We start from the raw sequence: 91,914 nt of genomic DNA, 5'->3' as shown, positions 1-91,914 counted from the left end.
AAGATCATTGCCTAATTGATTCGTAGGGGTATAGCTCAATTGGCAGAGCGTCGGTCTCCAAAACCGAAGGTTGTAGGTTCGATTCCTACTGCCCCTGCCACCTGATGGTGGAATCGCAACGAGCCCGCCCCAAAGCGGGCTTCGGTGTCTTGGCGTTGCGCAAAAAATGCGCATTAGAAATGGATTATGGCCACTACTCAGGTTGAAACGGTCAGCTCCGGAGCTGACAAAGCCAAGCTTGCCGCAGTCGCGGCTTTAGTCGTTGCTGCGATCGCAGGTTTCTATCTGCTGAGCAAGCAAGGTCCCATCGTTCAGTGGCTGGTGCTGCTGGTCGGTCTGGCTGCGGCTGCTGGCACGTTCCTTGTTTCCGAGCCCGGAAAGCGTTTCGTCAGCTTTGCGCAGGATGCCTGGCGCGAAGTCAAGAAGGTCGTCTGGCCGACGCGCAAGGAGACCATGCAGATGACCTTGTACGTCTTCGGCTTTGTGGTCATCATGGCCTTGTTCCTGTGGTTCACGGACAAGACGCTGGAGTGGGTCCTGTATGACCTGATTTTGGGCTGGAGGAAGTAATGGATGCTGTCGAAACAGGTGTGAACGACGGAGGGGCAACGCCTGCCAATCCGGATCTGCGCTGGTACATCGTCCATGCCTACTCCGGCATGGAAAAGGCCGTGGAGCGCAACATCATCGAGCGCATCGCGCGTTCGGACATGCAGTCCAAGTTCGGCCGCATCCTGGTTCCCACCGAGGAAGTGGTGGAGATGAAGAACGGCCAGCGCCGTACCACCGAACGCCGCTTGTTCCCTGGCTACGTGTTCGTCGAGATGGTCATGGACGACGACACCTGGCACCTGGTCAAGCACACCAGCAAGGTGACGGGTTTCGTGGGTGGTGCCAAGAACCGCCCAGCACCGATCTCCGAAGAGGAAGTGCGCAAGATCGTCAGCCAGATGCAGGAAGGCACGGACAAGCCGCGCCACAAGATCGAATTCATGCCCGGCGAACTGGTGCGTGTCAAGGAAGGCCCCTTCACGGACTTCAATGGCTCGGTCGAAGAGGTCAACTATGAAAAGAGCCGCCTGCGCGTCTCGGTGATGATCTTCGGTCGCTCCACGCCGGTCGAGCTTGAATTTGCCCAGGTTGAAAAAACCTGAGTTACCGCTTACAATCTCTGGCTCTGCATTTTTAGGCTCGGTGCAGGGCGTGTCAGCAAGAGTCTTTTAACCCCCGGGGAGCTGCCGGCTGCAACTATTGTTGGTTGGGCCGGCGGCGCTATACCCGCAAGGAGCATTCAATGGCGAAGAAAATCGTCGGCTTCATCAAGCTGCAAGTGCCAGCTGGTAAGGCCAATCCCTCTCCTCCGATCGGTCCTGCGCTGGGTCAGCGCGGCCTCAACATCATGGAATTCTGCAAGGCGTTCAACGCCCAGACCCAAGGTGTCGAGCCCGGCCTGCCCCTGCCCGTGGTCATCACGGCCTTTGCCGACAAGAGCTTCACCTTCATCATCAAGACGCCTCCGGCGACTGTGCTGATCAAGAAGGCCATCAAGCTGGACAAGGGCTCCTCCAACCCCCTGAAGAACAAGGTCGGCAAGATCACCCGCGCTCAGCTGGAAGAGATCGCCAACACCAAGCTGAAGGACATGAACGCTGCTGACGTCGACGCCGCCGTGCGTACGCTGGCTGGTTCGGCCCGTTCGATGGGCGTGATTGTGGAGGGCGTGTAAATGGCCAAGTTGACCAAGAAGCAAAAGGCTCTCCAGGGCAAGGTGGAGTCCACCAAGCTGTACGCTTTCGCCGACGCCGTGGCGCTGGTGAAGGAAGCCGCCACCGCCAAGTTCGATGAATCCATCGACGTGGCCGTGCAATTGGGCGTGGACGCCAAGAAGTCTGACCAAGTGGTTCGTGGCGCCGTCGTGCTGCCCCACGGCACTGGCAAGACCGCCCGCGTGGCCGTGTTCGCCCAAGGCGCCAAGGCTGAAGAAGCCAAGGCTGCTGGCGCCGACGTGGTCGGCATGGACGACCTGGCTGCCCGCGTGAAGGCTGGCGACATGCCATTCGACGTGGTCATCGCTGCCCCCGACGCCATGCGCGTCGTCGGTACGCTGGGTCAGATCCTGGGCCCGCGCGGCCTGATGCCCAACCCCAAGGTGGGTACGGTGACTCCCGATGTGGCCACGGCCGTGAAGAACGCCAAGGCTGGTCAGGTGCAATACCGCGTCGACAAGGCCGGCATCATCCACGCCACCATCGGCCGCCGCTCGTTCGACAACGAGAAGCTGCAAGGCAACCTGGCTGCGCTGATCGACGCCCTGAACAAGTCCAAGCCCGCCTCGAGCAAGGGCCTGTACCTGCGCAAGGTGGCTGTTTCGTCGACCATGGGTGTGGGCGTTCGCGTCGACACGCAAACCATCTCGGCCTGATAGCCAAGAAATCTTGAGGCGGCTTGCGGGCTGCCTCAGTGGTGGGCCGGCGCAGCGATGCGCCGGGTCATCCAAGACCGTTGGTGTGCCTTGCGGCACTTAAACCTCAGGGGCCAACGCAGATGGCGATCCCGCTGCAGATGGATGCATTTCCAAAACAGTTGGTCGCTGCAACAAGAGCGCGCATGAGGGGCCTGCCCCGAGTGTGCATTTGAAGGAGTAGACCTTGAGTCTTAATCGCAGTGAGAAAGAAGCGGTCATCAATGAAGTGACCAGCCTCGCCGCAAAAGCTCAAACGCTTGTGATCGCGGAATACCGCGGCATCACGGTCGCCGACATGACCAAACTGCGCGTTGACGCCCGCAGCAAGGGTGTGAGCCTGAGCGTGTTGAAGAACACGCTGGCCCGCCGTGCTGTGGCTGGCAGCCAGTTCGACGTTGTCGCCGACCAGATGACCGGCCCTCTGATCTATGGCTTCTCTGAAGACGCAGTGGCTGCCGCCAAGGTGGTGGCCGACTTCGCGAAAACCAACGACAAGCTGGTGATCCGCGGTGGTGCGTTTGCAGGCAAGGCCCTGGACGTGAACGGTGTGAAGCAACTGGCGAACATCCCCTCGAAGGAAGTTCTGCTGGCACAACTGTGTGGCTTGCTGATGTCGCCTATCTCGCGTACGGCCGTTGTGCTGGGCGCCCTGGCGGCAAAGAAGAGCGAAGGCTCTGCCGAAGAACCGGCAGCCGAAGCAGTCGCAGCCTGAGCGCGCGGCAGTTAACCAATATTGTTAGGAAATCAAAATGGCATTCGATAAAGACGCATTTCTGACCGCGCTCGACGGCATGACGGTCCTGGAACTCAATGACCTGGTGAAGGCCATTGAAGAGAAGTTCGGCGTGAGCGCTGCCGCCATGGCCGCTCCCGCTGCTGGTGGCGCTGCTGGCGGCGCTGCTGCTGCAGAAGAAAAGACCGAGTTCAACGTTGTGCTGACCGAAGCCGGCGCGAACAAGGTTTCCGTCATCAAGGCCGTGCGTGAAATCACCGGCCTGGGTCTGAAGGAAGCCAAGGACCTGGTCGACGGCGCTCCCAAGAACGTCAAGGAAGGCGTTGCCAAGGCTGACGCTGAAGCCGCTGTGAAGAAGCTGGTGGAAGCCGGTGCCAAGGCTGAACTGAAGTAATTCAGTCCCCTCAAGGGCTGGAGGCTCCGAAAAAGGGCCTCCAGCCTTTGGCGCTTGTGGAGAGCGTATCCATAGAGCACACTAGAAAGCGGTCTGGAGCAGCCTGTTTTCTAGTGTCTTCTGACAACCCGACAGCAGAAGATGCCTTGGTTCGGGCGATGTGCAACGCATCGCCGTCAGCCATGGTTGGTAGTGGCCAACCGCCAAGCCCGCAGGGAGCTTTCCATGTGGGGCAGTCGTCGCAGACCCAGGACTCATGTCTTTGCCCGGAGATCTCATGGCCTATTCTTACACCGAACGCAAGCGAATCCGCAAAAGCTTCGGGAGCCGCGACAGCGTGCTCGAAGTGCCTTACCTGCTGCAGATGCAAAAAGATGCATATACCGCATTCTTGCAGGCAGATGTAGCCCCCAAAAAACGCACCATCGAAGGCCTGCAAGCGGCCTTCAACTCTGCCTTCCCCATCGTCTCCCACAACGGTTTTGTGGAGATGAAGTTCGTCGAGTACAACCTCGCCAAGCCTGCTTTCGATGTGCGCGAGTGCCAGACCCGTGGTCTGACCTTCGCCTCTGCCGTGCGCGCCAAGGTTCAACTGATCATCTATGACCGTGAGTCTTCGACCTCGCAGTCCAAGGTGGTCAAGGAAGTCAAGGAGCAAGAGGTCTACATGGGCGAAGTGCCCCTGATGACCGACAAGGGCTCGTTCATCATCAACGGCACCGAGCGCGTCATCGTCTCGCAGCTGCACCGCTCGCCTGGCGTGTTCTTCGAACACGACAAGGGCAAGACCCACAGCTCGGGCAAGCTGCTGTTCTCGGCACGCATCATTCCTTACCGCGGTTCGTGGCTGGACTTCGAGTTCGACCCCAAGGACCTGCTGTTCTTCCGCGTCGACCGTCGTCGCAAGATGCCCGTGTCCATTCTGCTGAAGGCCATCGGCCTGACGCCGGAATCGATCCTGGCCAATTTCTTCGTCAACGACAACTTCCGCCTCATGGATTCGGGCGCGCAGATGGAGTTCGTCCCCGAGCGCCTGCGCGGCGAGGTCGCGCGCTTCGACATCACCGACAAGTCGGGCAAGGTCGTGGTCGCCAAGGACAAGCGCGTCACTGCTCGCCACACGCGTGAGCTGGAGCAGTCGGGCACCAAGTTCATCAGCGTCCCCGAAGATTTCCTGATCGGCCGCGTGGTCGCCAAGAACATCGTCGATCCGGACACTGGCGAGATCATCGCCAAGGCCAACGAAGAGCTGACCGAGTCCCTGCTCAAGAAGCTGCGCAGCGCCGGCATCCAGGATCTGCAGTGCATCTACACGAACGAGCTGGACCAGGGCGCCTACATTTCGCAGACCCTGCGCACCGACGAAACCGTCGATGAGTTCGCTGCGCGCGTGGCCATCTACCGCATGATGCGCCCCGGCGAGCCGCCGACCGAGGACGCCGTGCAGGCCCTGTTCCAGCGCCTGTTCTACAACCCCGACACCTACGATCTTTCGCGCGTGGGCCGGATGAAGTTCAATGCCAAGGTCGGCCGCGATGGCGCCACCGGCCCCATGGTGCTGTCCAACGAGGACATCCTGGCCGTGGTCAAGATCCTGGTGGATCTGCGCAACGGCAAGGGCGAGGTCGATGACATCGACCACCTGGGCAACCGCCGCGTGCGTTGCGTGGGCGAACTGGCCGAGAACCAGTACCGCACGGGCCTGGCACGTATCGAGAAGGCCGTGAAGGAGCGTCTGGGCCAGGCCGAACAAGAGCCGCTGATGCCCCATGACCTGATCAACAGCAAGCCGATTTCGGCCGCCCTGAAGGAATTCTTCGGTGCGTCGCAGCTGTCGCAGTTCATGGACCAGACCAATCCTCTGGCCGAAATCACGCACAAGCGTCGCGTCTCGGCCCTGGGCCCGGGCGGTCTGACGCGCGAGCGCGCAGGCTTCGAAGTGCGCGACGTGCACGTGACCCACTACGGCCGCGTCTGCCCTATCGAAACGCCTGAAGGCCCGAACATCGGCCTGATCAATTCGCTGGCCCTGTACGCCCGCCTGAACGAGTACGGCTTCATCGAGACGCCTTACCGTCGCGTGGCCGACGGCAAGGTCACGATGGAGATCGACTACCTGTCGGCCATCGAGGAAGGCAAGTACATCATCGCCCAGGCCAATGCCGAGCTGGATGCCGAAGGCCGCCTGATCGGCGACCTGGTGTCGGCGCGCGAAAAGGGTGATTCGACCCTGGTGTCGGCCGAGCGCGTTCAGTACATGGACGTGTCGCCCGCACAGATCGTGTCGGTGGCTGCCTCGCTGATTCCGTTCCTGGAGCACGATGACGCGAACCGCGCATTGATGGGCGCCAACATGTCGCGTCAGGCCGTGCCTGTGCTGCGTCCCGAAAAGCCCATGGTGGGCACGGGCATCGAGCGCGTGGCGGCAGTGGACTCCGGCACCGTGGTGACGGCAACCCGCGGCGGTATCGTGGACTATGTCGATGCAACGCGCATCGTGGTCCGCGTGAACGATGCGGAAGCCGTGGCCGGCGAAGTCGGCGTGGACATCTACAACCTCATCAAGTACCAGCGTTCCAACCAGAACACCAACATCCACCAGCGTCCCATCGTCAAGCGTGGCGACAAGCTGGCCAAGGGTGACGTGGTGGCCGACGGCGCATCGACCGACCTGGGCGAAATCGCCATCGGTCAGAACATGCTGATCGCCTTCATGCCCTGGAACGGCTACAACTTCGAGGATTCGATCCTGATCAACGAGCGCGTGGTGGCCGAAGACCGCTACACCTCGATCCATATCGAAGAACTCGTGGTGATGGCCCGCGACACCAAGCTCGGTGCCGAGGAAATCACGCGCGACATCCCGAACCTGTCCGAGCAGCAGCTCAACCGCCTGGACGAGTCCGGCATCATCTACGTGGGTGCGGAAGTACAGCCCGGCGATGTGCTGGTCGGCAAGGTCACGCCCAAGGGCGAGACCACGCTGACGCCTGAAGAGAAGCTGCTGCGCGCCATCTTCGGCGAGAAGGCTTCCGACGTGAAGGACACCTCGCTGCGCGTGGACCAGGGCTCGCAAGGCACCGTGATCGACGTGCAGGTCTTCACCCGTGAAGGCATCCAGCGCGACAAGCGTGCCCAGCAGATCATCGACGATGAACTCAAGCGCTACCGCCTGGACCTGAATGACCAGCTGCGCATCGTCGAGGCCGACGCCTTCGACCGTATCGAGAAGCTGCTCAATGGCCGCGTGGCCAACGGCGGCCCGCAAAAGCTGGCCAAGGGCGCCAAGATCGACAAGGCCTACCTGGACGGCGTGGAGAAGTTCCACTGGTTCGACATCCGTCCTGCAGAGGACGAGGTCGCCACCCAGCTCGAGTCCATCAAGAACTCGCTGGAGCAGACGCGCCACAGCTTCGACCTGGCTTTCGAAGAAAAGCGCAAGAAGCTCACCCAGGGCGACGAGCTGCCCGCTGGCGTGCTCAAGATGGTCAAGGTCTACCTGGCCGTCAAGCGCCGCCTGCAGCCCGGCGACAAGATGGCCGGCCGCCACGGCAACAAGGGCGTGGTCTCCAAGATCGTTCCGGTCGAGGACATGCCCTACATGGCCGACGGCTCCACTGCCGACATCGTGCTGAACCCGCTGGGCGTGCCTTCGCGCATGAACATCGGCCAGGTGCTGGAAGTGCATCTGGGCTGGGCCGGCAAGGGCCTGGGCCAGCGCATCGGCGACATGCTGCAGCAGGAAGCCCGTGCCGCCGAAATCCGTGCCTTCATGGAAGAGATCTACAACTCGCGCGGCCGCAAGGAAGACCTGGCCCAGCTCGATGACAACGAGATCGTGTCCATGGCGCAGGCGCTGACCACGGGCGTGCCGTTTGCCACGCCGGTGTTCGACGGCGCTTCCGAGCAGGAAATCCAGGACATGCTGCATCTGGCATATCCGGAAGAGCTGAAGGAGCGCAAGGGCCTGACCGAAAGCCGCACGCAGGCCTACCTGTATGACGGCCGCACCGGTGACCGCTTCGAGCGTCCGACCACCATCGGCTACATGCACTACCTGAAGCTGCACCACTTGGTCGACGACAAGATGCACGCCCGCTCCACGGGTCCGTACTCTCTGGTGACGCAGCAGCCCCTGGGCGGCAAGGCCCAGTTCGGCGGCCAGCGTTTCGGGGAAATGGAAGTGTGGGCGCTGGAAGCCTACGGCGCCGCCTATGTGCTGCAGGAAATGCTGACCGTGAAGTCCGACGACGTGGTGGGCCGTACCAAGGTGTACGAATCCATCGTCAAGGGCGAGCACGCCATCGAGGCAGGCATGCCCGAGTCGTTCAACGTGCTGGTCAAGGAAATCCGCTCCCTGGGCCTCGACATCGAGCTTGAGCGTTCTTAAATATTGAAAAGGGAAAGAGTCTTATGAAATCTCTACTCGACCTGTTCAAGCAATTCACGCCCGATGAGCATTTCGATGCCATCAAGATCGGCCTGGCTTCTCCCGAGAAGATCCGTTCCTGGTCCTTCGGCGAGGTGAAGAAGCCCGAGACCATCAACTACCGCACGTTCAAGCCCGAGCGCGATGGTCTGTTCTGCGCCAAGATCTTTGGCCCCATCAAGGACTACGAGTGCCTGTGCGGCAAGTACAAGCGCCTCAAGCACCGCGGTGTGATCTGCGAGAAGTGCGGCGTCGAAGTGACCCAGACCAAGGTGCGCCGCGAGCGCATGGGCCACATCGACCTGGCTGCGCCCTGCGCCCACATCTGGTTCCTGAAGTCGCTGCCGTCGCGTCTGGGCCTGGTGCTCGACATGACGCTGCGCGACATCGAGCGCGTGCTGTACTTCGAAGCCTACGTGGTGACCGACCCCGGCATGACCCCGCTGAAGAAGTTCAGCATCATGACCGAGGACGACTACGAGGCCAAGCGCACCGAGTACGGTGACGAGTTCGAAGCCAAGATGGGCGCCGAAGGCATCAAGGACCTGCTCGAAGGCATCGACATCGACGTCGAGACCGAGCGCCTGCGCGGCGACCTGACCGGCTCCGAAGTCAAGGTCAAGAAGAACGCCAAGCGCCTGAAGCTGCTGGAAGCGTTCAAGAAGTCCGGCATCAAGCCGGGCTGGATGGTCATGGAAGTGCTGCCCGTGCTGCCCCCGGACCTGCGTCCGCTGGTGCCGCTGGACGGCGGCCGCTTCGCAACGTCCGACCTGAACGACCTGTACCGCCGCGTCATCAACCGCAACTCGCGTCTGCGCCGCCTGCTGGAGCTGAAGGCTCCGGAAATCATCGCGCGCAACGAAAAGCGCATGCTGCAGGAAGCAGTGGACTCGCTGCTGGACAACGGCCGCCGTGGCAAGGCCATGACGGGCGCCAACAAGCGTGCCCTGAAGTCGCTGGCCGACATGATCAAGGGCAAGAGCGGCCGTTTCCGCCAGAACTTGCTGGGCAAGCGCGTGGACTACTCGGGCCGTTCCGTGATCACGGTGGGTCCGTACCTCAAGCTGCACCAGTGCGGTCTGCCCAAGCTGATGGCGCTGGAACTGTTCAAGCCCTTCATCTTCGCGCAGCTCGAGCAGCGCGGCATCGCCACCACCATCAAGGCGGCGAAGAAGGAAGTGGAATCCGGCACGCCCGTGGTGTGGGACATCCTCGAAGAGGTCATCAAGGAGCACCCGGTCATGCTGAACCGTGCTCCCACGCTGCACCGCCTGGGCATCCAGGCCTTCGAGCCCATCCTGATCGAAGGCAAGGCCATCCAGCTGCACCCGCTCGTCTGCGCGGCCTTCAACGCCGACTTCGACGGTGACCAGATGGCCGTCCACGTTCCGCTGTCGGTGGAAGCACAGATGGAAGCCCGCACGCTGATGCTGGCCTCCAACAACGTGCTGTTCCCCGCATCGGGCGAGCCCTCCATCGTTCCTTCGCAGGACGTGGTGCTGGGTCTGTACCACGCGACGCGCGAGCGCATCAACGGCAAGGGCGAGGGCATGGTCTTCGCCGACATCGGCGAAGTGCAGCGCGCGCTGGACGCCGAGCAGGTCGAGCTGGCCGCCAAGATCAGCGTTCGCCTGACCGAGTGGACGAAGAACAAGGACTCCGGCGAGTTCGAACCTTCGACCAGCCTGGTGGAAACCACCGTGGGCCGCGCCCTGATGTCCGAGATACTTCCCAAGGGCCTGCCGTTCAGCCACATGAACAAGGCGCTCAAGAAGAAGGAGATCTCCAAACTCATCAATGCCTCGTTCCGCAAGTGCGGTCTGAAGGCCACGGTGGTGTTTGCCGACAAGCTGCTGCAAAACGGCTTCCGCCTGTCCACGCACGCCGGCATCTCGATCGCCATCGGCGACATGCTGGTGCCGCCGCAAAAGGCCGAGATCATCGGCCGTGCCGAAGCCGAGGTGAAGGAGATCGAGCAGCAGTACGTCTCCGGTCTCGTGACCGCTGGCGAGCGCTACAACAAGGTGGTGGACATCTGGGGCAAGGCCGGCGACGAAGTCTCCAAGGTCATGATGGCCCAGCTGGCCAAGGAAAAGGTCATCGACCGCCACGGCAACGAAGTCGAGCAGGAATCGTTCAACGCCATCTACATGATGGCCGACTCCGGTGCCCGCGGCTCGGCCGCGCAGATCCGCCAGCTGGCCGGCATGCGTGGCCTGATGGCCAAGCCTGACGGCTCCATCATCGAGACGCCCATTACGGCGAACTTCCGTGAAGGCCTGAACGTTCTGCAGTACTTCATCTCCACCCACGGCGCCCGAAAGGGTCTGGCCGACACGGCGTTGAAGACGGCCAACTCCGGCTACCTGACGCGTCGTCTGGTGGACGTGACGCAGGATCTGGTGGTCAACGAGGACGATTGCGGCACGAGCAATGGCGCACTGATGCGCGCCATCGTCGAAGGCGGTGAAGTCATCGAATCGCTGCGCGACCGCGTGCTGGGCCGTACCACGGCCGAGGACGTCGTGCATCCCGAGACGCTGGCCGTGCTGCTGCCCGCAGGCACGCTGCTCAACGAAGACGTGATCGACGAGCTGGAGTCGCAAGGCGTGGACGAGATCAAGGTCCGCACCGCGCTGACCTGCGAAACCCGCTACGGCCTGTGCGCCAAGTGCTACGGCCGCGACCTGGGCCGCGGCGGCCTGATCAACCTCGGCGAAGCCGTGGGTGTGATCGCCGCCCAGTCCATCGGCGAGCCCGGCACGCAGCTGACCATGCGTACCTTCCACATCGGTGGTGCCGCTTCGCGCGCTGCCATCGCCTCGAGCGTGGAAGCCAAGTCCAACGGCTCCATCAGCTTCAACAGCACGATGCGCTACGTCAGCAACACCAAGGGTGAGCTGGTCGTGATTTCGCGTTCGGGCGAAATCGTCATCAGCGACAACGGCCGCGAGCGTGAGCGCCACAAGGTGCCCTACGGTGCCGTGCTGACCGTCAGGCCCGACCAGCAGGTCAAGGCCGGTCTGATCCTGGCCAACTGGGATCCGCTGACCCGACCCATCATTACCGAGTACGCCGGCCAGGTGCGCTTCGAGAATGTGGAAGAGGGCCTGACCGTGGCCAAGCAGGTCGATGAAGTGACCGGCCTGTCCACGCTGGTGGTGATCGATCCCAAGCGCCGTGGCTCTGCCAAGGTCGTGCGTCCCCAGGTCAAGCTGATCGATGCCAACAACCAGGAAGTCAAGATCCCCGGCACCGACCACTCGGTGACGATCGGCTTCCAGGTCGGCGCTCTGATCCAGGTGCGTGACGGCCAGGACGTGGGCCCCGGCGAAGTGCTGGCCCGTATCCCTGTCGAAGGCCAGAAGACCCGCGACATTACCGGCGGTCTGCCCCGCGTGGCCGAGCTGTTCGAAGCCCGTACGCCCAAGGACAAGGGCACGCTGGCCGAGATGACCGGCACCATTTCCTTCGGCAAGGAAACCAAGGGCAAGGTGCGCATGCAGATCACCGATCTGGATGGCAAGGTCTGGGAAGAACTCGTGCCCAAGGAAAAGAACATCCTGGTGCACGAAGGCCAGGTGGTCAACAAGGGCGAGTCCATCGTCGACGGCCCGGCCGATCCGCAGGACATCCTGCGCCTGCTGGGCATCGAGGAGCTGTCGCGCTACATCGTCGATGAAGTGCAGGACGTCTACCGCCTGCAGGGTGTGAAGATCAACGACAAGCACATCGAGGTGATCGTTCGCCAGATGCTGCGCCGCGTCGTGGTCGAGAACACCGGCGACTCGACCTACATCGCTGGCGAGCAGGTCGAGCGTTCGGAGATCCTCAATACCAACGAGGCGCTGCAGCGCGAAGGCAAGATCCCTGCCACGTACTCCAACGTGCTGCTGGGTATTACCAAGGCATCGCTGTCGACCGACTCCTTCATCTCCGCCGCGTCGTTCCAGGAAACGACCCGCGTGCTCACCGAGGCTGCCATCATGGGCAAGCGCGACGAGCTGCGTGGCCTGAAGGAAAACGTCATCGTGGGTCGCCTGATCCCCGCTGGTACGGGTCTGGCATACCACCAGGCGCGCAAGGCCAAGGACGCCATGGACGACGCAGAGCGCCGCGCCATCGCCGACGCCGAAGCGGCCGAACTGGCCGGTGTGATGGCTGACGACGACGCTGGCGTGGCTGCCGTCGCCGGTGACGCTTCCGCTGACTGATAGCCGGTGTCACCCCCTGAGCGGCTGTGCCGCTTCCCCCTCTCACGCTACGCGGGAGGGGGACGACGCCCTCGCTGCGGGGGCGGCCCTTGCTCGGCGTCCCTCTTGTTGGGACATGCTGTCTCCTAGAGCAGTGCATGGCGCAAGTGCTTGATGATGTGACGCTCCCGGCCTGCCCTGCGCAGGCGGGAGCGTTTTTCTTTGGGAATAACCAGAGTTCGGCCGGACCAGCTTCCGGCCGGGCCATTGCAGACAATGTGGTCCTTGTCTCTTGAATGGATGCTGCTGGCACTGCTGGTGTTCTGGGCCGTCGGCGCATACAACCGGCTGGCCCGGCTGCGCAGCGGCTGCGTGCAGCAGTTCGGTACGCTCGATGCATACCTGGGCCAGTGGCATGCCATGCTGCAGGCCTTCGAGGCACAGCCCAAGGGCGAAGGCCAAAGCCCCGCCCTTGTGCATGCCCAGGCCGCGCTGCACCAGACCGCCGCGCAGTTGCAGGCGGCGCTGGTCGATGCCCGTGGCCGGCCGCTGCGCGAGAGCGCGCTGGCCTCGCTGGAGCATGCCTGCTCGGCGCTGGAGGTGGCCTGGCAGGCCATGACCAAGGTCGCCGTTGACACCGGCACCGGCGCCGCTGGCACTGGCGCTGCGCCATCAAATGCCCCGTCGCCGGACCCCGATCCGCTGCAGCCCTGGCAGCAGCGCTGGACCGAGCACCAGGTGCGCAACCGCCTGGGACTGCAGCAATTCAACGCCGCGGCCGAGCGCTACAACGCCGCCATCGCGCAATATCCGGCCAGGCTGCTGGCCTGGCTGCTGGGCTTTCGCCCGGTGCGCAGCCTGCTGGTCGAACCTGCGCCCAGCAAGGTGCAGGAAAGTGGAACATGAACCAACGCACGCATTCTTCCCCGCGCCGCGCTGCGGCGCCCTCGCAGGCGCATGCCGCACCGGCCGCACCTCCTCTTTGGCAGCAGCTCGACGCCGTCGCCCAATGCCTGCAGGCCGTGCTCGAAGGCCAGTCCAGCCGCAGCGTGCTGGCGCGTGTGCCGCAGCCGCTGCGTCCCGGCGTGCAGGCCCTGCTGTTCCAGGTGCTGCGCCAGCTGGGCCGTGCCCAGGCGCTGCAAAAGCAGTTGGCCTCACGCAACCCGCCGCCGCGCGTCAGCGCGTTGCTGAACACCGCCCTGGCCCTGGCCTGGGATGAATCTCGCGCGCCATACCCGCCGTTCACCCTGGTCAACCAGGCCGTGGAAGCGGCCAAGCAGGGGCCGACCCGCGCCCAGTCCGGCTTTGTCAACGCCTGCCTGCGCCGCTTTCTGCGCGAGCGCGATGCCCTGGTCGCCGTCACCGAAGCCCAGCCGCAGGCGGTCTGGAACCATCCCGCCTGGTGGATTGCCCGCCTGCGCAAGGACCATCCCGATCACTGGCAGGCCATCCTGCAGGCCAACAACGAGCAGCCGCCGATGACGCTGCGCGTCAATCGCCAAAGGGCAGACCGCGCGCAGTACCAGGCGGCGCTGCAGGCCATGGACGTGCCATCGCTTGCCGTGGCCGACAGCGGCCTGCAACTGCAGCAGGCCTTGCCCGTGCAATCCCTGCCGGGCTTCGACCAGGGCCTGGCCTCCGTGCAGGATGCGGCGGCGCAACTGGCCGCACCGCTGCTGCTGCAAGGGCTGGAGCAGCCCGCCGGCCGAGCGTTGCGGGTACTTGATGCCTGCGCCGCCCCCGGTGGCAAGACGGCCCACCTGCTGGAATACGCAGCGCCGCAGACCCTGCAGGTCACGGCGCTGGAGATAGACGCCGAGCGCGCCGCGCGCATCGAGGACACGCTGGGAAGGCTGCAGTTGCAGGCGCAAGTGGTCGTGGCCGATGCGTCCCAGCCTGCGCAGTGGTTCGAGGCGCAATGCGGTGGCCAGCTGTTCGACGCCATCTTGCTGGACGCGCCCTGCACGGCCTCGGGCATCGTGCGGCGCCAGCCCGACGTGCGCTGGCTGCGCCGCGAAAGCGATGTGCACCAGCTGGCCCAGATCCAGTCCCGGCTGCTCGACACCCTGTGGCCCCTGCTGCAGCCTGGCGGGCGCCTGCTGTACTGCACCTGCTCGGTCTTCAGGCAAGAGGGCGAGGCACAGGTTCAAGCGTTTGTTGCACGCAACAGTGAGGCGCGAACACTGCCGGCGCCGGGGCATTTAATCTCGGGCAAGGACTACAAAGCCGGCATGCTGGCTGACAATGCTTTGGGTGACCACGACGGCTTCTTCTACGCCTTGCTGCAAAAGACGCGCTGACCCCCGTCCCCGGACCAGGTCGCCAGCCTGGCTGCGCCTGCTGGCGCGGCTGGCCGGGACACTTGTGCTGGCCGCCGTGCTGGCCGGCCTGGGCCTGCAGGCCAGGGCCGATGCGCTGACCGCCGAGATCGGATCCATGCAGCTCGAGCGCTCCGACGATGGTCTGCTGCTGTCCGCCAATCTCCAGTTCGAGTTGCCCTACCAGATCGACGACGCGCTGCGCCAGGGCATTCCCATGTACTTCGTGGCCGAGGCCCAGGTCCAGCGTGAGCGCTGGTACTGGTCCGATCAGCAACTGGCCACCGCCAGCCGCCACTACCGCCTCAGCCACCAGCCGCTGACACGCCGCTGGCGCCTGCACATCTCCAATACCCCCTTCTCCAGCGCCGGGCTGGGGCTGGCCCTGGGCCAGACCTTCGAGACCCTGGAAGATGCGCTGTCCTCCATGCGGCGCATCTCGCGCTGGAAAATCATGGATACGGCACCCACGCAGTCGGGTGTCTCGGTGCAGCTGCGCTTTCGCATCGACCTGTCCCAGCTGCCAAGGCCGTTGCAGATCGGTGCGCTGGGCCGCTCGGGCTGGAACCTGCAGCTGTCGCGCGCCCAGATGCTGGAAGACGCGCCATGAACCGGGACACCGACGCCGACGAACGCATGGCCCTGCCGGCCTCGGCCGGCCTGTCGCGCGGCACGCGCTGGGCCGTGGGCGTGGGCGCCGGTCTCATGGGGCTGGTCGGCGTGCTGCTGCTGTTCCTGCTGACTCTGGCCACCAACAACCGGCTGGACTACGAGCGCAACTACAACTGGCTGTTCGCCGCCAACGTGGTCGTGGCCGGCCTGCTGCTGGCCATCCTGGTCTGGGGCGGCATCCGCCTGGCCATACGCCTGCAGCGGGGGCGCTTCGGCAGCCGCCTGCTGCTCAAGCTGGCCGGCATCTTCACGCTGGTGGGACTGGTGCCGGGCCTGCTGATCTACATCGTTTCCTACCAGTTCGTCTCGCGCTCCATCGAGAGCTGGTTCGACGTGCAGGTCGAGGGTGCGCTGTCGGCAGGCGTGAGCCTGGCCAGCTCCACGCTGGAGACCGTGGCCAACGACATGGCCAACAACACGCGCACCGCAGGCGCCCAGCTGTCCCAGGTCTCCGATGCGGGCGCCGCGCTGATCCTGGAGCGCGTGCGCGACCAGTTGGGTGCCACCGATGTCGTGCTGTGGAGCGCCTCCGAAATCGCCGTCGTGGGTCCGGCGCCGGTGCCGCGCAGTGGCGAGCTGGCTGGCTTGCGCGCGGTTGCCAGCGCAGGCCAGTCGCGCTTCAACCTGCAGCCCGAACGCCCCAGCGCGCAAATGCTGCGCTCGCTGCGCGAGCAGCGCGCCGTGGCCAGCATCGAAGGACTGGACGACGACGGCACGGCCCAGCCGGGTGCCACAGCGCCGAATGCCCAGGTCCGCACGCTGGCCGTGGTTCCCAACCCCAGCGTGGGACTGCTGACCGAGCCGCGTTATTTGCAGGCCACCATTGCACTGCCGCAGGCGCTGGTGACCAACGCCCTTGCCGTGCAGGCCGCCAACCGCGAATACCAGGAGCGCGCGCTGGCACGCGGCGGCCTGCAGCGCATGTACATAGGCACGCTTACGCTCAGCCTGTTCCTGGCGGTCTTCGGCGCCGTGGTGCTGGCCATCGTGCTGGGCAACCAGCTGGCCAGGCCGCTGCTGCTGCTGGCCCAGGGCATGCGCGACGTGGCGCGCGGCGACCTGCGGCCCAAGCCGGCGCTGCAGACGCGCGACGAGATCGGCGGGCTCACGCGCTCCTTCGCGCTCATGACCCAGCAACTGGCCGACGCGCGCGCCGAAGCCAACCGCAGCATGGGCCAGCTCGATGCCGCACGCGGCAACCTGCAGACCATCCTCGACAACCTCACATCGGGCGTCATCGTGCTGGACGCGCGGGGCGCCATCGTCCTGAGCAATCCCGGGGCCACGCGCATACTGCGCGCGCCCATGGCCGTCCATGAAGGACGGGCGCTGTCCCAGGTGCCGGGGCTGGAGCAGTTCGGCGAAGTCGTGCAGGAGCAGTTCGCGCTCTTCCTGGGCGAGCAGGGGCGCGATCGCTGGCAACTGGTGCATGAGCTGCATGCCTCCACCGATGGCGGCGTCATCCAGCACACCACCACCCTGGTCATGCGCGGTGCGGAACTGCCCGATGCGCAGCGGCTGCTGGTCTTCGACGACATCTCCGAGATCGTCTCGGCCCAGCGCGCCCAGGCCTGGGGCGAGGTGGCGCGCCGCGTGGCCCATGAGATCAAGAACCCGCTCACGCCCATCCAGCTGTCGGCCGAGCGCATGGCCATGCGGCTGACCGACAAGCTGCAGCCGGCTGACCAGGCGCTGCTGGCCAAGTCCGTCAAGACCATCGTCGATCAGGTCGGCGCCATGAAGCGCCTGGTCGATGAATTCCGCGACTACGCGCGCCTGCCTGCCGCCAATCTGCAGTCGCTGGACCTCAACGCGCTGGTGACCGACGTGCTGCAGCTGTACGGTGAAGAGAACGCCGAAGTGCGCGTGGAGTGTGTGCTGGACCCGCAATGCCCGCCGATTTCCGGCGATGGCCAGCAGCTGCGCCAGGTCATTCACAATCTTTTGCAGAATGCCCAGGACGCCACGGCCCAGCGTGCGCAGGAAAGCGGCCAGCCCCCCGGCCCCGTGACCATAGAGACGCGCTGGAACGAGTCCACGCGCCGCGTGCGCCTGAGCATCAGCGACAGCGGCACGGGCTTCGCGGCCAACATCCTTCAACGGGCCTTCGAGCCCTATGTCACGACCAAGGCGCGGGGCACCGGACTGGGCCTGGCCGTGGTCAAGAAAATCGCAGACGAGCATGGCGCCCGCATCGACCTGGGCAACAGGGACGACGGCGGGGTGATTCAAGGTGCGCAAGTGTCGCTATCATTTGCGCCTGAGCGTACAGGATAGGCCTGACGCCCCCCGCGCCTCAGCACATAGGCTTAAGACACATGGCAAACATACTGGTGGTCGACGACGAACTGGGGATCCGGGATTTGTTGTCGGAAATCCTCAACGACGAAGGTCATAGTGTGGACGTGGCCGAGAACGCCGGCCAGGCGCGCACGGCGCGCGCCTCCAACACCTACGACCTCGTGCTGCTCGACATCTGGATGCCCGACACCGATGGCGTATCGCTGCTCAAGGAATGGGCCTCGGCGGGCCAGCTGACCATGCCGGTCATCATGATGAGCGGCCACGCCACCATCGAGACGGCGGTGGAGGCCACGCGCATCGGTGCGCTGTCCTTCCTGGAAAAGCCCATCACCATGCAGAAGCTGCTCAAGGCGGTGGAGCAGGGCCTGGCGCGCAATGCCGCCAGCCAGGCGCCGGCTGCAGCACCTGCCGCAGTGGCCGAGCCCGCCGACATCGCAGCCGTCGTCACGCCTGCGGCCAGCCGTGTGCCGGTGGACAACAATGTGCCGCATGCACACCAGGGTTTCGATCTGGACCGCCCCCTGCGCGAGGCGCGCGACGGTTTCGAGAAGGCCTACTTCGAGTTCCACCTGGCGCGCGAAGGCGGCTCCATGACCCGCGTGGCCGAGAAGACCGGCCTGGAGCGCACGCACCTGTACCGCAAGCTGCGCCAGCTGGGCGTGGACCTGGGCCGCAACAAGCGCGGATAGACTTTTTGAAGGAATTTTGGCTTTTTCGTTTTTGGGTCAAAAAATCCTGCATATAATCTAGTTCTCGGCCCGGTAGCTCAGTCGGTAGAGCAGAGGATTGAAAATCCTTGTGTCGGCGGTTCGATTCCGTCCCAGGCCACCAGATATAGTGAAAAAGATTACGGACTGCTTCGCAAGAAGCAGTCCGTTTTTCTTTGTGCCTCAGGCAATGCGTGATCCTGCCTGTGCTGCGGCCGCGTTCAGTCGTTCGCGCCCGCAATCGTCACCAGCAGCACGCAGCCCTGGTCGCCGCGCGCGTGCACATCGTGCAGCTCGCCGGCAGGCACCAGCACCACCGAGCCGGCCACCAGCCGCAGGCTGGCCAGGCGCGTGGCAATGCCGGCCTCGCCCGCCAGGCAGTGGATGGTGGCCTCGCCGGGGACCTGATGGCTGGGCAGGGCATGGCCGGGCGGCAGCACCAGGCGCAGCAGCTGCAGCTTCGGCGTTCGGATCAGGCTGGTGCTGATGGGCATGCCGTCGCGGGCGTGCAGGGCGATGACCTCCAGTGGCTTTGCGTGTTCGAGTGCCATGCTTGGCTCCTGCTTGATGTGGGTCAGAAGGTGGTTGCGCCGCCGCCTCGCCGGTGCACTTGAAGATGTACGCTGGATGCATCTTATGCAGGCGCAGCGGGCCGGAAGGAGTGCACATCATGGCGCAATGGATGGAGCTGGAGGAACCCCTGAGAACCCGGGAGCCGGCGCCGCAATGGACGGCATTCCTCGAATTGGGATTTCGGCCGCTGTACCTGCTGGGCTGCCTCTGGGCCGCGCTGTCGGTGGCGCTGTGGGTCCATGCTCCGCAGTGGATCGCGGGGCGCATGCCCGGCGTGTTCTGGCATGCACACGAGATGCTGTGGGCCTTCGTGGCCACCATCGCCGTAGGCTTTCTGTTCACGGCGGGCAGCAACTGGACGGGACGCAATCCGCTGCAGGGCCGGGCGCTGGGCGCGCTGTGCCTGCTGTGGCTGACCGCCCGTGCGGGCTTTCTGCTGCCCGGGCCGCAGGCCTTTGCCGTGGCTGCGCTGTGCGAGACCGCCTTCTTCGCCTGGGCCGCGCTGGCGCTGGGCCGCGCCATCCATGCCGCGCGCAGCCGGCGCAACTACGGGCTGCCCCTGCTGCTGGCGGGCCTGGGCGTGGCCGATGCGCTGTACCTGTGGTCCATCTGGCAAGGCGACTACGGCGCGCTCATGCAGCGCTTCAACGCTGGCCTGCTGTGCATGGCCGTGATTGCGCTGCTGATCGCGCGGCGCGTGATCCCCTTCTTCGCCATGCGCGCCGTGTCCGGCCTGCAGATCCCCATGCACGCGGCCAGCGGCCCGTGGCAGCTGGGTGCGGGCGTGGTGGCCCTCGCCTGCCTGCTGGCGGGCTGGTGGCCGGGCCTGGCCGCCGGCCTGGCCGTGGCGGGCCTGATCGCCCTGTGGCAGGTGCTGGCCTGGAAGCCCCAGGCCGTGCGCCGCGTGCCGCTGCTGTGGATTCTCTACCTGGGCCACGCGGCGCTGGGTGCGGGCCTGCTGGTGGCCGGCGCGCATGCGGCGGGATGGGTGCTGCGCCCCGCCTGGCCCGTGCATGTGATCGGTGCGGGCGGCTTTGCCCTGCTCATCATCGGCATGTGCACACGGACGTCGATGGGCCACTTGGGCCTGCCGCTGCGCACCGACCGCAGCATGGTCGCCGCCTATGCCCTGGTCATTGCCGCTGCCGTGCTGCGCCTGGCGGCCCTGCTGCCCACGGCGCTGTCGCTGGCGGCGCTGCATGCCTCGGCCGCTGCCTGGGTATTGGCCTTTGCGCTGTACCTGTGGCGTTTCGCCCCGCTGCTGGTGCGCCCGCGTGCCGACCGGCAGGCATGATCGCAGGCCTGCCATGCGCCTGACCCTGATGACCGACTACGCGCTGCGCCTGCTCATGCATGTGGCGCGCCACCCCGGACGGCTGTGCACGATTGCCGAGATCGCCCAGGCCCATGCCATCTCCGAAGCCCATCTCATGAAGGTCACGCACCAGCTGGCGCTGCGCGGCTGGATCGTGACCGTGCGCGGCAAGGGCGGCGGCATGCGCCTGGCCCATGCGCCGGCCGACATCGGCCTGGGCGACGTGGTGCGCGGCATGGAGCCGGACCTTGCCATCGTCGAATGCTTCACGGGCACCAGCCCACCTGCCTGCACGCTTGTGCAGGACTGCCGGCTGGCCGGCGTGCTGGGCGGGGCGCTGGACAGCTTCCTGGCCCATCTGGACGGCTTCACGCTGGCCGATCTGCTGCCGGCTCCCGCATCCCTGCCGCTGCCCCTGCCGCACAGGAGGCGCGCATGAGCTACGGCCTGCTGCTGACCCTGCACCTGCTGGCTGCCATCGCCTTCGCGGGTACGGTGTTCTTTGAAGTGGTGCTGCTGGCCGGGGCGCGCCGCCACCTGCCCGCCATCGTGGCGCGCGCCACCGAGCAGGCGCTGGGCGACCGAGCGGTGGCCGTCATGCCCTGGGTGCTGCTGGTGCTGTACGGCGCGGGGCTGGGGCTGGCCTGGCAGCACCGCGCGGCATTGGCTGCCGCCTTTGCCGCTCCGCTGGCCAGCAGCTTCGGCCTGCTGCTGGCGCTCAAGATCGTGCTGGCGCTCAGCGTGTTCGGGCATTTCCTGGCGGCCATGTGGTGGCGCCGGCGCGGTGTGCTGGGCGGGCGCCGCTCGCACCGCCTGCACCTGAGCGTGTTCTGCCACGTGCTGGCCATCGTGCTGCTGGCCAAGGCCATGTTCTACCTGCACTGGTAAACAGCCTGCAGGCAGGCCCTGCCCGCGTTAAGCTCGCTGCTCGCATGGCTTGGAGCACGGGAGCGCAGAGGTGGCATCGCATTGGCAGCCGGGCTTGATCGCCCTGCACGGGAATCAGACGGAGGTGCTGGCCGACACGGTGCTGGCATGGCTGGCTGCGCACCCGCTGGATGTGCTGGAGCCCGAGGTGGTGCTGGTGCAGAGCAACGGCATGGCCGAGTGGTTCAAGATGCGCATGGCCGAGCAGCTGGGCGTGTGCGCCGCCGCGCGCGTGGAACTGCCCGCGCGCTTTGTGTGGCGCAGCTACCGCCAGGTGCTGGGCCGCCAGGCCGTGCCGCGCGAATCGCCCCTGGACAAGACGCCCATGACCTGGCGGCTCATGCGCCTGCTGCCGCTGTGCCTTCATGACCCGGCCTTCGCCCCCATTGCAGGCTTTCTGCGCCCCGGCGAGCCCGAGCGGCTGCTGCAATTGGCCCAGCGCCTGGCCGACCTTTTCGACCAATACCAGATCTACCGCGCCGACTGGCTGGACGCCTGGGAGGCCGGGCATGACGTGCTGCCCATGCCCTTGCGCCCTGGTGTGGCGGACGCCCCGGTGCCCGAAGGCCAGCAGTGGCAGCCGCGCCTGTGGCGCGCCGTGCTGGCCGAGTTGGACGAGGACCAGCGCGGCGCCACGCGCGCGCGCCTGCAGGGCAGGGTGCTGGCCGCGCTGCAGTCCGGCGAGGCGCCGGCCGCGCCGCTGGCGCGCCGCGTGGTGGTGTTCGGCATCAGCCAGTTGCCTCTGAGCCTGCTGGAATTCCTGGCCGCCATTGCCCGCCACAGCCAGGTGCTGCTGGCCGTGCCCAATCCCTGCCGCTTCCATTGGGCCGACGCCATCGACGGGCGCGAGTTGCTGCGCATGGCGCGGCGCCGCCAGCCGCTGCGCGGCGGGCGTGATCTGGCGCAGCTGCCGCTGGAGGCCATGCACGCCCACGCCCATCCGCTGCTGGCCGCCTGGGGCCGGCAAAGCCGCGACTATGTGCGCCAGCTCGACGCCTTCGACACCACGGGTGCCGCCGCGCAGCTGCAGATGCCACGCGTGGACCTGTTCGACGAGACGGATGCCGAGGACCTGCGCACCGCGCCGCTGCTGGCCCAGGTGCAGCAGCGCATCCGCGACCTGGTGCCGCTGGCCGAGCACCCGCCGCTGGAGGTGGCGCGGGCCGACCGCTCCATCGTCTTTCACAGCGCCCACAGCGTGGTGCGCGAGCTGGAGGTGCTGCACGACCAGCTGCTGCAGATGCTGGCCCGGCCACCGGATCCTGCCCAGCCAGGGCAAGCGCCGCTGGCCCCGCGTGACGTGGTGGTCATGCTGCCGTCCATAGAGACGGCCGCGCCCTCGATACGTGCGGTCTTCGGCCAGTACGGCCGCCATGACCCGCGCCATATTCCCTTCGACATCGCCGACCTGGGTGCGCGCGCCAGCAGCCCGCTGGCCGTGGCCCTGCAATGGCTGCTGCGCCTGCCCCAGCAGCGCTGCCGGCTCAGCGAGCTGTGCGATCTGCTGGACGTCCCAGCGATTGCCGCGCGCATGGGGCTGGCGGCCGACGACCTGCCCCAGCTCACGCGCTGGATGGCCGGGGCCGGCATCCGCTGGGGACTCAATGCGCCGCAGCGCGGCGCCCTGGGCCTGCAGGCCTGCGGCGAGCACAACAGCGCCTGGTTCGGCCTGCAGCGCATGCTGCTGGGCTATGCCGGCGGCGTGGCGCAGGACGGCCAGGCCTTTGGCGGCATCGAGCCCTATGACGAAGTGGGCGGCCTGTCGGCCGAGCTGGCCGGCGTGCTGGCCGCGCTGCTGGAGCGCATGCTGGCCTGGTGGCGCGAGGCCGGGCGGCCCGCCACGCCCGAGGTCTGGGCTCAGCGCTTTCGCGCACTGCTGCAAGACTTCTTCAAGGCGCAGGACGATGAGGACGAGGCCATGCTGGCCGCGCTGGACGCCGCCCTCACGGACTGGCAGCGCGCCTGCGACCAGGCCGGCTACGCGGACGCTGTGGAACTGGGCGTGGCCCAGGAGGCCTGGATGCAGGCGCTGGAGCAGCCCTCGCTGTCGCAGCGCTTTCGCGCCGGTGGCGTGACCTTTTGCACGCTGATGCCCATGCGGGCCATTCCCTTCGAGGTGGTCTGCCTGCTGGGCATGAACGATGGCGACTATCCGCGCCGCGCCATGCGCAGCGACTTCGACCTGATGGCGCTGCCCGGCCAGCAGCGCCCCGGCGACCGCGCGCGCCGCGACGATGACCGCCAGCTCATGCTCGAAGCCCTGCTGTCCGCACGCCGCGCGCTCTACATCAGCTGGACCGGCCACCATGTGCGCGACAACAGCGAGCAGCCGCCCTCGGTCCTGGTCTCCCAGCTGCGCGACTACCTGGAGACGGGCTGGCGCGGCGAAGGCGGCCAGCCGCTGCTGGCGCAGCGCACGCAGCAGCACCCGCTGCAGCCCTTCAGCCGCCGCTATTTCGAAGAAGGCTCGCCCTGGACCACCTATGCGCGCGAATGGCGGGCCGCGCATGCGCAGTCGGACGGCACGGACGCGTTGCCTGCGCTGCCCGCGCAGCCGCGCCCGCCCTTTGTCCCCGACGCCTCGGCGCCGCTGACGCTGGCCCGGCTCACCGATTTCCTGCGCCACCCGGCGCGCGCCTACCTGCGCCAGCGCCTGCAGGTGCGCTTCGAGCAGGAGGACAACCCCGTGGTGGACGAGGAGCTGTTCCAGCTCGACGGCCTGACCGAATACCTGCTGGTGCAGCAGTTGCAGCAGCAGGTGGCGGCCGGCCTGGACGAGCCCGGGCAGGCGCCCCAGGCCATGGAAGACAGCGTGCGAGCGGCCGTGGAGCGCCTCACGCGCTCGGGGCGGCTGCCGCTGGCGGGGCTGGGCGAGCGCGGCGCGCGGGCGCTGCAGTCCTCGGTCACGCCTTCGCTGCGGGCCTGGCGCCAGCAACTGGATCGGTATGCCCATCCCGCGCCGCGCAGGCGGCTGCTGATCGAGGACGATGGCCTGGTGTTCGACGACTGGATCGACGGGCTGCGCCAGTCCTGCGAAACCGAAGAGTCCCCCGATGCGGACGCACAGTGCTGGCTGCTGCTGGACCCGCGCAACCTGCTCAATGCCAAGGGCAGGCCCCATGCCGACAAGCTCATGCCGGTCTACCTGCGCAGCCTGGCGCTGGCCGCCAGCGGCTCGCAGGCCGAGTTGCGCGTGGTGGCGCGCGACGGCCTGGTGCAGGTCCTGCCCATGGACCCTTCCGAAGCGCTGGCACGGCTGCGTGAATTGATGGCCCTGTGGCGCGAAGGCCAGAACGGCCCGCTGCCCCTGCCGCTGCGCAGCGGCCTGGCCATGGCCGAAGGCTTTCCCGCTGCGGCCCAGCAGGCCTATGAGGGCGGCCATCTGGTCGGCGGCGAGGGCGAGGACCCGTCCTGGGCCCGCTGCTACCCGGACTTCGAACAGCTGAGCGCCGATGGCCGTTTCGAGGCCCTGGCCCATGCCGCCCACGCGCCGCTGCTCGACTGGGTGGCCGCGCAGGTGCAGGTCCTGCCGTACCAGGGGGATGCGCAATGAGCGCGAGCGAAATGATCGGCGCCGCGACCGGCGATGTGGACGGCGATGTGGACGGCGACGTGACCGGCCATGTGCTCGACGCGCAGCGCTTCCCGCTGTGGGGCAGCCGCCTGATCGAGGCCAGCGCCGGCACCGGCAAGACCTGGACCATTGCCGCGCTCTACCTGCGCCTGGTGCTGGGGCATGGCGAGGGCAGCACGGCCTTCGAGCGCCCGCTGATGCCGCCCGACATCCTCGTCATGACCTTCACGCGCGCGGCCACGCGCGAGCTGTCCGACCGCATACGCAAGCGCCTGATCGAGGCCGTGCAGTGCTTTCGCGGCGAGGCCGAGCCCGCGCCCCACGACGCCTTCCTGCACGCGCTGCGCGAGGCCTACCCCGAAGGCGCGGCCCGTGAACGCGCGGCCTGGCGCCTGGCCATGGCGGCCGAATGCATGGACGACGCGGCCATCCACACCATCGACGCCTGGTGCCAGCGCATGCTGCGCGAGCATGCCTTCGACAGCGGCAACCTCTTCGACGAAACGCTGGAGCCCGACGAAAGCCAGCGCCAGACCGAGGCCGCGCAGGACTACTGGCGTCAGCAGTGCTACCCGCTGTCCGACGAGCTGCTGGACGAGGTCCTGAAGATCTGGCCCCACGTCGGCGCCCTGGTCGATGACATGCGCGCCCTGCTGCGCGAGCCCCCCGTGCTTGGCGCGGGCGAGGGCAGCCTGGCCGACTGCCTGCAGCGCGCCATGGAGCAGCGCCGAAGCCGCCTGCTGGCCCTGGCGGCCGGCTGGGACGACAAGGCACAGCGCCTGCAACTGTGGCTGGATGGACAGCTCGACGGCCATGGCGCGCTGTGGGACAAGCGCAAGCTGCAGCCCGCGCGCTACACCGGCTGGCTGGCCGCGCTGGCCGACTGGTCGCGCGCGCCGCTGGACGGCCCGCTGGCGCTGACCGAGGCCGCGCGCCACCGCCTCAGCCCCGAGGGCCTGGCCGAGGCCTTCAAGGGATCGGCCGGCGATGTGCTCATGCCGCTGGAGCTGGCCGAGCTGCAGGCGCTGCTGGTGCAGCTGGAGCAACTGCCGCCCGTCAGCGTGGCCGTGCGCCTGCATGCGGCCGCGCGCGTGGCGCAGCGGCTGGCTCACCTCAAGCGCCAGGCTGGCAGCTTCGGCTTTGCCGACATGCTGCAGCGCCTGGATACGGCCCTGGCCGGCGACAACGGCGCCGTGCTGCGCGAGCGCATCCTGGCCCAGTACCCGGTGGCGTTGATCGATGAATTCCAGGACACCTCGCCGCTGCAGTACCGCCTGTTCGACCAGATCTACCGCACGGCGGCCAACGACCCGCACAGCGCCCTGCTGCTGATCGGCGACCCCAAGCAGTCCATCTACGGCTTTCGCGGCGCCGACATCCACAGCTACCTGCAGGCGCGCCGTGCCACCGAGGGCCGCCACTACGTGCTGGGCACCAACTACCGCTCCACCGAGGCGCTGGTGGGCGCCGTCAACCATTGGTTCGCGCAGGCCGAGCAGCGGCCGGGCGAGGGCGCCTTCATGTTCCGGCGCGGCAGCCACAACCCGCTGCCGTTCGAGCCCGTGGCCGCCCAGGGCCGGCGCGAGCTGCTGCACACGCGCGACGGCGCCATGCCCGCCCTCACCGTGGCCTGGAGTGCGGGCCGCGACGAGGACACCGGCATTCCCCTGCCTTTGTCGGCCGACGAGGTGCGGCGGCGCTTTGCGGCCCATTGCGCCGAGCAGATCGTGCAGTGGCTGGCCGACCCGCAGGCCGGCTTTGTGCAGCCCGATGGCCGCCTTGTGCGCCTGCGGCCTGCCGACATTGCCGTGCTGGTGCGCACGGGCCGAGAGGCGGTCGCCGTGCGCCGAGAACTGCAGGCACGCGCCGTGGCCTCGGTCTACCTGTCGGACCAGGATTCGGTGTTCGCCAGCGACGAGGCCCATGACCTGCTGTACTGGCTGCGCGCCGTCGCCGCGCCGCTGGATGCCCAGGCCGTGCGCGCGGGCCTGGCCACGCGGCTCATCGGCCTGTCGCTGGACGAGCTGGCCTGGCTGGCCGCCGACGAGGAAGCCTTTGACGTGCGCAGCGAGCAGCTGCGCGAACTGCACAGCATCTGGCTGCGCCTGGGCGTGCTGGCCATGCTGCGCCAGACCCTGTACCGGCTGGACCTGCCCGTGCGCTGGCTGCAGGACCCGGCCATGGGCGGCGAGCGGCGCCTGACCAACTACCTGCACCTGGCCGAGCTGCTGCAGACCGCCAGCGCCCAGCTGGAGGGCGAGCAGGCCCTGATCCGCTGGCTGGCCACCCAGATCGAGACGCCGGGCAGCGGCAGCGAAGAGCAGGTGGTGCGCCTGGAAAGCGATGCCGACCTGGTCAAGCTCGTCACCGTGCACAAGAGCAAGGGCCTGGAGTACCCGCTGGTCTGCCTGCCGTTTGCGGGCAGCTTCCGCCCCATGGAACGGGCCAGAACGCCGTACCTGACCCTGTCCGCGCAGGACGAGTCGCAAGACGACGCGGCTCCGGCCCGCCGATTGCTGCTGGACTTCAGCGACGAAGACCTGGCCCAGGCCGACCGCGAGCGGCTGCGCGAGGACCTGCGCCTGTTCTATGTGGCGCTCACCCGCCCGCGCCATGCGCTGTGGCTGGGCCTGGCCCCGCTCAAGCGCGGCAACGGCAAGGCCTGCGTGAACGAGCAGGGCGCAGCCGGCTACCTGCTGGGCGGCACCGAGCCGCGCTCGGCCCAGGGCTGGCGCGACGGCCTGCAGCAGCTGTGCGGCGAAGACCCGCACATGGCCTGGCGCGACCTGGATGCCGGGCCACTGCAGCGCACGCGCTGGCAGCCCCCGGCCGGCGCCACCCCGCTGCACGATGCCCCGGCCTACGACGCGCGCTTCGACACCCGCTGGGGCATCGGCAGCTTCTCGGCCCTGGTGCGTGCCATGGCCGCGCCCAGCCTGCCCGTGCTGCCCGTGGCCGTGCAGCGCCCGGCCGAGGATGAGCAGGCGCTGGAGCCGCCGCCATCGCCGGAACTGGCGGACATTGCCGGCCTGGCGGGCCTGCAGCCCCTGCAGGATGGACCGGCCGGTGGGCCTGCGGTCTGGCACCGCTTTCTGCGCGGCCCCGTGGTCGGCAACTTCGTGCACGACCAGCTGGAATGGCTGGGCGGCGAAGACTTTGCCCTGCCCGTGGACGGCCAGGGTGCGCTCGCTGATCGCCTGGTGCGCCGCTGCGAGCGCGCGGGCCGGGGCGAGCAGGCGCGCGACCTGCTGGCCTGGCTCACGGCCGTGGTCCACCAGCCGCTGGCGCCGCTGGATGTGACGCTGGCCACGCTGGGCCCGCAATTGTCCGAGATGGAGTTCTGGCTGCCCGCGCGCCAGCTGCCGGCCGAGCGCATCGACCAGCTGTGCCGGCGCTTCATCCTGCCGGGGCAGGAGCGGCCTGCGCTGCCCCAGCGCTCGCTGCACGGCATGCTCATGGGCTTTGCCGACCTGGTGTTCTGCCACGAGGGCCGCTACTGGGTGCTCGACTACAAGAGCAACCACCTGGGCCCGGACGGCGCCGCCTACGGCCAGGAGGCCCTGGCCCGCGCCATGCTTCACCACCGCTACGACGTGCAGGCCGCGCTCTACCTGCTGGCCCTGCACCGGCTGCTGCGCAGCCGGCTGGGCACGGCCTACGAGCCGCAGCGCCAGCTGGGCGGCGCGCTGTACTACTTTCTGCGCGGCATCGATGGCCCTGCCGGTGGCATGCATGCCATGGCGCCCGAGCTGCCCCTGCTCGATGCGCTCGATGAACTGCTCGGCCCCGGCCACGCCAACGCGGAGGAACTGCCATGAGCCCGCGCCCCCGTTCGCGGACCGTCGATACGGCCACGCTGGACCTGTTCGATGAACGGCCGGGCGGCGAACCGCCGGGCGACGCATCTCTGGGCGGCAAACCGCCGGGCGCCGTGCCGCCAGACACCAATGAACTGCTGGCCCTGCTGCGCCGCTGGGCCGATGCCGGCCTGCTGCGGCGCCTGGATGCGGCGCTGGCCTCCTTTGTCGCCGGGCAGGATGCGCAGGCCGGGCCCGCCTTGCTGGTGGCCGCCGCACTGCTGGCGCAGATGGAGGGGCGCGGCCACAGCTGCCTGCCCCTGGCGCCGCTGGCCGGCCACCCCAACGACGTGCTGGCCTGGCCCGCCGAGGCGCTGCCCGCGCAGCAGGCTCTGTGGCAGATGCTGCCCGCGCGCCTGTCCGGCTGGGTGGCGGCGCTGGGTGCCAGTCCCGTGGTGCGCGTGGTCGGCGACGCGGGCCAGGATGGCGGCGAGGACCTTGGCCAGCCCCTGGTGCTGGCCGGTGCCGACGGCCCCGCGCCTCTGCTGTACCTGCGCCGCTACTGGGACTACGAGCGCGCCGTGGCCACCCATGTCATCCAGCGCACGGCGGCGCAGGCCGTGGCCGGCCAGCCGCTGGACGAAGCCCTGGCCCGCCACTGGCTGGACCGCCTGTTCCCGCCTGCGGCGGAAGGCAGCCCCGTGGACTGGCAGAAGCTGGCCTGCGCGCTGGCGCTGCGCGGCCGGCTGTCGGTGATCACGGGCGGCCCCGGCACCGGCAAGACCTATACCGCCGCGCGGCTGCTGGCCCTGCTGTTTGCCACGGCGCCAGACGCCGGCCAGCTGCGCGTGGCCCTGGCCGCCCCCACGGGCAAGGCGGCCGCGCGCCTGAAGCAATCGATTGACGGGGCCTTGCTGCAATTGCAGGGCAGCATGGGCGGCGAGATCGACCTGGCGGGCCTGGTGCAGCGCATGGGTGCGGCGCGCACCCTGCACTCCATGCTGGGCGCGCGGCCCGATACGCGGCACTGGGGATTCCATGCGGGGCGGCAGCTGGACGTGGACGTGCTCATCGTCGATGAGGCCTCCATGGTCCACCTGGAGATGATGGCGGCGCTGCTGGAGGCACTGCCGGCTGGCGCCCGCCTGGTGCTGCTGGGCGACAAGGACCAATTGGCTTCGGTGGAGGCGGGCGCCGTGCTGGGCGACCTGTGCCGCGATGCCCAGGCCGGGCGCTACCTGCCGGACACGCTGGACTATGCGCTGCGCGTGGCCGGCCAGGCGGTGCCGCCGCAGTTCGCGGCGCCGGCAGGCGACCGGCCTCCGGCTCTTGCGCAGCACACCGTCATGCTGCGCGAAAGCCGGCGCTTCGGTGGTCCCATCGGCCAGCTGGCGCGCGCCGTGAATGCCGGCCACGCCGCGCAGGCCCAGGCCTTGCTCGATGCCGGCACGCAAGGCGGTACGCACTCCGAACTCTGGGAGCGCCAGGGCGGCGGCGTGCAGGCCGTGACCGAACTGGCCGTGCGCGGGCGCGGCGGCCTGGCCAGCTATGCGCTGTATGCCAGGGCGCTGCAAAACAGGCCGGCTGCGGACGGCGACTACGAGGCCGCGCACCGGGCCTGGGTGGTCGATGTGCTGCAGGCCTTCGAGCGCTTCCGGCTGCTGTGCGCCGTGCGCGAGGGGGACTGGGGCGTGTCCGGCCTCAACCGGGCGGTGGAGCAGGCCCTGGAAGCGCAGGGCGCGATCCGCCGCAGCGGCGAATGGTATGCGGGTCGGCCCGTCATGGTCACGCGCAACGATGCGCAGCTGGGCGTGTTCAACGGTGACATCGGCATTGCGCTGCCGGGTGGGTCGCAGGGCGGGTCACAGGGGGCCCCGCAGGGTGGGTCCGGGCAGCCGCTGCGCGTGTACTTCCTGCAGGGTGACGAGCTGCGCTCGGTCGGTGTCAGCCGCCTGGCCCATGTGGAGACCGCCTTCGCCATGACGGTGCACAAGAGCCAGGGCTCGGAGTTCGAACACACGGCCCTGGTGCTGCCCTCGCGCGGCGGCAGCGTGCTGGGGCGCGAGCTGGTCTACACCGGCATCACGCGCGCCCGCCAGGCCTTCTCGCTGTTCTCCGAGGTGCCGGGCCTGCTGGCCTCGGCCGTTGGCAGCCCCACGCAGCGCGCCAGCGGGCTGCTGCGCTGGCTGCAGGACTGAGGCGGGCAGGGCGGGGGCTCAGGCCGGAGTCTTGTCGCTGGCGTAGCGGGACATCATCAGCGCCGTATTGGTCTTGCGGTCGGCATTGACCTGCTGCACCGTGGGCCGCTCGGCCATGCGCGCCAGGTACTCGCGCACGGGCAGGTCGGCCAGCACGTCGCGCCCGCCAACGATCTTGCTGGCCGCGCTGACCAGGGGCAGGTGGACGATGGCGCAGCAGTCGGCCAGCGTGAAGCTGTCGCCCGCCACAAAGGGGGAGAAACGCGCGAGTTTGGCGAAGGCCGCCACGTTCTTGTCGAGCTGGGCCAGCGTGCGCTCCCGGGTGGAGTCGCTGACCTGGCCACCGAAGAAGGCCTGCGGGTAGAGGATGCGCGCCACCAGCTCCAGGTGCAGGTCCAGGTACACGCACAGCTCGCGCACCTTGGCGGCCTCGAAGGCGTCGGCCGGCAGCAGGGAAGGGGAGGGCGACAGCGTCTCCACGTACTCGACCATGGCGGCCGACTCGCACAGGCCACGGCCGTCGTCGATGCGCAGGTACGGCACCTTGCCCAGCGGCGACAGTGCCATGTCGGTCTCGCCCAGCCAGTCCAGTTCCTCGTTGAAGGGCAGCTGCTTTTCCAGCAGGGCCAGCTTGACCTTGTTGTAGTAGTTGCTGGCCGCGAATCCGCACAGGGTGAGCATGGGTGTCTCCTTGGGTTGTTTGTGGTGAAGGCGAAGGTGCGCGCCTGTGATGGTAGGGGCGGGCAGGGCATGGCGCGGTCCCGGAGATGACGACTGGGGCAGACCCCTAGAATGGCGCCATGCCGCTTCGCCTGCCCTCCACCTTGGCTGCCTGCGCCCGCTGGGTGCTGGGGCTGTGGCTGTGCGTGGCGCTGGCATCGGCGTTTGCGCCGCTGGCGCGCGCCTCGGGCTGGGAGCGCCTGTGCTCGGCCGCTGGCGAATCGGTCTGGGTGCCATCGCCGGCCGGTCAGGACAATGCCCTTGCCGGCAGCCACGGCATCGACTGCCCGCTGTGCCTTCCCCCGCTGGCGCCGCCGCCCGCCCGGTGCAGTGCGGCCCCGGCACCGCTGATGGCAGATGCGCAGCCACGGGCGCACCCGGCCTCCGTCCACAGCGTGGCCATGCCGGCCTTGCCGCAGGCCCGCGCCCCGCCCCGGTGACTCCCCATTTCAATCCCTACCTGTTTCGCTTGGCTTTTGTTTTTGCAAGGCACACAGACCGTGCTGCAACGTATTGAATTTTCTGGAGAAACCGTGATGACACTGCGTCAATGGACCACCCCTTTCCTGATCGCCGCCTCCCTGTCCATGGGCCTGGCCCATGCCCATGCCGATGCCGCCCACGTCAAGGCCGACGCCGCCTGGGCGCGTGCCAGCGTGCCGGGCCAGCAGGCCACGGGCGCCTTCATGCGCCTGACGGCGGAGGAGCCGCTGCGCCTGGTGGGTGTGGAGTCGCCCGCCGCCGGCGTGGCCGAGGTGCATGAAATGAAGATGGAAGGCGATGTGATGCGCATGCGCGCCATCGACGGCCTGGACCTGCCCAAGGGCGTGGCCGTGGACCTGAAGCCCGGCGGCTACCACGTCATGCTGCAGCAGCTCAAGAGCCCGCTGCTCAAGGACAGCCAGGTGCCCATCACCCTGGTGTTCAAGGATGCCAAGGGCGAAACCTCGCGCCTGAGCCTGCAGGTCCCCGTGCGCGCCATGGCGCCCGGCGCGGCGGCTGCCCCGGCAGCGGGCCACGGCGGCGGCCACGCCGGCCATTCGCACTGAGCCAGCGCCATTGCACCGGGTTTGTGCGCAGCCGCATGCGCATGACTTGCCGTGGACTTGGCGTGTGCCTGGGTTAAGCTGGGGGCATGGCCGGTATCCTTCGCCGGCATGCTCTTCCAACCCAGTCCTAGCGAGTGCTGCCATGAGTGACGCGTCCTCCTTCGGTTTCGGCAAGTTCATCCCCGGTTTCGACTTCCTGCAGGGCCTGGCCCAGAGCGCGGGATCGGCCACGGCCCGGCCCCTGGGGCGCCTGCCAGAATGGGTGGCGCCCACGGTGAGCATCGAGGAGGTGGACAAGCGCATCACCGAACTCAAGGCCGTGCAGTTCTGGCTGGATCAAAATGGCAAGGCGCTGGCCGCCACCATCCAGGCCCTGGAAGTGCAGCGCATGACGCTGTCCACCCTGCAGGGCATGAACGTCAGCATGGGCGAACTGGCGCAGGCCTTCCAGTTCCCCGCCGCTGCAGCCGCCACCGCTGCAGCCACTGCGGGCAAAGGCGCCGCCAGCGCGGGGCAGTCCGACCACTCGGACTGGCCCATGTCCTCCGCCGGCAAGGCCGGCAAGCAGGAAAAGCCGCAGGCCGCGCCCGCACAGCCCCCTGCCGAGCCGCCTGCAGCTGCTGCGGCCGCTGCATCCGCGGATGCCGGCAGCAAGGCCTCCGGCCCCGAGGCTTCTGCGCCCAAGGACGAGCCGGTCCAGGCCGCCGCCATGGGCCAGGCCATGCAATGGTGGGGCGCACTGACCCAGCAATTCCAGCAGATCGCCGCCAAGGCCATGGCCGAGCCCATGGCCCCCGAGGCCGTGGCTGCCGCACAGCGCGCCACCGGCATGGCCGGCGACATCGCCAAGGCCGCCATGGACCGCATGACGGCCCAGGCTGGCGCCTTCGCCGCGCAGGCAGGCAAGGCGGCTGCACCGGCGGCCAAGGCCCCGGCCGAAGCCGCCAAGGCGCCTGCGAAAGCGCCAGCCAAGGCTCCACCGAAAGCTCCAGCCAAGGCAGCGGCCAGGAAGACGGCGGCAAAGACCACCGCAAAGACAACAGCCAAGGCACCGGCCGCAGGCAAGGCGCCGGCCAAGAGCCGGCCACCGCGCTGAGCGGCACGGCGGCACCCATGGATGGTCTAGAGCCCTCCGCAAGCCGGGCGCTGGCAGGGCTAGAAAGAAGGTTGGAATGTCGTTGTTTCCTGTAGGCCATGCCAGCCATTCCGACTGGCGCGCCGCGGCCGACGCGGTGCTGCTGCAACTGCGCTCGCAGATGGCCGATCCGGGCCACGCGCAGCGGCCCCGACTGGGCCTGGTGTACCTGTCCCACGCGCATGCCGCCCATGCAAGACCGTTGCTGCAGCATCTGGCCAGGGCCTTGCCCCATGTGGCGGACTGGGCTGGCTGCTCGGCCGGTGGCGTGCTGGCCATGTCCCATGAATACCTGTCCGGCTCCGCGCTCGCGGTGATGCTGCTCGATGTGCCGGCCGCGCACTACCGCCTGTATTCGGGCCTGGCGCCCTTGCATGCGCCGGGCGGCGAGGCCGGGTTCACGGCCCATTCGGCCCTGGTCCATGCCGGAGGCGGCCAGCCCGAGCTGGCCGAGTTGCTGTACGAGCTGTCCGAGCGCACCGAGTCCGGCCTGCTGTTCGGCGGCGTGGGCGATGACGGGGACGATGGCGTGGAGGGCGTACAGATCGCCTGCCGCACCGAGGACCTGCATGCGCAGCATGCGGATGCGCGCGGCATTTTCAGCGGAGGCTTCTCGGGCGTGGCCTTCGGTGCGGGCGTGCCCTGCATCACGGGCATGGCCCAGGGCTGCGTGCCGCTGGGCGAGGGCCTGGAGATCACCGAGGCGCGCGGCGCCCTGGTCACCGGGCTCAATGGCGATCCGGCCTTGCAGCGCCTGCTGCAACTGCTGGGCGTGGAGCTGGAAGGCAGCGACTGGCAGCCCGCGCTGACCACGGTGCGCAGCACGCTGGCGGCCATTGCGCCGCCGGGCCGGGGCATGGCCCACGGCGTGCTCACCGAAGAGGCCCAGGTGCTGACCCTGGTCGGGCTGGACCCGCTGCGCCAGGGCGTGGCCCTGTCATCGGCCGTGGAGGCCGGGCATTCGGTGATCTTCTGCCGCCGCCAGGCCCAGGTCGCGCGCCAGGAACTGCTGCAACTGGGCGCTGCGCTGCGCGATGCGGCGGAGCCCGAGGAGGCGGCGCCCGAAGGCGAGGCACAGCCCCGCATCCGTGGCGCCATCTACATCAGTTGCCGGGGCCGCGGCGGCGGCCTGTTCGGCGGCCCCGATGCCGAACTGCGCACCCTGCGCCACGCACTGGGCGATGTGCCATTGATCGGCTTCGTCGCCGAAGCCGAGATCATGGACGCCCGCCTGCACCGCTTCGCCGGGGTGTTGACGGTGTTCACTGCCTAGGCGCCGTACACGCCGTACACGCCGTACACACGGTACACACCGTCTGCACCTCAGACCGCGCGCGGGCGCACCGTGCCTGCGCTGCGATCCGGGTCCATGGCTGCAGCTCCCAGAAAATCGAAATCCACGGCCGGCTGCCTGCCGCTGACCAGGTCGGCCAGCGCCATGCCGGAGCCGCAGGCATGGGTCCAGCCCAGCGTGCCGTGGCCGGTGTTCAGGAACAGGTTGGCGATGGGCGAGCGTCCGATCAGCGGCACATTGCTGGGCGTGGCGGGGCGCAGGCCGCTCCAGAACTGGGCGCGACCGGTATCGCCGGCGCCAGGGAACAGCTGCTGCACGCGCCGCACGATAGCCTCGCAGCGCACGGGGTCCAGGTTGCGGTCGTAGCCGTTGAACTCGGCCGTGCCGGCAATGCGCAGGCGGTCGCCCTGCGCGCCGGTGTAGCGCGAGAACACCAGCTTGAACTCATCGTCCGTGAGGCTGACCTGGTAGGCCTTGGCGGGGTCCAGCACCGGCAGGGTCACGGAGTAGCCCTTGGCCGGGTAGATGGGCAGGTGCAGCCCCAGCGGCTGGGCCAGCAGCGGGCTGAACGAGCCCATGGCCAGCACATAGGCGTCGCCCTGGATGCGTTCGTAGCGGCCATCGGCATTGGTCACCTCCACATGGTCGATATGGCGGCTGGCGCCCGCACCCGTGGTGCGCAGCGCCATGACGTGGTGGCCGTGGCGGAACTGCACGCCCGTGGTGGTGGCAATGCGTGCCAGCTCGCGCGTGAATAGGTTGGCGTCGCCCGATTCATCCTCGGCCGTATAGGTGGCGCCTGCTATCTGCCCGCGCACATGGGCCAGGGCCGGCTCCAGGCGCACGGCTTCGTCGGCGTCGATCAGGCGGCGGTCGCAGCCCAGGGCCTGCATCTGCTCGGTGGGCTTGAGCGCGCCCTCGAACTCGCGGGCGTTCGTGTAGAAGTGCAGGATGCCCTGCATGCGCTGCTCGTACTGGATGCCGGTGTCCGACCGCAGCTGCTGCAGAGCCTCTCGGCTGTAGGTGCCCAGGCGAACGATCTGCTGGATGTTGTGGCGCGTGCGCGCGGGCGTGCAGTTGCGCAGGAAGGACAGGCCCCAGAGCCACTGGCGCATGTCGGCGCGAAGGCGGAACAGCAGGGGGGCATCCTGCCGGCCCAGCCAGCCCAGCAACTTCAGCGGTGCGCCGGGGTTGGCCCAGGGCTCGGCGTGGCTGACCGAGATCTGCCCGCCGTTGGCAAAGCTGGTTTCGGCGCCGGGCGCAGCCTGGCGGTCGATGACCGTGACCTCGTGGCCCAGGGATTGCAGATAGTAGGCCGAGGCGGTGCCGATCAGGCCGGCTCCGAGAACGATGACGCGCATGACAATGCCCTTTCAAAGGCATGTGCCGGTCACGCGGAAGCTGGTAGCTATGGATTCAATAGCAAGCAGCCGGCGTCCGTCGTGACGCAGCTGCCGCTCCCCCTGTCCTTGGTACCTGAGAGATTCACCGCCGTCCATGGGAACGGGGCTTGCTCCTTCGGTGCGCCGCATATTGCGTGCGGCGGCTCTCCAGACGGCATGTTGTGTTTGCAGTACGGAACCTGAGCGTGTATGGGAGTTTGCGCCTTCGGTGAGGCTCGGCACCGTGGTGCCCGCCTGCTCTCCTGCAGGGGCGATTCTATGTGGCTTGCGCAGCCGGTTTCAGTCGTACTGGGGATACCACCAGTTACTACCTGTATGTGGTGTGGCTGATGCAGGGTATTCCCTAGATCGCTCAAGCGCCTCCCTCGTAGCGCTGGCATGAGTCTCCGATTTCATGCAAAAAAACTATTGAAATAGAAAAAAACATGATTTAGCCTATCGATGTGTGCAGTGGTTTGTCAGTGCATGTTCTGGTCGATTGGACCTGCATGGGTTAACCATGAGTTGTGTATATGTCTGATAGGCGACTTACCGTTGCACAGGTGCAGGTCCATGGAAACTGATCCGGCACTGAAAAAATACAAGCACGGTGAATATGGTTTGTGGAGGGAGGAATGATTTGCGTCGCAAACCCGACTGAAGGTGTGTCCGGCTCAATGGACAGCGGAGCAGCTCGCAAACGTTGATGGAAATCCGCCTTTTCTGATTGACGCGCAGGATCTGCGCGAAACATTTTGCTTCCAACCTCACCGGCTGCAAGGTGAGTTGTTAGCTCGTGATTCAAATAGAACTATTCGAGGTACGGCGATGCAAATGCGCTGGGTACAACTGATGGCCATTGCCATTGGGAAAATCATTTTCCTGTCATATCTCCTTGAGAAAACGGGGAATATCATGCATGCTCTCAATCGCCTGCCTGGTTCGGCATTTTTTCGCAAGTGGCGTGCAGCGAAGTGCCTTTTCTCTTTGCTGCTGCTTTCATGCGCGGGTATCTCATCCACGGCACTGGCGGCGACCGTCGTTTTCACGGTCACCGACAACAGCGACGCTCCCAATGCCAATGCAACGACACCAACCACCTGTGTCAGCACGCTGGGAGGCACCTTTGCTGGCGCATGTACGCTGCGAGCTGCCATTCAGGCAGCCAACTACACGCTGCAAACGCTGGATCCGAGTGCCGATGTTTCCATCGTCTTTGCGCCGACACTGTCCACGTCGGTACGAACCATACAGAGTGGGACATCCAAGGATGCGGCCGGAAACCTCCATCCGTATGTCGACAATCAGACGGTTTACGTGCGCTGTGCCAATACATTCGTCAGCGGAGCCCAGTCCGGCGCCGTGACGGGAGCCACCAATGCCTGTGGTCAAACCCAGATGATCAGCGGCGGCGATACGGGCACCACCACTGGTGCCGGTGGCGCCTGGTACTGGATCAAAGGCACCGTGCCAGCCGGCACGGGCTCATTGACCATCGATTTCGGGGGAGTCATACAAGTCCAGAACTGGGCGGACTCCGCCTGGGAAACCTTTTATCTTGGTGGGAAGAATATCACTCTCACCAATTCGCCCAACATGACCTGTGGCGAAGCGGTATTCGTCGTTGGCTCCTCAGCAAACAATGTCATCATTGATCGCGTCGGTCTGGTGAATGTGGCGCCAACCCCTGCGGGAGAGGGGACGCCGTTCAACTGCGAGCTGTACGCGGAGATTCATCAAGGCGCACAAAACGTATTCTTTGCCAATAGCACAATCAACTCCGCGATATGGAATGGAAATTACGGCAATAACAAGGGCTCGGCCATTTCCGTTGCCGCAAGCAACGGTGCAGGCACGGTTTCCAACATCGTTGTCGATAATTTCACGGTAACGAATCTGCCCAACCCTATCGGGGGAATGCAGCTCGAGCAGTTTTTCCAGGTCATGTCGAACATGACCGTCAACGGATTGACGATCAAAAATTCGAATATCGCACTGAGCCCGACTGGTGGAAATGCGCCCAGGGCCGTGGTGTCGGTTGATGGAACGATCAGCCTGGCCAATGGAATTGGTCTGGCCGTGACGGGTAATACCTTCTCGCTGCCTATCGCCGCCTATACCGGGTCATCGCCAACGCATGTGTCGGCACCAACGGTGAATACGGCAGCCTCAGGCACGACGCAGGTAGTGACGGTGACCGATAACAACTTCACTGGCGGCGGGGACGGGGTGAATATCGGTGGTACGGGTACGGCACCAGGATTGATTGGCAACAACAAGATGACAAGCCAGTCGAGAAGTGCCATTCGTATCACTACGCGTGATTTCTTCAAGATTTCTCAGAACACGCTGTTTTCCGTGCCTGTGGCTGCAAACTCAGGCATCAGTTTGCTGACGACGGGCAATGGACAAACCGGATGGACCCCCACCCTTGGCGTTGGCGCCAGTGACACCGCCGCCTGCACCTGGACATTCAATATCACGGCAAATGCCAATGCGAGCGAGCCGGCACCGTATACGGTGGAGGCCTTTTGGTCGCCGACCGGCGCGGGCGTCAACGATGCGCAGGTCTATCTGGGCTCCGAAACCATGGCCGGAGCCTCGGGAACGCTGACCGTTCCTTCGTATCTCAGCGGCCAGGTGCGAGTCACAGTGACGGACAGCAATTCCGGCGGAGCCCAGACCTCGCAGCTTTCAACGGCGGCAAGCGTCACCGGTTTTCCCTGTGCCCTGAAATCCGGCGTTCTGGCGACGACCAACAATCAACCTGTCGGCAGCAGCGACTTGCTGGAGGTCTACATTGTTGACGGCCAAGGCAATGCCTGGACAGGGGGCAGTGACACCGTCACCTTCGCAGCGCCGCCTGCAGGTGTCACGTTCAATGGCAGCTCCGCCGCAGTCAGCTGCACGACCAGCTCCAGCGGAAAGTGCGCGTCTCCCATCAATGCCAGCAGCAGTGTCGCCGGAACATTCACGACACCCGTGACCTTGTCGTCGTCAGTCGCTGGTGCCACGTTCTCCAATCTTCCATTGGGTGGAAGCCCGGTATCTGGCGCAGTGACCTATCAGCCTTCGCCGGTTGCTTACAGCTTCACCGGGCTGCCGGCCAGCACGAGCGGGTCTGAAATCGCCGCGAGTCCGCCATCGATTGCGGCCAACGGCGTCTCCACCAGCACCTTGGCCGTGCAGTTGAAGGATGCTTTAGGCAACCTTGTCACCACCTGTACCGATACGGTGGCCTTCACCCTCAATGCGGGGACGCAAGGCGTCCCTGCCGTCAGCGTCACGGGCTGCAGTGCCGGCATGTATACGGGGACGGTGACATCGCCGGTGCTGGTCGGCAGCGGAACCTTCGGGTTCACCATCAACGGGTCTGCGGCTGTTGCCACCGCAACGGTCTCCTATGCGGCCGCAACGCCGAGCACGAGTGCATCGACGATAGTCGCCACACCGGCATCGATCGTGGCCAACGGCAGCTCCACCAGCGTGCTGCGCGTGCAACTGGTCGATGCCAGCAGCAATCCGATCAACACCTGCACGAACACGGTGGCATTCACCCTGAACGGCGGAACGCAGGGAACGCCCAATGTGGGCGCGGCCTCGTGTACTGCCGGCATCTATACGGGCACCGTCACATCGCCCACGGCAGTCGGCAGCGGGATCTTCGGATTCACCATCAACGGCTCTGCTGCAGTTGCTACGGCTTCAGTGAGCTACACGGCGGGTCCGCCAAGTACCAGTGCCTCGACCATCGTTGCGAGTCCGACCTCGATCATTGCCAATGGCACCGCAACCAGCACATTGACGGCGCAGCTCAAGGATGCGTCAGGCAATTCGATTGCGACCTGTGCCAATACGGTGGCCTTCACGCTGAACAGCGGAACACAGGGCTCGCCTGCGGTCGGCGCGGGTTCGTGCAGCGCAGGGGTTTACACGGCAACCGTCACGGCACCTACCGCAGTCGGCAGTGGCACCTTTGGTTTCACCATCAATGGCTCGGCCGCCACGGCTACGGCTGTGGTGAACTACACGGCCGGCCCGCCCAGCAATGGCGCGAATGGAAACCTGATCAGTGCCAGTCCGCTCAGCGTTGTCGCAGACAACACTGCCACGAGCTCGATCAGCGTGACCCTGCGCGATGCCAATGGCAATCCCGCCACGGATACGGTGGCGCACACGATTGTCTTCACCAAAACGGGCGTGGGCACGACCACGCCGGCCGCACCCACGTGCACGATCGCGGCCAATGCCAATCCGGCCACCTGCTCCGTGACGGTGAAATCGGCCACGGTCGGCACCGCAAGTTTCACGGCAACGGACAACGGAACGGCCGTGAGCAATGGCAGTCCGGTATCGGTCAACTTCATTGCCGGGCCGCCCAGCAATACAGCCAGTGGCAATCTGCTCAGTGCCACACCGCTCTCGGTGATGGCCGACGGTACGAGCACCGGCACGGTGACCGTTGCACTGCAGGACGCCAATGGCAATGCAACCGTCGATACGGTCGCCCACACCATCGGCTTTGTCCATACCGGCGCCGGCACGCCGTCGGCAACTTCCTGCACGATTGCGGCCAATGCGAATCCAGCGCGCTGCTCCATCACGGTGACATCCACCGTGGCGGGTGCGGCGAGCTTCACAGCCACGGACAACAACGGCACCACCACCCAGAGCGTGGCAAACGGCAGTCCGGCCGTGATCAACTTCACGGCCAATGCCGCCGACCCCGCCAGGTCGGGGGTGCGTACCGTCAGCAGTCCGGTCACGGCCAATGGCTCGGCGACAGATGTGCTTGAAGCGTTTGTGGGAGATGTCAACGGCAATCCGGTGGCCGGAAGCGTTGTCACGTTCTCTCCCACCGCAAACATCACCTTCAGCGGTACCTGCACCACCAATGCGGCCGGTACCTGCCAGGTCACCGCCAAGACAACCGTCGCGGGTTCCTACACTTCCGGCGCAAGCATCGCGAGCGGCGCATTGAGCGGCAGCGGCGTCAGCGCCGGTGGCAATACGTACGGTGCGACGGCTGCCTATGTCTTTACGGCAGGTGCCGTCGATCCCGCCAATTCGACCATGTCGGTCGATGTGAACAACCAGGCAGCCGGCGGCGGCCAGGACGTCGTTTCCGTGGTCACCAAGGATGCGTTCGGCAATCCGGTCACCGGCGTTGTCGTGAACTTCAGCGTGACACCCGCCGGAGCGGCACCTGCCACCGCCAGTTGCACGACTGCGGGTGCGGCGGCGACCTGCTCGGTGTCGTTCACCAGCGTGACCGCATCGACTTATTCGGCTGCCGCCACGGTGGGTGCAGCTGCCATCGGCAACAGCCCGCAATCGATGGCCTTTGTCGCCGGCAATGCCTCGGCAAGCAATTCGGGCCTGCGTGTCGTGAGCGACAACGCGGCGGCAAATGGCACGGCAACCGATGTGGTGGAAGCGTATGTGCGCGATGCCGGTGGCAATCCCAAGGGCGGCGAGGTCGTCACCTTTGCCGGTACTGCCGGCGTGAAGCTGAACGGTGGTGCGGCAGGCGCGTCAGCCACTTGCACCACTGGAACAAGCGGCGCAACTCTGGGCATCTGCTCGATCACTGCCACCAGCACAGCGAGTGGTACCTACAGCATCGCCACCAGCATTCCTGCAGGAACCCTGGGTGGCACGTTCACCGTGGGGGCAAACGCGTATTCGCCAAGCGCCGCACAAATTCATTTTGTGAGCGTGGTGAACCTCAGTGTCACCAAGGCCAACCCGGGTAGCCTGGCTGTGGGTTCGCCCTTCAACTACACCTTCACGGTAGCGAATGCGGCGAGCGCCCTCGGTCCTGCCAGCAGCGTGACCATCAAGGATCTGGTGCCTGCAGGGATCCGCATCACGGGTGCGCCGACAGGTGTGAACGTGGCCAGTGTGGACTGCTCGCCCAAGCCCAACACCTTCCCGTTTACGGGCAATGGCAGCACTATCCTGACTTGCACGGTGAACTTCACGACCTCGGTCGCAGCCGGTGACAGCACCAGCTTCAACCTGCCGGCTGTGCCGACGGCTGTGGGTTCGAGCACGAACACGGCTTCCTATGATCCGTCCGGTGGTACCAGCCCGGTCAATCCGACGGCAGGTTGCACGACGGACTGCTCGTCGACGCCCGCCACCCCAGTCAACCCTGGTTCGCCCACGCTGACGGTCAGCAAGGCCAACCCCGGCAGCTTGGCTGTGGGGACTGCGTTCAACTACGCCTTCACGGTAGCGAATGCGGCCAGTGCCTTTGGTCCCGCCAACAGCGTGACCATCAAGGACCTGGTGCCGGCAGGCATCAGCATCACGGGCGTGCCGACCGGCGCAAACGTGGCCAGTGCAACCTGCACACCCAACGCCTTCCCGTTTGCGGGCAATGGCAGCGCCGTCCTGACGTGTACGGTGAACTTCACGACCTCGGTCGCAGCGGGTGGCAACACCAGCTTCAATCTGCCGGCTGTGCCGACGGCTGTGGGGTCGAGCACGAACACTGCCTCCTACGATCCGTCGGGTGGCATCAGCCCGGTCAATCCGACGGCCGGTTGCACGACGGATTGCGCATCGACGCCTTCCACGCCCGTCACGCCAGGCACGCCTGCGTTGACGGTTACCAAGGCCAATCCCGGCAGCCTGGCTGTGGGCACGCCTTTCAACTACGCCTTCACGGTAGCGAATGCGGCTGGAGCGTTTGGTCCCGCCACCAGCGTGACCATCAAGGACCTGGTGCCTGCGGGTATCAGCATCACGGGCGTGCCGACCGGCGCGAACGTGGCCAGTGCGACCTGCACGCCCAACACCTTCCCGTTTGCGGGCAATGGCAGCTCCGTGCTGACGTGTACGGTGAACTTCACGACCTCGGTCGCAGCGGGTGGTAACACCAGCTTCAACCTGCCGGCTGTTCCGACGGCGGTGGGTTCAAGCACCAACACGGCTTCCTACGATCCATCGGGCGGCATCAGTCCGGTCAATCCGACGGCGGGTTGCACGACGGATTGCGCATCGACGCCTTCCACGCCGGTGACGCCTGGTACGCCTGCGTTGACGGTCACGAAGGCCAACCCCGGCAGCCTGGCTGTAGGCACGCCCTTCAACTACGCGTTCTCCGTGTCCAACGCTGCCAGTGCCTTCGGCCCCGCCACCAGCGTGACCATCAAGGACCTGGTGCCGGCAGGCATCAGCATCACGGGCGTGCCTACCGGCGCAAACGTGGCCAGCGCGACCTGCACGCCCAACACCCTCCCGTTTGCGGGTAATGGCAGCTCCGTGCTGACGTGCACGGTGAACTTCACCACACCGGTGGCGGCTGGCAGCAGCACCAGCTTCAACCTGCCAGCTGTGCCGACGGCTGTGGGTTCGAGCACGAACACGGCTTCCTACGATCCGTCGGGCGGCATCAGCCCCGTCAATCCGACGGCGGGTTGCACGACGGATTGCGCATCGACGCCTTCCACGCCGGTGACGCCTGGTACGCCAGCGTTGACGGTCACCAAGGCCAACCCCGGTAGCTTGGCTGTGGGCACGCCCTTCAACTACGCGTTCTCCGTGTCCAACGCTGCCAGTGCCTTCGGTCCCGCCACCAGCGTGACCATCAAGGATCTGGTGCCGGCAGGCATCAGCATCACGGGCGTGCCGACCGGCGCGAACGTGGCCAGCGCGACCTGCACGCCCAACACCTTCCCCTTCGTGGGCAATGGCACGGCGATCCTGTCTTGCACGGTGAGCTTCACCACACCGGTGGCAGCTGGCAGCAACAGCAGCTTCAACCTGCCGGCTGTGCCGACGGCGGTGGGTTCGAGCACGAACACGGCCTCCTACGATCCGTCGGGTGGCATCAGCCCTGTCAATCCGACGGCAGGGTGCACAACAGACTGCGCTTCCACACCGGTGACTCCAGTCACGCCTGGTACGCCTGCGCTGACGGTCAGCAAAGCCAATCCGGGTAGCCTGGCCGTAGGTTCGCCCTTCAACTACACCTTCACGGTAGCGAATGCTGCCGGTGCCTTCGGTCCTGCCAACAGCGTGACCATCAAGGACCTGGTGCCTGCAGGTATCCGCATCACGGGTGCGCCGACAGGCGCGAACGTGTCCAGTGTGGACTGCTCGCCCAAGCCCAACACCTTCCCGTTCACGGGCAATGGCAGCACTGTCCTGACGTGTACGGTGAACTTCACGACCTCGGTCGCGGCCGGTGGCAACACCAGCTTCAATCTGCCGGCTGTTCCGACGGCGGTGGGTTCGAGCACGAACACGGCTTCCTACGATCCGTCGGGCGGCATCAACCCCGTCAATCCGACGGCGGGTTGCACGACGGATTGCGCATCGACGCCTTCCACGCCTGTGACCCCTGGTACGCCTGCGTTGACGGTCACCAAGGCCAACCCCGGTAGCCTGGCTGTGGGGACTGCGTTCAACTACGCGTTCTCCGTGTCCAACGCTGCCAGTGCCTTCGGTCCCGCCACCAGCGTGACCATCAAGGACCTGGTGCCGGCAGGCATCAGCATCACGGGCGTGCCGACCGGTGCAAACGTGGCCAGCGCGACCTGCACGCCCAACACCTTCCCGTTTGCGGGCAATGGCAGCACCGTGCTGACGTGCACGGTGAACTTCACCACACCGGTGGCGGCTGGCAGCAACAGCAGCTTCAACCTGTCGGCTGTGCCGACGGCGGTTGGTTCGAGCACGAACACGGCCTCCTACGATCCAGCGGGTGGCATCAACCCGGTCAATCCGACGGCGGGTTGCACGACGGATTGCGCATCGACGCCTTCCACGCCGGTCACGCCTGGTACGCCAGCGCTGACGGTCACCAAGGCCAACCCGGGCAGCCTGGCTGTGGGAACTGCGTTCAACTACGCGTTCTCCGTGTCCAACGCTGCCGGTGCCTTCGGTCCCGCCACCAGCGTGACCATCAAGGATCTGGTGCCGGCAGGCATCAGCATCACGGGCGTGCCGACCGGTGCGAACGTGGCCAGTGCGACCTGCACGCCCAACACCTTCCCGTTTGCGGGCAATGGCAGCACTGTGCTGACGTGTACGGTGAACTTCACGGCTTCGGTCGCAGCGGGTGGCAACACCGGCTTCAATCTGCCGGCTGTGCCAACTGCTATGGGTTCGAGCACGAACACGGCTTCCTACGATCCGTCGGGTGGAATCAGCCCGGTCAATCCGACGGCCGGCTGCACGACGGATTGCGCATCGACGCCTTCCACGCCGGTGAGCCCTGGCACTCCTGCGCTGACGGTCACCAAGGCCAACCCCGGCAGCCTGGCTGTGGGCACGCCGTTCAACTACGCCTTCACGGTAGCGAATGCGGCTGGAGCGTTTGGTCCCGCCACCAGCGTGACCATCAAGGATCTGGTGCCGGCAGGCATCAGCATCACGGGCGTGCCGACCGGTGCGAACGTGGCCAGTGCGACTTGCACGCCCAATACCTTCCCCTTCGTGGGCAATAGCACGGCGATCCTGTCTTGCACCGTGAGCTTCACCACGCCGGTGGCGGCTGGCAGCAACAGCGGCTTCAATCTGCCGGCTGTGCCGACGGCTGTGGGGTCGAGCACGAACACGGCTTCCTACGATCCGTCGGGCGGAATCAGCCCGGTCAATCCGACGGCAGGGTGCACGACAGACTGCGCTTCCACGCCGGTGACTCCGGTCACGCCAGGCACGCCTGCGTTGACGGTCACCAAGGCCAACCCGGGTAGCCTGGCCGTGGGCACGCCCTTCAACTACGCGTTCTCCGTGGCCAACGCTGCCGGTGCCTTCGGTCCCGCCACCAGCGTGACCATCAAGGACCTGGTGCCTGCGGGGATCAGCATCACGGGCGTGCCGACCGGTGCGAATGTGGCCAGCGCAACCTGCACACCCAACGCCTTCCCGTTTGCGGGCAATGGCAGCTCCGTGCTGACGTGCACGGTGAACTTCACTGCGGCAGTGGCGGCCGGTGGCAACACCAGCTTCAACCTGCCGGCTGTTCCGACGGCTGTGGGTTCGAGCACGAACACGGCCTCCTACGATCCATCGGGCGGCATCAGCCCGGTCAATCCGACGGCAGGGTGCACTGTGAACTGTGCATCGACACCAGCAACGCCGGTCACTCCCAGCACGCAGGTGCCGGTGGCTCCGACGCTGACGGTTTCGCCGACCACGGTGGGAGGCTATCCGCAGATTTCCGGCACCGGCACGCCGGGCTACACGATCACGGTGAAGGATGGCTCGACGACGCTGTGTACGGCAATCGTCGCGGCCGATCAGACGTGGAGCTGCACGCCGGGCGGCGGCTTGCCGACGCCGGGTCTGCACACGATCAGCGCGACCCAGACCAATCCTGGCAATGGCAACACCGGACCTGCCACAACGACTTCGCTCAACGTGCTCGGAACGACCTTCACGGGTCCGACAGCCACCGGGGCAGGCAACGCCACGGCGACCTTGAGCGGTGGTGGCGCGGGCTGCGGGTTCGATGTGTCGCAGTCGTCCTTCGTCGCGGCTGCGGCGGGTGCGCCTGGCCAGTTGAGCTTCCCGTACGGCAATGTGCACTTCGTGGCCCGTGGCTGTACGCCCAGCAGCTCGATCACGGTCAGCGTCACCTGGCCGGGGCCGGTGACCGGCATGGCGTACTGGAAGTTCGGTCCAGCATCCGCAGGGGCGGCGGACTCCTGGTATCAGCCTGCGGGTGCGGTGGTGTCGGGCAATACGACCTCGGTGGTGGTCACCGATGGCGGCCAGGGTGATGACGATCGCGCAGCCAATGGCGTGATCGTGGATCCCAGCGGTCCGGCGCGTGTGGGGGCGGCACCGGGTGCCCGGCCGATCCCTGCCCTCGAACCGCGCATGCTCGCCATGGCCATGCTGCTGATGCTGGCTGCAGGCCTGTGGAATCTGCGCCGCAGACGCGGTTGACACACGGTTGAAGAGGCGCTGAACCATCGCCTGCCGAACCTGTTTCGGCAGGCGATTTCCATTGGGTAGAGGCGCTGCATCCCGGCGGCTCAAGCCTGCACGAAACCCCAGGCCGCCTTGCGGGCCTATCGCGCGTGCAACACGCCGTAAATGAGAACAATTTAGAATTTCGCGCTGATGGGTGCCTTGCATCCCTGGGTCCCGGCCGACGCACAGGCGCCTGGCCCCTTCATTCCTGCACGCCTGCCTTCCATGCACCGTTCTGTCCTGATGTTCCGTTGCGCACCGTGATGGACCGCTGAACGCCGCCGCCTGCTCCCCATGACTTTCAAGAAAATCTGGTTCCAGTTGCACTGGTTCGTCGGCATTACGGCCGGTACAGTGCTCATCGTCATCGGGCTGTCGGGCGCGGTGTTCTCGTTCCATGAGGAGATCCTGGGCTGGCTGAATCCCGGCACTGCCTCCGTGCCTGCGCGCGATGACCCACCGCTGGGGCCGCCGCAGATTGCGCAGGCGCTGCGCGAGGCCGGCGAGCAGCGCGTGGTCCAGCGCATCACCGTCTTTGCCGAGCCCGGCCGCTCGGCCCAGGTGGCCTTCAAGCCACCGGCCGGCCAGCGCCGGGGCCAGACGGTCTTTGTCGATCCCTACACGGGCGCGCAGCTGCCTGAGCAGCACGGCACGGAGTTTTTCGAATGGGTGGAGCGGCTGCACCGCTGGCTGCTGCTGTCGCGCGATGACGGCAAGCCCATCACGGGCACGCTGGCCGGCCTGTTGCTGATGCTGTCGCTGTCGGGCCTGTACCTGCGCTGGCCGCGCCGGCCGCTGTCATGGCGCACCTGGCTGACCTTCGACCCGGCGCTCAAGGGCCGCTCCTTCCTCTGGGGCCTGCACTCGGTGGCGGGCACCTGGGCCCTGGTGGCCTATGTGGTGTTCACCTGCACCGGCATGTACTGGGCCTTTGGCGTGGTGCGCAGCACGGTGGACGGCTGGGCCGGCGTGCCGCCGCGCGTGGCCGCTGCCGCGGCGCCGTCCTCGAAACCCGGTGGCGGCCGGCCTGAGCCGACTGGCGCGCAGCAGCTCATCGACATCGCGCCCGGCTGGGCCGCCTTCGAGCGCATCGCCCATGGCTGGCAGTTCGCCCAGCTGCGCCTGCCCGAGCGCGCGGGCCAACCCCTGCAGATCAGCTGGCTGGATGCCGATGCCGCCCATGAGCGCGCGCGCAACCAGATGGCGTTGCTGCCCGATGGCACGGTGCAGCGCGACGAGCGCTATGCCGACCTGCCCACGGGCCGCCGCGCCGTGGGCGCCATCTACCCGCTGCACATGGGCACTTATTTCGGCATGCCGGGGCGCATCTTCATGACGCTGGCCTCGCTGATCATGCCCCTGTTCGCCATCACGGGCTGGATGCTCTACCTGGACCGCCGGCGCAAGGCGCGTGCCCTGGCCAAGGAGCGCCAGGCGCTGATGGCGGACCCGCCACCGTCCGCCCCTGCGGGCCAGGACACCGTGCTGGTCGCCTTCGCCAGCCAGGCCGGCCGCGCCGAGCGCCTGGCCGTGGCCACCGTGGCCGCGTTGCGCGGCGCAGGCATGGCGGCCAGCCTGCAATCCGTGGCGGCGCTGGATGCCGAGCAACTGCGCCACCACCGGCGCGTGCTCTTCGTGGCCAGCACCTTTGGCGAAGGCGACCCGCCCGATGCCGCGCGCCGCTTTGCCCGCCTGCTGGGCGCGGCCTCGGGCTCGGCCCTGCCGCACCTGCAATACGGCCTGCTGGCGCTGGGCGATCGGCAGTACGCGGCCTTCTGCGGCTTTGGCCATGCACTGGACCACCAGCTGCGCCGCCTGGGCGCGCAGCCCGTGTTTCCGCTGATCGAGATGGATGGCGAGGACGCCCAGGCCTGGCATGCCTGGCAGCAGGCGCTGGCAGGGCATTTCGGCGCCGTGCTGCCCGTGTGCGATGCCCTGCCTGCGTCTTCGGCGGAACCGCTTGCCGATGCCACGGCCTTTGCCGCATGGCCGCTGCAGGCGCGCAGCCTGTGCAACGCGGGCAGCCAGGGCGCAGGGCTTTATGTGCTGGACTTGGCACCGCCCGAAGGCGTGGCCCCGCTGTGGCGGGCTGGTGCGCTGGCCGAGGTGCTGCCACGCCATGGCGCAGCCACCGTGCAGGCCTGGCTGGCCGCCCAGGAATGCGACGGTTCGGCCCCCGTGCAATGGCGCCAGCAGACCTGCACGCTGGCCGAGGCGCTGGCCGCCAGCGTGCTGCCGGCCCCGGGCGACATCGTCCCCGGCACCGCGCCCCAGGCCGTGGCCGATGCGCTGCGGCCCCTGCTGCCGCGCAGCTACTCGGTCGCCTCGCTGCCGCAGGACGGCCATGTGCGGCTGCTGGTGCGCCAGGCCCGCCATGACGGCGGCCTGGGTGTGGCGTCGGGCTGGCTGACGGCGCATGCGGCCCGGGGCACCTCCGTGGCCATGAGACTGGTGGAAAACCGTGCCTTCGAGCCGCGCGAAGAGGCAGGTGCCGAGCCCGACGCTCCGGCCATCTTCATCGGCAACGGCTCCGGCTATGCCGGCCTGCGCGGCCACCTGCTGGCGCGCATGCACGCAGGCCGCCACCGCAACTGGCTGCTGTTCGGCGAACGCCAGCGGGCCCATGACGGGTACTGCGAGGCCGAGGTCTCCAACTGGCTGGCTGCCGGCAAGCTGGAGCGTGCCGACTTCATCTATTCCCGTGACCAGGCCCGGCGCCGCTACGTGCAGGACGCCCTGCGCGAAGCCGCCGAACCCCTGCGCGACTGGATCGCCGACGGCGCCGTGCTCTACGTCTGCGGCAGCGCCGACGGCATGGCCGCAGGCGTCGATGCCGCGCTGGCCGACATCCTGGGCGCTACCGCCGTCGAAGACCTGATCGTCGAAGGCCGTTACCGCAGGGATGTGTACTGAGGTGAAGCGCCGCGTCTTAATGCACAGCGCATGAAACTGGCGCGGCCCAAGTCAGGGACACCGAGCAAGGGCCGCCCTGCCGCGAGGGTGTCGTCCCCCTCCCGCGTAGCGAGAGAGGGCGCCGTGCATACGGGGGAAGGCGCGTAAGCGCCTCAGGGGGTGATGTACCTCTCCTTGCCGAGATTGAGCATCAACCGGTTCGCCCAGCCGAACAGCGCGGCCGAGTGCAGCATGTCCAGGATTTCCTGGTCCGTGAGGCCGGCATCGCGCAGCGGCTGCAGCTGGGCAGCGCCAAAGCTGCCCGGCGCGCGCGTCAGGGCCAGCGAGGACTGGATGATGGCGCGTTCGCGCGCATTGGTGCCGGCCGTGTCGGGGTCGTCGAACATCTGTGCCATGACATCGTTGCGCTTGGCCAACTGCTCGAAGCGCTGGGCGTGGACCGATGCGCAGTACACGCAGCCGTTGGAGCGCGAGACGGCCGTGGCCGCCACCTCGCGCTCGGCGCGCGACAGGCCGCCGGGCGCGTACATGATGGCGTTGAAGGCCTGCGAGCGCTCCGACAGCACGCGCGGCTGGCGGGCCAGCAGCAGGTAGAAGTCCGACGTGCGCGCCTTGGGGTGGCTCAGGTCCAGCACGGCCTGCTGCTCGGCCGTGGCCGTGGCGGGGTCGAGCACGGGCAGCCAGGACGTCCAGTCCAGCGTCTCGCTGGTGTAGCCGTTGCGGCGCAGCGGCTCGCCCGGTGGCGGCAGGTTGGCGGGGTGCACGAAGGGGGCGGCGGCGGCTTCGGCAGCCGGCGTGCTGGCCTGGCCGCCCAGCGCGTCCATGGCCTGCACGCCCGCGAACAGGCGCAACTGGTAGGCGATGAAACCCACCAGCTGGGCCACCAGCACGGTGTCGTCGATGGACAGGCCGGACTCGGGCATGGCCAGCAGGGCCGCGCGGTCGCTTTCGGCCGGGTGCAGGGCCAGGGTGCGCACGAAGTGCAGGGCCGCATCCAGGCGGGCGTTGCCGGTCTGGGCGCCGGGCTGGGCCAGCACGGTGCGCAGCGCGGGCGTCAGGGCGTCGCCCAGGGACTCGGCACGCTGGCGGTATTCATCCGCCAGGGCCTGCACGCCGCTGACGTGGCATTGCTCGCTGGCCAGCACCAGGCGCTCGGCGCGCGACAGGCTGTCGGCCAGGCCGTCGCCCAGCAGCAGGTCCTCGCAGGCCTGGGTGGCGATGGCCACCTTGTCGCGCTGGCGGCGCGTGGCGAAAACGGGGGACTGGTCGGTCAGGCCGGCCAGGCGGTCGATGGTGTCGTTAGCGGTGGTCATGGGTGTCTCAGGTCTTGTCTGCCAGGGCCCGCACGCGGGCTTCGGGGTCGGCGGGCGTCCATTCGCCGCCGTCGAGCTCGGGCTCGGAATAGGACTGCAGCTGGGCGTAGTGGTGTTCCAGGTCCTCGCGGTAGAACAGCGAGGCCAGGCCCTGGGCCAGCTTGCGCGCGCCGTCGCTGATGGCGGGGATATCACCCGACACCGTGCCGTGCGACAGCGCGGCCGGATAGCAAAAGCAGTGCACATGGTCCAGGCCGGGCAGGGCGCCGGGCGTCTTTTCCTGGAACTCGAACAGCGGGCCCAGGTCGGGCGAGTCCGACAGTTCCTGGTCCTCGGCACCCGCCTCGGGCACGAAGCGGTCGCTCCAGATGCGCACATGGGGCGCCAGGTCGGAGAACTCGGGGCGCTGGCGCCAGTCGATGGCAAAGCCGGTGGAGACGATCAGGAAGTCCAGCGTAAACACGCCGCGCGGCGTGCTCACGCGCAGCTTGTCGCCTGCCTGCTCCACCTTCTGCACGGCGCAGCCCAGGTTGAAGTGGGCGTTGGCGTGGCGCGAGACGCGCAGCGTGCTGCCGTGCGGCGGTGGCACCTGCTGCACGTTGATGTAGTGGCGTATGCGCCATTTCCAGGCGTCGGGCAGCAGGAACTGGCCGTGCGTGAGGCCGGGCGTGCCCGAGCCCTTGGATTTGTTGATGCGCGGCAGGTCGCTGCGGCGCACCAGCAGGTCCACGCTGGCGGCGCCGTTCTCCAGCGCGGTGGCCGCGCTGTCCATGGCCGACGAGCCCGCGCCCACCACGCCCACGTGCAGGCCGGCCAGGCGGCGGTAGTCGAGCACGTCGGAGGAATGCGCCCAGCGGCTGCGGTCCACGCCCTGCATGAAGGCGGGGATCTGCGGGCCGCCCAGGCCGTCGCGGCCCGTGGCCAGCACCACGCGGCGCGCCAGCCAGGTGCGCGAGGCGCCATCGGCCGTCACATCGACCTCGACCGTGCCGTCGGCCTGCGGGCGGATGGCCGTGACCTGATGGCCGTTGCGCACGTCGCAGCGCATCACGCGGCGGTACCAGCGCAGGTAGTCCATCCACTGCAGGCGCGGGATCTTGTCCAGCGCGGCCCAGGCTTCGCGGCCCCATTGGGCGATGAACCAGGCGCGGAAGGTCAGCGAGGGCAGGCCCAGCGCGGGGCCGGTCAGCTCCTTGGGCGAGCGCAGGGTTTCCATGCGCGCCGTCGTGGCCCAGGGGCCTTCGAAGTCCAGCGGGGCCTTGTCCAGCAAAACGGCCGCGATGCCCAGCTGGGACAGCGCGGCCGACAGGGACAGGCCGGCCTGGCCGGCGCCGATGACCAGGACATCGTGCACGGGCTGGCCGTCGCGGGTGGAGGGAGGGATCCAGGCCTTGGCAGGCCAGCCCAGGGCGACGAGGTCGTCGCGCAGGCGTTCTTCAAGGGCAGCCAGGCCCGCAGGGGCCGCGGCTGCCGGTTCGGTCAGGGACATAGACTCACCAGGAACTCACGAGGAAAGGCGCGCCAGCGGGGCAGGGCCTGCGGGCGCGCGCGGCATCAATCGATGCTGATTTTCGCGTCTTTGACCACCTGTGCCCATTTCAGGCGGTCGTTGTGCACGGTTTTCTTGAACTGCTCGGGCGTCTCTATGCGGATGGCATTGCCCTGGGCCTCGAAGCGCGCACGCACCTCGGGCAGCTCCAGCACCTCGCGCACGGCCTGGCCGAGCTTGGCCACGATGGCCGGGTCCGTGCCCTTGGGCGCGAAGATGCCGAACCAGATCGAGCTGTCGAAGCCCTTGGTGCCCGTCAGGCCGCTGGAGGCGATGGTGGGCACTTCCTTGATCACTTCCACGGGCTTGGCCGTGGTCACGCCCAGCAGGCGCACCTTGCCGCTCTTGTAGTGGGGCAGCACGGTCTGGACCTGGTTCATGATGCAGCAGGTCTCGCCGCGCAGCACCGAGGTGATGGCCTCGGGGCCGCCCTTGTAGGGCACGTGGACCATGTTCAGGCCCAGGCGCGCATTGAACTCGGCAAAGGCCATGTGCGTGCCCGCGCCGTTGCCCGTGGAGGCGTAGTTGTACTTGCCGGGGTTGGCCTTGATCTCGTCCACGAACTCCTTGAGGTTCTTGACGTTGATCACGTTGGGATTGATGGTCAGCACGTTGGACACATCGATCAGCGGCGCCACCGGCACGAAGTCGGTTTCCACGTCAAACGGCAGCTTCTTGTAAAGCGCCGCATTGCTGCCGTGCGTAGCCGCCGTGCCGAAGGCCAGCGTGTAGCCGTCCGGCTTGGCGCGCGCCACGATCTCGCTGGCGATGTTGCCGGCCGCACCCGACTTGTAGTCAATGATCAGGGGCTGGCCCAGGCGCTGGGACAGCGGCTCCTGCACGCCGCGCGCGATCACGTCCACGCCCGAGCCTGCCGGGAAGCCCAGGATCATGGTCACGGGCTGGTGCGGCCACGAAGCCGCCGAATCGGCTGCCACCGCTGCGGTGGAGCCGAGGACGGCCAGGGCCGCGGCGGCGGCGGGAATCCAGGAGCGGAAAAGCGAGGGGCGCATGGTGTGCAGGGAAATCCGGTGAATCAATTCCCATATTTTCCTGAGAACTTAATGAGCCACTTTTATATGCATATGTTGGTATGAAGCCAGTGTGGGCATGGCCGCAGCGCTCAGCAAAAAGCCCGCCGATGGGGCGGGCTTCATGCCGGGCGCAAGCGCCCATCAATGGCGGTAGGGGTTGTTGGGGCGGCGGTCATGGCGGTCCGGCACGCCGTCGCGGTCACGGTCCCAGCGGCCGGGTGCGTAGCCCCAGCGGCCACCGTGCTGCGACCACACGGGCTGGCGGTACACATAGCCGGGGCGCGCCTTGACCCAGTGGCCGGCCACCCAGGCATGGCGGTGGCCCTGCGGGCGCCAGTAGCCCGGCGCCCACACATAGCCGCGGCGCGGTGCCGGAACGGCCTCGTAGCGCATGGGGGGCGGCGCGCCGAACTGCACAGAGATGGCGGCACCCGGCGCCGCGTAGGTCACGTTGGCCTGGGCCTGCGCGGTCCCGGCCCATCCGGCCAGGGCCACGGTCGCGGCGATCAGCGGTGTGCGAAGGGAAATCATGGCGGCTCCTTGTCCTTGGTTCATCGGGCTGGAGTCCCTGTGACGGGAATCCATGACTGCATGGTGCGAGTGCTGCGTCAAGCCCGGGTTGCCGCGACGCGAAGTCTTGCAATCTTGTGTATCGCCTTGGTGAAGCCTTGTTGCCAGGCGCTGCAGCGCAGGCTGCCGTCCTGCAGCCGCCGTCAGACAGTGCCTCTTCTCAGGGCCGTGAACGCCGTGAATTCCCAGCTGCGCATGGCCAGCACCAGGGTGTAGCCCTCGCGCTGGCCTGGCGGCAGGCGCTGGTCCTGCAGGTGCTGCTGGGAAAAATCATGGGCCAGCCGCTGTATGCGTTCCACGAAGCTGGGCGCCAGATGCCGGCCGATGGAGCCGTGCACCATCAGCATGCCCTCGCCCGGCTGGTCGAAGCCGCCGCCGAAATAGTCGAGCACGGCGTTCTCGCGGAAGTACTCCATCACCGGCCCGCGCGCGCGCCAGCGGAAGGTCTTGGCCAGGCGCAGCCGGTAGCGGTTGCCGGGGCGCAGCTCGATGATGCCGATGCGGTCCAGCTGGGCCAGGTAGCGGATGCCTTCGGCCTCGGTCATGCGGTAGGTGGCCACGATCTGCTCCAGCGTCCACTGGCTGAGCACGCAGATGGCCATCAGCAGCAGCTTGCGGTCGGCGACCACGGCGTTCTCCTGCTCCGGCGTCATCTCCTGCAGCAGCGGCTGGCTGTCGGCCACGCGGCGCGCCAGGTCGGCGAAGTCCAGGCTCAGCGCGCGGCAGATGGCATCGATGCGCGACAGCGGCATGTCGCCCTTGGCCAGCATGCGCTTGACGCTGGACTCGGCCATGCCCAGGGCGCGCGCCAGGTCGGCATAGGTCATCTGGGCGGCCTTGAGTTCCTTCTTGAGGGCGATGACGAGGTCGGCAGTGGTGCTCATGGGTAGCGATTATCGATACCCGAGGTGCTGGTTTGCGCGGCGGGTGCAGAAAAACGATGCTGGAAGGGCCGGTGGCTCGCCACACTCCGCCCCACTTTCCACGAGGAGCAACACATGCCATCCGTATCGATTTCACCGGCCGCCGCCCTGCGCGCGCTGTACTGGGGCGCCGCCTTGCTGCTGCTGGCCGCCTTGATTGGCCCTGCAGTGCCGCAGCCGCAGGACTTTCACGCGTTTGCCGATCAGCGTGCCTGGGGGCCGCTGCCCCATGCGCTGGATGTGCTCAGCAACCTGGGCTTTGCATGGGCCGCCGTGGCGGGCGCGCGCCTGCTGCTGGACCGGCGCAGCCAGGCGCTGGCGCCGGCCCTGCGCTGGCTGGCCGCGCTGTTCTTCACGGGGCTGGCGTGTTCGGCCATAGGCTCGTCCGTCTACCACTGGGCCCCCCACGATGCCACCCTGGCCGGCGACCGGCTGGGCATGTCCATGGCCTTTGCCGGCATGCTGGGACTGGCGCTGCAATCGCGCATTGCCGACCGCGTGGCCGTGCGCGCCGCGGTGGCCATGCTGGTCGCCGCCGTGGCCTCGGTGCTGGTCTGGCTGCATGGCGGCAACCTGCTGCCCTGGGCGCTGGTCCAGGGCGGCGGCATGCTGGCGGTGCTGGGCCTGGCCTGCGTGGCGCCGCGCCATGGCGCGCTGGCGCTGCGCCTGGGCATGGTGATCGCCTGGTATGGCGCGGCCAAGCTGCTGGAGTGGGGCGATGCGGCCGTCTTCGAGGCCACGGCCGGGCTGGTGTCCGGCCACAGCCTCAAGCATGTGGTGGCGGCGGCCGCCGCCCTGCCCGTGATCACCGCGCTGCGTGCGGCCGGCACGGCGCGCATGGCCAGTACGGGCACAATGTGCGCCGATGCGTGCGGCCACGGCGGCGCCACCAACCGTTGAGGGAAGACAAGATGTTCCAGCAAGAGACCGGCAGCCCGTCTGCCCCCACCGCAACGGCCGGCGCCGTGCCATCGGCCGCGCACGAGCACCCCAACCAGTTCGCCCTGCTGGGCCAGCGGCGCTTTGCGCCGTTCTTCTGGACGCAGTTCTCGGGGGCGGCCAACGACAACCTGTTCAAGTTCGCGCTCACCGTGATGGTGACCTACCAGCTCAGCGTCTCCTGGCTGCCTTCGGCCATGGCGGGGCTGGTGATCGGGGCGCTGTTCATCCTGCCGTTCCTGCTGTTCTCGGCCACCTCGGGCCAGCTGACGGACAAGTGGGACAAGACGCGCATGTTCCGCCTGGTCAAGAACCTGGAGATCGCCATCATGGCGCTGGCCGCCTGGGGCTTCATCCAGGCCAATGTGCCCTTGCTGCTGGGCTGCGTCTTCCTGATGGGCCTGCACTCCACGCTGTTCGGCCCCGTGAAGTTCGCCTACCTGCCCCAGGTGCTCAGCGAGCGCGAGCTGACGGGCGGCAACGGCATGGTGGAGATGGGCACCTTCGTGGCCATCTTGCTGGGCAACGTGGCCGGCGGCCTGCTGGTGGCCGTGCCCGAGGTCGGCCATCTGCAGGTGGCCGTGGCTTGCCTGGCGCTGGCGGTGATCGGGCGGATCTTTGCGCAGTTCATCCCCAATGCGCCGGCCACCGATCCGCACCTGGTCATCAACTGGAACCCCTTCACCGAGACCTGGCGCAACCTGCAGCTGGCCCGAGAGCAGCCCGCCGTGTTCCGCTCGCTGCTGGGCATCAGCTGGATGTGGTTCTTCGGCGCCGTGTTCCTGGCCCAGTTCCCCAGCTTTGCCAAGGAGGTGCTGCATGGCGACGAGCATGTGGCCTCGCTGCTGCTGGTGGTGTTTTCCGTGGGCATTGGCACGGGCTCGCTGCTGTGCGAGGTGTTCAGCCGCCGCCATGTGGAGATCGGCCTGGTGCCGCTGGGCGCCATCGGCATGAGCGTGTTCGCCGTGGACCTGTTCTTTGCCTCGCGCGCGCTGCCGGCCTCCGAGCTGATGGGCGTGGGTGCCTTCTTTGCCCAGCCCGCGCACTGGCGCGTGATGGCCGACCTGGGCATGCTGGCCCTGTCGGCCGGCATCTACAGCGTGCCCATGTACGCGCTGATCCAGATGCGCAGCCAGCCCACGCACCGCGCGCGCATCATCGCGGCCAACAACATCCTCAACGCGCTGTTCATGATCGCCTCCAGCGTGCTGGCCGGCGCGCTGCTGGCGGCGGGCTTCAGCATTCCCCAGGTTTTCCTGATCACGGGCATTGCCAATGCCGTGGTGGCGGCCTACATCTTCTTGCTGGTGCCCGAGTACCTGCTGCGCTTCGTGGCCTGGGTGGTCTCGCGCTTCGTCTACCGCTTCAAGGTGCAGGGCGACGAGCACATCCCGGCCACCGGCGCGGCCATCCTGGCCTGCAACCATGTGAGCTTTGTCGATGCCGTGCTGCTCATGGCCGCCAGCCCCCGGCCCATCTACTTCCTGATGGACCACCGCATCTTCCGCGTGCCCCTGCTGGGCTGGCTGTTCCGCCTGGCCAAGGCCATCCCCGTCGCGCCCCAGAAGGAAGATCCCGCCACCTACGAGGCTGCGTTCGAGCGCGCCGCCCAGGTGCTGCGCGAGGGCGACCTGCTGGCCATCTTCCCCGAGGGCGGCATCACGCGCGACGGGCAGCTGCAGGAGTTCCGTGGCGGCATCATGAAGATCGTCGAGCGCGCCCAGGCCGATGGCCTGCAGGTGCCCGTGGTCCCCATGGCGCTGACCAATCTCTGGGGCTCTTACTTCAGCCGCATCGAGCAGGGCGGCGCCATGGTGCGGCCCTTCCGCCGTGGCCTGTTCAACCGTGTGGGTCTGAACGTGGGCCAGCCCATGGCCCAGACCGAGGTGCAGCCCGCGCTGCTGCGCGAGCGCGTGCAGCGGCTGCTGGCGGCCTAAGAGGGGTTCTGTTCCTCCACCGTGAAGCTCAGGCCGGCATTGGCCTTGAGCCTTGCGATGAGTGCGTCGCCCATGGCAGGCGCCGTGGTCCAGATGCCGCCGGGCGTGTCCGGGGCGTCCTGCAGCAGGCAGACGGCTGCCTCGGTGATCATCTTGGACGTGGAGCCGTAGCCCGGATCGCGGTCGCCCTTGACGCCCACGCGCAGGCTGTGGCCGGCCGTGTCGGTGCCGATGAACAGCACGTCGTAGAAGCCCGATTCACGCTCTTCGCGCGATGGCCCCTCGCCAGGCTTGGGGCCGTCGTCCGCGCCCAGCGACTTGTCGGCCGCCACGGCGTTGGCCAGGGCCTCGCCCTTTTCGCCCGCGCCTGTGACCATCATCTCGTCGTAGACAAAGTCGGCGCCATAGGCATGGCCCAGCAGAAAGTTGGAGCGGTGCACGTTGCGCGTGTTGATGGCCGCCATCACGAAGGGCGCCACCCACAGGCCCAGCACCTCGTCCACCATGGGCTTGCTGCCTGAAGGCTGGCGCGGGCCCTCGAAGCCCGGCGTGAGCGAGAACGGATTGCGCAGCAGCTCCAGCACGCCCGGCTGGGCGGCGGCCGCCGCCATGGTGGCCTTGAGGCTGGCGGCCGTGCCGCCCGAGAAAGTGCCCTTCATCTTGCGCACCCGGCCCCGCACGCGCTGGGCGGGCTGGCCGAAGCGGGCCTGCATCTCTCGCTGCAGCATGAACACGCCCAGGTCGAAGGGAATGGAATCGAAGCCGCAGGAGAACACGATGCGCGCGCCGCTGGCCCGGGCTGCAGCCTCGTGGGCATCGATCATCTGGCGCATCCACGCTGGCTCGCCGCACAGGTCCACATAGTCCACGCCGGCGCGGGCGCAGGCGGCCACGAGTTCGTTGCCGTAGAGCTGGTAGGGGCCCACCGTGGTCAGCACCAGGCGGGCCTGCTCCATCAGCGCCTGCAGGCTTGCGGGATTGCCGGTGTCGGTCACCACCAGCGGGGTATCGGCGGGCGCGCCCAGCTCGTCGCGCACGGCCGCGAGCTTGGCGGCATTGCGCCCGCCCATGGCCCAGCGCAGGCCGCTGCCTGCGGGGTAGCGCCTGAGCAGGTACTCCACCACCAGCCGGCCCGTAAAGCCGGTGGCGCCGTGGACGACGAGGTCAAAGGGTTTAGTCATGGGAGATCTCCATCAATCAGCGTGGCGAACGTGCGATTGCCCGCTGCACTGCAGCCGGGGTGGGCGCATTGTCTGTGGCGCGCCGCAGGGTTCCTGTCGCCCAGGTGCCGTGCCCGATGTCCTGTGTGCTGGTGTCACATGCAGGAACTTTTTGGGGTGTAAACAACAGTCAAAAACTTGAAAAGTACCGTTTGAAGATACTCGATGGCCTGTGTCTGGCCACTGTTACGGTTGAATGCAGACACGCAAGTTACGTCTGGGCACCATGCGTCCCGTGTTCAACCAATGCCCTTGAGGGGCACCTCGGCAAATGTCCTCTTCTCCCATCGTCGTTCAGCGTGATACCCGGGCCTGGCAACTGCAGGTGTGGGTGTCGTTCGGCATTGCGGTCTCGCTGTGCGCCATCGGCCTGGCATGGCTGCCCGGCGAGCAGCTGGAGCAGGCCTTCATGGTGATGGGCTATGTGTTCTGCCTCTCGGCCGCCTTCGTGCTGGCCAAGTTCGTGCGGGACAACGAGGGCGGCCGCAGCGGCGCAGGCGACACGCCCATGTGGAAGCTGGTGGTCTGGGGCGGCTTTGCCGTGTCCATGGCGCTGACCGGCTGGGGGCTGGTGAGCATGGACATCAACGTGACCTACAAGGCCTTCCTGGGCGTAAGCTGGCTCTATCTCATCACCACCGCCTTCACGCTGGCCAAGATGCTGCGTGACCGCCACGAGGCCGACCTGGCGCAGGCCCGCATGCATGGCCGCCGCGAGGCCGCGCAACCGGCCGACGCCGAGTGATGTCCACCCCTTCCCCGCATTTCCAGGAGTCCAAGCAATGATGGTCAACCAATCCGTTTTCGCGCGCCTGCCGCGTGCCCTGCTGGCCGCTGGTGCGCTGTGCGCAGCCCTGGCCATGGCGCCTGCCCATGCGCAAAGCGAGGCCTCGGTGGCGCTGTCCATGCTGCCCGTGGCCTCCGTGGTGGGCACGGCTTCGGTGGCTTCGGCGGCCGCTGGCGCCGTGGTGGCCGTGCCTGCCGCTTTGTCGGTGGGCGGCGCGGTGCTGACCGTGAAGGCAGTGCAGGCCTCGGCCACGGGCACGGTCTACCTGCTGGAGCGTGCCTCCGACGGCGCCCAGGCCAGCGTGGAAGTGGTGGGGCGGGGCGCCTCCGCCTCGGCTTACGCCGTGGGCACGGTGCTGACCTGCAGCGTGATCGGCACGGGCGTCATCATCTCGGCGGCCGGCAAGGTGCTGGCCTTCATCCCCAACGAGATGGGCAAGGCCCTGCTGCACAACGAACGCCTGTGATGCCCGCCATGAAACCGCTGCTTTCTCCTTCCCCTGCAGCCCGTGCCGCCTGCCTGGGCCTGCTGCTGGCCGCCGCGCTGGGCACGGCCCATGCAGGGCGCAGCTGCGAGGACAAGCCCCTCACGCCCCAGTCCCTGCAAAAGGGGCTGGACCTTGCCCAGCGCACCTCGCAGGCGCTGGATGCCGAGTACGCGAAGAACGGCACCCGTGTCGTGCTGCTGGCGCGCGTGGGCCAGGACCTGAGCAAGTACGACCTGCACTACTCGCACTACGGCTGGGCCTACAGGACCCCCGAAGGCCCCTGGCGCGTGGCGCACAAGCTCAACGAATGCGGCACGGCCGGCGGCCATGTCTACCGCCAGGGCCTGGGCGAGTTCTTTCTGGACGACCTGTGGCGCTACGAGGCCGGCGTTCAGGTGCCCACGCCCGCCGTGCAGCAGGCGCTGTGGACCTTTCTGACCCAGCCCCAGACCGTGCTGCGCCTGCAGCACGAGCCCTACAGCATGGTCAGCTATGCCTGGGGCCAGCGCTACCAGCAGTCCAACCAGTGGGCCACCGAAACCCTGGCCGCCGCCATGGAGCCGGCCACGGTGCAGCGGCGCCAGCAGGCCCAGGCCTGGCTGCAGTTCAAGGGCTACGAGCCGGGCGTGCTGGTCATCCGCGCGCTGTCGCGGCTGGGCGGGCGCGTGACGGCCGCCAACATCGCCTTCGACGACCATCCCAACGACAAGCGCTATGCCAGCCGCATAGAGACCGTGACCGTGGAGTCGGTGACGCAGTGGCTGCAGCGCAGCCAGCTGGCGGGTCCGGTGCGCGTGCTGCCCTGAGCCGGACCGGCTCTTCCTCCGCCTGCGGTCTTCCTCGGCCGCAGGCCACTGAAACAGGAGTTTCCCCATGAGCAAGGCCCTGCGTCTGCCCGAGAAATGGTTCCGCCGAGGCCTGTGGCTGGTGGCGGTGGTGTTCGCGTCCTTCCTCATCGGCCTGGGCGGCCTGGTGGTGGGCGACCTGCCCCAGGTCGAGTCGCCGCGCACGGTGGAGGACTTCATCGCGCCCGAGGCGGCCGAGCCCGTGAAGGCCGAGATCAAGGCCGCCGATGCCGACCACGACAAGGCGGAAACGGCGCTGGAGAACGCACGGCTCAAGTACCAGGCCGCGCAGTCGCGCTACCGCTCGGCGCGCGAGACCTTCGACAACTGGGTGGCCACGCGCCGTGCCACCGCCCGGCCCGAGCAGGACAGCGAACTGCTGTCGCGCACCCAGGCGCTCGATGCCATCAAGCAGGAAGAGAACACCGCCCGCGCCTCCGTGGAGCGGCTGCAGGATACGAGCCTGCGGGCGCGGCAGCGCCTGGACGCGGCCAACCGCCAATGGGACGATCTGCGCGACGGGGCCATGGAGGCCTGGCGCACGGAGATGCGCGCCGTCGAGCTGCGTGTCTTTCTCTACCGCCTGGCGCTGACCCTGCCGCTGCTGCTGGCGGCCGGCTGGCTGTTCGCCAAACAGCGCAAGAGCACCTGGTGGCCCTTCGTCTGGGGATTCATCTTCTTTGCGCTGTTCGCTTTCTTCGTTGAACTTGTGCCGTACCTGCCCGACTACGGCGGCTACGTGCGCTATGTGGTCGGTATCGTGGTGACGGTGCTGCTGGGGCGCGCGGCCATCCTGGGCCTGAACCGCTATCTTGAAAGGCAAAAGCAGCAGGAATCGCTGCCGGAGACGCAGCGGCGCCAGGAACTGGGCTACGACGTGGCCCTGGCCCGCCTGGCCAAGGGCGTGTGCCCGGGCTGCGAGCGCCCCGTGGATCTGAAGGACGGCGCCATCGACTTCTGTCCCCACTGCGGCATCGGCCTGTTCGACCGCTGCGGCAGCTGCAAAACCCGCAAGAGCGCCTTTGTACGCTTTTGCCACAGTTGCGGCACCCAGGCCGATGGCCACAGCAGGAAGGCGGGCGCGGTGCTGCCCCGGGCGCAGGAGCCCGGGCCGGCGCCAGGCTGAGCCGGCCTGGCCGTCAGGGGCTCCAAGCCCCTTGAAGCTGCACGGGGTTGTGGTACACCATGGCTTGCGCGCTCGGCCGGGGCGCAGATGTCTTCAGCGAGGATGCCATGTCACGCCAGCTGCCGTATCCCCCACAACACACGCCAGCGCAACCCGCCCACCCACCGGCCGGCGGGTCCGCCCATGTCCTTCCCCTTGCGGCCTGGGCCGTGGGGGCGGCCCTTCTGGCAGGTCATGTGCTGGCGGGCCCTTCTTCATGGAAAGCATGGGCGGCCTACGCCGCGCTGTCGGCATTGGCCGGCATGGCCTGGATCTGGCGCTGCCATGCAGCCGGCTTGCCGCTGACCCGGACGCTGCGCGGCCATGGCTGGATACAGGCCACGATGGCCTTGCTGCTGGCGGCATGGCAGCCGACCCTGGCCTGGGCTTGTGCCCTGCTGTGGCTGGCGGCCGTCGCCTGGCTGCCCTGGGATGGCGAGCGCGAGCAGGCGCTGCATCTGCCCACGGGCCAGGTGGTGGTGCTGTGCGCCATGCTGGCCATGCTCTGCGCCGTGGTGGTGGCCAGGCCCATGCCGCAGATGGCGCCGGGCCCGGTCGCCGTGCGCATCCTGTGGCTGGCCAGCGTGCTGCTGCCGCTGGCCGTGCATGCGCTGGCGCTGTGGCAGGCGCTGAGCCGCATGCAGCGCCAGTACACCGAGGAGCTGGCGCAGCTGTCGAGCTATTGCGGCCAACTGGCCGACGATGTGCAGCAGTTGCAAAAACGCGTGGGCTCGCTGCAATTGCCCACGGGGCGCGACACACTCACCGGCGTGGCCAATTACGCGCGATTGATGGATGTCGTCGATGGCCTGCGCGAACGCCATGCCCGCAAGCCCGAGCCGTTTTGCGTGGTGCTGCTGGAGCTGGACCCGTGGGTGGAGCGCGTGGGTGTTCACCAAACCTACAAGGGCCCCTCGCTGCAGGACCGCGTGCTGCTCATGCTCAGCGGCCTGCTGGTCACGCACCTGCGCACCGTGGACGGCATAGGCCGCTACCGCGACGACACCTTCATGCTGGTGATGCCCGATACCGCCTCGGTCCAGGCCGTCTGGGCCCTGCAGCGCGTGCGCGAGGGTGTGCGCCAGCAGCGCTGGAGCGAAACGCCCATCCCCGATCCCGACAAGGACCCGCTGACCCTGACCCTGGCCGTGGCGGAGTTCCAGGCGGGCGAGACCTCGGAGCGGCTGGTGCAGCGGGCCGAGGCAGCCCTGTTGCATGGCCGCGCCTGCGGGCGCAACCAGATCGTGGTGGCCGAGGATGTGCGGCCGCCGCGCGCGTCCTAGACGCACAGCCTGCGATAGGGCCTGTTCATCCCCTGCGGGGGAGCGCGCTCCTCGGGATTTCCCGGATGCGGTCACAATGGGCGCCCATCGGGGCCGCCGGCCCGCCGCGCTTCATTGCATGCCCGTGCTTTCCTCCATTTCCCGGAATCTTCCCGACCGCCTCCTTTGGGGGCCGAAGCCGGCGTCACCGCTGGTGGACGAGGCGCTGCACCTGGAGCGCTGGAAACGCCGCACCTGGCAGCTGCACATCTCCGTGCTGCTCAGCCATCTCTATGCGCTGCTGCTGTTCCTGGGCCATGCATGGGCCGGCTACGCGCCCTGGCCCGTGGTGCTGGGCTATGGACTGTGGGTGGCGGCCGGCATGGGCTTCATCACCTGGGCCTATGCCAGCGACTGGTGCCACAAGCTGCGCGATCCGGGCATGTTCCTCACGCACCAGCTGGTGTCCATCATCGGCGTGCTGGGCATGGTCATGGCGGCACCCGCGCTGGCGTTCCAGTCGATGGTGATGCTGATCGCCTTCAGCGCCGACGGTTTTCTCGCACGCAGCCGCACCAGCTTCTGGCTGACGTGGATAGGCACCCTCGTTGCCGTGGCCGCCATCATCTGCTGGCGGGGTCCGCTGATGCGCATGACCACGGACACGGCTGCGGGCCAGCTGCTGGCCTTCGGCGTGGTGCTGGGGGCCGTGGTGCGCTGCAGCGTGCAGGCGACCTTCTTTCGCAGCATGCAGTACCGGCTGGGCATCGCCAATGACAAGCTGGCCGCTGCGCTGGCGCAGATCGAGGCCTTGCTGCGCCATGACGACCTGACCGGCGTCAGCAATCGGCGCGGCGTGATGGAGCGACTGCACGAAGTGCGCACCGCCGCCCAGGAGCGTGGCGAGGTGCTGTGCGTGGCGTTGCTGGACATAGATCACTTCAAGCGCATCAACGACAGCTTTGGCCATGAAGGCGGCGACCGCGTGTTGCGCGCTTTCGGCGCGCTGCTGAAGTCGCAGCTGCGCAGTACAGATGGCGTGGGCCGCTATGGCGGCGAGGAATTCCTGCTGGTGTTGCCGGACACCGGCCTTGCCCAGGCCGGCGAATTGCTGGAGCGCCTGCGCCTGCGCATTGCCGAGGCTCCGTGGACGCACACCCTGGGCGATGGCGCCCGCGTCACCTGCACGCTGGGCGCGGCGCAGTACCGCACGGGCGAATCGGTGGAGGCCACCATCGCGCGCGCCGATGCGGCGCTGTACCGAGGCAAGGCCCAGGGCCGCAACTGCACGGTGCTGGAGCCGCAACAGGCCCCGCAGGCCTTGAGCGGCGCACCGGCTCCCCGGACTGATGCCGGAATGCCTGACCGCTTGTGAGTGCAGCTCACGACGAGTGACAGAAAACATCGTTATTCATGCGCACCGATCGTCCATAGCATCGGCATCCATGCTCGGAATGGACAAGGGTGCAAATATGAACCAATGGTTCGCTGAAATCGCCGGCAACGGGCCCGAGGGCGCTGGCATCGTGGTGTCTGCGCAAGGCTGGGATAGGCATCTGCAGTCCGGCCCCCGCCAGTTGCAGGCCGGCCCGCTCCGCGCCGAACTGGCCGACGGCGGCCTGCGCAATGTCCGCTATGGCGGCGTCGACATCCTGCGCTCCATGGCCTTTGTGGCGCGCGACGGACAGGGTGACCGCTGTGTGCATGGCGCGGGCGAACTGAGCCTGCGCGAGCGGGCCGGCCGCTTCGAGGCCTTCTACGAAACGGTGGTGGACTGCGAGGAGCTGAGCCTGGCCTGGCGCGTGCGCATCGTGGGTTCGGCGCGCGGACTGAGCTTCACGTGCTGGGCGCGTGCCCAGGGGGATGTCGACGGCGGCCTGCAGCGGGGCCTGCGCGCCGGGCGGGCGGGCCTGGAACTGGTGTATCCGCTCAAGGTCCTGGCTGGCCGGCCCGTGCATGTCCAGCATGTCGATGGCAGCGCCGAAACCACCGTGCTGCCCGAGCCCGATGCGCTGCAGCGCCTGTCGCAGCTGTCTGGCATCGCCCATGAGCCCGCACCGGGCCTGCAGGTGGATTGCCGCCTGGAAGGCGCCGAGTTCGAGATGCTGGGCCAGCGCTGTGGCGGCAAGGCCTTTTTCCGGCTGCAGCCGCGCGCGTTGTCTCCTTCGCCCTCCTACCCGTTGACCCGGGGCCGGACCCTGGTGCAGATGGCCGGCCTCTCGTTTGTCTCGCCCGGCGCCCTGCAGTAGCACCGCAAGCAGCGCTTGGCCGGGCCTGGCCGGGTCAGCCTGTGCCTTGCAGGCGGGCGGCCTGCACGGTGGCCTCCAGCAGCTTTCTCTCCCTTTGCAGATGGGCGGTGAACTGGGCTTGCTCCATGACCATGGGCTTGAAGCCGGCCTCGGCCAGCTTGCGCACCAGTTCCGGCTCGGCCAGCACGGCGGCGGTCTCCCGGGCCAGGCGCTCTGCAATGCGGGCATCGGTGCGGGCTGGCAGCAGCAGGCCTTGCCAGGCTTCGACATCGAACGCCTGCCAGACCGCCGTGTCCGACAGGCTGGGTGTCTGCGGCAAGGTGGCGGCCCGCTGGCGCGATGTCACCCCCAGGCCGCGCAGCTTGCCCTCGCGCACGAAGGACTGGACCAGGGCCACGGGCAGCACGGCCAGGTCGATCTGCCCGCCTGCCAGCTCGGTCAGCGCCTGCGGGCCGGATTTGTAGGGCACATGCGTCCATGACAGGCCGGCCTGCTGCTGGAGCATTTCGGCCGTCAGGTGCAGGCTGGTGCCCACGCCGTCGGTGCCCACGGTCAACCGGCCCGGTTGCTGGCGTGACAGCTGCACCAGCTCGGCCGCCGTGGCGGCCGGCAGGTCGGGGCGGCCTGCCAGCACGAAGGCCGAAGAGGCCACGGGCGCCACGGGCAGCAGCTCCCTGAGGCCGTCATAGCGAAAGCGTTCTGGCGAGACCAGCGGCGCGATCAGCACGCAGCTGGCCACGCCAAACAGCACGGTGTGCCCGTCGGGCCGGGCCTTGATGACACGCTGGGTGGCGATGGTGCCCGAGGCGCCCACCGTGTTCTCTATGACCACGGGCTGGTGCAGCCGCTCGGCCAGCCTCGGCATGACCAGGCGTGCGGCCACGTCCACGCTGCCGCCTGGCGAAAAGGGCACCACCACGGTCAGCGGCTGGCTGGGCCAGGCGTCGGCCCCAGCCGTGGAGGCGCGGGCTGCCGGCGAAAGCCAGGGCGCGCCCAGCATCCAGGCCGCCAGTTGCCTGCGGTTGAGGCTCATGCCAGCCTCCCGGCAGCGCCCAGCCAGGGCAGCTGGTCCGCGTGGTAGCGCCAGGTCTGGAACACGCTGTTGAGCCGGCCGGGGCCGGTGCGGCGCGCTGCGGCATCGGGATACTCGGCGAACCAGGGCAGGATGTATTCCCAGACCACTTCCCCCGCAGGCGTGACCTCGAAGAGCCGGCCCGTGGCCGATTCGGTGATGTGGGTGTTGCCGTTCCACAGGCGCTGGGCATTGCCCATGAAGGCGGTGTAGAAGGCGTTGACCATCTCGTCCTGGTAGCTCCAGACCACGCGGTGGTCGGCAGGATCGATCTCCACCACGCGCGAGAAGGCCACGTGGGCGCCTTCGCGGAAGTTGCCGTTGTCGAAGGCCAGGATGTGGCCGTTGTCCAGCGCCACGGGCGCATGCTGGTGCGAGACCACGGAAGGCGGAATGTGCAGCGTCACCGCGCCGCTGGCCTTGTCCACGGCGATGATGCCGGAGGTGGTGCGCAGGCTCATGAGCACGCTGCCGTCGGCCCTCACGCCCAGCCCGTTGACCAGCGGCCAGTGGTAGCGGCCAAAGCCCGGGTGGATGGGGAAGTCCTCGGGCTTCAGGTGCTCCCAGGCCTTCCACTCCCAGACCAGGCGGCCGCTGCGGTCCACTTCGCGGATCACGTCGCCGTACATCACCTCGCCGGCTCCGTGCGCGGTGCCGCCGGGCACGCGTTCGGCAAAGCCCTCGGGCACGGGCGCGCAGGCGGCGTAGAGCAGATGGCCGTTGGGCAGCCATTGCGCGTCATGGTGGTGGTCCGGGTCCTCGTGGCGCCAGACGATCTCGCCCTGCGGCGTGACCTCGTAGAAATCGCCGCCGTGCCACATGGACCACGGCGCATAGCGATCGGGCGAGCGGGGGTGGTTGCCGTTGTAGCCCAGGTTGCCGTTGGGCAGGATCACGGCGTGCCGGCCCGCGCGCACGGGCAGCTTCCATTCATGGGCCACGCGGCCTTCGATGTCCACCAGGTAGACATGGCCGTCGGCCGTCTGCGGCGCGATCAGGGTGTAGCCGCCGGCCGAGAGGGCGGGGTCGTGGGCGATGAGTCCGACGCCGCGTCGGCGCTGGGTGACTTGGTCTACGGTGCTTGCCATGGGCTGCTTTCAAAGGAGGCTGGGAATGAGCGCCACTCTAGGCAGTCGCAAGCGTCAGGAATAGCTGTTTGTTTTGGATGAGGTGTCAGATAAAAATTTACACTCCGCGCCATGCCCGCAATCTCCCAGGCCTTTCGCTGTTTTGACGAGGTGGCGCGCCGTGGCTCGGTGCGCAAGGCAGCCGTCACGCTGCACCTGACGGCTGCCGCCGTGAACCAGCAAATCCTCAATCTGGAGGCCCAGGTCGGCGTGCCGCTGTTCGACCGCCTGCCGCGCGGCATGCAGCTGACAACGGCCGGGGAGCTGATGCTGGCGGCCGTGCGGCGCAGCCAGCGTGACTTCGACAACGCGCTGGCCCAGGTGGAGGACCTGCGCGCCCTGCGCCGGGGCCATGTGCGCGTGGGCGTGTCCCATGCCACGGCCGAGTACCTGCTGCCCCTGGTGATCGCCAGCCTGCACGGGCGCTATCCGGGCATCACCTTCAGCGTGCGTTCGGGCACGGGCGAGGAGCTGCTGCGCGGCGTGGCGCAGGGCGAGATCGATGTGGCCTATTGCCTGCGCCGCCCGCCGCCGCCGGGCGTGCAGGAGGTGCGCGCCTGGCCCCAGCCGCTGGGCGCGGTGATGGCCCCCGGCCATCCGCTGGCCACCGAGCCGCGCCTGCTGCGCCTGCGCGATTGCGTGGACTATCCGCTGATCCTGATGGCGCCGGGCATGGAGTTGCGCAGCATGCTGGAGCAGATGGACAGCGCGGCCCTGCACCAGCAGCGGCCGCTGGTGGAGACCAGCTCCGTGCCCATGGTGCGGCGCCTGGTGGCCGGCAGCACGGCCCTGGGATTCCTGGTGCCCGACAACGTGGCCGAGGATGTGGCGGCCGGCCGCCTGCTCTGGCGGCCCCTGCACGATGCAGGAGCACAGCTGCCAAGCTGTCTGTACCAGCGCATCGGCTACACCAGGGCGGCCGCCATGCGCCTGTTTCTGGACGAGCTGGAGCGCGTGGCCGACGAGATGCGCGCCGGCTTCGAGACCGGCGTGTCCTGGTCGCTCAAGGATATGGCGACCTGAGCGACCCTGACCACCTGAGTGACCTGAACGATCGGCTGCGGGGCGTCAGACGCCGCGAGCGCGCTCGGCCTTGAAGCGCGCGCGCATTTCGCTGAAGTTGCCGGCCTCCAGCGCGTTGCGCACTTCCTGCATCAGGTTCAGGTAGTAGTGCAGGTTGTGGATGGTGGTGAGCATGGGGCCCAGCATCTCGCCGCAGCGGTCCAGGTGGTGCAGGTAGGCGCGCGAGAAGCCGTCGCGTCCGCCTTGCTCCCAGCTCACGCCGCTGGCGCCGGCGCAGGCGTGGCAGGTGCAGCTGGGGTCCAGCGGCTGGTGGTCGGTCTTGTGGCGTGCATTGCGGATCTTCAGGTCGCCATAGCGCGTGAAGATGGTGCCGTTGCGCGCATTGCGCGTGGGCATGACGCAGTCGAACATGTCCACGCCGTCGGCCACGCCCTGCACCAGGTCCTCGGGCGTGCCCACACCCATCAGGTAGCGCGGCTTGTGGGCCGGCAGGCGGTGGGGCGTGTGGGCCATGATGGCCAGCATCTCGTCCTTGGGCTCGCCCACCGAGACGCCGCCCACGGCGTAGCCGGGGAAGTCCATCTCGACCAGGGCCTGCAGCGATTCCTCGCGCAGGTTCTCGTACATGCCGCCCTGCACGATGCCGAACAGCGCATTGGGGTTGCCCAGGCGCTGGAATTCGTCGCTGGAGCGCTTGGCCCAGCGGCGGCTCATCTCCATGCTCTTGCGTGCCTCGGCCTCGGTGGTCTTGTGGCCGTTGGTCTCGTAGGGCGTGCATTCGTCCAGCTGCATGACGATGTCCGAGTTCAGGATCGTCTGGATCTGCATGCTGACTTCGGGCGACATGAACAGCTTGTCGCCATTGACGGGGCTGGCGAAGTGCACGCCTTCCTCGGTGATCTTGCGCATGGCGCCCAGGCTCCAGACCTGAAAGCCCCCCGAGTCGGTGAGGATGGGCTTGTCCCACTTCTCGAAGCCGTGCAGGCCGCCGAAGCTCTGCATGATGTCCAGCCCCGGGCGCATCCACAGGTGGAAGGTGTTGCCCAGGATGATCTGCGCGCCCATCTCCTGCAGGCTGCGCGGCATCACGCCCTTGACGGTGCCATAGGTGCCCACGGGCATGAAGATGGGTGTCTGCACCACGCCGTGGTTGAGCGTGAGCTGGCCGCGGCGCGCGTGGCTGGAGGGATCGGTCTTGAGCAGGTCGAATTGCAGCATAGCCCTCCATTGTCCCAGATGGCCGCATGCGCGTGTCGGACGCGCCGCGACTGTCCCCGGAGCCCGTCCGGCTTAGCCGGCCCGCGTCTACACTGGGGTGGTTGCGATTCGCCAGCTACAAAAAAGGAGGTCTGCATGCTGAAGATCATGATTGCCGTCGACGGGTCCGAGCCCTCGCTGGATGCCGTGCACCACGCCATCTCCCTGGTGCGCCAGGGCCTTCAGGCGCATTTCGTGCTGGCCCATGTGCAGCAGGAGGCCTCGCTGTTCGAGCTGGCCACGCAGGACTCGGACATGATCGCCGCCGCCAGCGTGGACGCCGGTATGCACCTGGTGGCGCCGGCCGTGGCCCTGGTGCGGGCTGCCGGCATTTCCTACGAGGTGGAGATCGGCCTGGGCGAGCCCGCCGCCGCGCTGGCCGACATTGCCGAGAGCACGGGCTGCGAGCAGATCATCATCGGCGCGCTGGGCCAGGGCGGCCTGCGGCGCGTGCTGATCGGCTCGGTCTCGCGCGAGGTGGCGCGCAACAGCCGGCTGCCGGTGACCATCGTCAAGCATGCCGAGCCGCGCGATGAAGATGAGGAGCAGGACCTGAGTCCCGAGTGAGGCCGCGCCGGGCAGGCGCGCGGGCCTTCAGGCAGCCCGCCGCTGCTGGCCCTGATGGCTCTGGTGCCGGCCTGCATGGGCGTCGTAAGCTCCGTAGGCGCCGTGGGCACCATGAGCGTGCGAATGCGCGTGGGGCTGCAGCTTGCCGTGCGGCAGGCTGGCCAGGCGCTGGAACATGCGGCGGCAATAGCCGCGTATGCCCAGGCATTTGTTGATCTCGTCCACTGGCAGAGGACCCGAGACCACGACGATGCTGTCGGCCTGGTCCCAGTCGCCGGCCGCGCGCAGGCGCCGGCGCATGCACAGCGCCCAGGCATGGATGCGCGTGGGCGAGCCATGCTCATGCACCTGGCCCGTGACCAGGTCGAAGGCAATGGCCACCAGCTCGGTCCTGAGCCGGCAGCGGCGCTCGCCCGTGATGGCACTGGGCGTCTCGCGCATGTCGTACAGGCAGTAGCTGCCGGCCTTGAGCTGGTATTGCAAATCCATGGCGGACCTCCGCGGTTCGTTCTGGGGCGGGTTTCCGGGCCTGTGTGGAAAGGCCCGGGGCATCGGCGCATTCTGACGCATGGCCCCGGCCGCTGGCAATGCAGCCAGCGGGGCGGGGCTTCCCCGCGAAGGGCAAGCGGCAAAGCGTGCCCGCGAGGGCCGGCCTTCTAGAAGTCCAGAAGGCTGAAGCCCACGCTGAGCACGGTGCGCTTGTAGTTGTAATCGATCAGGCTGTCACCGTATCCGCTGAAAAGCTGGACATGCAGGCGCAAATTGCTCTTGCCACCGTTCCATCCTTCGCCTAGGGTGCGCAGCCATTCGACGCGGCCGGAGCCGCGGCCCTGGCCCAGCGAGCCGCGCGCAGTGAAGCCCAGATAGTTCTGCGCATTGACGTTCCAGCCCAGTTTCACCTCGCCCCGGCCTATGTAGTCCTGGATGCGCGGGTTGTCGTCGTGCTCGGCGCTTTCGCGGATGCGCTGCCAGGCCTTGGCGTGCAGCTGCCAGCGGTTGTCCAGCTCGAAGCCGGTCATCAGATACCAGCGGTTCCAACTGCGCGACAGCGGATCGCTCTGGCCGTTGGACTGGTGCACCAGTCCCACGCCGCTGTAGCGCCAGCGCCAGCCGAAGGGCAGCCGGGCATCGGTGGGGTAGACGTAGAAGATCTCGGGCTCGTGGTCCGTGTTGCGGAAGGGCCGCGAGATGGCGGGGCTGAACAGCTGCCAATACGACTGCTGGGTGTAGCCGACCCACAGCGAGTCCTTGCCCGCCGAGGTGCTGCCGGTCAGCAGGCCCTGGGCGACCTTGGTGCGCACGGATAGCTGCACGCGCATTTCCTCGGTCTTGTAGGGCTGCGACTGCGCGGGGTCCTTGCCGGGCGTGGTGGGCTGCCGGTTGACATGGTCGGCCGTCACCACGGACACGGACATGGGCCGGTAGCCGCGGAAGCTGAAGGTGCCGCAGTCGCTGCCCGGTTCCAGCTCGTAGTAGCGCGACAGCTCGCTGTAGCGCGGGTCGCGGCAGCCGCCGTTGGTGGGGGTGGTGGGCAGCGCCAGGCCCTGGCCGCTGTCGGCCGTCACCACGGGGGCGGGCGTGGGCAGGGCGCCAGGATCGGCTGCGGCGCTGGCGGCCGGAGCACTCCAGCCGGTGGCCGGCGGCGCGGTCAGCGGTTGCTGCTGCTGTGCCCAGGTGTCGAAGCAGGCCAGGCGAGACTGGTTGTCCGTGGTGGCGGCGCACTGGCGCCAGGCGTCCTCGGACAGGGGGCGGGGCGCTGTCTGCGCCTGGGCGCCGAGCCAGGGCGTGGCGCCCAGGCCCATGGCCAGGGCCCACTGCAGGGGTGTCGGCGTGCGGCTTGGGCGCTTGCGGCGATCCAGGTGTGGAGGATTCGTCATGGCAGGGGTCCGGTGATGGAAGGAGCGAAGAGTAAGGGGTAATGAGTGAAGAGGCAGCAGGGGGCTCGTGTGCAGGCTCGGGGGCCGGTCAGGGCGCGAGCTTGCGCAGCACGAAGGGCCGGGGCGCGGCATCCTCGCCTTCGAGGTAGTTGCCGCGGATCTCGCGGGCGCAGCTGCCTTCGACGACATCGCCCAGCCAGGTGGCGGTGATGCGCTTGCCGTCGGCGCTTTCTTCCAGCGTGATGTGGTCATCGGCCACGTCGCCGACCATGGGCCGGGTGTCTGCGCCGCGCGCGATCGTGCCCTTGACGTTGCCCTTCCACTGGGGGTGCGGTCCCAGCTGCAGGCGCACGGGCTGGGCCTGGCCTTCGACCGTGCCGGTCCATTCGCCCTGCAGCTGGCTGTCCTTCATTTCCTCGCCCTCGGGGCATGAGAGAGGGGGCTGTGCGGAGGCTGTGCGGGCGGCCTTGGGTGCGGCCTTGGCCTGGGCGGTGGGCTGTGCGGTGGGCTGCAAGGCGGTGCTGGAGCAGGCGGCGGTCACGGCCACCAGCGCCAGGCTGAGAACGGGGCGGTAAAAACGCATGCGGTGTCTTTCGGGGAATCAGGAGTCGGCGGGCGTGGACTGCTGCGCCTTGAGCGCGAACTCGGCTCGCAGCTGGCGCAGCTTCTCGCGCGGGTCTTCGCGCGAGGTGGCGGCGTCCAGGCCCATTTCCTTGATGAAGCGGCTGGGCAGGGTGGAGACCATCTCGCGGCCCTTCTTGCGGCGCTTGGTCCAGCTCACGGCCAGCGATCGCCGGGCGCGCGTGATGCCCACGTACATGAGGCGGCGCTCTTCCTGCAGGCGCTGGGCGGTCTCGTCGCTGACCTTTTGCTGGCGGCCATCGTCGTCGTCGAGCTTGAAGGGCAGCATGCCCTCGGTCACGCCGACCAGCATCACATGCGGCCATTCCAGGCCCTTGGAGGCGTGCAGCGTGGACAGGATGACCATGTCCTGCTCCTTCTCGCGCTCGCTGATGGTGGACAGCAGGGCGATGTTGCGCGCCACCTCCAGCAGGCTCTTGACCTCGGTGTGCGTGGTCGTTCCCGCCGCATCCTCGATCTGGCCGCCGGCGCGCTGGGCCATCCAGTCGCAGAACTCCAGCACGTTGCTCCATCGCGCGGCGGCCACCGATTCGCTGTCCTCGCTGTCGTAGAGGTACTGCTCGTAGCCGATCTCCTTGAGCCAGTCGAGCATGAAGCCGCGCGACTGCTCGGCGCCCAGCGTGTGGCGGGCGCGGTATTCGAGGTCGTTGATGTAGCGGCCGAACTCCAGCAGGCTGTCATGCGCCTTCTTGGGCAGGGCCGCTTCCAGCATGTGCGCGAACAGGGCGCCGAACATGCTGAGCTTGTGCTGCGAGGAAAACTCGCCCAGCTTGCCCAGCGTGGTGTGGCCTATGCCGCGCTTGGGCGTGCCGATGGCGCGCAGGAAGGCGGGGTCGTCGTCGTTGTTGATCCACAGCCGGAACCAGGCGCACAGGTCCTTGATCTCGGCGCGGTCGAAGAAGCTGGTGCCGCCCGAGACCTTGTAGGGAATGTTGGCCTTGCGCAAGGCCTTCTCGAAGGGCTTGGCCTGGTGGTTGGCGCGGTAGAGGATGGCGAAATCCTTCCAGTCCGGCGGCGGGTTGCTGGCCGCGCGCAGGCTCTGGATGCGGGCCACGGCGCGCTCGGCCTCGTGCTCCTCGGTGTCGCAGTCCACGATGCGCACGGGCTCGCCTTCGCCCAGCTCCGAGAACAGCGTCTTCGGATAGAGCTTGGGGTTGGGCTGGATCACGTTGTTGGCCGCACGCAGGATGGCCGAGGTGGAGCGGTAGTTCTGCTCCAGCTTGATCACCTTGAGCTGCGGGAACTCCACCGGCAGCTTCTTGAGGTTGTCCAGCGTGGCGCCGCGCCAGCCGTAGATGCTCTGGTCGTCGTCGCCCACGGCCGTGAAGTGGGCCCGGCTGCCCACCAGCAGCTTGAGCAGCTCGTACTGCGTGGCGTTGGTGTCCTGGTATTCGTCCACCAGCACATGGCCCAGCAGGCGCTGCCATTTCTCGCGCACCTCGGCGTGGTTCTTGAGCAGGCGCATGGGCATGCCGATCAGGTCGTCGAAGTCCACGCTCTGGTAGGCGGTCAGGCGCTCTTCGTAGCGCTGCATGATCAGCGCCGTGCTGCGTTCGTTGTCGTCCTGGGCCATGGCCAGGGCCTTGCGGCTGTCCCAGCCGGCGTTCTTCCAGTTGCTGATGGTCCATTGCCACTGGCGCGCCGTGGCCAGGTCGGTGGTGCCGCCCGAGCAGTCCTTGAGGATGCCCGTCACGTCGTCGGCATCCAGGATGCTGAACTGGGGCTTGAGGCCCAGCACATGGCCGTCCTCGCGCACCATGCGCACGCCCAGGGCGTGGAAGGTGCAGACCAGCACATCCTTGGCCTGTCGGCCGATGAGGCCGGCTGCGCGCTCGCGCATTTCGGCCGCTGCCTTGTTGGTGAAGGTGATGGCAGCGATGCGCCGTGGCGCCATGCCCGTCTCGATCAGGCGTCCGATCTTGTGCGTGATCACGCGTGTCTTGCCCGAGCCCGCGCCGGCCAGGACCAGGCAGGGGCCTTCGGTGTAGTGGACGGCCTGGAGCTGGGCCAGATTGAGTCCTGCGGACATGGGTGCGTTGCGCGGGGAAAGGCGTGAAAGTGAGGGAAGCGGGAGCATACCGCTTCGGGGCTCGGGGCCGTCCGGGCAGGTGTAAGCACCCTTGGAATTCGGCGACAAATCTCGCGACCCGCGGGGAGCTGTCTGTGGCTGTACAGCCACCGATAGAAAAGTTCACATTGATGGGTGTGATCGTTGAGCGAAAACTATCGAAAATATCAGTGCTCGCCTATATTTGCTCCAGGCGACCTCGATCTGTTCATTTCCCGCTGCTATCCGGGGAGGCGTTGAAGTTGGCTCGCACTACCGATGAGATTGGCCTGGCTGCCGAGCTGTGGTCGCCGCTGCTCAAGCAGCGTTTTGAGACATTGTTTGCCGTGGCGTCCCGCAAGTCGCTGCGCGGCTGGCGGCAGGTGCCCCTGGTCAGCGCCCAGGTGCTGGTGGTGGACGGCAGCCTGCCCGTGCCCGAGGCGGCCGGATGGCTGCCTTGCGTGGTCTATGTGGGCGGTGTGCCCCAGGGGCAGCACCTGGAACGCACGCCCCAGCGCCTGGCCACCTATCTGGATCTGGATTTCACGCTCTCCGACCTGATCGACATGCTGGACCGGGCCGCCGTCTTTCTCATGGACTGGACGGTGCGCCAGCAGGTGGCGTCCTCGCAGACCCTGGTGCGCGCCCTGGATGACCTTCGGCAGCAGGCTGAGGGCTGCCGCTATCAATTCCGGCTCAAGGCCTGGGTGGCGCTGCCCGCGCCCTGGAACAGTGCCGAATCCCTGCGGGCCCTGGCCATGCTGTGCCGTGGCCCGATGGATGTGGCCACACTGTGCGAGCACAGCGGCATGGCGCCTGCCGCCGTGGCCGAGCTGCTGCGCCACCCCCGGCTGCGCGGCACGCTCGATTGCAGCCTGAGGCCGGCCCGTGCGGACGATCCAATGCCGCTGGGCGGCCACCGCGCGCAGGCGCACGGGGCTGCCACTGCCGTGGCGCCAGGCCTGTCGCGCCAGTGGGTGCAGCGGCTGACCGGCTGGATACGCCGCGGAGGGCAGGCATGAGCATGTGGATGAGCGACCAGCCCGGTGCGGGACTGGTGCGGGTGAGCCTGATCGGCCCCATGGGCATCGGCAAGACCACGGCGCTGCGCAGCCTGTGCGGAGCGCTGATGGCCGCAACGGATGTGCCCAATCTCGACCGGGCCGCCCATTCCAAGGAGTTCACCACCGTGGGCGCGGAGTTCGGCGAGATCGATCTGGGCGAAGGAATGCGGCTGCAGCTGGTGGGCAGCCCGGGCCAGGACCGCTTCGACTTCGTGCGCCGCTGGGTGCTCAATGCTTCGGTGGGCGTGCTGCTGATGGTGGATGTGGGCGATGCCTCGGCGCCGGACTATGCCGCGCAGCTCCTGTCCGAGATCGCCACCCTGGAGGTCGAACCCCAGGTGCTTCTGCTCAGTTGCCGTGACGCCAGCGAACAACAGCAGGAGGCGTTCAGCACCGCTTTGGCCGATCGAGGTCGCGGTATAGTGCCTGTCATCCAGGCGGACCCCCGTGACCGGCAGCAGTTGCTGGATGCGCTGGGGGTGCTCGTTTCCTTGCTTTCCTTGCAAAGTCAGGCATGAAGACACCAACGCATCCCCAGATTTCCTCCACCGTGATCGAAGCTGGCCAAGTTGCACTCAATCGCGTGGTGGCGCCTCTCGAGGGCGTGCATATCGCCTTGCTGTGCACGCCCGATGGTTTCGAGATCACGGCCCTGCGGGTCAAGAGCGAGCTGCCGACGGAGCGCCTGTCTGCCATGGCGGGCTCGCTGATGGCCATGGCAAAGGCCGTGGCCGCCGAGATAGGCCACAAGTCCTGCCACCGCCTGACCTTCGAGACCGAACTGGGTACCGTCCTTTTCCAGGCCGTCGGCGGCAGCCACCCGGCCATCCTGTGCATGGTGGTCGATCAAAGCGCCCTGCTGGGACGTGCGCTGTGGGCCGCGGGCGAAGTGGCCGGCGATCTGTCCCGTCTCTGACCCCCGTATCCGATTCAAGAGTTTTCTCCCCCGAGGAGCGGGCGCGATGAGTCCATCGCATCGCCTGCCCTTGCTATTTGAAAGAGGTGGCATATGGCTTCGATACATGATTCTCTGAACGGCCTGCTGGGCATCGATGGCGCCCTGTGCGCAGCCCTGGTGGACAGCACCAGCGGCATGCTGATGGGCAGCGCGGGCTCCGGCCTTGACATGGAGCTGGCCGCCGCCGGCAACACGGAGGTGGTGCGCGCCAAGCTCAAGACCATGCGCATGCTCAAGCTGGACGATGCCATCGACGACATCCTGATCACCCTGACCCACCAGTACCACGTCATCCGGCCCGTGGCCGCCCATGAAGGCGTGTTCTTCTACCTGGTGCTGGACAAGAGCCGCTCCAACCTGGCGCTGGCCCGCCGCAAGGTGCAGGAGATCGAAAAGGACTTGGCACTCTGAGAGCGCCCGCGCTCTTGCCGCCAGACCTGCCGGAGACGGATTCCGGCAGGTTTTTTTTCGCCCGCCGTCACCGGTGCGCCACGGGCGCGCAGCGTACGCGCCGGCTTGCTGCCAGAATCGCCGCGTGCTGTCCGTCCTGCTGATCACCTTCCCCTTCTTTGCTCTCGTGGCCTGCGGCTTCGCAGCCACCTGGCGTGGCGTGCTGCCGCAGGCGGCGATACCGGGGCTCAACGCCTTCGTGCTGTATTTCGCGCTGCCCTGCATGCTGTTTCGCTTTGGCGCGCAGACGCCGATCGCGCAACTGCTGGATGTGGGCGTCTCCGTGGTCTACCTGCTGTGCGCGCTGCTGATGGTGGGCGCCACCGTGGCGCTGACCGTGCGGCGCGTGGGCTGGAACGATGCGGCCTTTGGCGCGCTGGTGGCGGCCTTTCCCAACACCGGCTTCATGGGCGTGCCCATGCTGGTGGCGCTGCTGGGTGAGCGTGCGGCGGGCCCGGTCATCGTCACCATGGCCATCGACATGGTGGTGACCACCTCGCTGTGCATTGCGCTGTCGCGCCTCGGAATGCCGGGCGGGCACGGTGTGACGGTGGCATTGCGCCGCGCGCTGGCGGGCATGGCCTCCAACCCCATGCCCTGGTCCATCGTGCTGGGCGCAGTGGCGTCGGCTGCGGGCTGGACGCTGCCCGGCCCCATCGACCGCACCGTGGCCATGCTGGCGGGCGCGGCCTCGCCCGTGGCGCTGTTCACCATAGGCGCCGTGCTGGCGCGCTCGCAGATGAACAGCCATGAGCGCGTGGCCGCGCGCGACTACGTGCCCATCGCGCTGGCCAAGCTGCTGGTCCATCCGTTGCTGGTCTGGGCCGTGGCCCGCGCAGCCATGGCGCTGGGCCTGCCGCTGGGTGAGGAGGCCTTCGTGGCCCTGGTGCTGCTGGCCGCACTGCCCAGCGCCAGCAATGTCTCGCTGCTGACCGAGCGCTTCGGTGCGCATGGTGGGCGGGTGGCCCGCATCATCCTGGTGTCCACGGTGCTGGCCTTCCTGAGTTTCTCGGGTGCCGTGGCGTTGATGACCTGAGCAGGTCCGAGCGGCAGGCCTGGGCAGGCCCGGTCAGTCCAGGCCTGTCGGCAGGCTGGCGCTCTCTACAATCGCGCCCATGTTTTTTCACCACCTCGACGGGATTGCATGAAACCCTCCCCCTCTGTCCCGGCCGGCGCCCCCACGGGCGCGGGCCTGCTCTGGATGGTGACGCTGGCCTGCCTGCTCTGGGCCCTGGTGTCCTGGCTGGCCAATGGCAATCTGGACGGCTACCACGACATGCTGGAGAACTATGCCTGGTCCCAGCCGCTGCAGCTGGGAACGCACAAGCACCCGCCGTTCTTCGCCTGGGTGGTCGGCCTGTGGTTCATGGTGTTTCCGCAGAACGACGCCTTCTACCGCCTGCTGTCCTATGCCAATGTGGGCGTGGGCCTGTGGGGTGTCTATGTGCTGGGCCGGCGCCTGGGGCTGGCGCGCCTGGCGCCGCTGGGGGCGCTGCTGCTGCTGTGGTGCTTCCCGTATACGACGCTGGCCGGCAAGTTCAACGCCAACAGCCAGCTGCTGTCCCTGTGGCCCTGGGCGGCGGCCCTGCTGCTGGCCAGCTGGCAGGAAAACGGTGTGCGGGGCCTGACCTTCAGCGTGGCCCTGGGCGTGGTCTCGGCCGCCTGCATGCTCAGCAAGTACTACAGCGGCGTGTTCCTGGCCGGTTTTCTGCTGCCCATCCTCCTGGTGCGCGAAGGTCGCCAGTGGCTGCTCACTTCCAGGCCCTATGTGGCGCTGGCAGCCTTTGGCCTGGCGCTGGCGCCGCATGTGGCCTGGATTGCCCACCACCAGTGGGTGACGCTGGGCTATGCCATGGACCAGGGCGGCGGGCAGGTGGTGTGGGGCTATGTGCTGCGCTTTGCGCTGGCGCCCATCTTCTACTGGCTGCCGGCCTGGCTGGCCGTGTGCCTGGTGTATGGCTTCATGCAGGCCCGCCAGCAAGGCGGTGGCTGGCTGCGCTGGAGCGCGCGCTTTCTGCGCCGCAGCTGGGCCTGGCAGGGGCGGGGCGACACCTTGTTCTGGCTGGCCCTCATGCCCTGGCTGACGACGCTGGGCTTTGGCGCCACCGGCGTGGTGGAGCTGTCGACGCCCTGGGCCATTCCCATCGGCTATGCCTTCGTGCTGCTGTGGCTGCGCAACCTGGACGCCGAGGCGCCTGCCGCGACGCAGGCCGCCCTGGCCGCGCTGCGCCGCGCCTGGTGGCCGAGCCTGGCCGTGGTGCTGGTGATTGGCGTGGCCGCGGGTTGGGGCAATGCGCGAAAGAGCAGCTCCGACTACTACCGGCCCGCGGCCGATGCGGCCCAGGCCATCGTGCTGTCCTGGAACCAGCGCCACCCGGAGCAGCCGCTGCAGTGGGTGGGCGGCGACTGGGCGGAAAACGCCATGCTCTCCTTCTATGCACAGCCGCATCTGCGCACCATCCCCGGCCTGCCCGACAGCGAATATGCGCGTGTGCTGGCGCTGCCGGACTGGCGCCGCCAGCCCGGCCTGCTGCTGTGCCCGCGCGGCCCCGTGGCCGGCGAGCCCGGGCCGACCGCGAAATCGCGCGATTGCGAGCGGCAGGCGCAGGCCTGGCTGGCGAAGCTGGGCCTGCCGCAGGAGCCGCGTGTGCTCACGCTGCAACGCTCGGGCTGGCGTTTTCCTGTGCCCACACCTTATGCGTATGCGGTTTTTGATGTGTTGCCGCGCGCGGGCAGCCAGCCCGCTGACAATGCTGGCCTATGACCGAATTGCATGCTGACATTGCTCCGGCCGCTCCCAAGGGAATGCTGCCGCGCGCGCCGCTGCGGCTGAGCTGCGTGGTGCCGGCCCACAATGAAGAGGGCAACCTGGAGGCGTTCCTGCGCGCCCTGGACGCGATGGTGCGCACGCTGACGCCCGACTACGAGCTGATCGTCGTCAACGATGGCAGCCGTGACGCCACGCACGAGATCGCGCTGCGCATGGCGCAGGAGCTGCCCGTGCGCTACCTGGCGCTGTCTCGCAACTTCGGCAAGGAGGCGGCCCTGTCGGCCGGAATAGACCATGCGCGCGGCAATGCCGTGGTGCTGATCGATGCCGACTTCCAGCATCCGCTGCAGATGCTGCCCCAGATGTGCGAGCTGTGGCAGTCCGGCTACGACATGGTCTATGGCGTGATCGCCGACCGGGGCGCCGAAAGCGGCGCCAAGCGGGTGGGCACCAACCTGTTCTACCGGCTCATGAATGCCGGCAACCTGGTGAAGATCCCGCCCAATGCCGGCGACTTCCGCTGGCTGGACCGCTGCGTGGCCGACGCGCTCAAGGCCCTGCCCGAGAGCCACCGGTTCATGAAGGGCCTGTACGCCTGGGTGGGCTTCAAGGCGGCGGCACTGCCGTTCGTGCCGGCCGACCGCACGGCCGGGGCGTCCAGCTTCAATTTCCGGCGCCTGGGCTCGCTGGCCCTGCTGGGGCTGACCTCGTTCACCACCTTGCCGCTGCGCGTGTGGAGCATCGTGGGCGGGATGATCTCGCTGGCGGCCCTGCTCTACGGGCTGTGGATCACCATGGAGACGCTGATCTTCGGCAACCCGCTGGACGGCTGGCCTACGCTGGCGGCCAGCATCATGCTGTTCTCGGGCGTGCAGCTGATGTCCATCGGCATCCTGGGCGAGTACATCGGCCGGATCTATGACGAGGTCAAGCGCCGCCCCACCTATCTGCTGGCGCGCGACGAGGACCGCAGCCCGCTGGCGCCGCGGGAGTAGCCATGCACGATGTGATCGCGCAGCTGCGCCGCCTGCCGCAGGCGCTGCAGTTCGTGCTGGTGGGCGGCTGCGCGGCCGCCACGCACCTGGCCGTGGTCGCCCTGCTGGTGCAACGGGTGGGCATGGCGCCGCTGCATGCCAACGTGCTGGCCTTTCTCGTGGCCTTCGTGGTCAGCTACAACGGCCATGCGCTGTTCACCTTCGTGCAGGCCGGGGCGCAAGGCTGGGCCGTGGCCGGCAAGTACTTCGCCGTCGCCTGCGCCTCCTTCGTGGCCAACGAGCTGCTGTACTGGGTGGCCCTGCACTGGCTGCACTGGCACTACTTCTGGAGCCTGGCCCTGGTGCTGGTGCTGGTGGCGGTGGGCACCTTCGTCCTGGCCAAGTTCTGGGCCTTTGCGGCCCCCGGCCGCAAGGAATCCTCATGAACACCGTACCTGCCAGAAACAACGGGGAGAAGGCCTCGGCCAGAACCGTCGTCCTGTGCGCCGACGACTATGCGCTGCACCCCCTGGTCGACGAGGCCGTGGAGCAGCTCACGCTGCAGGGCCGGCTGTCGGCCACCAGCTGCATGACCACCTCGCCGCACTGGAGGCAGGCGGCCAGGCGCCTGCCCGCGCTGCGCCCGCGCCTGTCGCTGGGCCTGCACTTCAACCTGACCGAGGGCCACGGCCTGCAGCCTGCCGCCGGCATCGGTGCCGTGATCGCGCGCGCCTATGCCGGCGCACTCGGCGGCGGCGCCATGCGCGACGCCTGGCGCCGCCAGCTCGACGCCTTCGAGGACGCGCTGGGCATGGCCCCCGACTTCATCGACGGCCACCAGCACGTGCACCAGCTGCCCGGCGTGCGCGCCGCGCTGGTGCAGGAATTGCGCCAGCGCTATGGCGACAACGCCGACGACCTGCCCTGGGTCCGCTCCACCACCCCGGCCGGCCAGCTCTGGCGCGACCCCAAGGCCGCCATCATCGCCCTGCTGGGCGGCTGGACCACCACCCGCCGCCTGCGCCGCCAGGGCGTGCCGCTCAACCACGGCTTCGGCGGCGTCTACGCCTTCGACCAGCCCACGCCCGAAGGCTATGGCCGCCACATGGCCCAATGGCTGGCCCAGCTGCAGCCCGGCAGCCTCATGATGTGCCACCCCGCCACCGCCCCCGTCCAGGGCGACGCCATAGGCGCCCAGCGCGCCGTCGAATACGCCTACCTGCGCTCCGACGCCTTCGCCCAGGCCCTCGAACAGGCGCACTGCCACATCGCCCAAGGCCCCCTGACCCCGCTGTTCACAACGAACTAAGAAGCAGCAATAGAAAAGGCCCGGCCAAAAATGGACCGGGCCATGTGGGCGCAGCGCAAAAAACCGACGAGGCCCAAAGCAAGGGACAGCAAGCAAGGGCCGCCCCGCAGCGAGGCTGTCGTCCCCCTCCCCCGCGAAGCGGGTAGAGAGGCGCCGTGCCACGGGGGGAAGGCGCGCCAGCGCCTCAGGGGGTGCTATCAGTACTCCCAGAAGATGCGCTGCAGCTGCTTCGTGTCCTGCGTCTTGGTCAGGGCCACGGCGGCCAGCAGGCGGGCCTTCTGCGGGTTCAGGTCATGGGCGACGACCCAGTCGTACTTGTCGTCGGGCTGCTCGGCGTTGCGCAGCACGAAGCCGGCCGGCACGCGCGAGCTGCGCACCACGATCACGCCCTTTTGGCGCAGTTCATTGAGCTTGGGCACGATGCGGTCGGCCACCGAGCCGTTGCCCGTGCCGGCGTGCACGATGGCCTTGACGCCGGCCTTGCCCAGCGCGTCGATGGCCGTGGCCGGCACGTTGCCGTAGCCGTAGACGATGTCCACGGCGGGCAGGTCGGTGATCTGCTCGATGTTGAACTCGCTGCCCCTGGTGTGGCGCTTGACGGGGGCGCGGAACCAGTAGGTCTTGCCCTCGACCACCATGCCCAGCGGGCCCCACTGGCTGGCGAAGGCATTGGTCTTGATGTTGGTGAGCTTGGCGACATCGCGCGCGGAGTCGATGTTGTCGTTCATGCTGACCAGCACGCCCTTGCCCGCCGAGTCCTTGGACGCGGCCGTGGCCACGGCGCCCAGCAGGTTCAGCGCGCCGTCGGCCGAGATGGCCGTGCCGGGGCGCATGGAGCCGACCATGACGATGGGCTTGTCGGTGGGCACCACCAGGTTCAGGAAGTAGCCGGTTTCCTCCAGCGTGTCCGTGCCGTGGGTGACGACGATGCCGTCCACGCCGGGCTGCTTGGCCAGCTCGTTGACGCGGCGGGCCAGCGTCAGCAGTTCCTTGTTGGTGAAGCTCTCGGATGCGATCTGGAAGACCTGCTCGCCGGACACGTTGGCGATGTTGCTCAGCTCGGGCAGGCCGGCCAGCAGCTTGTCCACGGGCACCTTGGCGGCCGTGTAGGTGGCGCTGTTGACGGCGCTGGCGCCCGCGCCGGCAATGGTGCCGCCCGTGGCCAGGACGACCACGTTGGGCTTGCCGGCCTGTGCGGTGGGAGCGGGTGCAGGGGCGGTCGCCGTGGCGGGCGCTGCGGCTGCGGGGGCCTGGCTGGCGCCGGGCTGGGACGCGCAGCCTGCCAGCGCAAGCGCGACGGCCATCAAGGTCATACGGAAGGGGGTGAACGGCATGTATCGCTCCTGGAAAGGCATTGAATGATCCAGCCTTGTGGGCTGAATGCGGCACGATGCAATAAACATGCCCCGCCTGCATCAGCGCAAATCCCGATGGGAGCCGTGCAGCGAATGCGCTAAAAGCGCTTCCGAAAAAGGAGCGGTGAACGCTTTGCGGGATTGCACCAAAGGCCTGAAAGGCTTGAGGTTTTTTGGGGCCGTTCCAGAGGCTGTGCCACGCTCAGATGGCCAGCGGGTCCACGTCCACCAGCCAGCGCACCAGGGCGCGGTGCCCGGGCTGTGCCCTGATCCAGTGCAGGTGCGTCTGCCAGGCCCAGAGAAAGCGCAACAGGGCGGGCCGCTGGGCCGACTCGATCAGCATCTGCGCGCGCTCCACATTGGCCACGCGCTGCACGGACATGGGAATGGGCGGGTAGAGAAAGACATCGTCCACATGGGGCAGGCCGGCCTGGCGGGCGGCCTCGGCCGCAGCGGCCAGGAAGGCCTGGGCGGCTTCCTGGGTGCGCGCATCGGCCCGCACGATGGCCTGGAAGGCAAACGGCGGCATGCCCGCATCGCGCCGCTCGCGCAGCTGGCGCGCCGCAAAGGCAGGGTAGTCGTGCGAGCGCAGCGCGGTGTAGACGGGATGGGACGGGTCATGCGTCTGTATCCACATCTCCGGATGGCTGCCCTGGGCGGCCACGTAGTGCGCGTCGCGCCCTGCGCGGCCGGCCGCCTGCATCAGCAGGCTGAACAGGCGTTCGGGCGCGCGGTAGTCGCTGGAAAACAGCGCGCTGTCGGGCTGCACGGCGGCCACCAGGGTGATGCGCCGGAAGTCATGGCCCTTGGCCACCATCTGGGTGCCGACCAGCACATCGATGTCGCCGGCATGCACCTGGGCCAGCTGCTCCTCCAGCGCGCCCTTGGCGCGCGTGGTGTCGGCGTCGATGCGCGCCACGCGGGCGGGCTCGCGGTCGGGGCGCTGCACATTGCGCAGCAGGCGGGCCAGTTCTTCCTCCAGCTGCTCCGTGCCCTTGCCCAGCGGCAGGATGTCGGGATTGCCGCAGCCGGGGCAGGCCATGGGCACGCGCTGGGTGTAGCCGCAGTGGTGGCAGCGCAGCGTGCGGTCGGCCTTGTGGAAGACCTGGTGGGCACTGCAGTGCGGGCAGTCGCTTTTCCAGCCGCAGTCGGCGCAGAACAGCACGGGCGCGAAGCCGCGGCGGTTGAGCAGCACCAGGCTTTGCTCGCCGCGCTGCACACGCTCGGTGATGGCATCGATCAACGGCGGCGAGAACACGGCCTTGCGCGGCTGCTGGCCCATGTCCACCAGGCGCACGCGCGGCAGGGCGGCCGCGCCGATGCGGCTGGGCATGTGCAGGCGCAGGTAGCGGCCGCCCTGCGGCTCGTCGGCATTGGGCGGGCGGCTGGCGTGCCAGCTCTCCAGCGAGGGCGTGGCGCTGCCCAGGATGACCTTGGCGCCGGTATCGCGCCCGCGCCAGATGGCCAGGTCGCGCGCCGAGTAGCGCGCGCCTTCCTGCTGCTTGTAGCTGGCGTCGTGCTCCTCGTCCACCACGATCAGCGACAGCCCCGGCAGGCTGGCGAACACCGACATGCGCGTGCCCAGCACGATGCGCGCCGTGCCCGTGTGTGCCGCCAGCCAGCTCTTGAGCCGCTGCGGGTTGGTCATGCCGCTGTGCATGCTGACCACGCAGGCCGCGCCGTACTGCGGCGCAAAGCGCGCCAGGAAGCGCTGCTCCAGCTGGGGCGTGAGATTGATCTCGGGCACCATCACCAGCACCTGGGCGCCGGGGTCGGCATCCAGCGCGGCCTGGGTGGTCCTCAGGTAGACCTCGGTCTTGCCGCTGCCCGTGCTGCCGTAGAGCAGGAAGGGGCCGGGGTGGGCGGCGATCTGCGTGAAGACGTCGGCCTGCTCGGCGCTGAGGACGATGGGGGGAATGTCTGCGGCGGCCGGGGCCGGTGCGAGCGCTGATGCAGGCGCAGCGCCAGGCGCCGGTTGCGCCTGTTCCGCCTTTGCAGCCTTGGCCGCTCTCTTCGCCGCGGCCTTGGTCGGCCTGAGCCGGCGCGCCAGTTGCTCGGCCGTCATGTCGCGCAGCTGCGGCGGCAGGGCCGTCACGGCGATCTCGCCCACGCTGCGCTGGTAGTAGTAGGCGGCGAAGGCCACCAGCCGCCGCCAGGCCGCCGGCAGCGGCGCGATGCCCTCCAGCACGGCGCAGATGGCGCGCAGCTCCACGCCTTCGGGCATGGCGGGCGGCTGGGCCGGCGCGTCCCAGACCACGCCCAGCAGTTCCCGGCGTCCCAGCGGCACGCGCACCAGGGTGCCGGGCTCCAGCGGCTGCTCGCAGGTGTAGCTCAGCAGATCACCCACGGCGCTGTGCGCCGGCGTCTGGACGGCGACATGGACGGTATGGGCGGGAAGGGGCATGGGAAGAAAGCGGGGCCTGAAAACGCTGGCGCCGCAGGGCACGAACAGCGGCAACAAAGCCGCCAAGCATAAGCCTTGGGCAGCGTCCGAGGCGTGGGAAGCGGCGTTCTACACCAGACATCCCGGGCAGTGGCTACGGGTTTCTGGGTATATCGCCAATTTCTGTGGATAACTTTGTGGGGATTATTCGGATCTATGGCCATCCCCCCATTTGTCTGACCTTTCCGAGTGGTGCATTCTGAAAACGGTGCTATCAAAAAAAATCTTCAAAAACAACGGCTTATATCGATATGTCGCCCGCGTTCAGGCGCGGGTGACAACTGTGAGTCCTAAGACCTCGCTCAGATTTTTCTGTGCATAAGATGGTCTGTGGCCATCTTGTGCAGCAAGCGCCGGCCGAGCGCGCGGACTGTGGACAGCGCGGCCCAGCCGGGCCGGTGGCTGTCACGGCAGGGGGCCGGCGCTGCGCTGGCATCCGGCCTTGCGGGTGATGAGGAGCAGGGCGGGCGCTCAGCGCTGGCGCATGGCGCGCGAATGGCCGTGGACGGCCTCGACCAGGGCGGCCACATGCTCGGGCGGCGTGAACTGGCTGATGCCGTGGCCCAGGTTGAAGATGTGCGTGGGGCCCGTGGTGGTCCTGTCGGTGTGCGGGGCGCCGAAGCTGTCGAGCACGGCGCGCGCCTGCTCGGCCACGCGCTCGGGCGGCGCGAACAGCACATTGGGGTCGATGTTGCCCTGCAGCGCCTTGCCGGGTCCGCCCACCTCGCCGCCGACGATGGCGCGGGCGCGGGCCAGGTTGGCCGTCCAGTCCAGGCCCAGCACCTCGCAGTCCAGGTCCTTCATGTCGGGCAGCCAGATGCCGCCGCCCTTGGTGAAGACGATGCGCGGCACGTCCTGCCCATCGACGCCCGTGCGCTTGAGTCCGGCCAGCACGCGCTTCGTGTAGGCCAGGCTGAATTCCTGGAAGGCGCCATCGGCCAGCACGCCGCCCCAGCTGTCGAACACCATCACGGCCTGGGCGCCCGCATCGATCTGGGCGTTGAGGTAGGCGGCCACGCTGTCGGCGTTGATGGCCAGGATGCGGTGCATCAGGTCGGGGCGCGCATACATCAGGCTCTTGACCAGGCGGTAGTCGTCGCTGCCCTTGCCCTCGACCATGTAGCAGGCCAGGGTCCAGGGACTGCCCGAGAAACCGATCAGCGGCACGCGGCCATCGAGCGCGCGGCGGATGCTGGTCACGGCATCGAACACATAGCGCAGCTTGTCCATGTCGGGCACGGCCAGCTCGGCCACGGCGGCCTCGTCGCGCACCACCTTGGCAAAGCGCGGGCCTTCGCCTTCGGCAAAGGACAGGCCCAGGCCCATGGCGTCGGGCACGGTCAGGATGTCGGAGAACAGGATGGCCGCGTCCAGCGGGAAGCGCTCCAGAGGCTGCAGCGTGACCTCGGTGGCGTAGTCCACGTTGGTGGCCAGGCCCATGAAGCTGCCTGCCCGGGCGCGCGTGGCCTTGTATTCGGGAAGGTAGCGGCCCGCCTGGCGCATCAGCCACAGCGGCGTGTAGTCGGTGGCCTGGCGCCGGCAGGCGCGCAGGAAGGTGTCGTTGGTCAGGGGGGCGAAGCTCATGGTGGGCGATTGTCGCCGAGTCGGCTTCGCCAGGTTGCCGCGATGCCCGAGCAGCGCAGGGCGTCTTGCCCCGGGTTAACCCTGGTCAATATCGGCGGCAACGGGCTTTTTGAGGCCGCTACATTGTGCGGCGTGCGTTCCGCACGGGAATCCGTCCATGCAAGGAGAGAGTTTGCGATGCAGCGAAGAACCCTGACCCAGATCCTGGCCCTGGCACCGGCTGTTTCGGCCGCCAGCTGGCTGGCTGGAAGTGCCACGGCGGCCGAGCCGCTGTTTCCGGGCAAGGCGCCGCTGCGCATCGTCGTGGGCTACCCGCCCGGTGGCGCCACCGACCGCGTGGCGCGCATCGTGGCCGACAAGCTGCAGGCGCGCGTGGGCTCGCCCGTGGTGGTGGAGAACAAGCCCGGCGCGGGCGGCCGTCTGTCGGCCCAGTATGTGAAGAACGCGCCGGCCTCCCAGCCCGCGCTGCTGCTGGCCAACCCGGCCGTGATGCTGGTGGCGCCCCTGGTGTTCCCCGACTCTGGCTACGACCCCGACAAGGACTTCCGCCCGGTCAGCGAGGTCAACCGCTACGAATTCGGCGTGGCCGTGGCCAGTGCCGTGCCCGTCAGGCAGCTGTCGCACCTGCTGGCCTGGCTGCGTGCCAATCCGCAGCAGGCCAACGTGGGCGTGCCGGCCACGGGCAGCCTGCCGCACTTCTTCTCGCTGATGCTGGGCGAGGCCGCCAAGGTCCGGACCGAAACCGTGGGCTACAAGGGCTCGGCCCCGCTGCTGACCGACCTGGTGGGCGGCCAGGTACCGCTGGCCATCGACACCTTCGACGTGCTGCTGCCCCAGCACGAGGCCGGCAAGATCCGCGTGCTGGCCGTGTCGGGCGAGCGCCGCAGCACCATGGCGCCGGACATCCCCACGCTCAAGGAATCGGGCCTGAACCTGTCGGGCATGGGCTGGAACACCTTGTTCGCGCCCCAGAGCATGGCGCCCGACATTGCCGAGCGCCTGTCGCGCATGGTGCAGGAGATCATGAAGGAGCCCGACACGCGCCAGAAATTCGAGGCCAGCCGGCTGACCCCGGTCTCCAGCAGCAGCGCGCAGACGGCCGAGATGCTCAAGGCCTACCGCGCCCAGTGGACGCCGGTGGTGCAGCGCTCGGGTTTCAAGCCCTGAACCTTCGACAAATCGGCCCGTGAGGGCCTTTTTTCATGGGGCCTAGGGTTTCCTCGGTGCCTGGGCGCTTGTCGTGGAAAGGGTCTGGCGACTAACATTTACCGACCATTCGGTAAATTATGTTTGATCTGCCGCATAAAGACGGCAGACAGGCCTCGGAGACTTCCATGCCCCCATCGCTGGTTCTGGTTGAGCAGCACGACGCCGTCCGCACCCTGGTGCTCAATCGCCCCGACGCGCTCAACAGCTTCAACGCGCAGCTGCACGAGCAGCTGCTTTCGGCCCTGGAACAGGCTGCCGTCGATGCCTCGGTGCGCTGCGTGGTGCTCACGGGCGCGGGGCGCGGCTTTTGCGCGGGCCAGGATCTCTCCGACCCCGAGGCCGCGCCCGACCAGAACCTGGGCGACCTGATCGAGCGCCGTTACCAGCCGCTGTGCCTGCGTCTCAAGTCCATGCCCGTGCCCGTGGTGGCCGCCGTCAATGGCGTGGCCGCAGGCGCGGGCGCCAATATCGCGCTGGCCTGCGACCTGGTGCTGGCCGCACGCTCGGCCAGCTTCATCCAGGCCTTTGCCAAGATCGGCCTGGTGCCCGACTGCGGCGGCACCTGGCTGCTGCCGCGCCTGGTGGGCCGTGCGCGCGCCCTGGGCCTTGCGCTGCTGGGCGACAAGCTGCCTGCGGCCGAGGCCGAACGCATGGGCCTGATCTGGCGCTGCGTGGAAGATGCCGATTTGCGCAGCGAGGCCCAGGCCCTGGCGCAGCGCCTGGCCGCCATGCCGGTGCGGGCCCTGGCGCGCACGCGGGAGGCCATGGACTCGGCCCAGCTGCTGGACTACGAACATGCGCTCACGCGCGAGGCGCGCCAGCAGGGCCAGCTGGGCGCAGCCCACGACTACCAGGAGGGCGTGGCCGCCTTCCTGGGCAAGCGGGCTGCCGTGTTCTCGGACCGCTGAGGAGCCCGCCATGCAAGACAACCACACCCCGGACGAGGCCGCCCAGCGACTGGCCGAGCAGGTGCGCGACGGCATGCTGGCGCGCGACCGCGCCGCGCAAGGACTGGGCCTGCGCATCACCGAGATCGCGCCCGGCACGGCGCGCATGGAGATGGCCGTGCGCGACGACATGCTCAATGGCTTCGACATCTGCCACGGCGGCTTCATCACGGCGCTGGCCGACACGGCCTTTGCCTATGCCTGCAATGCGCGCAACGAGATGACGGTGGCCTCGGGCCTGAGCGTGGACTTCGTCGCGCCCGGCCGGCCCGGCGACGTGCTCACGGCCCAGGCCCGCGAAGTCTCGCGCGCAGGCCGCACCGGCGTCTATGACGTGCAGGTCACCAACCAGCGCCAGGAAGTGATCGCGCTGTTCCGTGGCCGCTCGCACAGCTTCAAGGGCCGGCCCACCGTGCCCGGCCTGAACCAGCCCGTCTGAAAGGGCCCAGCCATGCCTGTCCAGCGCCCCGCCCCCGGCGAACTCGATCCCATCGAAACCGCCAGCCGCGACGAGATCGCCTCGTTGCAGCTGCAGCGCCTGCGCTGGTCGCTGCAGCATGCCTACGACAACGTGCCGCACTACCGCCGCGCCTTCGATGAGAAGGGCGTGCACCCCTCCGATCTGCGCACGCTGTCCGACCTGGCCCGCTTTCCCTTCACCACCAAGAAGGACCTGCGCGAGAACTATCCGTTCGGCATGTTCGCCGTGCCGCGCCAGAAGGTGGCGCGCGTGCATGCCTCCTCGGGCACCACGGGCAAGCCCACCGTGGTGGGCTACACGTTGAATGACATCGACAACTGGGCCAACCTGGTGGCGCGCTCCATCCGCGCGGCGGGCGGGCGGCCTGGCGACATGGTGCATGTGGCCTACGGCTACGGCCTGTTCACGGGAGGGCTGGGTGCGCACTACGGTGCCGAGCGCGCCGGCTGCAC

67 protein-coding genes, 2 tRNA genes, 1 pseudogene and 1 riboswitch are annotated in these 91,914 nt (G+C 67.8%); of the genes and pseudogenes, 51 read left to right on the top strand and 19 right to left on the bottom strand.

The window, feature by feature from the left end; all coding sequences use genetic code 11:
- The first annotated feature begins 24 nt into the window (after nt 1-24).
- The 15 genes from ACF8ML_RS19190 to ACF8ML_RS19120 all read left to right on the top strand — a co-directional run bounded on the left by ACF8ML_RS19190 (nt 25) and on the right by ACF8ML_RS19120 (nt 18,338).
- Nucleotides 25-100: transfer RNA gene (locus ACF8ML_RS19190), tRNA-Trp, on the top strand.
- Nucleotides 101-186: 86 nt separating this feature from the next.
- A complete protein-coding gene (gene secE / locus ACF8ML_RS19185; RefSeq protein WP_012202436.1) occupies nt 187-570 on the top strand; it encodes a preprotein translocase subunit SecE in 384 nt (127 codons plus the stop codon).
- On the top strand, nt 570-1,154 hold the full coding sequence (gene nusG / locus ACF8ML_RS19180; RefSeq protein ID WP_016450388.1) for a transcription termination/antitermination protein NusG: 585 nt from the start codon (nt 570-572) through the stop codon (nt 1,152-1,154). Before secE ends, nusG begins: the two co-directional genes overlap by 1 nt.
- 140 nt (nt 1,155-1,294) lie before the next feature.
- A complete protein-coding gene (rplK, locus tag ACF8ML_RS19175) occupies nt 1,295-1,726 on the top strand; it encodes a 50S ribosomal protein L11 (protein WP_012202438.1) in 432 nt (143 codons plus the stop codon).
- Nucleotides 1,727-2,422: a 50S ribosomal protein L1 gene (gene rplA, locus ACF8ML_RS19170; protein ID WP_016450389.1), complete on the top strand. Its 696-nt coding sequence runs from the start codon at nt 1,727-1,729 to the stop codon at nt 2,420-2,422. It begins immediately after the preceding gene.
- A gap of 226 nt (nt 2,423-2,648) precedes the next feature.
- Complete coding sequence (gene rplJ, locus ACF8ML_RS19165) at nt 2,649-3,176, top strand: 50S ribosomal protein L10 (protein WP_016450390.1); 528 nt, start codon at nt 2,649-2,651, stop codon at nt 3,174-3,176.
- Between the two features lie 37 nt (nt 3,177-3,213).
- Complete coding sequence (gene rplL, locus ACF8ML_RS19160; RefSeq protein WP_012202441.1) at nt 3,214-3,591, top strand: 50S ribosomal protein L7/L12; 378 nt, start codon at nt 3,214-3,216, stop codon at nt 3,589-3,591.
- Nucleotides 3,592-3,868: 277 nt separating this feature from the next.
- Nucleotides 3,869-7,981, top strand: a complete 4,113-nt coding sequence (gene rpoB / locus ACF8ML_RS19155) for a DNA-directed RNA polymerase subunit beta (protein WP_016450391.1) — start codon at nt 3,869-3,871, stop codon at nt 7,979-7,981.
- A gap of 23 nt (nt 7,982-8,004) precedes the next feature.
- On the top strand, nt 8,005-12,234 hold the full coding sequence (rpoC, locus tag ACF8ML_RS19150) for a DNA-directed RNA polymerase subunit beta' (RefSeq protein ID WP_016450392.1): 4,230 nt from the start codon (nt 8,005-8,007) through the stop codon (nt 12,232-12,234).
- A 255-nt stretch (nt 12,235-12,489) separates the two neighbouring features.
- Nucleotides 12,490-13,119, top strand: a complete 630-nt coding sequence (locus tag ACF8ML_RS19145) for a LemA protein (RefSeq protein ID WP_392407671.1) — start codon at nt 12,490-12,492, stop codon at nt 13,117-13,119.
- A complete protein-coding gene (rsmB, locus tag ACF8ML_RS19140; protein ID WP_392407670.1) occupies nt 13,116-14,513 on the top strand; it encodes a 16S rRNA (cytosine(967)-C(5))-methyltransferase RsmB in 1,398 nt (465 codons plus the stop codon). Before ACF8ML_RS19145 ends, rsmB begins: the two co-directional genes overlap by 4 nt.
- Nucleotides 14,458-15,141 (top strand): DUF4390 domain-containing protein, encoded by a 684-nt coding sequence (locus ACF8ML_RS19135; protein WP_241150443.1) that lies wholly within the window; start codon nt 14,458-14,460, stop codon nt 15,139-15,141. The genes rsmB and ACF8ML_RS19135 overlap by 56 nt, the downstream gene beginning before the upstream one ends.
- The gene (locus ACF8ML_RS19130) at nt 15,138-17,480 is read left to right on the top strand and encodes an ATP-binding protein (RefSeq protein ID WP_016450396.1); all 2,343 of its coding nucleotides are present in this window, start codon (nt 15,138-15,140) and stop codon (nt 17,478-17,480) included. The genes ACF8ML_RS19135 and ACF8ML_RS19130 overlap by 4 nt, the downstream gene beginning before the upstream one ends.
- A 41-nt stretch (nt 17,481-17,521) precedes the next feature.
- Nucleotides 17,522-18,196, top strand: a complete 675-nt coding sequence (locus tag ACF8ML_RS19125; protein WP_016450397.1) for a response regulator — start codon at nt 17,522-17,524, stop codon at nt 18,194-18,196.
- 66 nt (nt 18,197-18,262) lie between these two features.
- A tRNA-Phe gene (locus ACF8ML_RS19120) sits at nt 18,263-18,338 on the top strand.
- Between the two features lie 97 nt (nt 18,339-18,435).
- Here ACF8ML_RS19120 and ACF8ML_RS19115 read toward each other — a convergent pair.
- On the bottom strand, nt 18,436-18,765 hold the full coding sequence (locus tag ACF8ML_RS19115; RefSeq protein ID WP_012202449.1) for a cupin domain-containing protein: 330 nt from the start codon (nt 18,763-18,765) through the stop codon (nt 18,436-18,438).
- Between the two features lie 119 nt (nt 18,766-18,884).
- Here ACF8ML_RS19115 and ACF8ML_RS19110 point away from each other — a divergent pair, with 119 nt between their 5' ends.
- The 6 genes from ACF8ML_RS19110 (at nt 18,885) to recD (ending at nt 30,598) form a co-directional block, all read left to right on the top strand.
- Complete coding sequence (locus tag ACF8ML_RS19110) at nt 18,885-20,081, top strand: NnrS family protein (protein ID WP_392407668.1); 1,197 nt, start codon at nt 18,885-18,887, stop codon at nt 20,079-20,081.
- Between the two features lie 13 nt (nt 20,082-20,094).
- On the top strand, nt 20,095-20,541 hold the full coding sequence (locus ACF8ML_RS19105) for an Rrf2 family transcriptional regulator (RefSeq protein ID WP_154833260.1): 447 nt from the start codon (nt 20,095-20,097) through the stop codon (nt 20,539-20,541).
- Nucleotides 20,538-20,990, top strand: a complete 453-nt coding sequence (locus ACF8ML_RS19100) for a CopD family copper resistance protein (protein ID WP_392407667.1) — start codon at nt 20,538-20,540, stop codon at nt 20,988-20,990. The genes ACF8ML_RS19105 and ACF8ML_RS19100 overlap by 4 nt, the downstream gene beginning before the upstream one ends.
- A 70-nt stretch (nt 20,991-21,060) precedes the next feature.
- Entirely contained in the window at nt 21,061-24,582 is a 3,522-nt protein-coding gene (gene recC / locus ACF8ML_RS19095; RefSeq protein ID WP_392407665.1) for an exodeoxyribonuclease V subunit gamma, read from the top strand.
- Nucleotides 24,579-28,421: an exodeoxyribonuclease V subunit beta gene (gene recB / locus ACF8ML_RS19090; RefSeq protein WP_392407663.1), complete on the top strand. Its 3,843-nt coding sequence runs from the start codon at nt 24,579-24,581 to the stop codon at nt 28,419-28,421. The genes recC and recB overlap by 4 nt, the downstream gene beginning before the upstream one ends.
- Complete coding sequence (gene recD, locus ACF8ML_RS19085; RefSeq protein ID WP_392407662.1) at nt 28,418-30,598, top strand: exodeoxyribonuclease V subunit alpha; 2,181 nt, start codon at nt 28,418-28,420, stop codon at nt 30,596-30,598. The genes recB and recD overlap by 4 nt, the downstream gene beginning before the upstream one ends.
- 18 nt (nt 30,599-30,616) lie before the next feature.
- Here the strand turns inward: recD and ACF8ML_RS19080 are convergent, their stop codons facing one another.
- A complete protein-coding gene (locus ACF8ML_RS19080) occupies nt 30,617-31,279 on the bottom strand; it encodes a glutathione S-transferase family protein (RefSeq protein ID WP_034397932.1) in 663 nt (220 codons plus the stop codon).
- Between the two features lie 119 nt (nt 31,280-31,398).
- On the opposite strand from ACF8ML_RS19080, the gene ACF8ML_RS19075 reads away from it, so the two are divergent.
- From ACF8ML_RS19075 to ACF8ML_RS19060, 4 genes are all read left to right on the top strand, one after another.
- Nucleotides 31,399-31,758 (top strand): hypothetical protein, encoded by a 360-nt coding sequence (locus ACF8ML_RS19075; RefSeq protein ID WP_013800287.1) that lies wholly within the window; start codon nt 31,399-31,401, stop codon nt 31,756-31,758.
- A gap of 96 nt (nt 31,759-31,854) precedes the next feature.
- Nucleotides 31,855-32,367: a copper chaperone PCu(A)C gene (locus ACF8ML_RS19070; RefSeq protein ID WP_013800288.1), complete on the top strand. Its 513-nt coding sequence runs from the start codon at nt 31,855-31,857 to the stop codon at nt 32,365-32,367.
- 142 nt (nt 32,368-32,509) lie between these two features.
- Entirely contained in the window at nt 32,510-33,463 is a 954-nt protein-coding gene (locus ACF8ML_RS19065; protein ID WP_392407661.1) for a PhaM family polyhydroxyalkanoate granule multifunctional regulatory protein, read from the top strand.
- A gap of 76 nt (nt 33,464-33,539) precedes the next feature.
- The gene (locus ACF8ML_RS19060) at nt 33,540-34,775 is read left to right on the top strand and encodes an FIST N-terminal domain-containing protein (RefSeq protein WP_034397936.1); all 1,236 of its coding nucleotides are present in this window, start codon (nt 33,540-33,542) and stop codon (nt 34,773-34,775) included.
- Between the two features lie 50 nt (nt 34,776-34,825).
- Here the strand turns inward: ACF8ML_RS19060 and ACF8ML_RS19055 are convergent, their stop codons facing one another.
- Nucleotides 34,826-36,157 (bottom strand): D-amino acid dehydrogenase, encoded by a 1,332-nt coding sequence (locus ACF8ML_RS19055; protein WP_012202460.1) that lies wholly within the window; start codon nt 36,155-36,157, stop codon nt 34,826-34,828.
- 92 nt (nt 36,158-36,249) lie between these two features.
- Nucleotides 36,250-36,360, bottom strand: a riboswitch (glycine riboswitch).
- Nucleotides 36,361-37,012: 652 nt separating this feature from the next.
- Between ACF8ML_RS19055 and ACF8ML_RS19050 the strand changes: the two genes are divergently transcribed.
- Together ACF8ML_RS19050 and ACF8ML_RS19045 are read left to right on the top strand one after the other, a co-directional pair.
- Nucleotides 37,013-47,086 (top strand): invasin domain 3-containing protein, encoded by a 10,074-nt coding sequence (locus tag ACF8ML_RS19050; protein ID WP_392407659.1) that lies wholly within the window; start codon nt 37,013-37,015, stop codon nt 47,084-47,086.
- Between the two features lie 321 nt (nt 47,087-47,407).
- Complete coding sequence (locus tag ACF8ML_RS19045) at nt 47,408-50,026, top strand: PepSY domain-containing protein (protein ID WP_392407658.1); 2,619 nt, start codon at nt 47,408-47,410, stop codon at nt 50,024-50,026.
- 152 nt (nt 50,027-50,178) lie between these two features.
- Here ACF8ML_RS19045 and ACF8ML_RS19040 read toward each other — a convergent pair whose 3' ends face one another.
- The 5 genes from ACF8ML_RS19040 to ACF8ML_RS19020 all read right to left on the bottom strand — a co-directional run bounded on the left by ACF8ML_RS19040 (nt 50,179) and on the right by ACF8ML_RS19020 (nt 55,376).
- Entirely contained in the window at nt 50,179-51,339 is a 1,161-nt protein-coding gene (locus ACF8ML_RS19040; RefSeq protein ID WP_392407657.1) for a CMD domain-containing protein, read from the bottom strand.
- A 7-nt stretch (nt 51,340-51,346) separates the two neighbouring features.
- Entirely contained in the window at nt 51,347-52,828 is a 1,482-nt protein-coding gene (locus tag ACF8ML_RS19035) for a SidA/IucD/PvdA family monooxygenase (RefSeq protein ID WP_392407656.1), read from the bottom strand.
- Between the two features lie 65 nt (nt 52,829-52,893).
- Nucleotides 52,894-53,901 (bottom strand): Bug family tripartite tricarboxylate transporter substrate binding protein, encoded by a 1,008-nt coding sequence (locus tag ACF8ML_RS19030; protein ID WP_392407655.1) that lies wholly within the window; start codon nt 53,899-53,901, stop codon nt 52,894-52,896.
- A 162-nt stretch (nt 53,902-54,063) separates the two neighbouring features.
- The gene (locus tag ACF8ML_RS19025; protein WP_016450353.1) at nt 54,064-54,453 is read right to left on the bottom strand and encodes a YXWGXW repeat-containing protein; all 390 of its coding nucleotides are present in this window, start codon (nt 54,451-54,453) and stop codon (nt 54,064-54,066) included.
- Nucleotides 54,454-54,635: 182 nt separating this feature from the next.
- Nucleotides 54,636-55,376 carry a helix-turn-helix transcriptional regulator gene (locus ACF8ML_RS19020; protein ID WP_012202467.1) on the bottom strand — a complete coding sequence of 247 codons (741 nt, stop codon included), beginning with the start codon at nt 55,374-55,376 and terminating at the stop codon, nt 54,636-54,638.
- A 114-nt stretch (nt 55,377-55,490) separates the two neighbouring features.
- Here ACF8ML_RS19020 and ACF8ML_RS19015 point away from each other — a divergent pair, with 114 nt between their 5' ends.
- Both ACF8ML_RS19015 and ACF8ML_RS19010 read left to right on the top strand, forming a co-directional pair.
- Nucleotides 55,491-56,315, top strand: a complete 825-nt coding sequence (locus tag ACF8ML_RS19015; protein WP_392407653.1) for a hypothetical protein — start codon at nt 55,491-55,493, stop codon at nt 56,313-56,315.
- Nucleotides 56,316-56,326: 11 nt separating this feature from the next.
- Nucleotides 56,327-58,291: an MFS transporter gene (locus ACF8ML_RS19010; RefSeq protein WP_160855424.1), complete on the top strand. Its 1,965-nt coding sequence runs from the start codon at nt 56,327-56,329 to the stop codon at nt 58,289-58,291.
- Here the strand turns inward: ACF8ML_RS19010 and ACF8ML_RS19005 are convergent.
- A complete protein-coding gene (locus ACF8ML_RS19005; RefSeq protein WP_047327001.1) occupies nt 58,288-59,472 on the bottom strand; it encodes a trans-acting enoyl reductase family protein in 1,185 nt (394 codons plus the stop codon). The genes ACF8ML_RS19010 and ACF8ML_RS19005 overlap by 4 nt on opposite strands.
- Before the next feature lie 310 nt (nt 59,473-59,782).
- Between ACF8ML_RS19005 and ACF8ML_RS19000 the strand changes: the two genes are divergently transcribed.
- The 7 genes from ACF8ML_RS19000 (at nt 59,783) to ACF8ML_RS18970 (ending at nt 66,306) form a co-directional block, all read left to right on the top strand.
- A complete protein-coding gene (locus tag ACF8ML_RS19000; RefSeq protein WP_012202471.1) occupies nt 59,783-60,256 on the top strand; it encodes a YiaA/YiaB family inner membrane protein in 474 nt (157 codons plus the stop codon).
- Between the two features lie 37 nt (nt 60,257-60,293).
- Complete coding sequence (locus ACF8ML_RS18995) at nt 60,294-60,764, top strand: hypothetical protein (RefSeq protein WP_016454497.1); 471 nt, start codon at nt 60,294-60,296, stop codon at nt 60,762-60,764.
- A gap of 8 nt (nt 60,765-60,772) precedes the next feature.
- Nucleotides 60,773-61,591, top strand: a complete 819-nt coding sequence (locus ACF8ML_RS18990; protein WP_016450358.1) for a DUF2145 domain-containing protein — start codon at nt 60,773-60,775, stop codon at nt 61,589-61,591.
- Nucleotides 61,592-61,658: 67 nt separating this feature from the next.
- Nucleotides 61,659-62,756: a serine endopeptidase gene (locus ACF8ML_RS18985; protein ID WP_392407652.1), complete on the top strand. Its 1,098-nt coding sequence runs from the start codon at nt 61,659-61,661 to the stop codon at nt 62,754-62,756.
- Nucleotides 62,757-63,058: 302 nt separating this feature from the next.
- Nucleotides 63,059-64,078 (top strand): GGDEF domain-containing protein, encoded by a 1,020-nt coding sequence (locus tag ACF8ML_RS18980; protein WP_392407651.1) that lies wholly within the window; start codon nt 63,059-63,061, stop codon nt 64,076-64,078.
- 193 nt (nt 64,079-64,271) lie between these two features.
- Complete coding sequence (locus tag ACF8ML_RS18975) at nt 64,272-65,432, top strand: diguanylate cyclase (protein WP_227740886.1); 1,161 nt, start codon at nt 64,272-64,274, stop codon at nt 65,430-65,432.
- A 97-nt stretch (nt 65,433-65,529) separates the two neighbouring features.
- Nucleotides 65,530-66,306: a hypothetical protein gene (locus ACF8ML_RS18970; RefSeq protein WP_017406527.1), complete on the top strand. Its 777-nt coding sequence runs from the start codon at nt 65,530-65,532 to the stop codon at nt 66,304-66,306.
- Nucleotides 66,307-66,340: 34 nt separating this feature from the next.
- On the opposite strand, the gene ACF8ML_RS18965 is transcribed toward ACF8ML_RS18970, so the two are convergent.
- Together ACF8ML_RS18965 and ACF8ML_RS18960 are read right to left on the bottom strand one after the other, a co-directional pair.
- Nucleotides 66,341-67,339 carry a tripartite tricarboxylate transporter substrate binding protein gene (locus tag ACF8ML_RS18965; RefSeq protein ID WP_016454503.1) on the bottom strand — a complete coding sequence of 333 codons (999 nt, stop codon included), beginning with the start codon at nt 67,337-67,339 and terminating at the stop codon, nt 66,341-66,343.
- Nucleotides 67,336-68,466: an aryl-sulfate sulfotransferase gene (locus ACF8ML_RS18960; RefSeq protein WP_392407649.1), complete on the bottom strand. Its 1,131-nt coding sequence runs from the start codon at nt 68,464-68,466 to the stop codon at nt 67,336-67,338. The genes ACF8ML_RS18965 and ACF8ML_RS18960 overlap by 4 nt, the downstream gene beginning before the upstream one ends.
- 111 nt (nt 68,467-68,577) lie before the next feature.
- On the opposite strand from ACF8ML_RS18960, the gene ACF8ML_RS18955 reads away from it, so the two are divergent.
- A complete protein-coding gene (locus tag ACF8ML_RS18955) occupies nt 68,578-69,528 on the top strand; it encodes a LysR family transcriptional regulator (protein WP_392407648.1) in 951 nt (316 codons plus the stop codon).
- 45 nt (nt 69,529-69,573) lie between these two features.
- Here the strand turns inward: ACF8ML_RS18955 and tgt are convergent, their stop codons facing one another.
- Nucleotides 69,574-70,746 (bottom strand): tRNA guanosine(34) transglycosylase Tgt, encoded by a 1,173-nt coding sequence (gene tgt / locus ACF8ML_RS18950; protein ID WP_046988757.1) that lies wholly within the window; start codon nt 70,744-70,746, stop codon nt 69,574-69,576.
- Between the two features lie 135 nt (nt 70,747-70,881).
- Here tgt and ACF8ML_RS18945 point away from each other — a divergent pair, with 135 nt between their 5' ends.
- A complete protein-coding gene (locus ACF8ML_RS18945) occupies nt 70,882-71,352 on the top strand; it encodes a universal stress protein (RefSeq protein ID WP_016450367.1) in 471 nt (156 codons plus the stop codon).
- 27 nt (nt 71,353-71,379) lie between these two features.
- On the opposite strand, the gene ACF8ML_RS18940 is transcribed toward ACF8ML_RS18945, so the two are convergent.
- From ACF8ML_RS18940 to ACF8ML_RS18925, 4 genes are all read right to left on the bottom strand, one after another.
- Nucleotides 71,380-71,841: a hypothetical protein gene (locus ACF8ML_RS18940; protein ID WP_392407647.1), complete on the bottom strand. Its 462-nt coding sequence runs from the start codon at nt 71,839-71,841 to the stop codon at nt 71,380-71,382.
- A 167-nt stretch (nt 71,842-72,008) separates the two neighbouring features.
- Nucleotides 72,009-73,229, bottom strand: coding sequence for a phospholipase A (locus ACF8ML_RS18935; RefSeq protein WP_016450369.1), 1,221 nt, complete (start codon nt 73,227-73,229; stop codon nt 72,009-72,011).
- An 88-nt stretch (nt 73,230-73,317) separates the two neighbouring features.
- The gene (locus ACF8ML_RS18930; RefSeq protein ID WP_047219273.1) at nt 73,318-73,812 is read right to left on the bottom strand and encodes a hypothetical protein; all 495 of its coding nucleotides are present in this window, start codon (nt 73,810-73,812) and stop codon (nt 73,318-73,320) included.
- A gap of 18 nt (nt 73,813-73,830) precedes the next feature.
- Nucleotides 73,831-75,900 carry an ATP-dependent helicase gene (locus tag ACF8ML_RS18925; RefSeq protein ID WP_016450371.1) on the bottom strand — a complete coding sequence of 690 codons (2,070 nt, stop codon included), beginning with the start codon at nt 75,898-75,900 and terminating at the stop codon, nt 73,831-73,833.
- Between the two features lie 281 nt (nt 75,901-76,181).
- Here ACF8ML_RS18925 and ACF8ML_RS18920 point away from each other — a divergent pair, with 281 nt between their 5' ends.
- The 9 genes from ACF8ML_RS18920 (at nt 76,182) to ACF8ML_RS18880 (ending at nt 83,443) form a co-directional block, all read left to right on the top strand.
- A complete protein-coding gene (locus ACF8ML_RS18920) occupies nt 76,182-76,940 on the top strand; it encodes a hypothetical protein (RefSeq protein ID WP_160855436.1) in 759 nt (252 codons plus the stop codon).
- On the top strand, nt 76,937-77,500 hold the full coding sequence (locus ACF8ML_RS18915) for an ATP/GTP-binding protein (protein WP_016450373.1): 564 nt from the start codon (nt 76,937-76,939) through the stop codon (nt 77,498-77,500). Before ACF8ML_RS18920 ends, ACF8ML_RS18915 begins: the two co-directional genes overlap by 4 nt.
- Nucleotides 77,497-77,898, top strand: a complete 402-nt coding sequence (locus ACF8ML_RS18910) for a hypothetical protein (protein WP_016450374.1) — start codon at nt 77,497-77,499, stop codon at nt 77,896-77,898. Before ACF8ML_RS18915 ends, ACF8ML_RS18910 begins: the two co-directional genes overlap by 4 nt.
- Nucleotides 77,899-77,991: 93 nt before the next feature.
- Nucleotides 77,992-78,351 (top strand): hypothetical protein, encoded by a 360-nt coding sequence (locus tag ACF8ML_RS18905; RefSeq protein WP_016450375.1) that lies wholly within the window; start codon nt 77,992-77,994, stop codon nt 78,349-78,351.
- Between the two features lie 124 nt (nt 78,352-78,475).
- Entirely contained in the window at nt 78,476-79,426 is a 951-nt protein-coding gene (locus tag ACF8ML_RS18900; RefSeq protein WP_392407646.1) for an AEC family transporter, read from the top strand.
- A 108-nt stretch (nt 79,427-79,534) separates the two neighbouring features.
- Nucleotides 79,535-81,154 (top strand): glycosyltransferase family 39 protein, encoded by a 1,620-nt coding sequence (locus ACF8ML_RS18895; RefSeq protein WP_392407645.1) that lies wholly within the window; start codon nt 79,535-79,537, stop codon nt 81,152-81,154.
- Complete coding sequence (locus ACF8ML_RS18890; protein ID WP_016450378.1) at nt 81,151-82,155, top strand: glycosyltransferase family 2 protein; 1,005 nt, start codon at nt 81,151-81,153, stop codon at nt 82,153-82,155. The genes ACF8ML_RS18895 and ACF8ML_RS18890 overlap by 4 nt, the downstream gene beginning before the upstream one ends.
- Before the next feature lie 2 nt (nt 82,156-82,157).
- The gene (locus ACF8ML_RS18885; protein ID WP_047327011.1) at nt 82,158-82,580 is read left to right on the top strand and encodes a GtrA family protein; all 423 of its coding nucleotides are present in this window, start codon (nt 82,158-82,160) and stop codon (nt 82,578-82,580) included.
- Nucleotides 82,577-83,443 carry a ChbG/HpnK family deacetylase gene (locus ACF8ML_RS18880; protein WP_392407644.1) on the top strand — a complete coding sequence of 289 codons (867 nt, stop codon included), beginning with the start codon at nt 82,577-82,579 and terminating at the stop codon, nt 83,441-83,443. The genes ACF8ML_RS18885 and ACF8ML_RS18880 overlap by 4 nt, the downstream gene beginning before the upstream one ends.
- 197 nt (nt 83,444-83,640) lie before the next feature.
- Here ACF8ML_RS18880 and ACF8ML_RS18875 read toward each other — a convergent pair whose 3' ends face one another.
- The 3 genes from ACF8ML_RS18875 to hemE all read right to left on the bottom strand — a co-directional run bounded on the left by ACF8ML_RS18875 (nt 83,641) and on the right by hemE (nt 88,825).
- Nucleotides 83,641-84,777 (bottom strand): asparaginase, encoded by a 1,137-nt coding sequence (locus tag ACF8ML_RS18875; protein WP_043824343.1) that lies wholly within the window; start codon nt 84,775-84,777, stop codon nt 83,641-83,643.
- A gap of 223 nt (nt 84,778-85,000) precedes the next feature.
- Nucleotides 85,001-87,202 carry a primosomal protein N' gene (gene priA / locus ACF8ML_RS18870; RefSeq protein ID WP_392407643.1) on the bottom strand — a complete coding sequence of 734 codons (2,202 nt, stop codon included), beginning with the start codon at nt 87,200-87,202 and terminating at the stop codon, nt 85,001-85,003.
- Between the two features lie 510 nt (nt 87,203-87,712).
- Nucleotides 87,713-88,825: a uroporphyrinogen decarboxylase gene (hemE, locus tag ACF8ML_RS18865; protein WP_016450383.1), complete on the bottom strand. Its 1,113-nt coding sequence runs from the start codon at nt 88,823-88,825 to the stop codon at nt 87,713-87,715.
- Nucleotides 88,826-89,002: 177 nt separating this feature from the next.
- On the opposite strand from hemE, the gene ACF8ML_RS18860 reads away from it, so the two are divergent.
- The 4 genes and pseudogenes from ACF8ML_RS18860 to ACF8ML_RS18845 form a co-directional block, all read left to right on the top strand.
- Nucleotides 89,003-89,992 (top strand): tripartite tricarboxylate transporter substrate-binding protein, encoded by a 990-nt coding sequence (locus tag ACF8ML_RS18860; protein ID WP_013800318.1) that lies wholly within the window; start codon nt 89,003-89,005, stop codon nt 89,990-89,992.
- 167 nt (nt 89,993-90,159) lie between these two features.
- Nucleotides 90,160-90,942: an enoyl-CoA hydratase-related protein gene (locus ACF8ML_RS18855; RefSeq protein ID WP_392407642.1), complete on the top strand. Its 783-nt coding sequence runs from the start codon at nt 90,160-90,162 to the stop codon at nt 90,940-90,942.
- Between the two features lie 10 nt (nt 90,943-90,952).
- A complete protein-coding gene (paaI, locus tag ACF8ML_RS18850; RefSeq protein ID WP_203400321.1) occupies nt 90,953-91,420 on the top strand; it encodes a hydroxyphenylacetyl-CoA thioesterase PaaI in 468 nt (155 codons plus the stop codon).
- Between the two features lie 12 nt (nt 91,421-91,432).
- Nucleotides 91,433-91,914, top strand: a pseudogene (locus ACF8ML_RS18845) (phenylacetate--CoA ligase); the annotation flags it as partial.

The sequence above is a fragment of the Delftia sp. WSY_10 genome (assembly GCF_043104705.1).
Lineage (GTDB): Bacteria > Pseudomonadota > Gammaproteobacteria > Burkholderiales > Burkholderiaceae_C > Comamonas > Comamonas tsuruhatensis.
This window is presented reverse-complemented; position numbering and strand designations above follow the sequence as displayed.

Excerpts from the sequence above, each read along its gene's own strand:
- secE (WP_012202436.1), top strand. The coding sequence starts at position 187 with ATGGCCACTACTCAGGTTGAAACGGTCAGCTCCGGAGCTGACAAAGCC.
- nusG (WP_016450388.1), top strand. The coding sequence starts at position 570 with ATGGATGCTGTCGAAACAGGTGTGAACGACGGAGGGGCAACGCCTGCC.
- rplK (WP_012202438.1), top strand. The coding sequence starts at position 1,295 with ATGGCGAAGAAAATCGTCGGCTTCATCAAGCTGCAAGTGCCAGCTGGT.
- rplA (WP_016450389.1), top strand. The coding sequence starts at position 1,727 with ATGGCCAAGTTGACCAAGAAGCAAAAGGCTCTCCAGGGCAAGGTGGAG.
- rplL (WP_012202441.1), top strand. The coding sequence starts at position 3,214 with ATGGCATTCGATAAAGACGCATTTCTGACCGCGCTCGACGGCATGACG.
- rpoB (WP_016450391.1), top strand. The coding sequence starts at position 3,869 with ATGGCCTATTCTTACACCGAACGCAAGCGAATCCGCAAAAGCTTCGGG.
- rpoC (WP_016450392.1), top strand. The coding sequence starts at position 8,005 with ATGAAATCTCTACTCGACCTGTTCAAGCAATTCACGCCCGATGAGCAT.
- ACF8ML_RS19145 (WP_392407671.1), top strand. The coding sequence starts at position 12,490 with ATGTGGTCCTTGTCTCTTGAATGGATGCTGCTGGCACTGCTGGTGTTC.
- rsmB (WP_392407670.1), top strand. The coding sequence starts at position 13,116 with ATGAACCAACGCACGCATTCTTCCCCGCGCCGCGCTGCGGCGCCCTCG.
- ACF8ML_RS19135 (WP_241150443.1), top strand. The coding sequence starts at position 14,458 with ATGCTTTGGGTGACCACGACGGCTTCTTCTACGCCTTGCTGCAAAAGA.
- ACF8ML_RS19130 (WP_016450396.1), top strand. The coding sequence starts at position 15,138 with ATGAACCGGGACACCGACGCCGACGAACGCATGGCCCTGCCGGCCTCG.
- ACF8ML_RS19125 (WP_016450397.1), top strand. The coding sequence starts at position 17,522 with ATGGCAAACATACTGGTGGTCGACGACGAACTGGGGATCCGGGATTTG.
- ACF8ML_RS19115 (WP_012202449.1), bottom strand. The coding sequence starts at position 18,765 with ATGGCACTCGAACACGCAAAGCCACTGGAGGTCATCGCCCTGCACGCC.
- ACF8ML_RS19110 (WP_392407668.1), top strand. The coding sequence starts at position 18,885 with ATGGCGCAATGGATGGAGCTGGAGGAACCCCTGAGAACCCGGGAGCCG.
- ACF8ML_RS19105 (WP_154833260.1), top strand. The coding sequence starts at position 20,095 with ATGCGCCTGACCCTGATGACCGACTACGCGCTGCGCCTGCTCATGCAT.
- ACF8ML_RS19100 (WP_392407667.1), top strand. The coding sequence starts at position 20,538 with ATGAGCTACGGCCTGCTGCTGACCCTGCACCTGCTGGCTGCCATCGCC.
- recB (WP_392407663.1), top strand. The coding sequence starts at position 24,579 with ATGAGCGCGAGCGAAATGATCGGCGCCGCGACCGGCGATGTGGACGGC.
- recD (WP_392407662.1), top strand. The coding sequence starts at position 28,418 with ATGAGCCCGCGCCCCCGTTCGCGGACCGTCGATACGGCCACGCTGGAC.
- ACF8ML_RS19080 (WP_034397932.1), bottom strand. The coding sequence starts at position 31,279 with ATGCTCACCCTGTGCGGATTCGCGGCCAGCAACTACTACAACAAGGTC.
- ACF8ML_RS19075 (WP_013800287.1), top strand. The coding sequence starts at position 31,399 with ATGCCGCTTCGCCTGCCCTCCACCTTGGCTGCCTGCGCCCGCTGGGTG.
- ACF8ML_RS19070 (WP_013800288.1), top strand. The coding sequence starts at position 31,855 with ATGACACTGCGTCAATGGACCACCCCTTTCCTGATCGCCGCCTCCCTG.
- ACF8ML_RS19065 (WP_392407661.1), top strand. The coding sequence starts at position 32,510 with ATGAGTGACGCGTCCTCCTTCGGTTTCGGCAAGTTCATCCCCGGTTTC.
- ACF8ML_RS19060 (WP_034397936.1), top strand. The coding sequence starts at position 33,540 with ATGTCGTTGTTTCCTGTAGGCCATGCCAGCCATTCCGACTGGCGCGCC.
- ACF8ML_RS19055 (WP_012202460.1), bottom strand. The coding sequence starts at position 36,157 with ATGCGCGTCATCGTTCTCGGAGCCGGCCTGATCGGCACCGCCTCGGCC.
- ACF8ML_RS19050 (WP_392407659.1), top strand. The coding sequence starts at position 37,013 with ATGCGCTGGGTACAACTGATGGCCATTGCCATTGGGAAAATCATTTTC.
- ACF8ML_RS19045 (WP_392407658.1), top strand. The coding sequence starts at position 47,408 with ATGACTTTCAAGAAAATCTGGTTCCAGTTGCACTGGTTCGTCGGCATT.
- ACF8ML_RS19040 (WP_392407657.1), bottom strand. The coding sequence starts at position 51,339 with ATGACCACCGCTAACGACACCATCGACCGCCTGGCCGGCCTGACCGAC.
- ACF8ML_RS19035 (WP_392407656.1), bottom strand. The coding sequence starts at position 52,828 with ATGTCCCTGACCGAACCGGCAGCCGCGGCCCCTGCGGGCCTGGCTGCC.
- ACF8ML_RS19030 (WP_392407655.1), bottom strand. The coding sequence starts at position 53,901 with ATGCGCCCCTCGCTTTTCCGCTCCTGGATTCCCGCCGCCGCCGCGGCC.
- ACF8ML_RS19025 (WP_016450353.1), bottom strand. The coding sequence starts at position 54,453 with ATGATTTCCCTTCGCACACCGCTGATCGCCGCGACCGTGGCCCTGGCC.
- ACF8ML_RS19020 (WP_012202467.1), bottom strand. The coding sequence starts at position 55,376 with ATGAGCACCACTGCCGACCTCGTCATCGCCCTCAAGAAGGAACTCAAG.
- ACF8ML_RS19015 (WP_392407653.1), top strand. The coding sequence starts at position 55,491 with ATGCCATCCGTATCGATTTCACCGGCCGCCGCCCTGCGCGCGCTGTAC.
- ACF8ML_RS19010 (WP_160855424.1), top strand. The coding sequence starts at position 56,327 with ATGTTCCAGCAAGAGACCGGCAGCCCGTCTGCCCCCACCGCAACGGCC.
- ACF8ML_RS19005 (WP_047327001.1), bottom strand. The coding sequence starts at position 59,472 with ATGACTAAACCCTTTGACCTCGTCGTCCACGGCGCCACCGGCTTTACG.
- ACF8ML_RS19000 (WP_012202471.1), top strand. The coding sequence starts at position 59,783 with ATGTCCTCTTCTCCCATCGTCGTTCAGCGTGATACCCGGGCCTGGCAA.
- ACF8ML_RS18995 (WP_016454497.1), top strand. The coding sequence starts at position 60,294 with ATGATGGTCAACCAATCCGTTTTCGCGCGCCTGCCGCGTGCCCTGCTG.
- ACF8ML_RS18990 (WP_016450358.1), top strand. The coding sequence starts at position 60,773 with ATGAAACCGCTGCTTTCTCCTTCCCCTGCAGCCCGTGCCGCCTGCCTG.
- ACF8ML_RS18985 (WP_392407652.1), top strand. The coding sequence starts at position 61,659 with ATGAGCAAGGCCCTGCGTCTGCCCGAGAAATGGTTCCGCCGAGGCCTG.
- ACF8ML_RS18980 (WP_392407651.1), top strand. The coding sequence starts at position 63,059 with ATGGCCTGGATCTGGCGCTGCCATGCAGCCGGCTTGCCGCTGACCCGG.
- ACF8ML_RS18970 (WP_017406527.1), top strand. The coding sequence starts at position 65,530 with ATGAACCAATGGTTCGCTGAAATCGCCGGCAACGGGCCCGAGGGCGCT.
- ACF8ML_RS18965 (WP_016454503.1), bottom strand. The coding sequence starts at position 67,339 with ATGAGCCTCAACCGCAGGCAACTGGCGGCCTGGATGCTGGGCGCGCCC.
- ACF8ML_RS18960 (WP_392407649.1), bottom strand. The coding sequence starts at position 68,466 with ATGGCAAGCACCGTAGACCAAGTCACCCAGCGCCGACGCGGCGTCGGA.
- ACF8ML_RS18955 (WP_392407648.1), top strand. The coding sequence starts at position 68,578 with ATGCCCGCAATCTCCCAGGCCTTTCGCTGTTTTGACGAGGTGGCGCGC.
- tgt (WP_046988757.1), bottom strand. The coding sequence starts at position 70,746 with ATGCTGCAATTCGACCTGCTCAAGACCGATCCCTCCAGCCACGCGCGC.
- ACF8ML_RS18945 (WP_016450367.1), top strand. The coding sequence starts at position 70,882 with ATGCTGAAGATCATGATTGCCGTCGACGGGTCCGAGCCCTCGCTGGAT.
- ACF8ML_RS18940 (WP_392407647.1), bottom strand. The coding sequence starts at position 71,841 with ATGGATTTGCAATACCAGCTCAAGGCCGGCAGCTACTGCCTGTACGAC.
- ACF8ML_RS18935 (WP_016450369.1), bottom strand. The coding sequence starts at position 73,229 with ATGACGAATCCTCCACACCTGGATCGCCGCAAGCGCCCAAGCCGCACG.
- ACF8ML_RS18930 (WP_047219273.1), bottom strand. The coding sequence starts at position 73,812 with ATGCGTTTTTACCGCCCCGTTCTCAGCCTGGCGCTGGTGGCCGTGACC.
- ACF8ML_RS18925 (WP_016450371.1), bottom strand. The coding sequence starts at position 75,900 with ATGTCCGCAGGACTCAATCTGGCCCAGCTCCAGGCCGTCCACTACACC.
- ACF8ML_RS18915 (WP_016450373.1), top strand. The coding sequence starts at position 76,937 with ATGAGCATGTGGATGAGCGACCAGCCCGGTGCGGGACTGGTGCGGGTG.
- ACF8ML_RS18910 (WP_016450374.1), top strand. The coding sequence starts at position 77,497 with ATGAAGACACCAACGCATCCCCAGATTTCCTCCACCGTGATCGAAGCT.
- ACF8ML_RS18905 (WP_016450375.1), top strand. The coding sequence starts at position 77,992 with ATGGCTTCGATACATGATTCTCTGAACGGCCTGCTGGGCATCGATGGC.
- ACF8ML_RS18895 (WP_392407645.1), top strand. The coding sequence starts at position 79,535 with ATGAAACCCTCCCCCTCTGTCCCGGCCGGCGCCCCCACGGGCGCGGGC.
- ACF8ML_RS18890 (WP_016450378.1), top strand. The coding sequence starts at position 81,151 with ATGACCGAATTGCATGCTGACATTGCTCCGGCCGCTCCCAAGGGAATG.
- ACF8ML_RS18885 (WP_047327011.1), top strand. The coding sequence starts at position 82,158 with ATGCACGATGTGATCGCGCAGCTGCGCCGCCTGCCGCAGGCGCTGCAG.
- ACF8ML_RS18880 (WP_392407644.1), top strand. The coding sequence starts at position 82,577 with ATGAACACCGTACCTGCCAGAAACAACGGGGAGAAGGCCTCGGCCAGA.
- ACF8ML_RS18875 (WP_043824343.1), bottom strand. The coding sequence starts at position 84,777 with ATGCCGTTCACCCCCTTCCGTATGACCTTGATGGCCGTCGCGCTTGCG.
- priA (WP_392407643.1), bottom strand. The coding sequence starts at position 87,202 with ATGCCCCTTCCCGCCCATACCGTCCATGTCGCCGTCCAGACGCCGGCG.
- hemE (WP_016450383.1), bottom strand. The coding sequence starts at position 88,825 with ATGAGCTTCGCCCCCCTGACCAACGACACCTTCCTGCGCGCCTGCCGG.
- ACF8ML_RS18860 (WP_013800318.1), top strand. The coding sequence starts at position 89,003 with ATGCAGCGAAGAACCCTGACCCAGATCCTGGCCCTGGCACCGGCTGTT.
- ACF8ML_RS18855 (WP_392407642.1), top strand. The coding sequence starts at position 90,160 with ATGCCCCCATCGCTGGTTCTGGTTGAGCAGCACGACGCCGTCCGCACC.
- paaI (WP_203400321.1), top strand. The coding sequence starts at position 90,953 with ATGCAAGACAACCACACCCCGGACGAGGCCGCCCAGCGACTGGCCGAG.